Below are 92,368 nucleotides of genomic sequence, written 5' to 3'. Positions count from 1 at the left end.
GCCCACTGCGCCAGTTGCTGGCGTTCGGGATCAGTCAGCTGCAGGGACGGGGCAATGCGCATAGGCCAGTCCTCCTCTTGGGGAGGAGTATACCCGTACGGTATAATAAGTAAAGCTATTTATGTATCACTACACTAGCGCGTCGCGTTGCCGATAGACTGTGAATAGTTCAGGTATTGTTTCTTCACGGTAAAGGCTGCATTGCCTTGCGCCGGAACGTATAAAAGCCTTTCTCTGATTTGCCCAGGCTTCGTGTTTGTTCCGAGCTCTCCAAGACAATGCCTTCCTCTTCTCAGGGGGTGAGGCATGACGACCAACATTCATATCAGCGGACTCTCCTTCTTTTGTACTGATGATGAACTTAGGCAGGCGTTCGCCCCGTTTGGGAGGGTGGTGCTTGCGCAAGTCCTAAGGGATGCACATGGCCATTCCCTCGGCCTTGGAATCGTGCACATGTCGCGCGCTCAGGAAGTGGAGAACATCTTCAATGCGCAACAGCATTTTGAAATTTCTGGGATGCGTGTGGATATCTGGGAGCCGTCGGATTCGGCTGTCTCGCAGCACCCGGGGACGACACAACGCAAGTTGAAGGGCGTTCTCACCTGGCAGCCGCTTCCTCGTGTCAAACGTTCGAAGGATTATATCAGGCCCTCTTCGGCGGTGAGGGCGACCCGCAGTGTCGGCTTTGTGCTCCGCTCTGTGTGACGCTTGCCCGTCACCGGCTGACGTTCCAGTTACGCTGACTGTCCCATCCTTTCCTTTGCGCGTCCCTGTCCCATCCTGCGCGACCGATTCCCCAGTCTCCGCCGCTTCAACGCCAGCGCGTTATGAGGGTACGAGAGCTGTGTCAGGCTGTTCCGATATCGTGGTCAGCCGGTCTGGCTCTGTCGGTAATCTCGATACAGGCGAGTTCCCGGTCATGGATCGGGATCCTCTGAAATCGGGATGGGAGTGATGCGTTCAGTGAAGGAGGTCATTATGAAACTCTTGATGATAGGAATAAGCGGACTGATCTGTGTCGGAATAACGGCAGCGGCGCTGGCCAATCCGGCTATGCTGCCGAAGCACCCGGGCTATCCGTCCGGCGGCGACTTTGCAAATGATAAGGGGCAGCAGAACTTCACGACTGGTCGTTCGCTGGAGGAAGCCGCAAAGTCTGGAGATTCGAATATGCGGACAATGCCGATGGATCCCAATAATGCCAGGTTGCTGGAACACAAGGGCGCCGGCCAATTGCCAGTTGTCCAGGGGCCGAACATCAAGATCGAGCCACCGGTGAAAGAAGGCACGCGGATGCCTGCTCAGTGAGGCATCTCTCTTGGGCGAGGGGAGCATGGTGACTACTATGCTCCCGAGGCCTTTGGGATGCGGTGTCGTGGGGCGGTGGTGGAAGCGGTTGCGGAGTCGCGTGACGTCATGGTGGGTAGGTATGGGATGCCTTGCAAACGATCTCATGGGATGGTGGATGTTGACGCATGCTTAGAAGGGACTCTCGACGAACGGATGTCCGGACTTGACGGGTGGCGCTGTGTCGATTGCGGGGAGGGGCTGGATAGTGAAGTGCTCAGGAGCTGGGCCGCTAGTCGTTCCAGGCCGAATCAGGTGGCCGAGCGCCAGTCGGACAACTCTGTCTCCCTGTACAGCATCGAGTGGCGGTGTGGTTGTAAGTCGCTGGTTCACGGGGCAAAGGAGCAGGATATGCAGGTGATGAATGTGCAGATGCGGTTGGCCTATGGGGCCATGGCGGTCGGCCTCATGATGATGATTGGTGGGTGTGGGCAGTGGGCAGGCGCGCCGATCAGTGCTGACGGCGGGTATGAATATCGGCAGCGTGGGACGCATGGAACAGCTCTCGTCGGTGATGATCGAGCCGGCCGCATCGTTGCGCTGGAGCAAGAGCTCCGCGAGGCGCTCGCGGTTGAGCAACAGCACAATGCAAGTCTCCGTCTGCAATCCGGGAGAGTCGGCGATCTGGAGCGGCAGTTGGCTGCACGAGAGCAAGAGCTCGGTGTGTTGCGTGACACGGTGTCTGGCAATCCTCACGAGATTGCGCGATTGACCGGGCAGCTGACGCAGGGAAAGATTGCTCTCGATGAGCGTGCGCGAGTCCAGCGTGAGGAGACGAGTGTCGAGATAGCGGCGTCAGACCGGAATCACGAGATTGCCGCACTCCAGCCGTTGCCGGAACCTCAGGATGGGAGATTGGCGAAGGCAGAAGAGGAGCTCGTGGCCTCGATGCAGCCGGAGATTGTCAAAGGGCTTGTCATCGTGCAACAGCTCGGTGATCACCTGGCTATTACCTTGTCGTCGCGCCTGCTTTTTGAGTCTGGCAAGGATACGGTGAACATGGCTGGCGCCGATGTCTTGAAGCGGATCGGTACCGTGCTCAAGGACTTTCCGGAGAAGTCGGTGCAGGTCGACGGTCATACGGACAATGTGGCGATCCGCGGCGCCCTCCTCAAAAAATTCCCGAATAACCAAGCCTTGTCAAAGTCCCGTGCGGTGAATGTCCTGGGCATCTTGCGGCAAGGGGGTGTCGCAGAAGCTCGCTCGGAATCGACCGGCTATGCGGATACTAAGCCTATCGCCAGCAATGATACGGAGGCCGGGCGTCAGAAGAACCGTCGTGTCGAAATAGTGGTTTCGCAGCTACGCGTTCAGCCGCTCAACGCTTTTTAAGGTACTGCAGCAGAGGAGGATCACGCTATGGACGCGAACTCAACGATGATTGGAACTGGTTTCACCGGTCAGGCTGACTCGAACAGCGAAGGGGCTCCGCAAATCATGGCTCGGGGAATTCAGCCGACACCGACTATTACGCCTGAGAAGATTGGCTGCGTGATGACGGATGTGCAAACACAGATCGACGGGCTTCAGCTGTATTTGATTGAGCTGGGCCTAGCGAAGACCCGTGTGACGTTGCATGGCGAAAAGGGCTGGGGGCATGGGTACCACGCTCCTTCGTGAGACCACCGGTGCCGAATTGATGTGAGCGCACGATGCGGTTTCTCCTTTGCGCGGCCGCGTAGTCCCTGTGAATGCCTTGCAAGTCCTTACCGCCTTGGACAGCTTTCCAGGGAGAGTGATTGGAATAGTACCTGAAAGGAACCATGGCGCAGCCATGTGGGATGTCGAAATCCTGACGGTCGACCAGGGCGTCTTGGAAGCGCTTGTTGATGCAGAGTCAGGCTCGGTGATCAGGGCCGAGGAGAAGATGGCTGGGAAGCGAGCCTAGGCAGTGTCGATATTGGGAGAGGGGAGTGGGGATGTTCTCCCTGCCTCAAACGTTGCAGAAGGAGGTGTTTCATGGTTTTTATCATCGGACTTGTCACAATGATTGCGTTAGTGTGGGTTATCGCCTCCAGCTTAGGACGACTGAGCGACGCGAGGAAGCGGCGTGCATGCAAGCCAGCCGGAAAAACTCGTTCGCTGACATCCGAAAATACGAGTGAGACGCTCAGGCCCGCCGCCTAGTCTCCTCTTGGAGAATGAGTGCTTGAAATAGTCGGCAGTGCTTGACGTTGAGCCGTTGTCTAGTCCCGTGTCATTAGGTCCGAGACGAACGCGCTTGAGCGTGAAACGGAAGTGCCTCATGATGTGTGCGGCACCTCACGCTGCCGCGCACATCATGGGCAATGAAACGGAGGTCAGGGTTGTGGTGTCGCCTTGGTGCTGTCGGGCTGCATTGAGGCCTTAAGATCTTCAATCGCCTTCGCCACGTCGGTTTCAGTCGACCCGAACCGATCTCCCATCACCTTGATCGCTTGCTTAATGGCGGTGGTCATCTTCGTAATCTGTTCTGCTGGTGTCATGCCGAATCTCCTAGGTTAATGTCAGCTACATTCCAATTCACTGCACTCGAAAATTAGTGAGCAATCGCTGGGGGGGGGCCGGCCCAAATGAGATAGGGGGGTTTCTTCAGCGCGTCTGCGCGGGGAAAATGCCGGATGGCGTAGTCGTAGGCGTGCGCTTGGGCGCTCTGACAGGTCGGCGCTGACAGATGGTTGGAGATCACTTGAAAGTCTGCGTGATCATCTTCTCCGATCTTAGCGGTATAGAGCGCGCAGGAAAATTCTCCATCCCTTGAACATTGGGTGCTGATGACCAGGTGTGATCCGTCTGGAAACGTCATAAGGAGGTCAAGATTCGTTCGGCCCATAAGTCCTCCTATTGGTGGTGCGGCTTGGCATCAGGCGGTGTGTGGCGCGTGGGGTGTGACGTAGAGACGGAGGCATCGACCGTCTATGAGGGCCCCTTCAAGGGCGACAACAACTTTCAATGCCTGTTCGGCAGATGCCATTTCTACGAAGCCGTAGCCGGCTGAGATGTCGGTGTTTTTATGCCGCACAATATGGGCGCTGGCGACCGTGCCGTACTTGTTAAACAGGTCGCGCAGTCCGTTATCCGATACGGCTTCGGTCAGTCCCCCGACGTATACGACACGTTTTCCCACGATCCTCCTGCGCAGTTCTTTTGAAGTACTGAGACGGTACGCTCAGTAGGCTAATGCTGGTCGCGCGGCTCAAAGTAGGCATAGATGAGCACTCCTGCCACACTTGCCATATAGAGAAGCGTGGCTGCTCCAAGGGGATTCTGTGTCAGCCAGTGCATGAGATGCTGCATCGGAATCATGATTCTCTGCCTCTCGACCTATCGATGAGCCGGCTATTCGGTCGCGCCGCGACGTCTCGGTCGGCTCTCTGCCGGCCGGTTATTTCTTCCCTGTGATTTGCTTTCTTGCGCCGTCACCCGCGAACGTGTGGCCGGTCCGAATCCTGAGCTGGCCAGTGAGGACACTTCCCGGCGTATGGTTTCGATGGAAGAGGACTGCTCGGTCAGCTTCGGATCGGTGAGTCCCAGGAGTTGCCACCGGATTTTCGGTTTCAACACGGCGCGGTTTTTCTTCTTGCCGGTCTTGCGACCTTTCCACACTGTCGAGATTTTCATGGCGTACTCCTCTTGTGCTGGGCTACGGGACTGTTCTCAGGGTCCTACATCGTCGACGGTGCTGGTTCCGCGATTGGTGTCGGTGATCCCCCCTCGGGAGACAGCGAGACTGTCCCTCTGGAGATAGGGGCGTAAGAGCGGTCAGGTTACAGGAACGATCGCGCGGAGACGGGAGTGAGGGGAGTGAAGCGCGCAACGGGACAGGGAGCTCGTACGGATTGCCACTTTAGCACGCGGCCTGGTCTGAGTCAAATTGCGTGGCGAGGGAAAGACGACAGAAGCCGAGTCTGCGAGGGAGATTAGGGTTGCCGTAACGGGCTGTTCTCCGCAGCCGATGCCGTTCGGAGCCCGCTGGCAAGTCCGAGCAGGTACAACACGTAAATGAGCCATTTTGACGGGTCAAAGTCGTACCAATTGTGTCCGTTGCGGTAGTCGCTCGGATACATGTGATGGTAGTTGTGGTATCCCTCTCCGAACGTAATCAAGGAGACAAACCAGCTGTCGCGGCTGGAATCCTTCGTTCCATGGGGTTGACGGCCCCAGATGTGGCAAATGGAATTGATGCAAAAAGTGGAGTTCAGGACTGCGAAGGTCCTTCCTACGCCGGCGAGCAGAAAGCATCCGATGCCGCCGACCAGCCCGTTCGCCATGAATCCGATGACAAATGTCAGCGCCAGGCCGCTCAGCACGATGAGCGCGTAGTATTTATGTTGCCAGATGGCCACCGGATCTTGCGCGACGCGGGAGGCATACTGCACGTCATCATACTTCCGCTCCGCGAAGAGCCAGCCGCAGTGGCTATGCCAGAATCCTAGCTTCGCATTATAAGGGTCGCCTTCCTGATCGCATTGGGCATGGTGGCGAAGGTGGTCTGCCGTCCATTTGATGGCACTGTTTTGAAGCGCCCACGCGCCCGCGATAAGCAGCGCGCCTTTCACCCAGTTAGGGCAATCAAAGCTGCGGTGCGACATGAGGCGATGATAGCCTACGGTGATTCCAAGGCCGCTGATGAGGTAGAGGATGCCGAACAATGTCCAATCCAACCAGGAGTAATCGTAGAAGTAGGCATAGGTTGGGATTGCGAGGAGTGCCCCCACCACGATGGAGAGAAAGAGGACGACGGTCCAGCCGACATGATAACGGCGAGCCAGACGCAGTGCCTGTATGTCCGTCGTCATTGGCTGTTTCTCGATAGAACCCGCATTCATAATGCGTCTACGATAGCATAGATAGGCCGCGATGGCGAATGCTGGTGTCGGGTCGGCATGCGGGCGCATCGGTGCCGGTTGGGTGCAAGAAGTTGACGCCTGATGAGGCATGCTGTATGGTGTGCCTACATTGATCTCGTAGTAGTCCGGCGAATCACTGCTCAAACCATAACGGACTTCGCGATCGCATCGCGACCAGGTCCAGTTTGGAGCTGCATCGTTCCGGTGCTCTCTCCCCTCGGTTCTCTGATCCCGTCATAATGCGATCAAACTGAAAGGATAGTGTAGTGGATACGTTTGTTCACGAGAGTTTTCAGGGTCTCGGCTTGTCTGAGGCGATGTTGCAGGATCTTATTAAGGCCGGGTACACGGCACCAACCCCGATTCAGATGCAAGCGATTCCGCCTGCGCTTGCCGGGCGAGATGTGATCGGGTGTGCGCAGACGGGCACGGGCAAGACCGCGGCGTTTGCCATTCCGATGATTGAACGACTGGCGGCATTGCCGAAGGGGCAGCCGCAAGCGCTGATTTTGGCGCCTACCAGAGAATTGGCGTTACAGATTCTTGCCACGATCGATAAGCTCGGGCGTGGCCGTCGCATTTCCGCCACGGTGATCATGGGCGGCGCTGATATGCAGGCGCAGGTTCGCGGGCTCCGGCAACAGCCGGATATTCTGGTGGCGACTCCCGGTCGATTGCTCGATCACATGTGGAACGGCACGATCAACCTGGCTCCGATCAAGATTTTGGTGTTGGACGAGGCTGACCGCATGTTGGACATGGGATTTGCTCCGCAGATCAACCAGATCCTGGATGCGTTGCCGGTCGAACGGCAGACGTTGTTGTTCTCTGCCACATTGCCGGCCGACCTTACCAGGTTAGTCCAGGTCAGCGTACATAATGCTGTGCGTGTCATGGTAAGCCCGTCAGCCACGACGGCCGATGGCGTGACCCAGGCGTTGCATCACACCACCCACGACAGCAAGGCTTCCTTGTTGGTGTCGCTCCTCGGACAAGAGCAGGAAACAGTGTTGGTTTTCACACGCACAAAACATCGAGCGGATAAGTTAGGTCGGGTGTTGGGGCAAGAGGGGCATAAAGTGGCCGTTCTCCACGGTGACCGGAGTCTCTCTCAGCGCCGCGCGGCCCTCGATGGATTTAAGCGCGGCACGTTCCGCATCCTTGTGGCGACGGATATTGCCGCACGAGGAATTGACGTGGCGAATATCGGGCACGTCATCAATTTTGACTTGCCGAATTGCCCGGAAGACTATGTGCATCGTATCGGCCGCACGGCTCGCATGAAAACGACCGGACGAGCCACAAGCTTCGTCACGTCGGAGGATGGTTTGCAGTTGCGGGCGATCGAGCAGTTGTTGGGACATGCCGTGCCGGTCGCAGCAGGGAGTGCACGGCCATCGTTGGACCCGCGCGGGCAGGGACGTCCTGCGCAGCGGCCAGCGCGGCCGGCTCAAGGGCGTCCTGCAGGGTTTCGCGAACGCAGGCCGATGAGCCATGGAACGCATAGACCGGCGCAGCCTATTCAAGGCGCCACAGGAAATTAGAGCGAGAGTGTGCGAATGGATCGCTCGTTGATCAATCTACTATTGGAAGGGAACGTCATGCCTGAGACGCAAAGCCTCCCGGTCAAGCCCAGCGCACCGTGGGTCAGAATTCCTGATGGAACCAAGGTGCGGTTGCGGACGGACAATCAGGAGGGTGTCATTGATGGGCTTACCGAACTCGTCACGGGGACCGGCCGGAATCCCGATGGCCGCACGCAGTATCGCGTCAATCTCGGGGATCAAGCGAGGACGCTGGTCGTTGAGGATGATCTGCTGGTGTTAGTGGATGCGGAGGGCTTGGCGCTGATTCTGAAACAGAAAGTAGAGTTCCGTCGACTTGTGACCCAGCGGTTACGGGGGGCACTTGGCGACGATCGGTTTGTCCGTCCTGCCTAAGGAGCGGCGCGGGCCGTCTGTACGGCCCGCGCATGCTCCCGTGCTAATACAGGGGCGGCTGCGGCCCCCACTGCAATCCTTCCAAATCCGGATCTTCTCCTGCAGGAATTGACGTGCGGTCGTCTTTTTCACCTTTCCGCTGCGCACGCTTTTCTTCCTTTTCTTTCCGCTTCGTTTGAAGCGACTTCTCACGGTCGCGTTTCGCCATCGTTGTTTTTCCTGCGCGTGCGATAGTGTCCTCCTTGGTCGTCTCGTCAGTGAGATAGGGCTGGTATCGGCCGGGGCCCAGACACGCAGCCGATTCTGTGTGGAGCCACCTAACTCACTCACGCAAACCGACATCTTGATAGGGTACGGCGTGAAGGAGAGCGATGTAGCTGCCTCTCGGAGATCGTGATGTACCGTACCACGATGCGGAGACTCAGTCAAAGCGGCATCTCGACGGACTAGGATGTATGTGGAAGAGTGTGCGGTATCGGAGCGGACCGGAGACGAAGTTTGAAAATAACGCGGCGGCTTTTCTCTCGATCCACTCCGGTCGCAGGATCAGCGATGAGGTCTTGCCGTCCTCGGCCACTCGCCGATGTCAGCCGTTGGAAGCACGGTGAGACGGTTGGCTCTGTGCGGTCGATGACCTCGATGCCCTTCGTCATCACGCGGAAGGAGCGTTCTTGGCTCAATCTCAAGTTCATCGCGTCGTCGCCGCGATCATCGGTATGTCCTTCAATCACGACTGAGTCGACATGGGACTCAAGCGGCCCGCATACGAGGACGGCATAGCGTGGCATCATGTCGGTGAGAAATCGATCCGCCTGCGGCGTCAAGGTGCTTTTCCCAGAGTCGAAATTGAGCAGATCTTCGGGGATGACGATCCTCATGAGCAGTGGATCATGCGGGTCGTTGTCCACGGAGAGTCCGAATTGCGCGAAGTGCTCATAGAGCAAGGTTTGAACGTTGCTCGTGAGCGGCGTCGCGGGGGCGGCGACGGTAGTTTGGGGAGGCGTTGGTGTGTCGGTCGGAGCGTCCTGGGCTGCTTGTGGTGCGAGTGAGGCTGCAAGGAGCAGGACGAAAATAATGGCGAGTGACGTCATCAAGTCCATGAGCCCGTTGGTCGTCGTGTGGGAAATGGTCGAATGGGAGACGGGGTTATTCGGGTACATGGGGAATGTCTTCTCAGTGGTTTAGGAAGTCCGGGGACTTCTCATCGTGGATCACGGGATTTGATACTTCGACTTTGTGTGATTCCTGAAAGAGGCGCGAGTCGATGTGTCGAGGTGCGGAGTCGCTGCAGCCATCCTTGCGGCTGGCGAGCTGGCGCTCCCGTTGTGGGATGGGGCGTCTGAGCGATTCTGGAGGTCAAATCATCCACCAGATCATCGACCCCTTGGGGTGAAGAAAAACGCTGGGCTGGTAGAGGCTCAGATCGTTGCGGCAGTTGCGCCAATGCGAGCGCGAGCTGTTGGATAAGCGGAGCGAAAGCTTTGGCGATGGCGTCGATTGGATAAGTGGCTGGCGGCGCGCTCCCGGCCTGTAGGTGGGCGCGAATTTCTTGCGTCAGTGCATCCACCGATTTCGTCATTGCCTTCAAGGGGTGGGTAAGTGTGTCAGTTGCTGGCTGATAGGGTAGGGGGGGAGCATATTTCGATCCCTGTTCCAGCGAAGAGGGTCGACGAAGGGGCCCCGTCATTCCTTCGAGGATCTGTTCCAGTGTTTTTCGCGGAAACAGATCATCAATCAAGTGAGTGCACTGCTGGTGGGCCGAGAACAAGCGAAACATGAGCGGCTTCTCTATCAGGGTAAAGGCGGTTGCGCAGACAAGCCCGACGATCGAGGTCAGGAATTTTCCGGCAAGTCCGTTGATGAGGCCTTGAATTCCGGCAATGCCGTGACCGTCGGCGTGTAGCTTGCTAAGGCCTACGAGGAGCGCAATAAATGTGAGTAGGAGGCCGATCCCTGTCAGGAGGGACGGCACCTGTTGATACCAGGCGAGATTCAGCTTTCCTCGAAAAATGGTGTCGAGCGAGAAGAGTTCCTGGGCGGAACGAGAGCTAAATATGCGGGGTTCGATGTACCAGGCGACCTGTTCCGTCACGAGCGTCTTCCGGTATTGCTTCCAGGCTGGGGATAGCCAGGGCTCTCGCTGAAATGTCGTATCGATAAGTTGAAAATCCTTCCCGTCCCGTCGGTCCAAGTGTGGCGGCGGTTCTTGCGTTCTGCTTTTCAAGGCTCCTGGAGGGTTGAGCATCAATCCGTCCTGGTCGAGGTGCAAGCGTTCTTGGGCCAGTTTAGCTAAGCAGCGTGTCACACGCGCGAACGGTTGCGCGGTCTGTGTCGATAGCTGATACAGCCGGGCGACTTGCCAAAGGAAGAATATCGTCAGGCCTGCAGAGCCATACCAGCTGACAAGAGGAGCCGAGAGAGCACCCAGAGGGGCAACGTCCTGGGTCAATAGTTGAATGGCATGTTGGATGATCATGGGCGGCATCATGTCCAACTTTCGTGCCACTACGGTGTGTCGGAGATGCACGCCGATTGGCGCAATTGTCGATGGACTTGCGAAGGGCAGAGCATATTGTTCCCTCAGGTGGAAGTTTCTGCCGGGTTCATGTGGCCTTCAGATCTGCTGTCGCGCGGTATTCTCAGCGTGAGGGGCAGGCCAGAATCTTGGAGGATGGTGAGATTCAAAAAAAGTATTTGAGGGGAGAAAAGGGTGAGATACAGTCAGTTGAGAGGTTTCAATTATGCCGACGAGCACATCACGCCCTTCGTTGCTGAACAAGTTTCGTCGGCACCCTCGTGTGCGTATTCCCACCCCCATTGCCTGTGAACTTGCCTGGCGTGATGAGCATCGCTGGTTTGGAAAGTCTGTTCATGGTCCGGGTGTCGTGTACGACCTTTCATTGCGGGGGATGCGGGTCAGTACGGAAGCCCCGATCAAGCCGGGCGATCAGGTATCGTTGCTGGTTCGATTGCCGCGGCAAGCGGCTCCTGCAGAAATTGCTGTGGCAACGGTTCGCTGGGCGAAAGATCAGATATACGGACTGGCCTTTCAGCGGTTGTCGAGTACCTCCCACGGGCGACTGCGACGATATATGACGGTGTTCTCAAGAGGGATCAGATAAGCGAGGTTGGCCTTGTCGAATTCCCAGATGACGACACATGAGATTTCCTCACGGCGGCGCAACCCACGTCTTCGAGTTTTAGCTCCATTTCCCTGCTCCTATGCCTTGGTCGGACTGAAGAAATGGGCGACGGTCAATCGTGGCGGTCTTGGGGTGGTGTGCGATCTCTCAATTGCGGGTGCCAGAATGTTGAGTGAGGCAGTGCTGGCTCCGGGTGATGAAATTGCGATCAGTTTACGATTGCCGCATCAGCGGGTATCAACCTTTATCGATCGGGCGACGGTTCGGTGGGTGAAGGATTCCGTCTTCGGGGTCGAGTTCTCTTTACTCTCACCAGTCGCAGCGACACGGTTGGACAAGTGTGTTAGCCGTGGAGCATCTGCTTCGTCACTGTCCCCAGGTGTAAGCACATCTGAACGGCAGCCTCGCTAGATTTGGATTGTCACCCGTAACATTCGTACGGAGAGTGGGGGCCCCTCCGAGCTTGCAGGGGTGTGGACAGGCGCTGCTTACTTGGCGCCTTCTCCGGATACGGCAATAAATTGCTTGCGAAAACCGACGACTTTGGCGAGATAGTCGCGGGTTTCTTGATAGGGCAGATTTGCTCGTAGCCGGTCATAGACGGCCGGAGGTTGAAGCGAATTGATTTGGTTGATGGCAGCGGTTTGATCCTGAGCAAATGATTTGAACACGTTGCGCGGACCGGTGTTATAAGCTGAAATCACGCAATATTCTCTGGCCACCTGGTTCTCGATGCGCTCCAGCAGGTTATAGGATAGGACATTGAGATAGGCACTGCCCAGCTCGATATTGTTCTCGGGGTCGAAGAGGTAGTCTCGAGAGGGAATGGAGTCTTTGCCCTTGGCTTTCTTGTAGGCATCGCGTCCCCCGCTGCTGGGCACGAGCTGCATGAGCCCAAAGGCCGGTGCGGAGCTGACGGCGAAGGGGTTGAAATTGCTTTCTGTGCGAATCACCGCAAAGATCAAGCTGGGACTGACCTTGAACTGTTCGGCATACCGGATGACCGTGCTGCGGTATTTTTCAGCCTGCCTGTTCGAGAAGTTGGCGACCATCTTAATTTCTGCGAGGAGGGCCTGTTTGGCTACGCCGTTCTGATCAATCGATCGCGGCTTTGCGTGGTTTTCGACCGTAAACGTCGCAAAGGCTTCTGCTTGCGCCGGAGTCTTGATCGCTCGCCCCTCTTGGTCCACAACCAGGCCTAGGAGGTAAGGCGGCTTGTCGCTGGTGAGCGTGACAGCCTTGTCGGAAAAGAGATCGACGGATCGAGGATCATCGGGGGTCAGGAGTGTGGTGACGAGGGCATTCTTCAGGCTGTCTTTGGGAGCCTTGTCGTCCAGAGTTTCAATCACGATTGTCCCGCTATCAAAATCGACGACTGCTCGGCTCATATAGTTCTGGGTGTACTTGACGTATTTCTTCTGCTCCGGAACCTTTATTTCTTTCTCCCCCCATGTTTGGCGGACCCGACCGGTCAAAGCGGCCATGATGGTCTCGAAGTCGCGCTGCAAGGTTCGTATATCGCGCAGGACGGATTCAGGGTCGCGCTGATAGGCGTCGGTGTGTTCCTTGAGGACTTGTTTGGGGTCTTTGCCTCCGGCAATGCTGACGACGGTTCTTCCCGTTTGGCTACCGAGCACCTTTTCGGCACTTGTCAGGACGTGATCGGCGGTCTCACAGCCTGAGGCGGAGAGAAGCATGGGGAAAACGAGCAGCCTCAATGTCGATGCAGGAAGATTCATGGCGCTAGTGTACCTGATTTCATCGAAGGCAGAAAGTGGGGGAGGGGGTTGCGGAGCCGCTTGCCTGCGCAAGCGGCTCCGCATGAGGAGGCGGTCGTCCTATTTGATGGCGACGGCTTTGACTTCTTTGTAGGACGTTTGACCAAGCAATACTTTTTGGATGCCGTCCTGGACGAGGGTCGTCATGCCTTCATCCATTGCACAGTGCAGCATGTCCTCGGTGCGGGCTTTCTGCTGGACCATCCGCTTAATGTTGTCCGATCCAAGCAGGAGTTCGTGGAGTGCCACGCGTCCTTTATAGCCCGTGCGATTACAGACCTCGCACCCTTTCCCGCGAGAAAGACGGAACGTGTTGTCCTGCTTAATGCCCAGTTTGTCCCAGCGATCGGCGCCATAGCCCTGCCGAAGCTCTTCGTATTCTTCGGGCGAACCCACATACTGTTCTTTGCAATCTTTGCAGATGCGCCGAGCCAACCGCTGGGCGAGCACACCGAGCATGGCATCGGCAAAGCTGAAGGGGTCGCAGCCCATGTCCAGGAGACGGGTTACCGTTTCTACGGCGCTGTTGGTGTGCAAGGTGCTGAGCACCAAGTGTCCGGTGAGCGAGGCTTCGATGCCGGTATCGGCGGTCTCTTTATCGCGCATTTCTCCGACCATGATCACATCGGGGTCGGCGCGGAGGAAGGCCCGCATCGCATTGGCAAAAGTAAAGCCAATCTTGGGCTGAACTTGAACTTGCCGCAGGCCATATTGGGTAATTTCGACGGGGTCTTCGGCGGTCCAGATCTTAATGTCCGGAGTATTGATATTCCCCAGCACGGAATGGAGCGTGGTGGTTTTTCCTGATCCGGTCGGTCCGACGCAGAGGATGATTCCGTAGGGTTTTTCAGAAATATCTTTAATGCCTTTGAGATTGCGGTCCGAGAACCCCATCTTGTCGAGCGGCAAGGGTTCACTGGCAGCCAAGATACGCATGACGACATCTTCGTTATACCCGGATGTCGGAATGGTGGCGACGCGGAGCTCAATTTCTTTGGTCTCGCTGAGCTTGAACTTAATTTTTCCGTCCTGCGGCTTGCGCCGTTCGGCGATGTCCAAGCTGGCCATGATTTTCAAGCGGGACACGATGGCGCGCCGGTAGCTCTGGGGGATTTTCATGTATTCGAAGCAATCGCCGTCGACACGGAACCGGACGAGTGTCTCGCGTTTTTCCCCGTAGGGCTCGATGTGAATATCCGAGGCGTTCTGTCTGAAGGCGTCAGCGATGATCTGGTTGGCAAGACGAACGATGGCGCTGTCGTTTTCATCAAGGCCACCCCCGGCAGACGCATCTTCCATGGCTTCGGCTTGAGCTTCCGTGACGAGCTCGCCGAGAATGTCTGAGACGTTTTCGTCGAGTTTTCGGCCTCCGCCGCTTCCTCCTGCATCGCTTTGGCCGGTAGCGGAAGCCAGGAACTGTGCGATGTCCCGCCGTAAGCTGACCGCGAAGCGGATGTTTAAGCCGGGGAATGTTCGCTTAATGTCTTGAACTCGGTCGAGATCGCCGGGGTCATCAGTCAGAATCTCGATGGCCGTGCGATCACGTTTCAGCGGCATCCAATGATTTTTTCTCAGGTAGTCGACGTTCAGATTCTTGAGGAGTTCGATGTCGACCAGGGTGCGTTCGCTGAACTCGATATACGGGCACTTGTAGAATTGAGCGAACGATTTGCCGATGTCGAGTTTCGGCACTTTATATTTTTCGATCAGGATGCTTTCGAGATCGCTGGTGCCTTTGCGCGCTTCAGCGAGGACGTTTTCCAGGTCGTTCTGCGTAATCTTTCCGCTGCCGATGAGGTGGTCGAATTTTGTGGGATTTTTCTTCGTGGACTTCCGTAGGTTGAAAAAGGCAATGCCGAGGGCCTTGGCGATCTCGGCGACCAACTCTTCATCCTTTCTGGTAAAGCGGCTGCCGCTTTTTTTATTCAGCAGCTGGAGGACGCCCATGAGGTATTTGTTGTCGGCGACAATCGGGTAGGTCAACACCTGTTTGGTCTTGAACCCGGTGTTCTTGTCGTAAGATGTGTCATGAAGGAGGGCTGGGTGGATGCCTTGGAGCTCGGCCATATTATAGGCATCGGCGATATTGACCGGGCGGAGATATTTTGCGCAAAAACCAGCAAGGCTTTGTTCGGAGATGGGAATGCGGACTTCTTGGACGCCATCGACTTGGAGGGCTTTGGAAAAGATTTCTTTCTTCTCTGAGTCGAATGCAAAGAGGGTTAGGTCTTCGGCGTCGAACAGGCCCAGGATGTCTTTATGCAGGTCGAGAAGAATTTGGTCGAGATCGCTGGCCGCGTTAATTTGAGCGGTGATCTTCTTGACGTGTTCCGCGAACTCGCCTTTTTGTTGCAGCTCCTGGAGATTGTTGGGCATCGGCTTGGCCTGCATTCCTGATTCCCTCTTCGCTCAGCTCGTGATCCGATGTAATCGAGGCGTGGCAGCGATCTGATGGCTGCGAGTGCCGGATATGACGCGGCGGTCTCTCTAAAGAGTGAGTGTAGCCCAATCAAATGAGAAGGCAAGGAAAAGGCAAGTTTGTTAGGTGCGAATCAGGCCCGCTGTCGACGAAGTATGAATCAGTGAGGGCCTGGGGCAGCATCGATGTGAGGGACAGCGCTCTGGAGATGCTGGACAAGCTCAGCGGGCGTGACGCGCGTCTTGATGCCGGTGCGCCGGACTTTTACCTCGACGACGCCTTCCGCGAGGCCTTTGTCTCCGACGACGACTTGAAAGGGGGCGCCAATGAGGTCGGCATCATTGAATTTGACTCCGGCCCGATCGTCACGATCATCCCAGAGGACTTCGAATCCCGCTGCCTGTAGTTCGGCATAGAGACGAATGGTCATCTCATTCGTCTTGTCCGATTGGCTGACGGGGATCAAGTGGATATGGAACGGAGCAATCGGGTAGGGCCAGATAATTCCGCGTTCGTCGTGGTTCTGCTCAATCGAGGCTGCCGCGGACCGTCCGACACCGATCCCATAGCAACCCATGACGGCGAGGCATTCTTTCCCTTGCTCGTCCAGAAAAGTCGCGTTCATCGTCTGGCTATATTTAGTGCCGAGCATGAAGACATGGCCGACCTCAATCCCTTTGGTGGCTTTGAGGGTGCCGTCTTTCTTCGGTGAGGGATCGCCGGCCTGGGCGTTCCGAAGATCGAGGACCTGATCGGCCGTAAAGTCGCGGCTCCAATTCGCGTCAACATAGTGGGTGTCGAGCTGATTACCCCCGACCACCACGTTCTTGAGGGCGGGGATGGCCTGATCTGCAAATATTCTGATTCCCTTGAGGCCGACGGGCCCGGCAAATCCGACCGGTGCCCCGGTGGCTTTTTCGACTGTTGCCGGTCCTGCGAGTTCGATTTCAGGCACTCCTAGCCCTTTCTTGAGCTTGATCTCGTTGACGGCATGGTCGCCGCGGACCAGTACGGCTACGGTCTCTTTCCCGGTCGAGTACAAGAGCGTTTTGACAAGCCGGTGTGCCGGAATGTTCAGAAATGCAGCCACTTCTTCGATACTGCGGCAATTCGGCGTGGAGACAGATCGGAGAGGAAGGGGGGCTGTGCTGTCCACGCTCTCCGGAGGCAAGACGTCGGCGCGTTCGATATTGGCAGCGAAGGTGCCGCTGTCGCTATAGACCACCGTCTCTTCGCCGGTCTCTGCAAGGACCATGAACTCATGAGAGGAATTCCCTCCGATGAGCCCGGTGTCTGCCTCGACGGCTCTAAATGTGAGGCCGCATCGGGTAAAGATCCGGTGGTAGGCGTCATACATCTTTTGATAGTTTTCGCGTGCTCCGGCCTCATCACGGTCGAAACTGTAGGCGTCTTTCATCAAGAACTCGCGGCCCCGCATCAGGCCGAAGCGCGGGCGGATCTCGTCGCGAAACTTGGTCTGGATTTGGTAGAAATTCAGCGGGAGCTGCCGGTAGGACTTTACTTCCCGCCGAAACAGATCGGTGATGATTTCTTCATGTGTGGGGCCCAGACAGAAATCCCGTTCGTGCCGGTCTTTGAAACGCAACAGCTCTTTCCCGTAGAAGTCCCACCGGCCGGTTTCTTTCCAGAGTTCTGCCGGCGAGGCCATGGGCATCAGAAGTTCCTGCGCCCCGGCGCGATTCATTTCATCACGAATAATCTGTTCCACCTTGCGGATGACGCGCAGGCCGAGGGGGAGGTAGGTATAGATGCCGGACGCGACTTTTCGAATCAAGCCGGCGCGCAGCATGAGCCGGTGACTGACTGTTTCAGCCTCACCGGGGGCTTCCCGTAACGTGGGGATCAGGAGTTGCGATGTTTTCATAGGGTGTTAACGGAGGAAGATTCGTTCGAGGTCATTCCAAAAGGCGAAGATCATCACGCCAACCAATAAGACCAGCCCGGCTTGCTGTGCAATTTCCCGCTGCCGGTCGCCGAGCGGTTTGCGCAGAATGCCTTCAATGAGGAAAAAGAGCAAGTGTCCTCCGTCCAGAATCGGAATCGGAAGCAAATTCAGGACGCCGAGATTGATGCTCAGAATGGCGATCAAGAAAATGACGCTGGAGGCGCCCTGGGAGGCGGCTTCCCCTGAAATGTTCGCGATCGTCAACGGGCCGCCGATGTTCTTGCTCGAGATGTCTCCGACAACCATCTTATAGAGCCCGATGGCGGTAAGCTCGGTCCATCCCCATGTGGCATCGAGCCCTTGGTAGACGGCCTGGAGAGGATTGTCCGCATGCATAAGCGACCGGCCAGGTCCTGAGATGCCGATCTTGCCTACCTCCACGGATTGGCCGTTGACGGTTGCTTTCTCAGCGCTTGGGGTGACGACCAGGGGGATGCGTTGGCTATTACGTAGCACATCAACGTGCAGCGATTTGTTCGGGCTATCCCGTACAATCGTCGTCATCTGAAGCCAGGTATAGATGGTTTGGCCGTCGATGCCGATGACCCGATCTCCCGCCTGGAATCCTGCCACGGCAGCCGGTAACCCGTGCATGACAGAGGTAACCAGCGGAGGAGTCTCCTCAACCCCGATCGTATACATCGGCTCGTCAGCCTGAGCCGGCTGACCTTGCAGGGGAACCGGGATGACGGAAAGCGGTTTTACTTGTGCCCCGCGCTTAATTTCCAGCGAAAGGGCTTCCCCTTTGCTGTGAGCCACCGCATCCAATAATTCCGTTCTCGTGGAAATTTCTTTCCCGTTCACCTTGGTAATATGGTCGCCGATCTCCATGCCGGCTGCGGATGCAGGCGAGCCAGGCACCAGCGCCTCAATGTCCGGGCTGAGATCGCGGAAGGTCGGAACGAATAAGGGCGCTCCCGTCGAGAGCCATCCGGCAAAAATGAGATAGGCCAGAATGAAGTTAAAACCGGGGCCGGCTGCCACGATCAACACTTTCCCCCATAGCCCCTGATGGGCGAATGATCGCCGCTGGTCTTCCGGGGTGGCCGCTTCCGTTTCGTCTTCGCCGAACAATTTGACGTATCCACCCAAGGGAATAGCCGAGAGGAGGTATTCGGTTTCGCCGACCTGGCGCCCGAAAATCTTCGGGCCGAACCCGAGAGAGAATTTGAGGACTTTCACGCCCACCCAGCGGGCCGCCAAGAAGTGTCCGAGCTCGTGGAATGCGACGAGGATGCCGAGTACGACCAGGAACCACCAGGCTTTTTGCATCAGGATCCAGAGGGTATCGGGAGACCAGGTGAATGCGAACATCATGGGTGTACTCAATATCTAGAGGTGAATGTGTAACGCCAAGATCAACTTAACACTCATTGCCCGATTTTCAAAACGATGTTTCAACGGGGGAGGGCATGGACCAGGGATTCCGCTTTTTCTCTGGCCCACTGATCAGCCTCCAGAGCGTCCTCCAGGGAGGACACGGATTTGGGCGTATGGGCGTCCATCGTCTTGCGGATGACTTCAGCGATCTCGGTAAATCGGATGCCCCCGTTCAAAAAGGCTTCGACGGCAATCTCATTCGCTGCGTTCATCGTAGCCGGCATGGTTCCCCCCGTCCGGAGGGACTCGTAGCCCAGGTTGAGGCAGGGAAACCGGTCATGGTCCGGCTTGCAGAAACTGAGCGTGCCGATCTCCGTCAAATCGAGCGAAGGCAGATCGAGCGGCAGCCGTTCGGGGTATCGCATCGCATAAGAGATCGGCGTTCGCATGTCCGGCAATCCCAATTGGGCGATCATGGAGCGGTCTTCATACTCGACCAGCGAATGAATAATGCTTTCCCGATGCACCATCACTTCGATACGGGACTCTGGGATGTCGAACAGCCAGCGGGCTTCGACGACTTCGAGGCCCTTATTCATCAGTGTGGCGGAGTCGATGGTAATCTTCGAGCCCATTTTCCAATTGGGGTGCTTGAGCGCTCGCTCGGGTGTGACCTGTTGCAACTCCTCTTTCGCCACGGTCCAGAGCGCTCCGCCGGACGCCGTGAGAATCAATCGACGGACGTCTTCAAGGCGATGGCCTTCCAGTGACTGAAAGATCGCACTGTGTTCGCTGTCGACCGGGAAGATCCTGACGCCATGTGTGTGGGCTTCCTCCTGCATCAGCTTGCCCGCCATGACCATCGGTTCCTTATTGGCCAAGGCGATATGTTTTCCTGAGCGGATCGCGGTGAGGGTGGGCACCAGTCCGGCGGCTCCGACAATGGCGGAGATCACCAGTTCGGCCTCCGGCAGGGAGGCGACCTGAGCGATGCCTGCTTCGCCGGACAGAATCTCGACAGGCAGACCCGCGCAGCGCTGCCGTAACGTCGCTGCGGCGGCTTCGTGTGACACGGCCACTACTCGCGGGGTGAACGTGCGAATCTGTTCTTCCAGCTTGTCGATATTGTTGCCGGCGGTGAGACCTGCGACGCGAAACTCATCGGGGAATCGTTGAACAATATCGAGGGTGTTCGTGCCGATCGAACCGGTGGAGCCCAGGATGATGATGGTCTTCATAACGTCTCCTGCTAAGGGAGCGGCGAAAGGCCGCAGACTAATGTCACATAGTAGTAGAAGGTGGGGGCGGTGAACAAGAGACTATCTAAACGGTCGAGCATGCCGCCGTGACCTGGGAGAATGCCGCCGGAGTCCTTCACTCCCACCGCGCGTTTCAGTGCCGATTCGCAGAGGTCCCCTACGAGGCCCGTACCGGTCATCAGCAGGCCCAGCATCATGGCGTGAACCATGGTCAACTGCGGGACCAGCCAGATTTGTGTCAGGAGGGCGACTGCCATGGCCAGGGCTAATCCACCCGCCAGGCCTTCAATGGATTTCTTGGGGCTGATCGACGGGGCCAGGGGATGGCGTCCCCAAAGAGTGCCTGCATAGTAGGCGCCGATGTCGCTGGCCCAGGTCACCAGGGCAATAAACACAATCAGCCATTCGCCGGATGGCAGGGTGCGTGTTGAAACAAGCGTGCTGAGTGTGAGTCCGATATAGAGGGGGCCGAATAGGGCGACGGCTGTATCGTGGAAACGGGACGTGATGACATTTGAGGACCAGAGCATCGCCAGCAGCGCGCCGGCGAGACCCGATAGCAGGATGGCCTCTATCGAAAACGCCCAGTGGAGACGAACGATCAAGAGCGCCGTGAGTCCAAGCGCGAGTCCGGTCAGCGCCGGATTGCGACGATCACCGAAGCCCATGCGCGTGAGCTCAAGTAGAGCGATAGCTCCGCCTATGACCACTAACAGGGTCAAACCCCATGGCGGCAAATAGCGAATGATGGCATAGACGATCGGAATGCCGATCAGTGCGGTGTAGACACGCCGGGCATCGAAGCGGCGAGCTGGCGTGGAGGCTGGCGCAGTCGGTCCTGTTCCCCGGTTGCCATGCACATCTACTGGGCTGAGATTATCCACGTGCGGTTAGGAGGACACGGTGCTCAAGACTCGGCCGAAACGGCGCTCGCGTCGTTGATATTCGATCAACGCAAGCAGAAACTCACGTCGCCGAAAATCAGGCCAGGGTGTTGAGGTAAAGTAGAGCTCGGTATAGGCCAGTTGCCAGAGGAGGAAGTTGCTGATGCGGGTCTCGCCGCTGGTGCGAATCAACAGGTCGGGGTCAGGAAGCGGGTGGGTGTAGAGATAGTGGGATAGCAGCGTTTCGTCAATCTGGTCAGGCCGAAGCGATCCAGCCTGAGCATCCTTCACGATGCTGCGAACGGCGTCGACGATCTCGGTTCGTCCGCCGTAACTGAGCGCCACAGTCAGATGCAGCTTGCTCAGATGCGCGGTTTCCTGTTCGGTTGTCCGGACCCACCGCCGGGCGCTCTCTGGAAGCGCATCGAGTCGTCCGATTGCGCGGAAGCGAACGCCTTGCTCAATGAGGCTGGCTCGCTCGGTGGACAGGTAATGCTCTAGGAGGCCCATCAGCGCGGAAATCTCTTGTGTCGGTCGATTCCAATTCTCCTGTGAGAATGCGTAAATGGTCAGGTGTTGAATGCCCAGTTCGAGAGACAGCGTGATCATCTCGCGGACGGAATTGATCCCTTCCCGATGACCGGCAATGCGGGGCAGACTGCGAAACTCGGCCCATCGTCCGTTGCCATCCATAATGACGGCGACGTGTTTGGGCAGGAGCTCCAGCTCTAATTTGCTCGTCAATTCCTGCTCGGAAAGGCTTTCGAGGTTGGATGAAGACGGTGTTTGTGACATGGGAAACGAATCGATGTCCTTTCCGTGGAGACTCAATGGCAGGTGGCCAAAGTCTACTGACGAGGGTAGGCAATGTCAAACGCTATTTAGTAAAAGCCCTTGGTCTGTCAATAGTTAAGATGCGTTGCATTGCGGCTGCGGAAATGAATGGGCTATACTCCGCGCTTGTTCCCATACAGACACAAAGGGGCGTGATTGATGGCTGATTCCGGGCAGCTCGCAAAATTCGGCATGACGGACTTGGAAGTATTCCAGGCCCTTGACCGGCTCAATGTCCGGGACGTGGACTATGCCGATCTCTACTTCGAGTCGCGGGTGTCGGAATCCGTCTCTATGGAAGAGGGCATCGTCAAACGGGCGTCGAAAAGTATTTCCCAGGGAGTCGGGGTGCGGGCGACAGCCGGAGAAAAAACCGGATTTGCCTACTCAGATGAGTTGACGAAGAAAGACTTGGAAGTCGCTGCCGATACCGCTCGCTATATTGCCAATTCTCCCAAAGGTGATCGCAGCCTGCCAGTGCCGACACAGCGACGGCCGACGCGGGATCTCTATCCCGTCGAACGGGCGAACGCCGAGGTGGCGACTGCGGATCGAGTGGCCCTGCTCAATGCGATCGATGCCGAGGCGCGGCGTTACGACCCACGGATCAAAAATGTACTGGCCTCCTTTAATACGGAATATAAAGTGGTGGCCGTGGCGACATCCGATGGCACGTTGATCGGAGATGTCCAGCCGTTGTCCCGACTTCAAGTCACATGTATTGCCGAAGAAAACGGCAACCGGCAGGTGGGATCCTTCGGCGGAGGCGGGCGGGTCGGATTTGAGTTCTATCAGGAGGAAAGTCGGTATTTGGGATATGCCCGGGAAGCGGCTCGCGAAGCGATTTTGAATCTCTCTGCGGTGGATGCGCCGGCGGGGGTCATGCCGGTGGTGCTTGGAGGAGGATGGCCTGGCATTCTGCTGCACGAGGCGATCGGCCATGGACTCGAATCGGACTTCAATCGGAAGAAGACCTCGGCTTTTTCCAACTTGATCGGGAAGCGCGTGGCCTCCGACGTCTGTACCATTGTGGATGATGGCACGCTCCCATTTCGCCGCGGCTCGCTCAATATGGATGACGAGGGCACTCCCACCGGTCGGACGGTGTTGATCGAGAAGGGGATTCTTCGCGGGTACATCACGGATAAGCTCAACGCGCGGCTGATGGGCATTCCGTTGACCGGCAACGGCCGGCGAGAAAGCTACCAAAGCATTGTGCTTCCTCGCATGACGAATACGTTTATGCTGGCCGGCGAATCAGATCCGGCCGATATCCTGAAGTCGGTCAAGCGCGGGCTGTACGCTGTGTCTTTCGGCGGGGGACAGGTGGATATCACCAGCGGGAAGTTTGTGTTCTCAGCGAGTGAAGCCTATTTGATTGAGGACGGAAAAATTACGAAGCCGGTCAAGGGAGCGACATTGATCGGAAACGGTCCGGAGATTCTGACGAAGGTTTCGATGGTGGGACATGATCTGAAGCTGGATAACGGAATCGGTACCTGTGGCAAGGACGGCCAGTCCGTGCCGGTCGGAGTGGGATTGCCGACCTTAAAGATTGATGAAATCACCGTCGGCGGGACGCAGCGATAATATGAATACCTTGCCGCAACAGCCCAACGGGTATGCGCAATTGGCCGCGGATGTGCTCGCCCGGGCCAAACAGTGCGGCGCGACGGAGGCCGATATCGTGGTTGCCGACGGAGAAACATTTTCCGTCCAGGTGCGTGTCGGCGTGGTGGATCGCTTGAGCAAGGCTCGCGAGAAGCGGTTGGGGTTGCGGGTGTTTGTCGGGAAGCGGTCCGCAACGACCTCGACCTCGGATTTTTCGATCGACTCACTGCATCGCCTGGTCGATGAGACCTGCACGCTGGCAAAGGCGGTGGTGCCGGATGAGGTGTCGGGGTTGCCAGAGGAATCGCAGATGGCGACCGACTGGCCGGATCTGGACCTCTATGACAGCACCAAGCTTGGGACCGATCAGCAGATCGATTTGGCGAAGCGGGCGGAGTCTGCGGCATTGTCGGCGGACCCGCGCATGACGAATTCGGAGGGGGGCGAGTTTGACTCGTCGTCCGGCCGAGTCGTATTGGCCAACAGCCATGGATTTGTCGGTGAGTACCGCAGCTCGAGCTTTTCTATTTCGGTCTCTCCCATCGCCACGGATGCCGCAACCGGCGGAATGCAACGGGATGCATGGTATGAAGTGCAGCGCAAGTTCAGCCTGATGGCATCCCCCGAGTCGATCGGCCAGGAAGCCGCGCGACGGACGTTACGCCGCCTTGGCGGTCGCAAGGTGTCCACGAAGCGGGTGCCGGTGATTTTCGATCAGGATGCCGCCGGAAGCCTCCTCGGTAATCTTTGTAGCGCAATTTCAGGTTATTCGCTCTACAAACGAGCCTCATTCCTCCTCGATCAACTCGGCAATCGGATCGCGTCGGAGCATCTGACGATCTACGATGACGGCCGTATGGCAGGCGGGTTGGGCTCCCGCCCATTTGACGGCGAAGGGTTGGCCACACGCAAGAACACGATCGTCGAACGGGGGGTTCTGAAGAGTTATCTGCTTGATTCCTATTCCGGCAAAAAGTTGGGCCTGCCGTCGACCGGGAATGCCTCGCGGAGTGTGGGGGAGAGTCCATCGGTCGGACCGACGAATTTCTATCTGGTTCCCGGTACGAAGACACTGCAGGAGATGATCGGGTCGGTTAAGGAGGGGCTGTACGTGACTGAGCTGATCGGATTCGGGATCAACATGGTGACCGGGGACTATTCCCGCGGGGCCTGCGGATTTTGGATCGAGAACGGAGAGCTCGCGTATCCCGTCGAAGAGATTACGATCGCCGGCAATTTGAAACAGATGTTCACCGACATTGAAACGGTCGGAAGCGACCTGGTGTTTCGTAGCCGGATTGCAAGCCCGAGCCTGAAGTTGGGCGAGTTGATGGTGGCGGGGAATTAGGATGATGAGGAGGGGACAGGCCATGCGATCTCTGGTCTGGAGTCTGATGATTCTGGCTGCACTGACTTTTCCCGGTGTGACCGTTGCCGCGGAGTTTACCCTGACGAGTCCGACGATCAAGGATCACAGTACGATCGGCAATGACCATGTGTTCAACGGGTTTGGCTGCACGGGGCAGAATGTCTCCCCGCTTCTGCAGTGGGAGCATGCCCCGAAGGACACCAAGAGCTTTGCGTTGACCGTGTACGATCCTGACGCACCGACCGGCAGCGGCTGGTGGCATTGGGTCATTTTCAACATGGCCCCCACGGTGACCTCGCTGCCGGCAGGGGCAGGCAAGTTGGACAGCTCGTCGGCACCTCAGGGCAGCATTCAAAGCATGACGGATTTCGGCCAGCCCGGGTATGGCGGTCCGTGCCCGCCACAGGGCGATAAGCCGCATCGCTATATCTTCACGCTCTACGCGTTGAAAGTGGATCAGCTTCCGCTCAAGCTGGAGGCTTCGGGGGCGATGGTCGGCTATTATCTGAAGCAAAATGCCCTGGCAAAAGCCTCATTCACGGCCATGTACGGTCGGTAAGTCAGAAGACAGCGCAGACAAGATAACGACGGTTTGTGTGAAGGGACAACAGATGGCGCTTGATGCTGAATTGGGAAAGCAAATGTTGCAGCTGATCACGTCACGCTATGACGATCGGCATTGGCGGAAGAAGATCGAGAAGATTTTGAGCTTGCCTCAGTCCGGCGTCGCCGATCCGATCCAACAACAGCTGTTCATGTATTTAAAAATCGGACTCAAGGCGTACAAGTCGCGCCGTGCTGATCCGGATGCCTGGATCATCGGCGGATATGCGACGAAAGAAGTGATCGATCGCGCGAAGTTCCAGCCTCAGCTCGTCGGTCCCGATGTGAAGAAAGAGGACGTCGCGTTCCTGGGCACCGATCCCGGCGACGAGGTGACCGAGGGCTGGTGGGATGAGATGCTGGTGCAATGGTTCGATGTGCCGGAAGAAGAGCAACCTGCCGAAGAAGAAGCAGATAAGGCGGAGCATGCCGAGTCTGCCGCCACGACAGAGGGGCAATCCTCTAAAGCGTAGTCGGTGTATCCGCAGTGCCAACCTGTGAACTGATGGGGAACGCTCTAGAAGAGATCCATTTGTGTCGGGTGCGGCGGATCGATCTGTAGAGTCAGCGCTGTCGGTGACGCGGGGGATGTGGGCTCGGCCGGTTTCGTGTTCCGGTCGAGAAACTCCTTCAGCTTTTTGAAATCCGCTTTCAACGTGTCGAGCAGTCCACCCTGATGCAGTGCCGCCGCCGGGTGGAGCAACGGGAACAGCACAAAGTCTTTCATGTAGAAGGCCTGCGCCTTGACCTTCGTGATGCCGACTTTCCGTTCTAGCAGCGTTTGCGTCGCCCAGTTCCCCAACGTGCAGACCAATTTCGGGCGAATCAGCTGAATTTGCTGCAGGAGAAACGGCTTGCAGATTTCCACTTCATCGAGTTCGGGGTCACGGTTTTCAGGCGGCCGGCACTTGATGACATTGGCAATGTAAATATCATCGCGTGAGAGATTGGCCGACTGCAGGAGGTCGTTGAGAATTCTCCCCGCCGCGCCGACAAACGGCTCGCCCTTCAAATCCTCATTGGCCCCCGGGGCTTCCCCCACGAACATGATGCTGGCATGCGGGTTTCCCACGCCGAAGACGACCTGGCTGCGGCCCAGCTTGGCCAGTTTGCAGCGCTGGCAGTTGTGGAGAGACTTGGCGAGATCCTGGAGCGGGGTGGTGGTCATGATGGCCTCGGAACCAGTTGGAGGCGGTATCTTAGGAAGGCCGCTGCGGGATGTCAATGCGCCAGGATGGGCGCAGAGCCTATGGAGCATGGCTCGAAATAAGTCGCAGGTCTCACGCTACTCCACTCGATAACCCTTGGCTGCCAGGCATGTATCGCGCATCGCGTTGATCGTCGAGAGGCCGTGCAGCGCACGCGCATGGTCAGCGGGGCTCTGCGGGCCTGAGCCGAAGGGAAATGGAGAGCTCTGGCTGTAAAAATGTTGTTCGTTGGCCAGCCGGGCTTTGTATTCACACTCCATATAATCCCGATCCACGTCGGCTCGGTTATATCCGGAGGGATGGCCGCCACGGTCATAGGGATGTGAGGCGCAGCCGGAGAGGCCGATCAGCGTGACTCCTAAGGCCAGCATGGCCGTGGTGTGAGCGAGCATGAATTTATACGTATCAGGTGAAGGAGATGGGGTCAAGACGGGAGCCGGTGATGGCGGCGACGCATCGACGTGCGCTGACGATGGCGCTCTCGCTCGAGGTGGGCCAGCCGGTATCGGTCCAGGAGCCGGCGACCAGCAGGTTCTGCACGGGGCTTTGTTGGATCGGACGGAGGATCGGTGATCCGGATGTGAGCGACAGCGCAGCCCGCGGGCGTCTATGGAGCGCGGTCGAGTGCAGTGACACTCCCTGGAGGGCAGGGAAGAGGCGCTGGAGTTCTTGTTTGGCCAGGCCGATCAGATCCGCCTCTGTCCGTTCAATAAACGGGACATCGCCGACCACCGACAATTCATAGAGGGCAGTAGAGGGATCCCCCGTGGAGATTGAAACAGATTGGAATCCCTGCCCGGGCAAGAGCACGAGGCGCGGTCCGGCCGCCGGTGCTGATCCTGTCAGATGGACGGAGATGGCGGAGAGGTCCGTCAAGTCGCTCAGTTGCGAGAAATAGCCATACCGGGTGAGCAGCCGATCCGGGAGCAGCTTCAGGAGCACGTGATGCGGTATGCCGGACAGGTACCAGGTCGCTTTGAGGCTGTGCCCATCGCCCAGGCGGACATGCTCAATACGATGCTGTCCAAATTGAATGTGGGGGAGGTCCGTTTGCGCCAGGACCTGTATGCCCAGCGTGGATAAGACGGTTTTCAATTGGCGATGCAGGCCGTGGCGTTGCGCGCTGCTGAGTTTGGTGCAGGAGGATGCGCGCGCGTCGGTGAGAAAGGGGGGCGTCAAGGCTCGTGCACAGGAGGCGGCCGAGAGATCGGTCAGTGCGTTGCCCGTGAGGAATCGAATGAGAGGCGACCAGATGTGTTCACGTGCGGATGGGCTCTGTCCGATCGATGCCAGCCAGGCGTCGGCGGTGCGCTGGTCCAGGGTGGTCGGGGCAGCGAGCTCCTGTTCCCAGATTCGTTCGAGGTAGGAGAGGAGCTGCCAGCGATCGCTCCAGGACAGGCCGCGAAACCGAACGAGTCCGGTGATCCAATGGAGTGATCCGGGAAGCGTCGTCGGCCTGTAGGAGACGATGCGTCCGTCAGGCAAGAAAAATTCAAGCGGGGTGGCCGAAGTTTGTGCCGGGGGCTCCGATTCTGGGAGGGCCCTGAGCAAGGTTTGTAGTTCTCGATGGCAGCCAAGCATATGCTCAGACGCCGAGAGATCGTCGGCCCAACTCGGGTGGTCGATGAGCGTCAGGTGATAGCCCCGACGGGCAAGTTCGCAGGCCGCGACCAGGCTTGCGAGCGAGGTGCCGAGGATGACAACAGACTCTGCGGATGGAGTGGTCACGAGAATCGGGAGCGCAGCCAGATTCCTGCGGCAATCGCTAGGCGATGACTGGTGGTCAGACGGATGCGTGGACCAAATACCTTGTACTCGGAGGCTTCGATCTTCCTTAGAATTCTGGAGTAGATCCCGCGCATGATCTCCGCCACCGTCAGGGCGCGGCGCTCGTGGGGAGGGAGAGCCATCAGGGCCGCCCGGGCTTTGTCATAGTACTGCCGGGCGCGGGCGGCTTCATGCTGCATCAACTTCTGGAACTCCGGTGAATAGGTCTGTTGCCGCAGAGCTTTTTCCGAATATTTGCAGGCTTTCAGGTCTTCAAGCGGAAGGTAGATTCGGTTTTGTGCTGCGTCGGTGCCCACGTCCCGTAGAATGTTGGTGAGTTGGAAGGCCATGCCGAGATCCACGGCGTAGTCCTGCGCCCGGGCAGAGGTCGCGCCGAAGATGTGCAGGCAGATGAGACCCACGACGGACGCGACCCGGTAGCAATAGGACGACAGCTCGTTGAAGGTGACGTAGCGGTTGTTGTGCAAATCCATCTCCACGCCCTTGATCAATTCCTCAAAATAGACCTTGGGGATCGAGAGTGCTTTCACGTGATGCGCCAAACTGATGGTGATCGGCCATGTCGGCGTGCCGTGATAGGCGGCGTCCAGCTCCGCGCGCCACTTGACGAGTTCTTCCTGCGGCTGACTGCCGGCGGGCGGTTCATCCACCGCACTATCGACCGCTTTGCAGAACGCATAGACCGTATACATCGCGCTGCGGCGTGCCTTGGGGAGAAAGAAAAATGAGTAGTAGAAATTGCTGCCGCTTGCTTTGGTGAGGGCGGTGCAATAGGCCTGGGCTTCATCGACGGTCATACGCGGGACTCCACAGTGAGCAAGGATGTCGTCAGGCGGACGGCCTGTAACGGGTTCAGATCATGGGATGGCATCGGGTGAAAGAGCGAGGCGAGCAGCTCGACGCCGTCAACGAGCCGCGGACCGGGACGGCTGAAATAGGCGTTGGCATCGAGGACATAGGTTTCGGGCCAGCGGGCGAGTTGCGCGGACCATGGCGTCCGACTGTTCTCAAAACGGCCGAGTTCATCCACGGTTCGTTGAACGGAGTATCCGCAGGGCATGATGAGCAGGATGTCCGGGTTGGCGTCCGTGACTTCCTTCCACGTGGTTTCACGCGATGGTTGATCGTTGCGACCCAAAATATCCGTCCCTCCTGCGAGCGCCACCATTTCAGGCACCCAGTGGCCGGCGATATAGAGCGGGTCGAGCCATTCCAGGCAGACCACGCGAGGGCGGATGGCCCGTTTGGTGGTGGACACGTGATCAAGTCTCGCACGTAGAGATTGGAGCAGTGCCTGCCCGCGGTCAGCCGCTCCTACTGCCTGTGCGATGCGGACAACGTCGAGCAGCATATCTTCCATTGACGTCGGATTCAGCGTCACGATCCGTGGCTCGGAGGGGAGTGCGGTTATGGCCTGTGTCAATTGATCGGGCGTGACGGCACACACATGACACAGATCCTGAGTCAAGATCACGTCCGGTCGAGCCTCACGAAGGCGTTGCTCGTTGAGACGATAGAGCCGTTGACCGGCACTCACAAGTTGTTTGACGGCTCGATCAATGGCGTCACTGGAGAGGCTGTGCTGATCGATCACCGACTCAACGACTGACGGGATGTGGCGGATGGATTCCGGATAGTCGCACTCGTGGCTCACGGCCACCAACTGGTCTGTGAGATCGAGCGCAGCAACGACTTCTGTGGCGCCGGGGACCAGCGAGCAGATACGCATTACGGTCTGATCCTCATCATTGTGCGATTGGCCATAGGCGGGTTCGTAGGTCGTCTAGGCTGGTGTCCGCCAGGCTGTGAGTGATGGCATGGGCTTCATGCAGATCTTGCGTGGTGTGGGTATTGGCGACGGCCAGCACTTTCATCCCGGCGGATTTGGCCGATCGAATGCCGGGCAGCGAATCTTCGATGACCAGGCACGACGCCGCATCCAATCCGAGATTCGGGCGTACGTGGGTCAAGCCGGCCAAGGCATATTGAAAGGGTTGGGGGTCCGGCTTGCCGCGGCTGACATCTTCCGCGCTGGTGATATGGAGGAACGCCTTCCTGAGGCCGGCTTGTTCGAGAATGAGTTCGATTTCCGGACGGAGGGCGCCGGAGGCGATCGCCAAGGGATACCGGGCGGCGGCCTGTTCGACGAACTCCCGCACACCGGGGAAAATGACGAGATGATCACGGACCGAAGCGAGATAGGCGATAGCTTTTTTCGTCATCAGGTCGTGGAGGATCGCGGGGGTGATCGGTCGTTCATTGGCCTGCAGGGCCGCAAGGAAGCAGCCGCGATCGTCGAAGCCCAAATAGTTGGCGTAGTAATCCGATTCGGTGAGGGTAATGTCGATGTCGGCCAGCGTGCGGCGGAGTCCGGCAAAGTGAAGCGGCTCTGTATTCGCGATGACACCGTCGAAATCGAACAGGATGGCGCGCAGCGTCTGCATGTCGAGTTTGAATCCCGGTTGAATGTGTCGGAGAAACAGCGGGGCGCATTATAGCACAGAGGGCGGCGATACAGGATTGTATCGCCGCCCTCTGATGAACCCGAAGTATGCGAGTCAGAAGATTACGGTTTCAAGCGGAGGCGCTTCTCAGCGATCCATCCCTTGACGCCATCGTCGCTCCGGACGGAATAGACCCATCCGTTCTGTTGGAGATCACCGTCAAGAATGGTGAGTCCGGCCCCGGGACGAACGGCCGGGCCCGGCTTCGTCCCGGCAGGATCTTGGGATAACGCGATCATCCCGCCGGCGAGGGCAGGGTCGACCGCCACCGTGACGCGTTGACCTTCTCCGAACATCGGAGACAGTGACGCGGGTGCGGGGGGAGTCGCCATTGCCGGGCTCGTCGGCATCACAGGCGGAGCCGGTGTCGCACTGGGTGCGACCGGTGCTCCGACTGGTGCAGGGGCCGAGGCCATTGGCGATGCCGGCGGCGGAGTCGCAGTCATCGGCGCGTTGGCCTGTGGAGCAGCCGGAATCGGCGCTGGCGCATCAGGCGCTGCCGGCGCTGGTTGTGCGATCGGCGCCGGCCTCGTCGCCATCTGCGGCGGCTGCGGTGTCGGGGTCTCGCCCAGTAATTGATTGACCCAGTCCATCACCATTTCCGGTTCCATCGCCACATAGGCGCCACCACCGATGAGGGCTAAGAGCAGAACCCAGAGAACGGGACGTCCACCTGATTTCTTCGGTGATTTCATGGGAGAGGACGAACGGGTGTTCGTGGTTTGTTCCAATTCTTCTTCAGTGAATTCCAAATCCGGCTCCGGTTGGCGGGCAAAAAACAGATTGGAGAGCGCACTGCCTGCGAACGACGGACCCCCAGCGACTGCGAACATCGGGCACCTCCCTGTAGCGATCATCGGCAAACGATCATATTCTGTGAAAGTACTTATCACCAAGGTCCGATGGAGTCAATTTTGTGGGGAAATTCTACCAGGGGACGGAGCTCCTGGATCGAGTCGCGACGTCAGCAGGATTGTTGCTGTGAGCAGGACAGGACCTGATCGCGTCGACTCCCAGAACGAAATACGGTGAGCCCTTTGCAGCCGAGGCGATGGGCGAGATGGAAGGCCTCGGCGACGTCTTGAGGCGTCGCCGAGGGGGGCAGGTTGATCGTTTTCGAGACGCCGCTGTCACTATGGCGTTGGAAGGCTGCTTGCATTCGTACGTGATGTGACGGCGACACGTCGTGGGCGGTGATGAAGAGCTGTCGTAGGGAAGCCGGCAGCTGGGTGAGATGTTGGATTGAGGCGCTCTGTTCCAACTCACGTTGGAGCGACGGGAGCGCCAGGCCGTGCGTTTCGGCGTGCCGTACGAATGCAGGATGAAGGCTGGCGAGTGCCATGCCGTCCATCACCGTGCGTACGAGGTGGATGCCATAGAGCGGCTCGATTCCGGCAGAGCAGTCCGCAATGATGCTGATCGTGCCGGTGGGAGCGATGGTTGTGACCGTGGCATTGCGCCAACGTTGTCGGTGTGTTTGCAGGCGGCTGCCGCGATAGGCGGGGAACACCCCGCGCTCGCGTGCCAGCTGAGTCGACGCTTCGTGAGCCTGGGTTTGGATGACACTCATCAGTTTTTCTGCGACCGTCAAGGCTTCGTCCGAGTTATACGGAATGCCGAGATGGATCAGCAGATCGGCAAAGCCCATGATGCCGAGGCCGATCTTTCTGGTGAGCGCGGTTTGGTCCTTGATGGCCTGTAAGGGGAAATGGGAGCGATCGAGTACGTTGTCAAGAAATCGCACCGTAGTTGGAATGGTGCGATGCAATCGATCGTAGTCGATCGCCGGTTTTCCTGAGCGCGTCACCACAAAGTTGGCGACGTTGATGGAGCCGAGCGTGCAGGACTCGTAAGGAAGGAGGGGCTGCTCTCCGCAGGGGTTGGTGGCTTCGATTGCACCCAGGTGAGGGGTGGGATTCGCTCTATTGATCGTATCCAAGAATACGATACCGGGCTCTCCGGATTGCCAGGCTGCCTGGACCAGTTGATCGAAAATGGCTTGCGCCGCCACGCGGCGAATGATTTGGCCTGTGTGAGGATTGATGAGCGGAATCGCCTGTTGACGTGTCAGGGCTTGCATGAATCGATCGGTGATGCCGACAGACAGGTTGAAATTAGTCATCTCAGACTGGTTCTGCTTGAGGGCGATGAATTCAAGAATATCCGGGTGATCGACCCGTAGAATGCCCATATTCGCACCGCGCCGGGTGCCGCCCTGTTTAATGACGTCGGTCGAGAGGTTGAAAACCCGCATGAACGAGACCGGACCGGAGGCGACCCCGTTGGTTGTGGCGACGCGGTCAGCCCGCGGGCGAAGCCGGCTGAAGGAAAACCCCGTGCCCCCTCCCGATTGGTGAATCAAGGCCTGATACTTCACGGCATCGAAAATCGACGCGAGCGTATCCTCAACCGGAAGGACGAAGCAGGCCGACAGTTGCTGCAGCGGACGCCCCGCGTTCATCAGGGTCGGCGAATTCGGCAGGAAGTCGAGGCGAGCCATCAGGTCAAAGAACCGCCGCGCGAGATGCGGCTGTCTGGTCGGAGGCGGGTAGGTGCGTTCGGCTTGGGCGATGTCGTGTGCGACGCGCCAAAAGAGCTGCGCCGCGGTTTCCACCACGGCGCCCTCGGGATTTCTTGCGAGGTACCGCTGGGCCAAGACAGTGGTGGCGTTGGCGGAGAGTGGCTGCGGTAATGCGCGTGGTGGCCTCTTGGTCATGATTTTCATTATAGTCCGTTTCGGGTGCGGGGCGAATCGAGTCGCTGATTCTCGCCTGCCACTTGAATCTCGGGCGGACCGTTCGGCAGAATGCCCGTCGAGACACGCACGAATAGGTTGGGCCGATGAAGTCGTATCGAGAGGAACTCTGGTTCGAGACCAAGACGCGCCGCGCCTATCTCAATATCACGCCTCAGGTCGAAGCCGTTCTCAACGCGAGCGGAGTGAAGGAAGGGCTGGTGCTGGTCAATGCGATGCACATCACCGCCAGCGTCTATATTAACGACGACGAACCGGGACTGCTCCGAGACTACGACGACGTGCTCGAACGACTTGCGCCGCACGACGCGGTGTACCGGCATAACGAGACCGGCGAAGACAACGGCGATGCCCATGTGAAGCGCCAGCTAATGGGGCGTGAAGTCGTGGTGGCGGTGACGGATGGGCGGCTTGATTTCGGCCCCTGGGAACAGATCTTCTACGGTGAATTTGACGGGCGGCGAAGAAAGCGTGTGCTGGTGAAAGTGATTGGTGAATGATGAGTGCCGTATCCCGCGGTTGGTGCCGGAAGTCCGGTCGCAGGAACTGTCTTCGCCCTTGCTCCTGCGTAGATTCTTTGGCAACATGGAGATCGTGCCATGTCGGTGAGCAAGAGTCCTTTTCCGGTAATTTGAGGAGCGTCTGATGTTGGCTTGGTCTCGTCCCGATCCGCTCACCCGCGACCTCATCCACTTGATCAATGCGCGTCGTCATGATCACGGCGACACCGACGCGGCGATCGATACGTTGCAAGCCTTTCTAGAGCAGGGGCGCGAGTCCGACCTGCTGACCGTCCTGGCTGCGCTCGATGAAGAAATGGCCGAATGGTTGTTCGATCTGCTGGCGGAAGCCAGTTGTACGTTGGCGTTGGATGAATCGACGGAAGAAAAACCGGTCTACGCCACGATGGCGGCCTTGGAGCTTCCCCTGCAAGCCAACCTCACGGCCCCGCTCAAGCTCAAAATTGATCCTATAGCCACCGCGGAGTTGCTCCACCGGCATCTGCGTTTGTCGGCCGGCACGGTGGTGCGGGTGGAATCGAGATTGCTGACCGACGCGACGCTGGAGCCGCTCAATCTTCAGATGCTGCACGACCATTTGACCTCGGTGGCAGACTCGGAGCGGACGCAAGCGATCGCCGCACGACTGTACCCGCCGGTGGAAAATACCGCGTTCTTGCTGTTTGAAATTATCGGCGCGTCCGATCCCGGGCTACCTGATTCCTGGGAGGATCGGCATCGGCGGGCGATTCTTGAAGGACTGGTCGAGCAGTGCCCTGAATTGGCGCTGGCGCCGGATACCATCGAGGTCCCGGTCTATGCGGCCTATGCGATGTTCGATGCGCAGAATGCGGTGCGTATCCATCATTTGGCCGATGAAACGGCGGCAGTGTGGCGGGATCTCGATCCATTGGTCCGGTCGCGGACGGTCGTACACCTGCATACGCAATGCGGCAACGGCGTCTATATGCCCGTGTGGACCGATCTGTTTGATCCGGAACTGCCGGAGGAGCATGGACCGGTCTGGACGTCTCCGGATGTCTGGGTGTTCACTGCCGACTTGCCGATCGAATGGCCCGGTGAAATGCTGACCAATCGATTGCTGGCAGAGGGCTGTACGAGGTTCGAAAATCATATCGTCGAGACGTCGGAGAACTAATCTCTCCCAGAGCGTTCTCTCTTGCGCACTGTTCAGAATCTCTCCTTTCGGTGCTTTTCTTCAGATGTTGTCCTATCCTAGGCCTACATCATGCCGAAGCCATCATCATCAAGCCGTCTGACGGCCATCCTTGTGACCATTGTCGGGTTGGGATTGGTATGGGGACTGGTCTGGGCGAATATGCCCACCAAAGATCAGCTCCATGCATCCGGCGTTTCGTCTCGATTGATGAAAGCCACTCCTCCGACGCCCGCGCTGGACCTGAGCATTCCAGGGGTGCCGGCGCCGGATGCACCGGGCTCGCGTCGAGTCGTCGTCAACGGGGCGGAGATACCTCAACCCGAGCAGGGCCTGGGGGGGGCAGCCGTTGCATTAGATCCCCGCGCAAGGCAAATCGCGGAGATGAAATGTGAGGCCGAACTGCAGCAGGCCTGTCCCGATAGCCTGCAAGGCGAGGATCGCCGACGTTGCATGGAGCAGCGGACCAAGCAGCTTCCGTCCCCGTGTCAGTCGATGATTCGCCAGCAGCTCGTGCGGTGGAAGGAACGGTCCGGCCATGCGGTGGCCTGTGCGGATGATGTCAAACGCTTCTGTCGCGAGGTGCCGTCAGGAGAGGGGCAGATGTTGCAGTGCTTGCAGGATCACGCTCAGGACGTGTCGGACGGATGTTACGCAACGTTACCTAAAGGCGCACTCACCCTCAGGAACTAGCCAGTCTCGATCACTCAACGATATCTATTCCAGATCCCAGACTACTCGAACCAGGGTCACGCGACGTCCCGGTTGGTGAGGTGTCGCTACATGGCCAGTCGTTGACGGAGCCGATTCCACATCGGCTGCTCCATGGCCTCATGGACGGCCACAGTGATGACCGTCGTATTATCGTCTCCGCCGGCATCATTGGCGAGGGCGACCAGTTGCCGGGCTGCGTCGTTCAGGTCATCGGTTTGCGTGAGGACATTGAGGAGCCTCGTTGTCCCGACGTATTTTGTCAGCCCATCCGAACAGAGCAAGAGACGGTCACCTACCTGCAGCTCCGCCTCGCCGATGGTAATGTCGACATCCGGTGCCACTCCCACGGCGCGGGTGACGATGTTGCGCTGTGGCGATCGCTCGGCTTCGGCTTCAGTCATCAGGCCGGAGCGCACCTGTTCGGCCACCCATGAGTGATCGGCGGTCAGGGGTTGGATGGCGTGGGCGCGGACCAGATAGAGGCGACTGTCACCGACATGGGCGAACGACATCAGCTGGTCTGCAAGCAGCACCGCGACGACGGTCGTTCCCATTCCGGCCCAGTCCGGATTTCTGCGCCCCTCACGATGAATGACGCGATTGGCATCGCGAATCGCGCTGAGGAGGCGATTCCCTGAGAGTGACATGGTGGGGTCGGATTGGCCGATCAACGGGAACGCAGGGTTCTGTGATGCTTCATTGATATGGCGATGGATAGTTTCGACCGCGAGGCCGCTGGCAATCTCGCCGGCCTTGCTGCCGCCCATGCCGTCGCAGACGATGAAGAGCCCTAAGGTGGTGTCGGTGCAGTAACGATCTTCATTATGCGATCGTCTGCGACCGATATCGGAGAGGGCGCTATGGGTGACGGCCAGCGGCATGGGCTCCTCAAGTTAAACGGTCTGGCCTTGCAGGCAGGCGCGCAGTTCCTGGGCAAACTCGGCCGCCCGTCGGAATCGCATAGCCGGATCCTTTTCGAGTGCTTGGTTGAGCACGTGTTGGAGAGCCGGAGGAATGTCCGGACGGATGACCTTGATAGAAGGGTGGGGATTATGGGCAATCGCAAAGAGCAAGGCGGATAAGTTATCCGCAGTGAATGGGGGGCGGCCGCTCAGCATTTCATAGAGGACGACTCCCAGCGAGAAGATGTCGGATCGCCCGTCGACCTTTTTCCCGGCAATCTGTTCCGGCGACATGTAGGTAGGAGTGCCGAGCACAATGTTGGTTTGCGTCTTCGACGACGATGCCATTTTCGCAATGCCAAAATCCATGACTTTCACCGTCGCGCCTTTGGTGATCATGATATTGGCCGGCTTGATGTCGCGGTGTACGACGCCTTGCTGGTGGGCATAGTCCAGGGCGTCGGCCACGGTGGCAAGGATCGGAATCAGTTTGTCGAGGGGCAGCAGGTTGGGTTTGCGCGACCAGTGCTTGAGCGTCGTGCCCTCCAAGACCTCCATAGCGATGTAGCCGAGCTCCTGTTCTTCCCCCGCATCGTAAATCGTGACGATATTGGGATGTGTGAGCCGGCCGGTCGATTCCGCTTCACGGAAAAACCGGGTCTTCACTTCCTGGAGCTTTTCCGCATCGTCGATCTCGTCCAACCGCATGGTCTTGATGGCCACGAATCGTTGAATCGTGGGATCTTTGCCCAAATACACGACCCCCATGGCTCCGCGTCCGAGTTCCTTCAGGACCTTGTACCGTCCAAGCGTGGCGGGGGGAGATCCATTGTTGGGCGAATCTGCGGACGCTGAGTCAGACGTTTCGGAAGGACCGGAGCGTTCCTGCACGTCATGACTCTCGTCGACGGTCTGAGGCGTCTTCTTCTGACTGCGTGTCGGCGCAGGGGCGGTGAAGTAGTGATGGAGGGCGTCGATGTTGAGTAGCCACGCCACAGTCAGCCAGAGTCCGGCAACGACCAGAGTGGCGGCATAGCCGAGGCTGTATCGCTGGATGCCGAAGTCTTCAATCAGCGATTGTCCGACCACTTGCATGGTCTTGTCCCCGACAATGAGGACCACGATCGTGGTCAGAGGAAGGACGATGCGACTGACAAAGGTGAATCCTCGCCCGTTGTCCGGCATGTGGCGGAAGGCATGAAAGGCCAGGAGCCAGAGTGTGAGGAGGCCGGTGCCCTCAGCGATGAGACGAATCGTTTGCGGACCCGTCAATCCGAGGAGGGTCAGCGGAAAGTGTTCGGCAAACGGCAGCTTGCTCAGGAGTGGCCCTGCAAACAGGGCCACGAATGAGACGATCGCGAACTGAATGAGCCAGCCAGATGCGTGTGTCATGGATAGGTTCAGTGAGAAGCTGCCCAAAGTCTAGCGGATAGGCCCGGAGAGTCAACGAATAGCGGGAATCACACAGGAAGAGCGGGTTAGCAGGTTGCAGAGAAACTCGGTGAATGAGTAAACGTGGCAATGATGCTTTTTCAGCACCCTGTTAGAGCTGCGCGACGGCGTCCTTGAGTTTCGGGAGCAGATGATCCGGAACATGCAGCGAGCCCTTCCCGGTTCCGACCTCGATATCGGGTTTGGTCATCCCGTGAAAGTCGCTGCCGCCCGTGACCAACAAGCCCAGTTGTTTGGCGAGACTCAAATACGTGCGGGTCTGTCGAGGGGTGTGAGTGCTGTAGTGGACTTCGACTCCGTCCAGCCCCTGCTCTTTCAGCTGACGGGCTAAGTCGGTCAGCGTCCCTTCGGTCGTCTTGACCCAGGTGGGGTGCGCAAGAACCGCCAGCCCGCCTGCATCCTTGATCCAGCGGATCGCATCGGCAGGGGCGGGGAGATCGCGCGGCACATAGGCGGCCTTACCTTCAGCCAGGAACCGGTCAAACGCTTCTTTGGCGGTCGTTACGACCTTCTTGTCCATGAGGACGCGGGCGATATGCGGCCGGCCCACCGAATCACTCCCGGCGACGGCCCGTACTTCATCGTAGGTGATATCGATCCCCGTGGCTTGCAGCAGTTCGATGATCTTGGGATTGCGGCGGTGACGGCTCTCTCGAAGGGTCAGCAGGCGCTCGTTGAGTTGGGCATCTTGCCATCTGAGGAAATAGCCCAGCACATGCAGTTCCGATGCACCGTGGCGCGAGCTGATTTCAATTCCGGGGATGATCTCAATGCCGAGTGCCTGTCCTGCCGCCATGGCCTCAGGAAGGCCGGTGGTGATGTCGTGGTCGGTAATGGCCAGGGCGGAGACGCCTGCCTCATGGGCAAGCCGGACGACTTCAGCTGGGGACTGGCTGCCGTCTGAATGGGTGGTGTGTAGATGGAGATCGATGCGGCTCATGTCGCGTGAGCCGATCGCAGCGGCTTCTGGGCCACCAGCTGAGCGGTATAGGTCGAGCGAGGGCCTTCGACACCGTCGTGCGGCCCTTCATCGTAGTGCAGAATCTGAAGCGTCGACGTCATGCGCAACAGTTCATTGTGGGACAGGCAGAACTCCCACCGGCGCGGATGTTTGTGATGTGTATAGTTATCGATCGTAAAGGTCTCATAGACCAACATGCCGCCGGGTTTGAGCGCATCGATGAGAAACGGAAAGAGCGATCGATGCAGATAGAAAAAGACGATGATCACATCATGCGTCTCATGGCCGAATCCAGGGTCGAATGGCGCCGGTTGCTCCAAGTCGATCGTCCTGGTCTTGATCGGGGGGAGTGCTTTTACCGCAGCGGATGCAGCAAGCTGGGTAAGGGTGGCTTCGTCGCGGTCGATCGCTTCGACGTGATAACCCTGTGCGGCGAGGAATAGGGAGTGTCGGCCTCCGCCTGCTGCAACATCCAGAGCCTTGCCTTTAGGGAGGCGGGGCAGCTGTTCGACCAGAAACGGGGCCGGCTTCGGTTCAATGCAGCTGAGTTGTTGCGCGAGCCTGGTTCGTTCGATCCTGATGCCGACGGAGCGGGTCACCTGGCTGATAGGCGCATGGAGTTTACGAAGCCAGAGATTTGCCCGTTTAATGGGAAAGTCTGCAAACAGCATGGCGAGGAATCGCTCCGCCATGGTTTCCAGTAAGCAGGCCTCCTGCATCGTGCCGATCTCGACGAGGCGTTGCGCAATCTTCGCATAGTCGATGGTGTCCGCGAGATGGTCCGAGTGGCCGGCCGGATCGAGGGGCGCATCCAATTCCACATCCACCGCCAGCGGCTGAGGTTTCGCCCGTTCTTCCGCGGTAACGCCGCAGCGGCCACGGAATTCCAATCGTTCAATGATGATGTGTGCTGACATGCGGGCATTGTCGGGGATCGGATTTCAAAGAGTCAAGGAGGGGCGGGTGCGCCCCGGTCGGTTTTCTTGCTCGCTGAGCCCCCGCGATGAAGCGGCGGTCGCTCAATGCGCGCAGTGAAAACCAACCGGGGCACACCCTTGGGGGAGGATATGGGGAATCGGAAAATGATTGGGGCAGTCAGCACAGTCTTCTTGCTCGCTGCCCGCGCGCCAGTCACGTGCTGTTTCTTTGTGTCAGATGGAATTGTCCTGAATGGCTAGTGGGAGACGACGGAGACGAACGCGGGAGTCTTCGATTGTGACGAGTGCGCCCTGCAGCAGATCGTGCTCCAGCACCGGGAGGGTCCGTTGGAGGATGGAGTTGACGAACTCGACTCGTACGGAGCTCAGACGAAGGGTGACGAGTGACGGATATTGGCGTCGAGACAGGGCAATGATCGCCGTCATGTCGAGGTCCTGGGTCAGGATGATTCTTTGATCCTGCGCGGCCCGTTCGACAATAGATTCATCGGAGGCGGTTGCGGGGAGAAGGTCGGTCACGCGAAGGGCATCATGACCGAGGGAGCGCAGGAATTGAACGGTGCGAGGGGCGATGTGGAGATCGGCCAGCAGCCTCATGAGGCTGCGGATGTCTGCTCGCCAGCCAGCCATGCGCCGTATTTCGCTGCCTGATAGACATCCTCAAGGACCAATTCAGGATATTCCGCCACGATCTCAGCTGCCGTATAGCCATCTCCAAGCAGCCGTAGGATAAAGTCTACCGTCAGGCGGAGACCGCGGATCGTTGCCTTGCCCCCACAGACCTGCGGATCGATATGGATTCGGTCTAGCACCATGCGAAGAAGCCTACCCGATTCGTGGAACCGCTGCAAGTAAAGAGGCCTGTGGGTGCGCCCCGGTTGGTTTTCTTGCTCGCTGAGCCCCCGCGATGAAACGGCGGTCGCTCAATGCGCGCAGTGAAAGCCAACCGGGGCACACCCTTTGGGGAGGGAAGAGAGGAAAAGGCAGGTGCGGTCTTCTTGCTCGCTGCCCGCATTTCTTTCGCCCTGGTCTTGTCGTATTCCTGATACGGTTGTCAGGCTTCCCCCGCGTTCACTTGCCTGACTCGTTCCGCCGGGATGCTGAGGGCGGCCAGGAGATAGTCCTTCAATTCGGTACTGTAGGGCTGGGCGGCAAGGGCTCGCTGCATGCACAGCAGCCAGGCGTCGCGTTCCTCGTATCCGATCGGGAACCGTTTGTGCGCGCCGGGAATGCTGATCGGTCCATAGTACTGCTGAAACAGCCTCGGGCCACCAAGCCAGCCGCTGAGAAAATACGTCAGCTTCTTGCGCGATTCGGTGAGATCCTTCGGGTGCATGTTCCGGATGATCTGGGCTTCGGGCAGCGTATTCATATTGACGTAAAACTCGTCCACCAACTTCGTGAGGCCCTCAAGTCCGCCTGCCGCTTGGTAGGGGGTGATCTCAACGCGATCTTTCTGCTCGTCGTCGGTCATATGAATCCTTGATGACGTGGGCGGAGAAGTCGAAAGGGTTTGAAAGGGGTTGTTTGATGGGTTGACGATAACCTTGAGGGGTTACTCTTCGCAACCTCTGACAATTGTGAGGGTGAAGTTGCTTCTTCCACCTGCGTAGATCCAGCCCGCATGTCTTCTTCCCCGCTTGACCTTCGTTTCTTGCGGAACTTATAATCACCGATCGGCGCAATGTATAACCAGCTGATTCATTGAGAGAAATGGCTGAGTTCACACACTTTAACGAGTCGGGCCGGGCGCGGATGGTCGATGTCAGCGCGAAAGACTCGACCGAACGGGTCGGGACTGCGCAGGCGACGGTCGTGATGCTGCCTGCCACGCTGGAGAAGATCCAGCGCGGGAAGATTGCCAAGGGCGATGTACTCGCCGTGGCCCAAGTCGCCGGGGTGATGGGGGCCAAGAAGACTCCCGACCTCATTCCCATGTGCCATCCTCTCTTGATTACTAGCGTCGATATCTCCTTTAAAGAAGAATCCCAGCCGAACCAGGCAGGCCTCTGCGCTATCCACATCTTTGCGACGGTGAAGACCACTGGGCAAACGGGAGTGGAGATGGAAGCGATGACAGCGGCGTCCGTAGCGGCGCTCACCATCTATGATATGTGCAAAGCGATTGATCGCGGGATGAGCTTCACCGACGTGTGTCTGCTCTCAAAGTCCGGTGGGAAGTCGGGAACCTACACGAGGCCAGACTGAACCATTATGGTTACGATTAAGCTATTCGGGATGACGAAGATGCTGGCCGGCAATCAAGGCTCTCTCTCTCTGGCATTGACGAATGGGCGACGAGTGAAAGACTTGGTTGAGCTTCTTGATGGCGGATATCCGCAGATCGGTGAACTCATCCATAAGAAGAAGGTCCTGGTGTCGGTCAATCAGGAGATTGCCCACGAGGAAACGGAAATCCGGGACGGCGACGAGATTGCGCTATTGCCTCCCTTCGCAGGTGGATCACCCCAGGATGTTGAAACTGACTGCCAGCTTCGTTCTCGCGACGCTCAGGGGCTCAACGTACCGAACCGCGTACGCCTCGCCCCCTCGCTTGCTGCGGCCTCGCTGGGCAGCCAGTTTGAACATCCTGTGACACTGAAAGCGATTTGCGGAGGAGATACTGTATGAGTGACGTGCAGCCTCACAGTGATGAGATGCTCGTTCGGGTGCAGCGGGAGAATTTCTCCATCGATCAGGAGCTCGAGCGGGTGAAGCGCCGGTCGAAGCGGATCGGCGGGATTGCGACGTTTCTGGGGATTGCCCGGGATCGTTCCAAAGGGCGGGACGTCGACAGCATTACCTTCGAACATTACGAAGGGATGGCGGAGAAGAAGTTGCGCGAGATCCGCGAGCGGGCGCTGAAAGATTTCGACATCCTGGAGTTGCTGATCATCCACCGGTATGGAGAAATCACGATCGGTGAGAATATCGTGCTGATTATCGCCGGCGCTGAGCATCGGGCGGAAGCGTTCCAGGCCTGCAAGTGGGCCATCGACGAACTGAAGCAGATTACTCCGATTTGGAAGCTCGAGCACACGCCTGAGGGTGAGGTGTGGGTGGAAGAGCATCCGTAGTCTCTCGTGCGTAACGGGCGATGAGTAACACACATGTCGCAGTTGCCTGACAGTTTCGCTCCTTCCAAAGTGGTGGATGCCCATGATCGCCCGCTGGGCAGTTTGCGGCTCTCCGTCACGGATCGCTGCAATCTTCGCTGCCAGTACTGTATGCCCGAAGAGGACTATGTCTGGTTGCCGCGCGAAGACGTCTTGAGCTTCGAGGAGATGGCGACGCTGACTGGCTATTTTGCCGACCTCGGCGTCGATAAGGTCAGGCTGACCGGCGGTGAGCCGTTGCTGCGCCGGGACTTGTCTCGTCTCGTCCGGCTGCTCCTGCAAGACCGGCGGATTGCTGAGATCGCCCTGACGACCAACGGTATTCTGCTCGCGGATAATGCGCAGGAGCTGTATGAGGCCGGACTGCATCGAGTCACGGTCAGTCTGGATACATTGCGCCCTGAGCGCTTCCGGCAGCTGACGCGGCGGGATGAGTTTGCGCGGGTTATCGAGGGGATTGAGTCGGTCGGGCGTGTCGGTTTCACCGGGCTCAAGCTCGATACCGTGGCGATTCGTGGATTTAACGATGACGAGCTGGTGGCGCTGATCGAGTTTGCGAAGCACTATCGGGCCGAGGTGCGGTTCATTGAATATATGGATGTCGGCGGGGCCAATGATTGGGCCATGGCGAAAGTGTTGTCGCAGGCAGCCATCCTTGAGACCCTGACGCAGCACTATGGTCCGATTGTGCCATTGCCTGGGCGTGGGACCGCGCCGGCTCAGCGGTTCTTGTTGCCTGACGGAACCACCTTCGGCATCATCGCGTCGACCACGCAGCCGTTCTGTTCGACCTGCGACCGGAGTCGCGTGACCGCCGATGGCATGTGGTACTTGTGTCTCTATGCGTCGAAGGGGGCGGACCTTCGGCAGCCGATGCGAGCCGGTGCCAGTCCTGACCGGATGCGCGAGTTGATCAGCGCGGGCTGGCAGGGCCGGCGCGATCGGGGTGCCGAATCGCGCAAGGCTTTGGAGGAGGTCGGGTTGCGCAACGGCAAGCTGATCGGGATCGATCAACTCCGGGGCGATCCGCACTTGGAAATGCATGCCCGTGGCGGGTGATCTTCTGCCCGCACAACCGATGTCCGAGTCCCTCGCCGGTAAAGAGTCTCATGCTTGAGTCGAATCTTCTTACCTTTCTCGGCGTCGGGTTCCTGCTCGGGCTGCGGCATGCCCTCGATGCCGATCACTTAGCGGCGGTTTCGACGGTGCTGGCCGAACGCCCCTCGGTGCGAGCCTCCGGACTCGTGGGCCTCTGGTGGGGAGTTGGCCATACTTTGACGCTGTTGCTGGTCGGGGCTGTGGTGCTGGTCTCCGGTGTTCATATTCCAGAACCGTTTGCCTTGTTAGCCGAAAGCGGCGTAGGGTTGTTGCTCGTTGTGCTCGGGGGCACGCTGGCGCTCAAGCTGTTCCGTGAGCGCTGGCATCTGCATCGTCACGTCCATGACGGCGAGCCGCATGTGCATTTGCACAGCCACCGTCGCCGCGAGGATCATGCCCATCCGCATTGGGCCAGGCAGTCGCTCCGGCCTCTGCTGATCGGGATGGCCCATGGTGTGGCCGGGTCCGCGGCTTTGATGCTGGTGATCGTATCGAACACCAGCGGCATCGGACAGGGATTGCTCTACATCGCGGTGTTCGGTCTGGGTTCAATCGGCGGCATGCTGATGATCGGGCTGACCCTGAGTGTGCCGGTCATCTATTCACGGGCCATCGGCCAGCGGGCGTTTTTCGCGGTGCAAGGAGCTGCGAGCCTGGGGAGTGTCGGGCTTGGATTGTGGATGTTGTATCGATTGGTCCTCTCTCCGGAGGGGCTCTAGCTCCTCTTCCTCTCGACGTGTCTTCCGTGTAATTGCACGTGAATCGTTTTGATGGCTATGCTATTCTTCCGTGCGTTCCGATGCGTGTATTGATGAGCATTCGATCGTGATCGTTTGAGCGAAGAGGATACGAGTATGGCCTGGTTTAAAAAGCAGAAAGCGACGGGCTCTGAAGTCCCGCCACGGTCTAAAGGCGCCGAGGGGATGTGGCTCAAGTGCAACCACTGCCGGGAAATTGTGTATCGCAAGGAAGTCGATCGCAACAACAAGGTCTGTCCGAAGTGCGACTATCATTTTCCCATTTCCGTGATGGAGCGGATTGCGTTGCTCGTCGATCTCGGGACGTTCAAGGAGTGGGACGCGGAGTTGGAAGCCAAGGATCCGCTGAATTTTCACGATACGAAATCCTACAGAGATCGGGTCAAAGCGCAGCAGGAAAAGACCGGGCGCAAGGACGCGTTGATGATCGGCGAAGGGTTGGTCGAGGGGCAGTCGGTCGTCTTCTGCGTGTTCGACTTCAGCTTTATGGGCGGGAGCATGGGATCGGTCGTTGGCGAAAAGTTTTGCCGGGCGGTCGATCGGGCGCTGGAGAAGAAGCGTCCCGTGGTGTTGGTGACGGCCTCGGGCGGTGCGCGCATGCAGGAGGGAATTCTGTCGTTGATGCAGATGGCGAAAACGTCGACCGCCGTGGCGAAGCTGGGCGAAGCCAAGCTGCCGTTTATTTCCATCCTGGCCGATCCGACCTTCGGAGGCGTGACGGCCAGCATTGCCATGCTGGGCGATGTCATCATTGCGGAGCCGAAAGCTCTCATCGGCTTTGCCGGTCCCCGCGTGATCGAGCAGACGATCAAACAGCAGCTGCCCGATCAGTTTCAACGGGCGGAGTTTCTTCTTGAGCATGGGATGATCGATATGATTGTCGAGCGCAAACAGTTGAAAGAAACGCTCAGTACCCTCGTCGCGCATTTCTAGTGCAGTGCATCCTGCCCGGCCCAGTTCATGACCTATTCATCTGCCATTGAGTATCTCTACGGACTCCAGAAACATGGAATCAAGCTGGGGCTTGGGACCATGCGAACGCTCTTGGGCCGGCTCGGTAACCCCGAGCGGCGGTTCCGGAGTCTGCACATCGGCGGCACCAACGGTAAAGGCTCGACGGCCGCCATGACGGCCGCCATGCTCCAGGCTGCCGGATATCGTGTGGGTTTGTACACGTCTCCGCATCTGGTCGATTTTCGTGAGCGGATCCGAGTCAGCCAGACCATGATCGCTGACGCGCAGGTGGCAGAGCTCACTGAGCGAATTCGGGCGAGCGTGCCGTCCGACCTGACCCCGACGTTCTTTGAACTGACGACAGCGATGGCGTTTCTCCATTTCGCCGAGTCCGGAGTCGATGTGGCCGTGTTGGAAGTCGGGATGGGCGGGCGGTTCGACGCGACGAATGTGGTGGAGCCGGAAGCGAGCGCGATTATCACGATCGGACTGGATCATCAGGAGTTTCTTGGGGCAACCGAAGCGGCCATCGCATTTGAGAAGGCCGGGATCATCAAGCCCGGCGTTCCGGTCGTCGTGGGCCGTATCGATGGACCGGCGTGGGATGTGATTCGTCAGACGGCGGCGGATCGCGGGGCTCCGCTCCTGCGACTGGGGCAGGATTTTCTTACCGTCGGTGGGGGGGCTGAAGGGTTTTCCTATCGCGGGCGCTCCAAGCGTCTTGACGGACTGAGTTGTTCGCTTGCGGGCCGCCATCAGCTGGATAACGCGGCTTGCGCGATCGCGTTGCTCGACGCGGCCGAGGGGCGCGGGATATCGGTGGATGAGGCGTCGGTGCGCCGGGGGTTGGAATCGGTGCCGTGGGAAGGGCGGTTGGAAGTAGTGGAGCGAAGTCCGGACCTGTTGCTTGACGGCGCCCACAATCCGGCTGCGGCGCTCGTCTTGGCGGACTATCTGCGGGAGTGGCGTGCGTCACGGCCAGAGGCCCGGGTAATTCTCGTCCTGGGCATGATGCGCGACAAAGATCACAGCCGTTTTGTCGAGCCGTTGCACCGGCTGGTGTCCGAGGTCGTTCTCACACAGGCGACTATGGCCCGGTCGGCGACGGCGCGGGAATTACAGGATACAATCGGATCCCGCTTTCCGCATTGTCATATTGCGCCGAGCGCCGCCGATGCGCTGGCGCTGGCCAAGGCTCGTGCCAGCGCACAAGATCTGATTTGTGTCACGGGATCGCTCATGCTGGTGGGTGAGGTGAAAGCGTTGGTCCGTGGCTGCGGCTTGTCTCCGCTCAGGGGTTAGCATGGTGAGTGGACGGTCACGGACAGCGGACAGGCTCGGTGTTCTCGTGGCCGTGTTTCTTCTGTGTCTTCCCTGTCTCGCCTGGGCGAAATCCAAGTCGGTTGCCCCGGGCACCTCGGCCTCCGGCTCTCCTCCCCTCGATGTGACGGCCAATCGAATCGACTATCGTCAGGACCAGGATGTGTATGAGGCGGATGGGTCCGTCGTGATCCAGCAGGGCGCCATGCGCCTGACGGCCGATCATGTCACGATTGAGGCGCTCTCCGGCGTCGTTCACGCATCGGGCCACGTGCATCTGACTGATCCGCAGGCCGATGTGACGACTGAGCGGATGGACTTCAATGTGAATACCGAGGCCGGCGTCATCACCCATGGGCAGCTCTATATTCCCCAGTCCAATACGCTGGTGAGCGGGCGGTTGCTCCAACGGTTCTCTGAATATCACTATCGCGTCAAAGACGGGGCGTTCACCAATTGCGATGCGCAGGACGGGGAGGTGCCGGCCTGGCGGTTCAAGTTTGACGATATGGATCTGAACGTCGGGGACACGCTGGCCTTGAAGGGGGCGTGGCTGTGTGTCGCGGACGTGCCGGTGGTGCCGTTTCCCACGATCACCTATCCCTTGTCGAGCCGGCGGAGCGGATTTCTGGTTCCGCAGGTGGGGTACGACAATCGATTTGGGATGCACCTCCAGGACAGTTTTTACTGGGCGATCAATCCGAGTCAGGATTTGACCATCGCGCCGTCCTACTACAGCCAGCTTGGTTACGGGAGCGATCTGGAATATCGCTATGTGCTCGACCAGAAATCCAGGGGCCAGTGGTATGTGAGTTATCTGCAGCAGACCGCATTGCCGAACGTCACCGGGGTGGACCAGACCAGTTCAGACGTGAAACGTGCGCGCGCGTTGATCGCCGGGACGCATACGCAGCAGTTTACCGAGACGCTGTTGTTGCGGGGGAATGCGAGTTTTGTCACCGACCCCAACTACCTCCAGCAGTTGAGTAACTCCGGTACCCAGCGGGCCTTACCCAGCAATGAGTCAAACTTGCTGCTGAATCAGCGACTGCCTTACGGAAATATGTACATCCTCGGGCAATATCTGCAACCTCTCCAGGCTGGTGGAAAAGATACGTTTCAGCGCTTGCCGGAGACCGGCTACACCTTGCCGAATGTCGCGCTTTTTAACTCACCATTGTTATTCGGGATGGAAGGGGACTACGTCAATTTTTATCGCGAAGAGGGATTCGCCCTGAATCGCGTCAATGTCGTGCCGGGAATTTCTACCGACGTCATTGATCTCGGGCATGTCGTGGGTCTGACCCCGCAGGCGAAGTTTCGCGAGGTCTACTATACCCGTGGCGCGCAATCTGATGCCTCGCTCCATCGAGAAACCTTCTGGGCGGGAGTTGATGCTACCTCGAAGTTGAGCCGCAGGTTTGGGATGGACGGAGGGGGCAGCCTCTTGCACACCATCGAGCCGACCGTCATGTATGAATATGTGCCGGGGACCGATCAATCGAGGATCGCGCAGATCGATCAAATCGACGATCTGCCGAAGAAGAATCTTCTGACCTATGCCTTGCGCAATCGTGTGCTGGAGCACGATGGGACGAGTACCTTCAACTGGCTCGATCTGACCCTCGCGCAGAGTTACCGCGCCGGGGCGGTCCAAACGAGGGCTCGTGACTTCGGTACGGGCGTGACTCCGTTGCTGGGCTCTCTCACGCAACCGTTGCAGCCTGCCACGGTGGCGATTCAAGGAAGAAAGTTTTCCGATGTGTGGATGCGGGCGGTCATCGGCAATACGGCTCCGCAAATCACGCAGGCGCAAATGGCGGCTCAGGCGTTTGGGCGTGGAGCCGGAAACGTTGGGACGCAACGCCCGACGATCAATCAGTATCTGACGGTGGATGCCTTTTTCGATCCTTATCGAGGAGAACTCAGTCAGTGGAATACGGATCTCCGGATTCAAGACTCGAGCAATTGGTATCTCGAAGTCGGGCAGCGGTATTCCCGGGACGGCAATCGCGAGCGACGAGGGGATATCTGGAACCCCATTTCGTTCAATGAGGTCTATGCCCCCACGCAGGAGATTCAGTTTGCTACGGCGGGAGGCGGGTTCAGGACTCCTTGGGGATGGACGATCGGAGCCAAAGGGTACTACGATATCAAAACCAGAAAGAGCCCTGAGTATGACGTGGTGGCCTTGTATCAAAATCCCTGCAAATGTTGGTCGCTGGGCCTGTTCTATCTCCAGTTCCCGGATCGGGCGCAGTACAATTTTATGCTGAATTTGACCGGTATCGGCTGGACGGAGAATTTTGGAACTCAGGTGATGCGGTCGATCCTCAGTCCGCTGCTATGGGGCGAGCGTGGATTGCCCTGGGCTTCGCCGACCGGTCCCTATGGACGGTCTCAGTCTGGAGCATCGACGGGGGGCGTCGCTGGACGCTGAGGCTTGGAGACTGGGGACGAGCAAGCCGTGTGTGTGTAGTGAGCGAGGGGGACAGACTGCTCGCGCGCGTCCCGCCTGTCCCGCTCCTCATTTGACACCCTAAATGGGGGTGGGGTACGATGCACTCCTTATTTCTTATCGTCGGTATCTTAGCTGAAGGAGGTTCCGGACGTGGCTGGTGATACATTAAAAGTTGAAGATTCCACCTGGGACGCAGATGTGATGAAGGCCAGTGAGCTTGTCATGGTCGATTTTTGGGCGGTCTGGTGCGGACCTTGTCAGATGGTGGCACCGATTGTCGATGAGCTCGCGAAGGAATATGACGGGAAGTTGAAAGTCAGGAAGCTGAACACCGATGAAAATCCCGAGGTCGCCGGGCGGTATCAGGTGATGAGCATCCCGACCATTCTGTTTTTCAAAAACGGCCAGGTTGTCGAAAAGCTGGTCGGGGCGCGTCCGAAGCGCCAGTTCAAAGAAACGATTGATGCATTGTTGGCCCAGCACGCGGGGACCGCGTAGGGCGTTCGCACGCACGCAGCCATGCTCACCGAGCTGCGCATTGTCAATTTTGCCATTCTGGAAGAGCTCAGCCTACGGTTTGAGCCTGGCTTTACCGTTCTCACCGGAGAAACGGGGGCCGGAAAATCTCTTTTGATCGATGCCATTGCCCTGCTGGTCGGCGGACGAGCGTCCGCCGACCAGATTCGTTTTGGGACTGAAGAGGCGTCTCTCGAGGCGGCCTTTCACCTGCCTGATCGCCATCCCCTCCAAGCCCGTCTTCGTGATCAAGGGATCCTGGGTCCTACAGATTCCGAGCTGATTGTGCGGCGGGTCATCGCCCGATCCGGACGTAATCGGGTCTACCTGAACGGAACCATGAGCTCGCTGCATGCGCTGGAGGAGCTGGGCGGTACGCTCGTTGACCTCCACGGGCAGCACGATCAGCAATCACTCTTGGCCACGGCGACACAGCGGAGTGTCGTGGATGCCTTCGGCAATCTTCAAGAACGGTGTGCCGCATATCAACAGGGGTATGTGGCCTGGAAGGCGGCCTGCGAGGAGCGCGATCGATTGATTCGTGAATCTCAGCACCGGGCGCAGCGTGAGGAATTGCTCCGATTCCAATGTGCCGAATTAGACGAGGCGGCGCTACGCGAGGGAGAGGATGAGGAACTGCAAAATGAGCGCCGCCGGCTGAGCTCGTCGCAGCAGATCGGTGCGTTAGCCGCCGAAGCGATGGAGCGGGTGAATGCAGAAGGGCAGGGTATCCTGACTCAGCTGGCATTGACGGAGCGTGCCCTTGGGCAATTGCTTCTGATTGACTCCACGGTCGGGGAGCTGGCGAGGCTGACGGGTGAAGCGAAAGTGGTGCTGAAGGAAATGGCAGGGCAGCTGCGCGACTACGCTGAGCGGGTCGAAGCCAGTCCTGAGAGACTGGGCGTAATTGAGGACCGGCTGGCAGTCATCCAAAAATTGAAAAAGAAGTTCGGCGGGTCGCTGGCGGAAGTCTTGGGGGCTCATCGGAAGATCAAAGATGAGTTAGAACAGTTGCAAGATTCTGATGAGCAACTGGGTAAACTGCGTCAACGCATTAATGAACAACAGGCCGATCTGGCGCTTCGGGCACGGCAATTATTCCTGAAGCGCGGGGAGGCGGCCAAGCGCATGGCCAAAGTGGTGCGTCAGGAGCTTGAGGCCCTGAAGATGGGGCAGACAGTCTTTGAGATCCACGTGACTGCGGATGCCAGCGAGCTGGAGTTTGGTCCTGACGGGATTGATCAGGTAGAGTTTCGCCTGTCGACGAATGCAGGAGAGCCGGCGAAGCCCCTCTCAAAGGTCGCCTCAGGCGGGGAGTTGTCCAGGGTCATGCTCGCTCTAAAGACGGTGTTGGCAGACCGAGATCACGTCCCTGTGCTGATTTTTGATGAGATCGACACCGGAGTAGGCGGGGCGGTGGCCGCCGCGATCGGCAAGCGCCTCCGTGGGTTAGGCCGCTTTCACCAGGTGTTCTGTATTACCCATCTCCCCCAAGTTGCTGCGCAGGGACAGCATCACCTCTGTGTTGAGAAGTCGCAGGACGGCAATCGAACTGTGACGACCGTGCATCCGCTGATAGGGCAAGGGCGTGAGAACGAAATTGCCAGAATGTTAGGCGGGTTGACGGTGACGAAGAAAGTGCGTGAGACGGCGGCAGAGCTCATTGCCGATGCCGGAGAATGACGAATCTTGGCGAGATGCCTTCCGTAGGCCTTAGACGCCGCTCGGCGTAGTCGCGATCGCCATCGCCGGGAGCGATGCCTTACATTCCGTCGCGACTCGAGCAAATTGATCCGCCAGCATGGGATCGAAGTAGGTATTGGCCTGAAGGGCGATTTGCTGGATGGCCTGATCCACCGGGAGTGGTGATCGTCCGGGGACTTCCGCTGTCAGATGATCGAACATCTGGGCAATGCTGACGATTCTGGCCAGTAAGGGAATCCCTTCTCCTTGAAGTCCATGCGGATAGCCTGATCCGTCCCACCGTTCATGATGATAGGAAATCACCTGACCGACCTCAGCCGGGTACCCCAGGGGAAGAATCATCCGTGCGCCCGTCTCGCCATGTTCTTTGGAAAAGGTGCTTTCTCCTGAGGGGAGAATCGGCTCATCTGAAAAATGATAATTCAGGAGGCTGACCTTGCCGATGTCGTGCAGGAAGGCCCCGATAGCCAATGACTTTTGCTCTGCAAGGGTCAGGCTAAGGCGATTGGCAAGTAATGTGGCGTAGAAGCTGACACGGCTGCAATGGTTCAGCAATTGACGATCTTTGGCTTCCAGGAGATCGGAGAGCAGAGGAAGCAGATCTGGTGGCGCACCGGAAGGGTCCTGCTCAGGCATTCCGATGGCGAAGTACCTGGTCTTGAGTGACTCCCACGCGCGTCGTGCGGCCTGCTCTTCTCCCCAGAGGTCGGTCGAGCTCTTTAAGACGTTCCGGATGAGGTCCAGGCGCTGTTTCTTCTCAAGCGTCTGGCTGATAAGAGAAATCAGTTCGGTGACATTGAATGGCTTGAGTAGGTAGCCGGCCGCGCCATGACGAATGCCTTCCATGGCGGACTTCAGGCTTCCATAGCCGGTAATGATGATGACTTCGATATCGGCGTAATCGTGCTTAATATCCTGCAGGAGGTCGATGCCCTGACGATCGGGGAGTTTTTGATCCAGCGTAATGAGATCGATGGATTCATGACTCAAGACGTCGAGCGCCGCTTGCGCGTTGTCCGCCGAGCGGATGTTGAAGAAGGGCCGCAAGATGACTTTGAGTGCATCACGCGGTCCGGCCTCGTCATCGACGACAAGAACCGTCGGCTTTGTTTGGGATCCGTCTTGAGAAGTTGTTGTGCTCATAGTGCTCATGTACCCCCAACTACGTAACCTGTCAAGCAATACTTGTTCCTTTTCAGGCACTTACTCGGGATGATCAATCCGCAGGGGGCCTGCTACGTAGAAAGTCTATATGTAGATCACTTGATCGTTTGACTACGTAGTAGGGGGTATAGAAGATCGCGACGGTTGTGTTGAAAATGACGCGGTCGATACAGGGATGTGTGTTATTCCTGCACAGGCGGCTCTGGTTCTTGACTGTTCCCATTGTCCGGTCGGCCGATTCCCAAGGTATCCATCCGGTATTTCAGCATGCGCCGGCTGATTCCTAAGAGATTGGCGGCGTGGGTCTGGACATAGTTGGTTCGTTTCAATGCATCGAGAATGATCTCCCGCTCAAATTCCATGACCGCTTTTTCTAGGGACATTCGGCCGGCGAGCGTGTCGTCGCGGAGTGAGGATGATCGCGAGTCGCTTTTCATAATGGTCGGCAGATGCTCCTGGGTAATCTGCGGGCAATTCTGCGACCAGATAAAAGCTTGCTCGATGATATTTTCCATTTCCCGGACGTTTCCCGGCCAGGGGTAGCGGGTCAGGACCTCCAGCGCTTCTTTCCCGAATTCGATGTGCGGGCGCTTCTCTTCCTCGACTCGCTTGGCAAGGAAGTGCTTGGCGAGCAGGGGAATATCTTCACCGCGTTCACGGAGGGGAGGCAGAAACAGCGAGATCACGTTGATGCGGTAGTAGAGATCTTCACGAAATTGCCCCTTGCGCACCATGTCTTCGAGATTTCTGTTGGTGGCGGCGACGATACGGACATCGACCTTGATCGATTGGACGCCGCCGATTCTCGTAAACTCCCGTTCCTGGAGCACTCTCAGGAGCTTGGCTTGTGTCATGGCGCTGAGATCGCCGATTTCGTCCAGGAACAGGGTGCCGGTATTGGCGAGTTCGAACTGGCCGACACGTCTGGCCGTGGCATCGGTAAAGGAACCTTTCTCGTGGCCGAAGAGTTCGCTCTCAATCAGTGTTTCCGGGAGCGCCGCGCAGTTCAGGGCAATGAAGGGCTTCTCACGCCGGCCGCTGTTGTAGTGCAGGGCTTTTGCGACAAGCTCTTTTCCCGTTCCGCTTTCGCCGGTAATCAGCACGGTGGTTCGGCTGTCCGCTACTTGTTCGATCTTCGCGTAAATCTCCTGCATGCCTTGGCTCTTGCCGATGAGGTTGTGGAAGGCATAGCGCTGGACGACTTGCGCCCGGAGTTGTTTGACTTCCCGTTCGAGGGCTTGAGAGCTGAGCGCGCGATCCACGACGATGCGCAATTCTTCGACGTCAAAGGGTTTGGACAAATAGTCGGCGGCGCCCAGTTTCATCGCGTCGACGGCGGTCTTGACCGACTTCGTGCCCGTGAGCATGATCACGGGAGTCATACGGCTTTCAGAGCGCAGGGTTTCCAGCACGGCCAGTCCGTCGGTTCCCGGGAGAATGACATCGAGCAGGACCAGATCAGGTCCTTCTTTTCTGAACGTCTCGAGGCCCTCCTGAGCATCCGCGGCCTGGAGGATCTCGTAGTTCGGCTCGAGCACCATTTTCAGTGAAGTCCGGACACGGGCTTCGTCGTCGATCAAGAGAACGCGCTTTTTCATGGCTGAACTTTCCACAGTACTCCTAGTCTATCGGGAGGGCCGGAAGATTCACGGAAAACGTGGTTCCCACTCCCTCGGTACTCTCGACCTGAATTTCACCGCGATGCTCTTGGATAATCTGATGCACAATCGTCAATCCCAAGCCCGTTCCCGCATGCTCGCCGCTGGTGTGCTTCGTCGTGAAGAACGGATCGAAGATGTGGTCCAGGTTGGCCTTGGAAATGCCCGGGCCGCTATCTTCGATCTCAATCTGTGTCCACACCGTTGCCCCCGGCTTTAGGATCCGGTGGGTGCGAACCATCAACTGCCCTCCACCGTCTCCCATCGCGTCGATGGCGTTGAGCAGCAGATTCAAAAGGACCTGCTTTATTTGTTGACGATCTAACATGACACGAGGAAGCTCAGACGCCAACTGTTTTTCAATCTTGATCCGTTTGCTGTCCGCCTTCACTTCGATGAAATAGAGGCAGGAGGTGACGATCTCGTTGAGATCCTCATCCGTCAACTTGGGTTCCATATAGCGGGCGTAGTCCAGAATTTCCTGAATCAGCCGTTCGATCCGGTGCACGTCGTCCAGCACGATGCGACTGAAGTCGTGGATGAATTCCGTGTCGTCCTTTCGTTCCGGAGCCAACTGGATAAAGGTTTTGATCGACGTCAGGGGATTCCGGATTTCGTGGGCAAACCCGCCGGCGATGATTTCCAGTGAGCGAAGTCGGTCGGTTCGGCGCATGAGCGTTTGAGACTGGTGGAGATCGTCGTGAGCGAGGATGGAGTCGAGGGCGTTGGCTCCGCTCTGCGCCAGGGCGGTGAGGAGGTCCCGTCCATCCGCATGATCGAGCGGCCGGTCCGCAGGGAATCCGAGCAGCGCAAAGGCGATCAATCGAGCTTTGTTCAGAAGCGGCACGGCCAAGGTCGATTGAGCTGCCCCTAATGTGTCGGCTAATTCAGGCGTGATCGGAGGGATGTCCGCTATGTCTGCGACTGAGAGGAGATGATGCTTGTGGGCGAGTGCGTGAATGAGTGGGTGAGTCGAAGCAAATGAGGGGAGTGGGGCCGCTGTGCTCTGGCCGGCGACGGTCATTACCAGGTCATATCGATCGTGCTCACGATCGAGCAAGTACAGCGCGCCTTGGCGGGAGGTGGTGGCGTCACAGAGTTCGACGAGAATGCGGTTGGCGATCACGGCGCGGTCCGAAAGCGTTCCCATATCCTGGGCAAATCTGGTGAGCCGCTGGAGGGGAGTGAGCGCGGTGAATGAAGCGGTGGCCTGGGGAAGGGGGTGGTCAGTCATATCTATCCAGAGGGGTGGTCGTGCTTCCTCTTTTCCCAGGTGTGAGGCCGGGGGAACAGGGAAGAGAGGATGTTAGGTAACAGGGGCGAGTATACACACCGACCGTGGTTTCAGCCAGCGGATTTCCCCTTCCGGGCGGTGGCGATCAGGAGCTGCCCATCCAGAATAGGCACGATTCGAAGAGGGGTTGCACCGGCATGAATCAAGAGATCCGACAGTTGTTCTCGGTCAAAGGCGTGCAGCAGCCCATGGCGAATCGCTTCGTGTAGCCGTCCGAGATAGTGGAGGAAAATTTGAGCCGCAGGGGAGAGCTCATCCTGCCCGGCGTGATGGAGTTGCTCGCGATAGAGCCCGGCAAGATCTGTGTGCGGACGTACGCACGTCACGATGAGGCGTCCATCTTCCGTGAGCGTCTGAACGGCCTGTCGCAGGAAGGTGAGGGGAGAGGAGGCGAAGGAGAGCGAGAGATGACTGACGACTCGATCGACCGCTTCGCGTGAGGACGGGAGATGGATTCCCCACTCAGTCGTCACGGCAGTCGTCGGACCGGCGATCTTGGAGAACGTGGATTGTAACTCCTGATACAGCCCCGTAAAGGCTTGTTCTGCGGACGCGACCGTTTCCTGGGAGTGGTCGATGCCGACATAGTGTAGGGGGCGTTGCGGCGCATGTGACGCGTGGAGCAGGTGATACATGCGATTGAGGAGGAGCGTGTGCGCGAACTCGCCCGCGCCGCATCCGATATCCAGGATGCGCATGCCGGGTTCAAGCGGAAGAGCCTGTTGATACAGCTCTTGCAGCAGTCGCACATGGTGATGCAGGGTGCCGAGCTGCGGAAGCTGGGCGAGATGCGCGATCCACAAGGCGTCTCGAGACGACTGCGAGACGTGGTGGCGGATCCGAATGCGCTCCCGCTCGAGGAGATACTGTTTGGAAATGTCGTGGCTGGTCGGTGTGTGGATGGCCGGCCGTGCCTCTCCGGGGAAGCACACGCGAGCAATCTCCGTGAAGAGTGTGTTGAATGACGCGAGTAAGCGGGCGTCGAAGGTGCGCCCGGTAACCGACAACGCGCTGGGGATCGAGACGGTGGTCGGCATCGTCGGCAAGGCTCGAAGTGATTCGTCCGGGCTGGGAAAGGGATGCCGCATCGAGGGATCCGCTGACGGAGAGTTCAGGATAACCATGGGGACAGTCAGCGCAGACAGATCGGTCACCGTCGTCGCCAGCGTGGCATAGTGGCCGGCGATGAGATCGCTCAGGAACTGATCGAGATTGACATTGAGGCCCCACACATTCCCGCTGCCCCGTCTGAGGCCGTGCTGGTAGTCGGCCAGAAGGTCATGATGATGCTCGGCCGATAGGGCGGCCTGAATGTCGAGCACCGGGTTGGCCAGCAGCAGAAGCTGGGCCACAGGACGTTGCGCAATGACCTTCAGGGCGACTCGGGCCGCGACGTCTTCGGCCAGGATCGCGAGTGGGGCGGTGGGCCACGTCGTATGAGCAAATTCAAGAACCGTTTGCAGATCGGCCTGCATGCTCCGCAATGTCGTCTGGAGGACATCGCCGTCGCTTTGGCCGATATGGTTGCTGTAGTCATAGCGCAGGACGCGGAGCCGATTGATGGCCAAGAATTCTGACAGGGCAATGTAGTCGGTCTGGGTGCATCCGAAGCCGGGAGAGAGGATCACGATAGGCGTATTCGGGGAAATCTGGTGACGTGCGTGATCGTCGGTAATGGCGATGACTTGGCCGCGTACATTCCGGCATTCTCGTCTGGCGCTGACAATGGCCGCACGTCCGGCGATCCCATCCAAGTCGATGGACGAGCCGATGTGTTGGGCGACGACGCGGTTGACCTCGCGCTCGGCGAAGGCCGGCAGTTCAATAAAGCGGACGCCGAAACGTTGACCCGGTTCAGTGTGCGTCGGGCGTAACTCGGAAGGAGCCGTGGAGTCTGGAGCCGTCCACACGATTTGCGCCGGGAGTACGGCGTCCGGTGCGGCCGGTTCGTGAGGCTGTGAATGACTTTGCCCATTGCCGTGGGGGAAATGCAAGACGATCGTCTCGCCCACCTGGCCGGGAAGCGTTTTGGCCTGCAGGCAGGCCCCTCCGCGTGACAAATTCACCGCCAGTCCAAGCTGTCGAGCGGCCGGATTCTGTTCGTGAGCCCCATCAATCCGGACCGGAAGTGCGACTCGGACCCGGATGCCTTCCCGGTGATCGGTGGCTCGGTGGTCCTGACCGGGCTGGTCCGGAAGCGCGACGTCATCAGGCTGAGACAGTAACGCCTCAAGGCTGATCGCCAGGCTCCGTTCTTGGGCGGCCTCGATAAAGGAGCCCAGCACCTTCCGCTCGGTTTCTCCTGGCGGAGTAAATTCGAATGCGAGGACCGGGCGCTCTCCGGTCTCACCGGGTGGTCCGGTCTGCATGCCACGCTCGTGGACGGTGGCTTGAAGTTCCAGAATCCCTACGACGGTCTTGAACACCAAATAGGCGGATTGGCCAGAGAGATTCGGGAGCGGCCCGACCAGGGTGACGGTGGCTCCCGTCAGGCTCAAGGTGTGAACGGTTCCCTCGCGGACTGCTGGGCCGACGGTCACTCGCGCCGGAAGTTGGACCGCGGCACGTATGGCCATCCTTCGATCCGGGAGCGGTCCGTCTGAAGGTGGAGGCAGCGGAGTTTCTACGTGAGTGTCGACCGGTGCCGCTGTGGGCGGCTCAGGCGGGCTTGGCGCCGCCTCTGCTGCTGCCTCAGGTGTCTGAGGCACGTCAGGAATCGGCAGCCACAGGCGGATGGAGAGCGGTTGTCTCGCCGGGGCCAACCACTCCATGCGACCCTGGAGTTGGCCGATGTCTTCATAGGCCTGGTTGAGATCAGGGGAGGCCGGTAGTGAGCCGGTCGTGAGAGTAGCTGCCGAGTCGCTTTCCTGAATCAGAATCTCGACCTCTCGGGGTGCCGGAGCTGGAAAGAGGCCAGGCGCCGGATCGATCGGTGTCCCGGTGGCCGTGACGGTCTGCGCGAATATGTCCAGCCGGTGCATCGCTTGGCGGGCGGCCATTTGTCGAATCGCCTGGATCACCACAATCTGAATGATCCGTACCCAGACGTTCCGTGAACTGCCCACGTTCGAAAGGCCGGTCGCATCGCGGTGCTGCACGATGTTGAGATGAGCAACGGGAGCCAGAGCTTCGGCAATGACCTGTCCTAGCGTGTCTTCGGCTAGACCGGCATCAACGACTGCCCGAGCTAACGCGTCTCCATATGCCGAGGCCTCCCGTGCGCGCGCGGTCAGGGTTTCAAGGCGCGTATCAAACTGAGCCTCACGGATTGTGTCCAGGAGCCGCTGGGATTGGGTCAACACGGCGGAGAGCGGCCGGTGCAGATCATGCGACAGGCTGGTCAAGCGCTGGGCGATCGCGCGGTGGCGATCTGATTCGAGCAGTCTGGTTTCAAGGCGTTGAATGGTCTCGGTCTGTGCGAGAGGCCCCGTCATATCCCGGATGAGTCCGAGGCTCCCGGTGTAGTGGCGGCGCGCATCGTAGAGACCCTTGGCGCTGACTTCGGCCTGCACGCGGGCCTGGCCGGAGCCCGTGGCCTGAGGTTTCTTGAGTAATTCAATCAGGACCCGGCGCGCCGCCCGAGGGCCTGTGCGGCGGTCATTGATGCGATGGTGCGCGCGCGCTTGTTGATCGGGAGGAATCAGCTTGGAAAAGGGTGCCCCGGTCAGTTCTTCGGGCTGGTAGCCCAGGAGCGCGGTGACCCCGGGGCTAATGAAGACAAACCGTCCTTCCGTATCGACTTCGTAGAACACGTCCGTGAGTGTTTCCAGTAGGCGAGTATGCCGATCGTGCGTGTGTGCGAACGTGGCGCGGAGATGGCGTTGTTCGATGGCGCCTTTGGCGTAGAGCACCAGTTCGGTCAGAAACGCGGGTGATTTTTTGAAGAGAAGAAAGTTGGCACCGGCTTGCAGCGCCGTGACGGCGGCGGTCGAATCGCTTCGGTCGGTCTGCAGCACAATCGCGGTAGTCGGGAGGCGTTCCCTGAGCGTGGCCACCAACGACGGGCGACTCTGGAGCCCGAGTCGCTCATCGATCAGAATCAGGTCCCACTCGGCGCGATCCACCCACCGGAGGGCTTCTTCGGCGGAATAGACCGATTCAACCCGGCAATCGGGAAAGAAGCCGCGCAGGCTCAGTGTGACGAGCTTGATTTCGTCAGCTTGCTCATTGACGACCAGGATAGTAACGGGCTCACTCTGCGGCATGGACCAATTCCGTGTTGCTGGGGACGTCGAGCCGGCCCAGTCCCAGAGGGATAGATGTGATAAATCCTCTGTAGGCGGTGACGCGCGCGCTGTCCCTCAAGGGAGAGACTCCAAAGCCGCATCCCGCGCTGGTTTACCGTCTTGAATACCATATCGCGGCGCCTCAATCACAGCCTCAATCGACGCGAACGCGCGGTTCTTTCGTAGGGGGTGATCGACGGCGCACCTTTGTGAACGAACAATTTTGGACGAGGCCTTGCGTGCGAAGTGAAAAAAGAAACGCCTGCCGGCCTCACGTCACAGGACGGAGGCCGGCAGGCGTCATGAGCGGGGGAGCGTGCGCTTACGGATTCGCCTGTGCCGTATCGCTGGTGCGGCAAGCGCCCGGAGTCATATAGAGAAGATAGTTTCCCATGCCATGTTGGAATTCGGTTTTCTGCAGCGGGTGATGATGGACCATCACCATATCGTACTCGCCCGATTGCATGACGGAAAATCCTTGGCTGTCTTTATAGACTTGATGGGGCTGGAATTCCCGGAAGGTGCCGTCAAGGTCCACATCCGGCACCGTCCTGAGCAGCGTGCGCTTGTTCGCTTTATCTTCGAGCGCAATCATCAGCAGCTCATCGTGGCCGTGCGGATAGGCAAACTTGACGCAGCCATCCATGGAAAATTTCAGCGGTGCCGTATGGACCTGGACTCCCGGTCTGATTTCAATGCCCTCGTCCGTTTGATCCGCGCCCCGTGCGCCGAATTTGCTATAACACACGATATTCACGCCCACCTGATAGACGTCCATTTCCTTCACCGGCTTTGATTTCGGCGCCATATACATGGTGAAGGAAGCCATTACGTTTTTTGTCGGCGGGGCTTTGTGGTAGAAGGCCACGACGGACATGAGGTGATCGCCTTTCGCCAGCTTGACGCCATACCCATCCGGGAAGCGCGCCTCGGTCATTTCCAGGCCGGCCCCCGCGAAGAACAGCGGCTCACCGGGACAGGACACACTGGGTTTCGTGTTGTTCAGCATCAAAATATGGTGGAGGTAGTTTCTGGGGAGTTCCTTGCCTTCTTTGGTAAAGACCGCCGATTTATACCCCACCATGTACATATCTTCGGGAAGCTGGAAGTTATGTTTGGGCATCGAGGCGGCCAGGTCGCCGTCATGGCTGGTGGGCAGATCGATGGGACCGAAGGTCAAGGTGACGGTGTCATCCTTTATCGTGACGGTGGTCGTGGTCTGATTCTTCAGTGTCGGCACGGCGTGGTGGTCATGGCCGCCGTCGGCAAATGCGGGAGCGCCCATGAGCCCTGTGATCAAAAGAACAAGCATCCAATACATAAAGTCTCCCAGAGGTGGTGAAGCGATCGGAAATGTCGGTGCGCAGGTATGCGGAGCAGAGGGAACGCACGGTGCGGATGAATCATTCATTGATGTGAAGCGGGCGGCGTGAGCCGTTTCCATTGATACGAGCCGCCATGTTCCCGCGGAGGAATATTCTTATGCGTGCCGACTCGGGAATACCACCAGACTCCTTTCGCCTGTGTGCCGTCCTCCGAGAGCAAGAGGTCGAATCCCCCTTCACGATCATTGCCGGGTTGCTGCCAGGTGCCTTGCCAGACGCGGTCGGCAAACTTGGTCGTGGTGAAATGGCCGCCGTGCTGGGTGTAGGGGCCATTGCCGGACTTGTCCAGTGTGGCCTTGTAGCGTTTATCGTCCTCGACTTCGAGGATTTCCCACTCGCCGCTCAGGTCTGCCGTAGGAGCGCGGAGCACGCCTGGGTCGGCAACCAGCTGTGGAACCGGCGCCGCAGGCTGCGCGTGAGCCACCGCGGGCCAGTTGGCCGCCCGGAGCGATTCATGCCATGAGACCAGGAGCCATTGCCCCTGGCGCTTTTCGAGAACGCCGCTTTCCCGCAGGGGGATCACCGTATGGTGGAGCTGTCCGCCTTCGTTGACGTAGCGGATATAGTCCAGCTCCATCGCAAACCAGGCCAGATCGTCTTTGGTCCATACCTTCAGGTCCGTGATGGGCATTTCCAGCTTTTCGACGAAGGCGAACTCGTCGCGAATGTCCCGTTCCAGCTCCGGCCATCCCACGTATTTCCGCCCGCCGATGGTATAGCCGGTGGCATCGTCATCGTGCGCCATCAGCCGGGACATGCCGTCGAGGTCTCGTGCCGCATTGGCGTCGACCAACGCGCGGATCACCGATTCCGGGCCCGCATGATCCTGTGCCAATCCGGGAGAAGCGGTGAGGAAAAGATATCCTGACAAGACGAAGGAAACGATCCGAGAGAAGTCGGGCATCACAGAATCCTTAATTTACTCAGCGTAGGTAAGTGGAAGCTGGGGAACGTCTCTGCTGAATGATAGATCAGGCTACATGGCTGGAGGGGCCTTGTCAACGATGGGATTGAGGGGGAACGGTTAGCGGTGCGCGATCACGACGACGGTCACATTGTCTTCACCGCCGCGCGCGAGCGCAGTCTCGATCAAGCGATCGCAGATCCGAATAGGGTCGCCTTGCGCAGGCGCCAGAATATCGGCGATGTCGGCATCTTCCAACATTTTCGTAAGCCCGTCCGAGCAGAGCAGCAGGATGTCGGACGGTGCAAGCGGGTAGGCGGAGTAATCCGGTTCTGCAGAGTGGGCAATCCCGATCGCTTTCGTGAGTACATGCCGTTCAGGATGGGTCTTGGCCGTTGCCGGAGTCAGGATTCCCTGGGCGAGATAGGTTTCGATCAACGTGTGGTCCCGGGTCGATTGTGTGAGACGGCCGTCTCGAAAAAGATAGCCTCGACTGTCGCCCACGTGGGCCAGGTGCGCGGTCGGCGTGGCGCCGGCGGTAATCAGGAGTGTGACCAGCGTCGTTCCCATCTGGGCCAGCCGAGGCTCCAGCCGGCCCCGTTCGAGGACGGCGTCGTTCGCCTGCGTCATCACATCCCGCAGAAAATCCTGTGGCGAGCAGTGACCGTTGCGGAGCGGACCAGCGAAGCGTTCCGCCTGCGCGGCGGCGGTGGCGATCGCGGATTGGGCGGCGACGTCTCCGCCGGCATGGCCGCCCATCCCGTCGGCCACGGCCCAGAATCCGAGATGGTCCATGGTGACAAAGGCGTCTTGATTCATCGCGCGGACGAGACCGATGTTGCTCCGTCCGATTCCCACCCAGGTACTCATGTGTGACAGTCCTGTCTTTCCCCGTATGAAGGCGTCGCGGCTCCCACTGATGCCGGGCCGAAGCGAATGAGAATGTCCTCGAACACGTGCTTCGCCAGCGGCGCGAGGTTGGCGGTATCGGCTTCGTTGTAGGCCAGCAGCAGGGCCCGCGCAGCGGCATCGCCCGCGCGCCATTGCATCCAGAGCCGCACGGCATCCCATCCATCCAGACCTTGGACGGACGTGTCCCGTTCGATCCCAAGCTCCCGTTCGATTTGTTTGAGTCCGCCGCGCAGTCCCAATCTCCGGGCGGCAAAACAGAGATCGAAATGCGGCATGGAGAATCTGAGGTCGGGGAATTTAGCGCGCAGGTACGGCACGTCGAAGCTCGTTCCGAAAAACGTGACGAGGAGCGTGCAGGCATCCAATTCTGCCTGGAGCCGTTCCGTGGTCAGGGTCTCTCCACGGACCAGGCAGACGGTTTCGCCTCGCCGGTGCAATCCGACGACGGTGACCTCCCCGTCATGCGGGGAGGTTCCGGTGGTTTCGATGTCCAGATACAGCGTGCGGGGTTCGCAGAGTTCGAAGAACCGCCAATGGTCACGGCCGGGCAATCGTGTCGTGAAATAGTCGAGGTGCCCGGAGTCGAACGCAGATTGAGCCTGGACGAGCTCCTGGTCGTACCACTGCTTACGTTGCGCCGAGATTCCGGGAATCCGCGGCTGGCTCAAGAAATCGTTCCACGTGAGCAGGCCCTCTTGCCAGAGGCGCCGTTCTGTCGCGGGACCGATGCCCGGGAGGATCACAAAGGTTGAGGGTAACATGCGGCGGTATTCTAGCAGGAGCGCAAAAGCCTGGGCTACTCCGCTGCCTTGATTTCACCCGGGAGACCGGTTAGAGTTCGACGTCATATTTGCAGGCCGCAATCAACACGATTATCCATACCCATACACCGACAAATATTATGATGACTGATCCAGCCAAGCGCATTCGCATCACCGTGGGCGGGGTGCAACTTGAAGCCGAACTGAAGGGGTCGAAGACCGCCGGGGAGGTGTACGCCGCCTTGCCGGTCGATGCGCCGATCAACACCTGGGGCGAAGAGTTTTATTTCAAGCTGGCCGGGGTCAAGGATTATCGGGAGACCGCGACCAACCAAGTGAAAGTCGGCGATGTCGCCTACTGGGGCGCGGGGCAGGTCCTGGCGATTTTCTTCGGCCGGACGCCGATGAGCATGGGGCCGGATCCGGTCCCGGCGGATCGTGTGAACGTGATCGGGAAAATCGTGGGCGATGCGACGCAGTTCCGCCGGGTCATGGAGGCGACCACCATCCGCGTCGAACGAGTCTAGCCTATGCGCATCTCAAAGGATCGGGTTCACCACATGGCTGAGTCGGTGGTCGCGCACCTCCAGCAGGACGGACAGCTCGACGTCACGGGCGATCGCAAGGCATTCGTCGAATCATTGGAGCAGATCATTACGGCGGAGTTGGCGATCGAGGATGCGCTGAATGCGGAGGTCCGGCAGATGCTGAAGGCCTATGAAAAGCAGATCGAACAGGGACAGGTCGATTATCAGCGCATGTTCACCATGATCAAAACGAAGCTGGTGCGCGAGCGGGGCATTATCCTCTAGTGCGTGAACCGTAACGCGTCTGCGAACGACGAACAACGAGTCTCCAATATGTTGAGTGAAGAAAAAGTCAGTCATCTGTCCCATGTCATTCTTCAGGCGGTGAAGAAAAGCCCGCTGATCAGCCAGAAGGGCGATGATGCCCGCATGCTGAAAGACATCAAGCGGGTGCTGGCGGTCGAGCTGGCGCAGGAAGAGGGGGTCGACCGGAAAGTGCGCGCGAAACTGGCCTCCTATTCTCGCGGCATCGTCGAGGGGAGTTCCGAGTGGGACGTGCTCTACCGGAAGACATTCGAAGAAGAACTGCGGAAGCATGGAAAGGGCTAGCGGCATGCGGAGAGATACCATGAAGCTTCTGACGACCGTGTGTGTGATATTCGCGTTGGCGTGGATGGGGGCCTGTTCATCGAAGCCGAAGCCGCGCGTGCTCACGCCGCTGGCGCTCGTGGATGGCGGTGTGAAGCCGCAAGCGATTACCGCCACGGAACAAGGCACCCAGGCCTACCAGGCGAAACAGTTTGAGGACGCCAAGAGATATTTCGAGCAGGCCGTGACCGTCGCGCCGCAGTCCGGCCAAGCCCACTACAACTTTGCGTTGGCGCTCAATGCCCTCGGCGATACCGAAGCCGCCCGGCAGCACTTTCTTGAGGCGGCCAATCTGGCGCCCGGTGACAAGACCATCTGGGACTCCCCGGCATTGTCGCCCTATGGAAATCCTGCCGCCCCGAAAATTTCAAAAGAACATCCGTACGGAACCTCGCGGCCCGGAATCGGCAGCGGACCGCGGTAGTCCATACTGAAAAGGATCATGCCCATGGCCAAGGAACTCGCAGTCGGGATGAAGGCGCCGGAATTCTCTTTGCCGGATCAGGATGGGAAGCCGGTCGCGCTGAAAAGCCTGAAGGACAAGCAGGTCGTCCTGTATTTTTATCCGAAGGACGACACCTCGGGGTGCACCAAAGAGTCCTGCGGGTTTCGCGATGCGATGGCATCGATCAAAAAGGCGGGCGCGGTCGTGCTCGGTGTGAGCTTCGACGGGCAGGCGTCGCATCAGAAATTCATCGCGAAGTATGCGCTGCCGTTCACGCTGCTGAGCGACACGGAGAAGGCGGTCGCGACGGCGTACGACGTCTATAAAGAAAAGAGCATGTACGGCAGGAAATATCTGGGCATCGAGCGGAGCACGTTCGTCATCGATGCCGAGGGCAAGCTGAAGGCCATCTTTCGGAAGGTCAAAGTCGATGGGCATGTCGACGAGGTCTTGGCCGCTCTGCGCGCATAACGCCTGTGCGTGAGGTCAAGCGCCATAGGTTCCGCACCGCCTGTCTGTTCTCCCTCGCCATCGTGCTCGGTCCTCTTGGTTCTGCCGGTGTGGCAGGAACCGCTCCGGCAACGCTCCTGGTGGCCGACGGTTTGTCGTCACCCAATCAGACGGTGATGGTCGAGGCGCGGCTGGTGTCGCGGGGGGCGGCAGCTCCTGCAGGACTGGGAGGCGAGCCGCTCGAATTGCTCGTCTATGGCAAAGTGGTGGCGACTGCGGTGACCGGCGAAGACGGAACGGCGCGGCTGCCGTTCATGCCGAAGGCGCAGGGCATCATTCCGGTGCAGGTGCGAGTCGGCGAGAGCGGGCGCGTGGCGCCGACCGAAGGCCTGGGGCATCTCGCGATCTGGGAGCGGCGGAATCCGATCGTGGCCGTGGAGCTGGTGTCGCTCATGGACGCGCCGCAGGCGAAGCATGCCGCATCGGATCCGCGCAGCAAGCCTGAGCCGGAAGGGACGCCGCTCCCTGACGCCGCCGATGAACTCGGAAAACTCACTCAGTTTTATTATCGCGTGATGTATGTCGTGCCCTCGGTCTCCTTCGGCGGCGATCGTTTTCAGGCCAGCGAGTCCTCGCGGGAATGGTTGAAGCTGCACAAGTTCCCTGCCGGCTATGTCCTGGTTGTACCGGGGGGCGAGCAGGCCTTCGGGACAGCGATCGATGCCTTGCACGCGGACGGATGGAAAACCGTCAAGACCGGCATCGGTCGGACCAAAGCCTTCGCCGAAGCCTTTCTCCAGCGACGGTTGGCGGCCGTGATGGTGCCGGAGCCGGCGAAAGGGGAAGCCCCGCGCAAAGCCAAAGTGGCGAAGGAATGGAAAGAGATTCGGAAGAAGTTATAGCGGGCAACTGGACCATCCCTCTCGCTCGCAGAGCCCCCAGGATGAAACTGTGCTTGTTTGATACGCTCAGTGGCCCCTCCAACCGCCTACATGTCGGCATGTCCTTTCCGCACTGGGTGAAGGAATGAATAACAGAGGAAAGAGGTCTTTGAATGTAAAGGGGTGGAACAGACTTTCGGTACGAAGTTCCAAGGCGTGTTATACGGACAGAAAACCAGAACTCAAAATCGTTTGCTGATTAGTCTAATTTTTGTTGGGCAGCAGCAGGAGGGGCGGTAGTTGAGCGTCCTGTCGATTGACCTCGCACACAAAAGCTACGTGGACATAGGCGTGTGCTCCTTGCGCATCGCCAAGAGTCAAATCGAAGCCGCTCCCATTCGCCTTCCCGCGCTCGGCCTGACCGGTAGGCCCGAGGCCTGCGCGCTTGCAAAGACTATTGTTGCTCTTGCCGAGCAGCTGGGTGCACGCCTCATTTTTATAGACGGACCGCAAGCATGGAAGGCACCCGATAACGGGCTGCTGCATTCGCGCATCTGCGAACGACAGCTCTCTACACAGGGTAAAACCGGTTTGCCCTGCTTCACCAAGCCTTCCAACTATGCCCCGTTCACTGCCTTTGCAGTCGATTTGTTCGATCAGCTTGCGAGCCTTGGCTGGTCAAGGTTGCTCGATGAGTTGGCGCTCTCTTCCTCCAGCCGCTTCGCGCTTGAGTCGTTCCCAACGTCTGCTTGGCGCTCTCTCGGTCTCAAGCCGTTGCCCGGCAAAGCGAACACGCCTGTTGGTACCGTGCAGGCAAAGCTCGCGGAACTAAGCCGCTTGCTTCCAATCTCTGTCGAAGACGCGGGAGATCTTTCACATGATGAGTTGCAGGCTCTCGTCGCGGGCCTTGCCGGCATTGCAGTTGAGGGGCACGCCTCCTGTGCGGTCGCTTTTTCGGGAGTTACGCCGTTCGAGCTTGAGGGTATCTGGCGTGAAGGCTTCATAGTCAATCCTGCTCGAAGGGAAATAAGCGGAGATATTTTGAGAGTTTGCGAGTGATTATGCGAGATTTGCGGGAAGAAGCTAGCACATACATATGTCTCCTTCCCTAACAAGGCGCTTCGGCAGACCGCCAGGAAAAGTTCCTCCATGCTGTCGTGCGGGCGGCGGCTGAGCAGTAGGTTTCATAGCCCATCGCTGGTGCAGCTTCAGGTGGCCATTATGGAGGTGGGTATGCCTCAATCAGTAGCAGCCACTTTGCACCAGGCCCTTGAACTCCCGTCCAAGGTGAAAAAAACGGGGACATTCTGAATTTTCGCGGGTGGTCATGTGAGATATGCGGGAAGAAACCAACATGTCCAGATATATCCTTCCCTAATAAAGCACTTCGCAGACCGCTAGGAAAGTTTCTTCAACCGCTCATGCAGTAGAGAGACTGGGCGGTAGATTTCATAGAGCATCGCTGGTACAGTTTCGAGTGACGCTTATGGAGGTGGTTATGCCCCAATCAGCAAAAGCCCTTCTGCATCAGGCCCTTGAACTTCCGTCCAATGACCGCGCGGCGTTAGTGGAAGGCCTGATTGCCAGTCTCGACCAGCCCAATCCCGCGCTTGATGCGATGTGGCTCAAGGAAGCTGAGAATCGCTTGGCTGCGTACCATGCCGGCGAGCTTGGGGCGATTGATGCGGAGCGGGTCTTCGCGGATCTTGGTAGAAAAATTTGAAGATCAGATTCCTGCCTCCGGCGCATCACGAGCTAGTTGAGGCGGTCCGGTACTACAACGCGCAACGCATTCAGCTGGGGAATGAGTTTCGTGATGAGGCCTGGGAGACCATCCGGCGTATCAACGATTTCCCGATGGCATGGCACTCGTTGGGTGGCGTCATTCGCCGTTGTCAGATGCAGCGGTTTCCCTATGGCTTGATCTATGAGCCGACAAGCGTCGAGATCATCATTATCGCGGTCGCACACCTGCATCAGGAACCCAGGGATTGGCGCGTGCGGCTGAAATCAAACACGACAGACAAGCCGAATCCGCGCTAAGACGCGTGCACGGGCTGTGCAGCCCTTGTATCTTCCATTCACCGCTTCTCTCCTTTACTATACTCGCCAGATTTCTATCCTCTTGAGGCTTCACTGAATGCGTGCGAAGACCAGCTTTTCCTGCCAGTCCTGCGGGCATCAGTCGCCGCGGTGGATCGGGCGCTGTCCCGATTGCGGCGGCTGGAATACGATGAAAGAAGAGCGGCAGGCGCCGATCGGCAAGGGGCGCCCGGTGGCCATGAAGATGGCGCAGGCCAAGGCGACGCCGATCGCCGAGATCGAAGTGGTGGGGGAAGACCGCCGGCTCACGCGGATCAGCGAGTTCGACCGCGTCCTGGGCGGCGGCGTGATTCCCGGCGCGGTCATTCTGATCGGCGGCGATCCCGGCATCGGCAAGACCACGCTGTTGCTGCAGGCCTTACCGCGGTTGGCCTCGAAGGAAGCGCCGGTTCTCTATGTGTCCGGTGAGGAGTCGCCCCGCCAGATCAAGATGCGCGGGCAGCGGCTGGGCATCGAACATCCGAACCTCTTGATCCTGGCGGAAACCTCGCTGGAGCAGATTCTCAAAGCGGTGCAGGAGATTCAGCCGGCCGCGCTCGTCGTCGATTCTATTCAAACGGTCTTTACGGAGCAGATTACCTCGGCCCCCGGCAGCATCAGCCAGGTGCAGGAAGTCGCCGGACAGCTCATGTCGTTCGCGAAGCGGGCCGGCGTGCCGGTCTTTATCATCGGCCATGTGACGAAAGAAGGAGCGATCGCCGGCCCCCGGTTGCTGGAGCACATCGTCGATACGGTGCTCTATTTCGAAGGCGATAAAGGCCATAGCTATCGGATTCTCCGTGCGGTTAAAAATCGCTTCGGCTCGACCAATGAGATCGGCGTCTTTGAAATGAAGGATGGCGGCCTTGAAGAAGTGGCCAACCCGTCCGAATTGTTTCTGGCCGAGCGGCCGCAGCACAGTACCGGCTCAGTCGTGGTGTCGAGTCTGGAAGGAACCAGGCCGATTCTGGTCGAGCTGCAAGCCTTGGTGTCGTCGACCAGCTATGCCATGCCGAAACGCGTGGCCAACGGCGTGGAGTTGAGCCGGGTTTCGCTCTTGCTCGCGGTGATGGAAAAACGGTTGGGGATGCATCTCTCCGGACAGGATGTCTATGTGAACGTCGTCGGCGGCATGCACATCGATGAGCCGGCGATCGATCTCGGGATTGTCGCCGCCGTCACCTCCAGTCTCCGTGAAGTGGCCATTGAGCCGGGTTTATTGGTATTGGGAGAAGTCGGCCTTGGCGGAGAAGTCCGGGCTGTGAGCCAGGCGGAGTTGCGGATACGGGAAGCGGCGAAGATGGGATTCAAGCGCTGTCTGTTGCCGGAACGGAACCTGGCCAAGGTCGATCCGATCGATGGGATTGAGTTGATCGGGATTACCGAAGTGGGAGAGGCGCTCGATGTCGTGTTTGCTTAGCAGGATGCTGAAAAAGTCCGCCAGCATCGTTCTCGCCTCGTTCAGATCCTCAACGTACCCCAGAGGGTACGCCTCGGCCCTTCACTCGCTGCGGCCTTGCTGGACGAACTTTTTGAGCATCCTGGAGCGTTATTTCTCTGTCATGCCATTGATCCGTGTCACTCGTCATGCCTCACTTGTCATGCTTCTCTGTCTCCTTGTCGCCGGCTGTACGACAACGCCGGCGCCGGAAGAGGCGGTGGGGCTGAAGCAGGCGACAGCCGAGGAGCTGGCTGCTCTGCTGCGTCAACGCGAAACGGCGATTCGGACCATGAAGGGCCTCTTCAGCGCGAAGGTCCGCGGCGGTTTGATTCCGATTTCTACCCGCGTCGAAGGCGCCGTCTACTATCGCCGTCCGAACAGTATGCGGTTGCGCGGATTTACGCCGATCGGCGGCGAGCTGTTTGAATTTGTCCAGGCCGATGAACTGTACATGCTGCGATTGCCGACGATGGGGCGGGTGTTGAGCGGCCGCCAGTCCGACATGAGCGAGATGGGTAAGTTGGCCCGGCCGTTCGAGCTCAGCGTGTGGGCCATGGGCGGCGTGTTAGGCACCAGCGCCATCGGGAAAGACGAGACGACGAAACTGGTCGAGGAGGGGACACGGTATCGACTGGATGTGTTTGGCCCGCGCTCCGGTGCGGCCTCGCCCGATCGGCCCCTGCTCCGGCGAATGTGGTTTGATCGCCGTACCTTGTTGGTCGTGCAGGAGGAGCGGTTGAACGGCGCCGGTGAAGTGGATGCCTCCATCCAGTATGAGGATTTTCGCTCAATCGGGGAAACAGCGATCCCGGCCAACGGCAATCCCGATTCTCGCCTGTTGCGTCCCTTTAAGATTTCTCTGGAAGACGGGCGGGGGCAGGGCAGCGTGCAGGTCACGTTCCATGAAATCATTTCCAATCAGGAATTGAAGAGCGAAGAGCTCGGGCGTATCTCGCGCCAGCCGTCACCGCCGGAGCCGGCGTCATGAAAGTCCTGGCTGTCGAAACGGCGACCTCCTGGCAGAGCATCGCGCTCCTTGACGATGACAGAGTTCTGGCGCGGGAAGATCAGGAGGCGACCGGTGCGCATGGCACGCTCTTGCTGCCGACGATCACCCGGCTCCTCGCCAAATCCGGGCTCACCCTCAAGCACTTGGACGGGCTGGCGTGCTCCATCGGACCGGGCTCATTTACCGGTCTGCGGGTGGGAACGGCGACGTTGCTGGGTTTGCGGGCGGCCACCGATCTCCCGCTGGTCTTGGTCCCGACGTTGGAAGCCATGGCCTGGTCGCTCAGAGGCATATCCGGACCGATCTGCCCCGTGCTCCCCAGCCGCAAAGATGAAATCTATTGGGCGGTGTTTCGTTGGGGCGCCGATGGTCTGGAGCGTCTCATTTCAGAACATGTCGGTTCCCCGCAGGCACTGGCCCAGACGCTTCCTGGTGCCACCACCATGCTCGGGGAGGGGTGGACGATAATGGAGCCGGCTATTCGAGCGGCCCTCGGCCCGGATGTCACACTTATTCCGGCCCCCGGAGACCCGGTGAGGCCCTCGGCCGTCACTGTTGGCCAGGCCGGAATCGAACGGCTACGCCGGGGTGAGATTGCCGGCGATCATGTGGCGCCGTTGTATGTCCAGCGGACGGAGGCAGAAATCCGTTACGAACAGTCCGGCGGTGTCTCGCCGGTGGCTCGTCGGCAGGCCCGTGTGGCCACCAAAACTGCTGCCAGAGCGGCACGCCAGCCCCGCTCGTCGGGAAAATCGCATGGATAACGCGATCCAGATCATGCCAGCCACGTTGGCCGATTTGCCTGATTTGTTGCGTCTGGAAGAAGCTTGCTTCTCGGCCCCCTGGACGCGCAAAATGTTGGAAGCTGAACTGACCGGCAACCAGTTTGCACACTTTCTGGTGGCGCGTGACGCAGCGAAGACAGCGACAACGGGTGGAGCGATCGTCGGTTCCCTGTGTTTTTGGATCGTGTTTGAAGAAGTGCGCCTGATGAATCTTGCCGTAGCAGAAGAGATGCGTCGTCGTGGAATTGGCGCGGCCCTAGTGGATGTCGCCTTGCACACTGGGTTTACCCAGGCAGCCACCCGCGCCGTACTCGAGGTTCGGGCGTCCAATCATGCCGCACTCGCACTCTACCGGCGCTTCGGATTTACGCAGGTGTCGATCCGTCCCGCATACTATTCCAATCCAGTCGAAGATGCGGTGCTCATGGAGATGGAGCCGATTGTGATCCCCGCCGGCTCCGGGCGCAGGTCTGCGCCCGTCAACGAGGGAGGCTCAGTTCCCGCTCACTAACCCGACCAGGAGGTGTGGCATGCAGACTGAACAGGGACTCGCGGACCAGCTTCGACAGACCAGCCGTGAGTTCAAATCGTTGGAGGAAACCCATCACCGGCTCGACGGCGAGCTGAACGAATTGCAACGGCGCCATGTGCTGACGCCCCAGGAAGAAGTCGTGAAGAAGCATTTACAAAAAGAAAAGCTCGCCATGAAAGACAAGATGGCGGAGTTGATCCGTCAATATCGCGAACAAGGAACGGTCCAAGCCGCGCGCTAAGGAATGGCCCGGTCGCCGGTCGGTCCGGCGGCCGGGTGCCCACACATCATGGCTCAGTTTATCAACCCGCTTGCCGCTCATATTAGTACCGTCAAGCGGCGATTGATCATTATCGGGGCCACCCTGCTGGTCGCGCTCATCGCCACTTTTTCGTTTTCCGCCGATATGGTCGCCTGGCTGAACCGGCCCTTTCCCAATCAGTTGGTATTTTACGGCCCGACTGAAGCGCTGTTTGCCTCCATTAAAGTGTCCTTTCTGTCCGCGGTGATCGTCAGCCTTCCGGTGATCTTCTATCAGTTCTGGAAGTTCGTCGAGCCGGCGTTGCTGCAGAAAGAACAGCGCTGGGCGATTCCGCTGTTCCTGCTGGCCGGGGGCTTGTTCATCCTGGGGTTGATCTTTTGTAACCTGGTCATCCTGCCGCTGGTCATCGACTTCTTCGTCAGCTTCGGTATGGATCGGGACATTACGCCGCAATTGAGCGTGGGGACCTATATCGATTTCAACGTGAAGTTCCTGCTGATTTTCGGCTGTGCGTTCGAATTGCCGCTGGCGCTCACCTTGCTGGCGCTCGCCGGTGTCGTCACGGCCAAGCAGTTGGCGCAGTATCGCAAGCACGCGATCATGGCGGCCTTGATCATTTCGGCCATTGTCACCCCGGATGCGACGCTCTTTACCATGCTCTTGATGGCGGTGCCGATGATGGTGTTATATGAAATCGGGATCCTGGGCGCCTGGATGTTCGGGCGCGGCAAAGACGGCAACGGCGGCATCGATCTTCCGTTGGATCCGGATTTGCCGATCGGGACCGCGGGCACGCGGATGCGCTAGCAGGCCGTTGAGAAAGTCCGCCAGCGGCGTTCTCGCTTCGCGCCGAGGCTCAACGTACCGCCCCGCGTACGCCTCGCCTCTGCGCTCGCTGCGGCCTTGCTGAACGGCCTTTCTGAACAGCCTGCGTTCGGCACATATCGCTAGTGTGAAGACGTGATGAGCGAGGGTGCCAGAGATGGGAATAAGAATGCGGTATGAGTGTCGGTTATTCATGTTGCGTCTCATGCGTGGCGCATCGCTGAGTCTGTTGTACTGCACGTTGGCGACGGTCGCATGGGGGGCGGAGCCGCCGGCTCCGCCGCTGGACATGCCGTCCCCGCACGGGCAAATCCAGGGCGGTGACGCATTCGGGCCGGACGGCCCGTTCGGGCAGACCATTGCGAGTGTGCAGGCGCTGACACTCTCCGGAAAAGATACGATCTATGCCGGCTCCTTCGGGAACGGCATTTTCCGCAGCAGCGACCGGGGGAGCACCTGGACGGGCGTCGGCGCCGGCGTCAACGATCCCTTCATTCTGACAATGGCGACCGGGCGGGACGGAGCGGTCTATGCCGGGACGTTCCGCGGCGGCGTGTTCCGGTCCAAAGACGAGGGCAAGTCCTGGCAGTCGATCAACGACGGCTTGAAGCGGCTGGAGATCAAGTCGTTGCTGGTGACCAACGAAGGGCTCTATGCCGGGACGTCGGGCGGAGCCTATCGTTTGAACGCGGCCGGCGATAAATGGACGATCGTGACTACCGGGTTGGACGATGTGCTGGTTCATGCGCTGGTGCGGTCGACCGACGGCACGCTCTTCGCGGGCACCTCGGGCAAGGGCATTCTCCGGTTCAAGCAGAACGCCGCCGGATGGGTCCGTATGCAACAGGGTCTCAAAGACCATGAGGGGATGATCGAGAACTTCATCCGGGTCCTGGCCATCGACCGGGAGCAGGGGATCTATGCGGGCACCTTCGACGGCGGGGTGTTTCGCAGCGGAGACGGCGGGTCCAGCTGGAAGGCGATCAGCCGCGCCCTGCCCAACGACTCCATTCGCGGCATCGTGATCATCGACGAAGGCCTGATCGTGGCCACGGGCAACGGCATCTTCAAAACGATCGACAAGGGGCGGCAGTGGACGCCGCTGAACAAAGGGCTGACGAACCTCTCGATTCAAGTGATGACCGGCGGCGGGACGGGGCCGCTGTATGTCGGGACCAGTTCCGGGGTGTTTCGCAGCGACGATGGACAGAGCTGGGTGGCAGTGAACCAGGGATTGGATGCGGGGTTGGCCCCGCCGCCATTTCGTTTTCGATAACCAATGAAAGGATCAGGATATGGCAGACGCAGGCAGTGCGACGAAGGCGACGATCAGCGTGGCGAGCAAGGGGCAGGCGTTGGGCGAGATCGTGTTGAAATTTTTCCCCGACGTGGCGCCGGGCCATGTGAAGAACTTTACGGATCTCGCGAAGAAGGGCTTCTATAACGGGACCACCTTCCACCGAGTGATTCCCGGATTCATGATTCAGGGCGGCGATCCCAACAGCAAGAATCCCGACCGGTCGATGCACGGCATGGGCGGCCCCGGCCATAAAGTGAAGGCGGAGTTCAACAGCAAGCCGCATAAGCGCGGCATCGTCTCGATGGCCCGCTCGAACGATCCGGACAGCGCCGGCTCGCAATTCTTCATCTGCGTGGCGGACGCCAATTTCCTGGACTGGCAGTACACGGTGTTTGCCGAAGTCGTGACCGGCATGGACGTGGCGGATAAAGTCGTCAGCATGAAACGCGACGGGAACGACAATCCCCTCGAACGCGTCGAGATGACCGTCACGATCGCGGATTGAAGTGCTGGGTGTTGAGTTATGAGTGCTGAGTCAGGAAGTAAGCAGAAGCGAATCTGGATATCGAGGCTTGTCCTCTACTCAGCACTCAGTGCTCAATTCTCAGGACTACTGCTCCTGGCCGGCTGTGCGATTCCGCAGGTGCCGTCACGGACGATTTATGAAGATCCCGTGAACTATGTGCGGCTGGAAGAGGATCGCGGCTATCTCGTGGAGTGGCCGCCGAGCCACAACAACCATCCGGCGGCGCTGGGGCCGGACGTGCTGCGGCCCCTCTTGCAAGGGCTGGTCATTCAGGAGCATCGGATCTGGTTGCAGAAGTGGATTGCGGGAGACGCGCCGTTTCAGGCGGCGTTTCAGGATCAGGAGATTGCGCTCCTGTCGGCGCAACTGGCGGAGGCGCTGGCGCAGGCCAAGCCCAACGAGCGGGTGACCTTCTATCTGAGCGAGCCGCAAGCCTCGACCAAGCGTATCGTCACGTCGGGCGGCCTGTACATGAAGGGCACGGAACTGCATCTGATATTGGGAAACTGGCAGATCGTCTACGGGATTCCCACCTACGGCATGATTTACGACCGGCGCTATCCGATGCGGCCGACGGCGGCGAAGGGGTTTGATTTATTCTTCCAGCCGCACGAAGCGATGCGACGCACGCAGAGCAGTTGGATCGACGGCGTTCTGGCCAACGGGGCGGACGAAGTGGTCATCGACCTCAGCAAACTGCCGCCTCCGCCGGCGGTGTCTTCCACGACCTCCGGCAATCAGCCGGAGAACTGATCTGACCGGCGGGCCTTTTCACCAGCCTGCTATCGAATCGTGGGGTCGATTTGCAACTGCGCGCTGCCGCCGGCGGCGTAGGCCAGTGTCACTTCGGCGATTTTGTAATCGTACTGCGCCTCGGCCAGTTTGGTTTGCGCCGTGGTGAGCCCCACCTCCGACTGCGTCACTTCCACAATCGTGCCGAGACCGAGTTTGTATCGTTGCTTGGCGAGACTTAAGGCTTCCTGCGCCGTCTTGACCAATTCCTCCGCCAGTTTGATTTGCTGCGCAAACGTCACCGTGTCGAGGTAGGCATTCGTGACCTGTTGCGTGAGGGCTTGTTCGATATTGCTGCTCTGGGCCTGGGCTGCCGCCTGTTGCGCCGCCGCTTCCTTCACCTGATTTTCGATGAGCCCGCCGGTAAAGAGCGGCATGGAGACCATTCCGCCCGCCGCCCACCAGCCCCCGGTCGCCACATTACGGTTGGGATCGAAGGTGTCGTAGTAGCCGCCGCTCGCAATAGCGGAGACCGTCGGCAGGTATTGGCTCTTCATGGCCCGTTTCTTCGCCTCGGCCGATGCAGTCTGTTCTTTGGCTCGCTTCAGCTCCGGGTGGCCTAGACTCTCGACGATCAGATCGCCCAGCGCGCGCGGAATTTTCACATCGGTGGTGACGTCTTCCAGCGTGTAATCCTCCGATCCGGCGATGCCCATCGTGCGATTGAGGTCGGCGAAACTGGACTTCAAATCATTCCGGCTGCGGACGAGCAGCGATTCCGCATTGACCAGCTCCACTTTGACCAGGTCCAGATCCAGTTTGGACTTGAGCTGCTGGCGATAGAGCGTCTCGATCTGGCCGGTAATGATCCCGCGTTCCCGCACCGTTTCTTCCGCGATGTGGACAAGCCTCTGGCGTTTGAGACTGTTCAAATAGCTGCGTTGAATGGAGACGATCACGAGCGCGCGCCGGGCGTTGACGTCCTGTTCCTGCGCCCGCTCGCCGTACTGGGACGACTCCACCAGATTCTTCGTGAAACCGAAATCGTAGATTCGCTGGCTGGCCAGCACGCCGGCGGTGTAGTTGCTCAAGTTGGGTTGAAGCAGGCCGCCGCCGACCAGGAAGCGGGGATTGAGGCGCCCGGCCCCGGCTGTGCCGTCGGCGTTCGCAAAGACTTGCGGATAGTAGAGCGACTTGGTCTGATCCGTCCTCGCGCTGGAGGCGGCGAGACCGGCGTTGGCCTCCTGCACGATCGGATGGTTCTGCAAGCCGGTTTCAATCGCCTGCTGCAGACCGAGAAAGCGGCCCTTGGCGGTCGCGTCGGTTGAACCGGTTGGTTGCGCTGTCGCCAGCCCAGGGATCACCAAGAACATGGAGAGTAACAGCGTAGTCGATCGAATGGTCATCATGGCTTGGCTCCTTCGTATGGCGTCGGCGAGGGCGGCTGGCCTGCCGAGCGCCGGTCGAATTTCTGCTGTGAGGGTTTGGCGTCCGGCATTTTGAACGGGGCGGCCTGCACGGGAGAGCCTTCCAGAAGTTTCCGCTTGCCGACTACCACGACGTCTTCAGAGCCGTCGAGCCCGTTGGTGATCTCGATCCACGTCCCGTTCGTGATGCCGGTCTGCACTGGAACGGACTTCGCCTTGCCGTGAGCGATGATAAACACGGATTTGCCCTTCTGGCCGCTGGTCACGGCTTGCGGCGGCAGGGCCAGCGCATCGGGAATCTCGCGCAGGTCCAAGGCCAGTTCGGCGTAGGTGCCGGGCCGCAAGACATGGTCGGGATTGGGCAGGTCAAGTTCCACCAGCAAGCTCCTGGTGGAAGGATCGAGCGCGAGCGTGGAGCGGGTGATCATGCCGGCGAAGGAGCGATCCGGCAGTTCCTTCAAGAGCACTCTCGCCTTGGTCTTGCCGGGCGTGATCCAGGAGGATTCGTCCTGCGGCACGTTGGCATAGACCCGCACCGTATCCAGATCCATGACGGTGAAGAGGGGAATCGCATTGGTCGCGGACGATGTCGCGATCTGGATCAACGCGCCGGGATCGGCGAAGCGCGCGGTGACGATGCCGTCGTAGGGCGCGCGCACCTTCGTATACTCGCGCATGGCGGCTCGCTGCTGCATGAGATTCTTCGCGCCTTCGTAGGTCGCTTCGGCCACATCGACATCCTGCTTCGCGATGACATCCGGCGATTCGTGCAGCACCTTGTCCAAGCGTTCGAAGGTGATCTTCTTGATCTTGTAATCGGCCACTGCCTGCTGGTACTGCTCTTCCACTTCGGGCGCATCGATGATCGCGACGACCTGGTTCTTCTTCACGTGATCGCCCTTGTCCGGACCGATCCACTTCAGATAACCGGAGACTTTGGCGTAGAGCGTAGTTTGATAGCGCGGGCTGATATTGGCCGGCAGAGTGATCGTATAGATCAGCGGCTGCCTGACCGGTTTCGTCACCTGCACATCCACCGGCTGGGTATCGGTCACGACCGGGGCGCCGTTCTCGGCGGTGCCGTTGGAGGCCGCCTTCTGCGGCGGTTCATCCCGCTGGCAGCCGAAGAGCGTCGAGAGCAACAGGGCCATGCAGCAGACCGTCCGGTTCAGCATCATCTTAGATATCCTCTTCCATCACAGCCGGTTCAGGAGCGGCGCCGGCGGGAACGCGTCGCCCCAGCACCAGCGCATGCAACACCGGCACGACCAATAACGTCATCACGGTGGACACAGCCAGGCCGCCGACGACGGCGCGAGCCAGCGGGACCATCGTTTCATTGCCTTCGCCGAATCCGAGGGCGAGTGGCAGCAGACCGAGAATCGTCGCGAGCGCCGTCATGAGAATCGGCCGGATGCGCCGCTTGCCCGCTTCCAGCACGGCTTGTTCGGCGGAAGCGCCGGATGCCACCATGCGGTTGGCAAAATCGACCAGGAGAATACTGTTGGAGACGACGATGCCCATCATCATCAGGGTGCCGATCATCGACTCCACGTTCACGGAGGTATTGGTCAGGTGCAGCATGAGGACGGTGCCGATCCAGCCGAGCGGCACGGCGATCAGGATGATCAGCGGATCGATCATCGAGCGGAACAGCCCGACCATCACCAGATAGATCAGCAGCACGGCCAGCGGCAGGGCCAGCGCGAAGTTGCTGAAGGCGCTGCGCATGTTGGCGACCTCGCCCTTGATGGCGATCGTGACATCTTTCGGCAGTGGCACGGTGGCGAGCACCCGTTCGATATCCGCGGCGACGTGGCCCAGATCGTTGCCTACCGGCGTGACGAGCACGTTGATCAGGCGGGACAGGTCGTAGTGGTCCACGCTGTCCGGCCCGGTCTTCATCTCCAGCGAGGCCACGTCGCGCAGCAGCACCGGCGGGCCGCGCCGGTCGTCCGATGCGTAGAAGCCGTTCGAAAGATCCAGGTTGCGTCCGGCGAACGGCGTGTTTTGCAGCGCGACAATCGACCCGCCGCTGCCGGCGGTGGTCAGCGACGACGTGGGGTTCAGCGGGGTCCGCGCGCCGATGATTGGGATGTTCAGGAGATCTTCCGTCTTCGTGAGCGACTGTTCGGGATATTGCGCGAGGAGGAAATAGCCGTTGGCGGTTTTGGGATCGAGCCAGTAATTGGGGCTCAAGGCGATATTCGAACTGATGCCGGTGATGACATCCACGATCACGCGGTCCTGGGTGATGCCGTAGTAGGCGGCTTTCGTCCGGTCCACGTTCACGTGCAGTTCCGGATAGCTCTTGCCCTGCTTGATGCGCACGTCGCTGGTATTGGCCACCTGCGCGACCTTATCGCGGATCTGTTCGGCGACCGGGCGAATCAGATCCAGCCGGGGGCCTTTGACTTGAATGTCGATCGGCGCGCGCAGGCCGAAGTTCAGCACGTCGCTGATGATGCCGCCGGTTGAAAAGCTCACTTCCACACCGGGGAGCGCCTGGCGGACTTTCGTGCGCAGGGTGGCGATGTAGTCGTCGGTACGGCCTTCATGCCCGGTGACAAGATTGACCAGGATAAAGGCGGTATGGTTGCCGGTGTTGGGCGCGAAGCGGGCGGCATCGCCGAAGTAGAGACCGGTGTTGGAGACCACTTCTTCCAGGTCCTGCTTGGGGATGGTGTCCTGTACGAGTTTTTCGAGCTCGGCCACGATCGCCGTGGTCTTCTCGATGCGCGAGCCTTCCGGCGCGCTGACGGTCATCGTGAAATTGCCCGCGTCGACTCGGGGAAAGAACTCGGTATGGAGTTGCGGGAGCAACAATGCGCCGGTGCCGATCAGCGCGAGCAGCGCCAGGAGCATTACCAGGGCTTTGAAACGGACGCCGGCGCGGAGGACCGGTTCATAGAGCGCCAGCACGAAGCGAAACCAGTCTTTGGCGTCTTCTTCTTCCTGCGACCCGTTGCCATGCCCATGCTGATAGAGCCGCGCCAGCACCACCGGCGTCACGGTCATGGAGACGGCATAGTCCGCCAGCATGGCAAACGCCACGGTCATGGCCAGCGGCACGAAGAGATACTTGATGATTCCGGAGAAGAAGACGATCGGCAGATAGACGATCAGAATGCAGATCGTGGCCACAAGAATGGGCAGTGTCAGTTCGACGGCGCTGTCTTCGGCCGCCGCGCGGCCGCTCTTGCCCATGAGCAAATGGCGATGGAGATTTTCCTGCACGACGATGTTGTTGTCCAGCAACGTCCCGATGACCAGGGCCAATCCGCCCAGCGTCATGATGTTCACCGATTGGCCGGTCAGATAGAGCGCGACCAAAGCGGCCGTCAGCGAAAGGGGAATGGCCAGGCCGACGACGAGCGCCGCTTTGATGCTGCGCAGGAAGAGGAAGATCATGAGGCCGGCCAAGCCGGCGCCGAGCAACCCTTCCTTCTGCAAATTGGCGATGGCCTGGCGGATATAGAGCGATTGATCGTAGATGAATTTCACCGAGGTGTTCGCAGGAATTTCCGTGAGTTTCGACAGCTTCGCGCGAATCCCGTCGGTCACTTCCAGCGTATTGGCGCCTTCCTGTCTGGTGATCGGGAGATATGTCGCCTCGCGGCCGTTGACCCGCACGATCGACGTTTGAATCGCGGAGCTGTCCGACGCCGTGCCGATATCCCGGACGAGAATCGGCGTGCCGTTCACCACCTTGATGGGGATGTCGTTGATCTGGTCCACCACGTCGATCAGGCTGTTGGAGTAGACGTAATAGTCCAGATCGCCCAGCTTGACGTTGCCCGCCGGAATAATCGCGCTTTGCGCATTGATCGCCTTCACCACGTCGGAGGGCGAGACGCCGCGCGCCAGCATGCGCTGCTGATCCATGAACACGGTGATCTGCCGGACTTTGCCGCCGAGCGGCGGGCCGAAGGAAATGCCGGGGATGTTGGCGATCTGCTGGCGCACGGTGAAGTAGGCCAGATCGCGGATCTCTTTGGGGCCGAGCGTATCGCTGCTCACGGAGAGCAGTCCCACCGGTAAGCTGGACACGCCGAACTTATAGACCGAGGGCGGATAGACGCCGGGCGGCAGCAGCCGGATGATGCTATAGGCCAGGCTGGTCAGTTCCGATTGTGCCGAGTCGATACTGTATTCGGGCTGGAAGAAGACCTTGATGTAGCTCATCCCCGCGAGCGACTGGGACTCGATGTGCTCGACGTAGCTCGCTTCGACGAAGCGCTGTTCCATGCGGAGGGTGATGGCGCCCTCCATCTCGCCGGGGCTCAAGCCCCGGTAGAAGGTGGTGACGAGGATGGAGGGGATTTTGATTTCCGGGAAGATGTCCACGCGCATCTTCTTGTAGGACACGGCGCCAAGGATCAGGGCGATCATGCAGACGGCGAAGACGGCGTAGGGGTTCTTCAGCGCAGCTTTGGTCAGCATGGGGTTCCTACCATATGAGGCACGCGATTCCGTTCCAGCCAGTATCGGCAGATAGCACTCGTGCATTGAATGAGTTCGGCGAAGGTCCCCGGTTTCACGACATAGCCGTTCGCGCCGCTGGCATAGGCGAGAGAGAGGTCGGACGCATCGTCGGAGGTGGTAAAGACGACGACGGGGATGGCGGCAAGGCGGGAGTCTGCCCGCAGCCGTTTTAGAAGCGTATCGCCCCGCTGCTTGCCGAGGTGCCAGTCGAGCAGAATTAAAGCGGGCAAGTCAGTATGGTTGTTCAGGAACTGAAACGCTGACCCGGCATCCTGCTCCGTATAGAGCGTGACATCCAACCCGGTCTGAACCAGCGCCAGGTGAAACAGTTCACACTCGCCGGGGCTGTCGTCGATCAAGAGAATGGAAGAGTGCGGCACCATTATAGGGAGCGGTATCGCAGGGACTATGCCGGGGAGTGAGGGGATGTGCGAAGCGATGTTAAGTCCTGTTGAAACATATGCTTACGCTGACAAGTTGATTCGATTGGCGAATGATGGTCGGCGCTTGAATGGGGAAGGGTTCTGGAGAAATTCCATAGGGGAAGGGAATTTCTCCAGAGCAAGAAGTCAGGCGGCCTTCGTGGAGGCGCGCTTCCATTCCATCATTTTCGCGGTGAGTTTGGAGGAGGCGGTGAGTCTAGCTTGCCTTCTGCATCTCTCCCGCCAGCAAGTCATTGATGAGGGATTGATAGGGGACCCCCCGCTCGGCTGCGAGAGATTTCACCCATCGAAGCACCGTGGGGTCGAGTCGGATGGCAATGAGTTGCCGCCGTTCCGCTCCCAATGGAGGTCGTCCCACTCGACGCAGAGAGGCAAGTTGCCGGTCGGACAGCGGAGGGATGTCCGAATAATCAATCGGTCGCTTCTTGGTAGCGTTTTTTTTCTTTTCGGTTCGCCGCTCGCGCACTGATGAGGCGGATAGTTTTTTCATGGCCGTGACTCCTGAGCGTGTACACAATGACGAGAATGTTTCCGGCTTCTTTCTTCGTGTTCCCATTCGAAGTCAGTTATGTATATGCAAAATGTGAGCTGTCTGCAAGGTGGCCGATAAACGGGAGCGGGAGTAGGGAAGCGTGCTGCCACGATCTCGCGGGTGTTTAGGTGGGAGATAATAATGAGGGGCGTCGTCGCGTGCTGATGGTCATGTCGATTGCAGGAGACGCGGCGCCGGGAAGTCAATACTCATGCCTGACCCCACGGTGTGTTCGAGCAGGCAGGAAAAGACTCCCGACCCCCTTTGTTTTCAGTGGCACAGATCGAGAGGTTTTCCGTCCATATGACGGGGAATCGGTATGCCTGCCAGCTGAAGCACAGTCGGAGCAATGTCGTATATTGAGTGTCCGTAGACCGCACGGCCTGCAGGCACTCCCAGCCCGTGCATCACAAGAAAGCCATGAGGCGAATGACTACCGCTTCTCGCATCCTGTCGTCGAAGATGCAACGTGCCTAAGCGGACGGATTGAACCGAATCCCAAGGGAAAGATTGGTCCCATAACACGGTCAGGTCGGGGAGCTGATCCAGGTAAGGTCCTTGAAACTTCTGATGCGTGAAGGTGACATGCTTGACCACCTTCCGGCCGCTCTGAGGATCGCGTATTTCATACAATGCATCCGAGATCTCACGGCATACGCGCTCATATTCCTCGCCAGGCTGTACGACGCCGTGCTTGTCCCGGCCTACAACATTGATGCGGATAGCACCCACAGAGTCGTTGTTGGGCACTGCAATAGCCCGGCGACCCGCCCAATTGCGTTCGCCTGCATACCATCTAAAAATAAGCTCATCCTGCAGGCGCTGAGGTAGTACCGCCTTGATGGCGTATTGCACCTTGCCGGGCAGGATCATCTTTAACAATCGCCAAGGATTCACATGCGCTTCCCGAATCTTCTGGGTAGTTAATCCCCTCTTAGAAGCCTGACCATAGCCCAGTAAATCCAATATTTCATTCAGGTGCCAGGACGCATGATACATGGGCCCCATTCCGTGTCCCGCTACTATGAGACACTGGACATTGTCTCCCGCCAGCGTGAGCATCTTTGCGATCTCGTTGTCCAGCGCACGGTATGTCACTTCGATGGTATCGTTCAGCTTATGAGGATCTAAGGGGTCATGGCGGGGATGGTCCGGGTCCATGTAATGCCAGAAGTGATGGCCGATGCAATGCGGCGCCGAAAACCCCGCGAAGAAAATATCCCACGGTTCTTTCTCCATCAGCCAGCGGAACAGCTCGCCATGCAATCGCAGCCCCGCTAGAGTTCGCCGTCGTAGGTCGTATAAGGCCTGAGGCTTTTCATCGACCGCGTCGCAATCTCCAACGGGATGACGTCCGAATAATCCATCGATGTCGCCAAGCAAAGATTCGGGAGATGAGGCACGTGCCGTCTTCGTGGCATGCGCGCCCCAGTTGGTGAGATGTAACCCGTTGATCCGTCGGCTCAAAGGAAACTTGGGAACGTCAACGATACTGACCCTCTTACCGGATTCACTCAGATACTCCCAGAAGGGGACTCCATGGATAGCATCATCAGGAACGTTTCTAAGGTTTCCGGAACGAGGGTCGTACTGGGCATAGAAGTACTTCTCAAGCTTGCCGGGATTCGTTCCGGTACAAATCGACGCCCAGACGGTGTCAGGCAACTGCGCGGAAGTTGTCCTCAATTCTCCGTGTAGGCCTTCTTTGAGCAATCGTTGAAAAGTCGGAAGCTTTCCCTCGGCTGCCCATCTCTCGACGAGATTCCACTCCATAGCATCAAGCCCGATCAGGAGTTGACGTGCAATATGGTTTCCCATTCCTATCCCCAATCAACAAGATTTGGTTCTTACTGAATAGCATGACGCAGGGCAGATCGCATACAAATGCTGGTATTAAGCTGGACCGACTAAAGGCGACGAGCAGGACGCGATCATGATGCTGGACGGTCTGTGGTTTGCGCGTTCGCGCCTCCTTTTCAGAGGTTCCTGCAGGGGGGCCACTTCGGCCTGAATAGCTGCTTCTGAGGTCGTTTCGTTGCAGGCCGCTCGTATCACATTCCATATCAAAAGCATTTCACGAAATACGTTTCCCGGAAAAGACAAAGTAATTGGGACATTCTGAATTTTCCAGCGCGTGATGGTCCGGCTCCTCCATCGCTCCTCACTCCTACCGCCTCTTCCCTCAGGCAGCCGTGTGCCAAGGTGGCCTGAAAAAGTAGAATGTCCCTGCTTCTCCGTTCTTCGAGTTCAAGGTCGAAGCCGGCCGAGCCCTTTGCTTCTTCTTCACCCGTCGGAAATTGATCCTGACGCATGCGTGAGGATCTTGTTCCATAGCAGATGAGATCTTGAAGAGGAATCAGGCCGTTTCTCTCCGATTCGCCGCCAGTCATTTCTTTATTTGCTAGCGAAGCCGCCCGTAGGCGGTGCTATACATCTCACATTTCATCTATCACGTGGGGAAGGCCTCGCCCATCGCATCCAATTCCCAGATCGGCTCTTAGTTCTAGCGAGCTTTTTGTGGAAAACTTTGAGCGGGTGGGTAAGTAGGAGTCACGGATTGAGGTAGTTGGAATGGAGGGCGGTTCAGTTGAAGAGGAGGACCGAGGTTCATCGACGGACTTTGCGGCGGCTGCACTGTGCTATGAGGCTCGCCACCCGGGGGATCGAGAATAGTTTCTACATTCCCGTCAGGATCCATATAGACCTGCACTCCGCCCTCCGGACCCAGCGCTTGGTTCACACGCTCGTTCACATCGGGTGCTTGGGGTGCCGGCATCTCAGCTGTGAGCAGCGCGCCAGGCCATATCGCTCCGATAGTCACGAGCATGACGACCATTATGAACATGGCAATATTCTACTGCTGACTCGGGGCTGATTCTACGTCCGTCGCTCCCGCGCTCCGCCGTCTGCTGAACTGTCGTGCGATCCTGCCGTAGTGTAATGCTATACTCGGAAACCTGGGGAGCAGTGACGCTCGTGCATCGCAGGTTGTCGAAACATCCTTGAGATCTGGCGCTCCCGCCGGCGAGGAGGCGACCGTCATGACCGTGGCCTTCATGTCCCGTCTGTCGGCGCCGTCGGCTCCGCTGAAGCATGCCTGGGAACATACCGTCGGGAGTGGCCGCGCGCTCGTCGCACTACGCGCGGATTGGCAGGCGCAGCTCAGACGCTGCCACGACGAGCTTGGCTTTCGCCATGTCCGCTTCCACGCCCTTCTTGCGGACGAGATGGGTACGCTGGTTTCTCACCAGAAAGAGCCGCTCTACTCGTTCTTCAACGCAGACCGCATCTGGGATTTTCTTCTCTCGATCGGCATGCGACCCTTCGTCGAATTGGGATTCATGCCGGACATATTGGCCTCCGGTCGGCAGACCGTGTTCCAGTATCGCAGCAACGTCACTCCGCCCGCGGACTATGAGGCCTGGGCCGGACTTATCCGCAGGCTGGTCGGCCACTGGGTCGAGCGCTATGGCATCGCCGAGGTGCGCCAGTGGTTTTTCGAAGTCTGGAACGAGCCTAACCTTCCGATGTTCTGGACGGGGACGCAGGACGACTACTTCACGCTCTATCGCCACACGGCACAGGCCATCAAGGGGATCGATGGCTCGCTCCGGATCGGCGGTCCGGCGACGGCCATGACGGCGTGGATCGACGAGTTGCTCGACTACTGCGAGCAGCATCGCCTTCCGGTGGATTTCATCAGCACGCACATTTACCCGACCGATCCCCTTGGCTTCGAGGGGGCGGATACGGAGGAGCTACTCGCCAACAGCCCGCGCGATCTCCTGCGCGATCGGGCGAGGTTCGTGCGTGACCATGCGCGCGATCGGCCTGTCTACTTCACGGAATGGAATATCTCCTCGAACCAGAGGAATCCGTATCGCGACGGGCCCTTCGCTGCCGCCTATGCCGCCAAGTGCGCGCTGGAGACCGATCCCTTCGTGGACGGCTACAGCTTCTGGACCTTCACGGACATCTTCGATGAGGAGGCCTTTCCCTCAATTCCGTTCCATGGCGGGTTCGGTCTGCTCAATCTCTATGGAGTCCCGAAGCCGGTCTACCGCACTTTTCAGCTCTTACATCGGCTCGGCAGCGAGCGGCTCCCGGTCGAGGGCACGCATGAGACGGTCGATGCCTGGGTCGTTCGCAACGGTCGGACGATCACGGTGCTCCTCACCAACCATGCCCAGCCGCGCCATGCGATCGTGACCCAGCATGTGGAGATCCGTCTCACAGATGCCTCCGTCCCGCTTACGGCCTCGATCGAACGGATCGACGAGGACCATGCGAACCCGCGGCGGCGATGGCGGGAGATGGGCAAGCCAGAGTATCCGAGCCACTCGCAGGTGGAGCAGCTTGAAGAGGCCTCTCGTCTCGTGAAGGAGCCGCTGGACCTGTTCTACGAGGCGGGCACAATCCGCTTCGATGTCGACCTCCCTCCGCATGCGGTCGTGGCGGTCACGCTGACGTTTGTTCCAGAGCCGTCCGACGCGGGCGGTGTCGCGTGAGCAGCGCACCATCGAGAGACGAACCGATGCTTGACCAGCTTCAACGCGCTGCATTCGGCTACTTCCTGCAGACGATGAATCCGGCCAACGGGCTGATCGCCGACACTTCGCGTGGGCAGTCGCCGTGCAGCATTGCTGTCGTCGGGTTCGCCCTCTCGTCTTATCCTGTGGCGGTGGAGCGAGGCTGGATGACGCGGGCCGATGCGCTCCACCGCAGCCTCTCCGTTCTCCGATTTTTTCACGACAGCGATCAGAGCGGCAGCTCTGAGGCGACCGGGTTCAAGGGGTTCTACTACCACTTCCTGGATATGCAGACCGGTGCCCGTGTCTGGCGTTCGGAGCTGTCGATGATCGATACGGCGCTGTTGATCGCCGGTATGCTGACTGCGGGCCGGTATTTCATGGGAAACAGCGCGGACGAAAGCGAACTGCGCCGGCTCGTCGATGCGCTGTACCGCCGCGTGGACTGGCGTTGGGCGCAGCATGACGGAAAGACGATCAATCATGGGTGGAAACCGGAAAGCGGCTTCCTGCATTACTGCTGGGATGGCTACAGCGAGGCCATTGTGCTGTATGTGCTCGCACTCGGCTCACCGACGTACCCGATCGAGCCGGACTGCTATCACGCCTGGACCGCGACCTATCAGTGGGAGAATCTGTACGGGTACGATGTGCTCTATGCCGGGCCGCTGTTCGTGCATCAGTTCTCCCATGCCTGGATCGACTTTCGCGGCATCCGGGATCGCTTCATGCGCGAGAAGCGCAGCGACTATTTTGAGAACAGCCGCCGCGCGACCGAAGTGCAGCGCGAGTATGCGCGGCGCAACCCGCAGGGATTCTCCGGGTATGACGAACAGTGCTGGGGCCTGACCGCCTGCGATGGCCCGACCCATCAGCTGCCCGAACTGGCTAACGAGCGTCGCCGCCTGTTCGGGTATGCCGCCCGTGGTGTGCCGTACGGGCCCGATGACGGCACGCTCGCCGGATGGGCGGCGCTGGCCTCGCTGCCGTTCGCACCGGAGGCCGCCTGGTCCGCCGCGCGCCAGATGTTGCAACGCTATCCTGAGATGTTGTCGGACCGCCAGTATGCGAGCAGTTTCAATCCGACGCTGGCCCGCGCCGACCGGAGCGCCTGGGTATCGGCCGGCCACTTCGGGCTGGACCAGGGGATCGTGGTGATGATGATCGAGAACCATCGCACCGAACTGATCTGGCGGCTGATGCGGGACTGTCCCTCGGTTGGCGCCGGCTTGCGGCGCGCCGGATTCCGCGGCGGCTGGCTCTAGCAGGAATTTTTTTCAGAGGATCACCACGATGACGCAGCAGAGCGACTTCTCCTCGACCGCCCCGCAGGACAGATACGAGCGTGAGCGGCTCGCACAGGTGCGTCCCGATGGCTGGCGCAATCCGCAGCCGGCCGACCGCTATAGCCTGGTGGTTATCGGCGCCGGTACGGCGGGGCTGGTGGCGGCGCATGCCGCAGCGGCATTGGGCGCGAAGGTGGCCTTGATCGAACGCCACCTGTTCGGCGGTGACTGCCTGAATGTCGGCTGCGTGCCGTCGAAAGCGCTGATCCGCACGTCGCGTCTGTACGCCGAGATGCGCAATGCCGAGCAATATGGCGCGCAGACTCCGGCCGATATTCGTGTCGAGTTTCTCGCCGTGATGGAGCGTATGCGCTGGATTCGCGCCCGCATTAGCCGTACGGACTCGGTCCAGAGGCTGCTCGCGGCCGGCGTGGATGTGTTCTTCGGGCAGGCCCGCTTCACCGATACCGATGCGCTGACGGTGGAGGGCGCGAGACTCCGCTTCAAAAAAGCGCTGATCGCAACCGGCGCGCGGCCGGATACGCCGGTTATCCCGGGCCTTGTCGAGGCCGGCTTTCTGACCAACGAGAATATTTTCGACCTCACCGAGCTACCGCGCCGCCTGTTGGTGATCGGGGGCGGCCCGCTCGGCTGCGAACTGGCGCAGGCCTTCTGCCGCTTCGGCGCGCAGACCATCATCGCGCAGAAGCGGCCGCTCTTCCTGCCTAAAGAAGAACGCGATGCCGCGCAGATCCTTTCGGATGCGTTTTCGCGCGATGGCATCGACGTACGGCTCAACACGAAGGCGGTCAACGTGCGCGTGGAACAGGGGCAGAAGCTTGTGGATCTGGAGAGCGACGACTACAAAAGCACTGTCGCGGTCGATGCTATTCTCACCGGCACGGGCCGGGTGCCGAATGTCGAGGGGTTGAATCTGGAAGCCGCCGGCGTCGAGTACGACAATCTGGCCGGGATTCGAGTCGACGATTTCCTACAGACCAGCAATCGGCGCATTTATGCTGCCGGCGATGTCTGCTTGGAGCACAAGTTCACCCATACCGCGGATGCGTCGGCACGCATCGTGGTGCGGAACGCGCTGTTCCTCGGCCGCCAGCGCCTGAGTTCCCTGACCATTCCCTGGTGCACCTATACCGACCCCGAGATCGCTCATGTCGGCCTCTATGTGCGCGAGGCGCGCGAGCGGGACATCCCCGTGAAGACGTTCACCATCCCCATGCACGACGTGGATCGCGCGATCGCCGACGATGAAGAGGCAGGCTTTGTGAAGATCCACGTCAAGGAGGGGACGGACCGGATTCTCGGCGCCACGGTCGTCGCCCGTCATGCGGGCGAGATGATCAACGAACTGACCCTGGCGATGGTCGCGGGGGTCGGTCTGGGTACTCTTGCCCGGGTCATTCACGCCTATCCGACCCAGGCCGAAGCGATCAAGAAAGCGGCCGATGCCTACAACCGCACACGTCTCACGCCGACGATCCACTCGCTGCTGCGACGCTGGCTGAGGTGGTGACATTCTGCCGAGCCCTCGCCTCGATGAGAGTTGTTTCTCACTCAACGGGCGAGCTCTCCTATTCCGTCGGCGAGCCGTCAGGAGCGAGCCGGACTTTGCCTCCAAACGCGCGATGGACATAGATCTGATAGGTCATGGCGAGTGCGAATCCACAGAGAAACCACCAGAGGCCGATCCGGAGGCCGTACGTGCCGGCACTCGCGTTGAAGACGGTGAGACTGTGTTCCGGGTGTGTCGTGGCGATCAAAATATTGGGATAGCAGCCCCAGGCGACAGCCCCAAGCGTGGCGACGATGAACAGACTGGAGGTGGCGAAGGCGGCGACGTCATGCTGTCGTTTGCGGAGCACCATGGTGCCGATCAAGGCCAAGAGGCCGATTGCGGTGAAGAGATAGCCGGTCGGATGGGTTGTGTAGTTAAGCCGGAGGGCCGGCTGGACAAGCGGGATCGCGAACATCGCGATGCCGGTGAGCCCGAGTGCGAGCCAGCCGGCCCGTTTTGCCGAAGCGGCTGCCCGCGCATGAAGATCTCCCTCCGTTTTCATCGCAAGATAATTGGCGCCATGCAGGGTCAGGATCGCGGCGCTTGCCAGTCCCATGAGCAGGGTGAACCAGTCCAAGGTGCCGGGATCGGGACCCGGGGTGAAATCTGTCCAGAGGGCGACGAAGAAGTAGCCATTCGGATTCAACGGCACGCCGCGAATCAGGTTGCCTAGGGCGGCGCCGAATACTATTGCCAGCAGGAGGCTCGCACCGGAAAAAGCTCTGTCCCAGAACTGCCGCCACAGTGGATGGTCCAGGTAGGATCGCAGTCCAAGTGCGAGCCCCCGAATGATTAAGAGCCACAACACCATGGTCAATGCCAGATAGAACCCGCTGAACCCTGCGGCATAGGCTTTGGGAAAGGCGAAGAAGAGGAGGCCTCCACTGACGACCAGCCACACTTCATTGCCCTTCCAGACCGGTCCGATCGAAGCCAGCACGGTGCGTCGTTCGATCTCAGTCTTCGCGATGAACGGGTAGAGAATGCCCACGCCGAAATCGAACCCGTCGAGGACGATGTACATCGCCAACATCATCGTCACGATCGCATACCAGAACGTTTCCATGTGCGCGTCTTCCTAGTGTAGTGATACATAAATAGCTTTACTTATTATACCGTACGGGTATACTCCTCCCCAAGAGGAGGACTGGCCTATGCGCATTGCCCCGTCCCTGCAGCTGACTGATCCCGAACGCCAGCAACTGGCGCAGTGGGC

Annotated in this window: 91 protein-coding genes; 45 read left to right on the top strand and 46 right to left on the bottom strand. The window is 59.0% G+C overall.

All coding sequences use genetic code 11. The features are described from left to right. Positions 1-306: 306 nt before the first annotated feature. The 4 genes from Q7U39_10105 to Q7U39_10090 all read left to right on the top strand — a co-directional run bounded on the left by Q7U39_10105 (position 307) and on the right by Q7U39_10090 (position 2,967). Positions 307-705: an RNA-binding protein gene (locus tag Q7U39_10105; GenBank protein MDO9118301.1), complete on the top strand. Its 399-nt coding sequence runs from the start codon at positions 307-309 to the stop codon at positions 703-705. A 273-nt stretch (positions 706-978) separates the two neighbouring features. Further along, positions 979-1,308: a hypothetical protein gene (locus Q7U39_10100; GenBank protein MDO9118300.1), complete on the top strand. Its 330-nt coding sequence runs from the start codon at positions 979-981 to the stop codon at positions 1,306-1,308. Positions 1,309-1,698: 390 nt separating this feature from the next. After that, a complete protein-coding gene (locus tag Q7U39_10095; GenBank protein MDO9118299.1) occupies positions 1,699-2,679 on the top strand; it encodes an OmpA family protein in 981 nt (326 codons plus the stop codon). A gap of 27 nt (positions 2,680-2,706) precedes the next feature. Further along, the gene (locus Q7U39_10090; GenBank protein MDO9118298.1) at positions 2,707-2,967 is read left to right on the top strand and encodes a hypothetical protein; all 261 of its coding nucleotides are present in this window, start codon (positions 2,707-2,709) and stop codon (positions 2,965-2,967) included. Positions 2,968-3,647: 680 nt separating this feature from the next. Here Q7U39_10090 and Q7U39_10085 read toward each other — a convergent pair. From Q7U39_10085 to Q7U39_10060, 6 genes are all read right to left on the bottom strand, one after another. Further along, complete coding sequence (locus tag Q7U39_10085; protein MDO9118297.1) at positions 3,648-3,812, bottom strand: hypothetical protein; 165 nt, start codon at positions 3,810-3,812, stop codon at positions 3,648-3,650. A gap of 53 nt (positions 3,813-3,865) precedes the next feature. Further along, on the bottom strand, positions 3,866-4,159 hold the full coding sequence (locus Q7U39_10080) for a hypothetical protein (protein ID MDO9118296.1): 294 nt from the start codon (positions 4,157-4,159) through the stop codon (positions 3,866-3,868). A 30-nt stretch (positions 4,160-4,189) separates the two neighbouring features. Continuing rightward, a complete protein-coding gene (locus Q7U39_10075; GenBank protein MDO9118295.1) occupies positions 4,190-4,453 on the bottom strand; it encodes an RNA-binding protein in 264 nt (87 codons plus the stop codon). Between the two features lie 50 nt (positions 4,454-4,503). Further along, entirely contained in the window at positions 4,504-4,632 is a 129-nt protein-coding gene (locus Q7U39_10070) for a hypothetical protein (protein MDO9118294.1), read from the bottom strand. Positions 4,633-4,665: 33 nt separating this feature from the next. Then, the gene (locus Q7U39_10065) at positions 4,666-4,947 is read right to left on the bottom strand and encodes a hypothetical protein (protein MDO9118293.1); all 282 of its coding nucleotides are present in this window, start codon (positions 4,945-4,947) and stop codon (positions 4,666-4,668) included. 299 nt (positions 4,948-5,246) lie between these two features. Next, complete coding sequence (locus Q7U39_10060) at positions 5,247-6,125, bottom strand: acyl-CoA desaturase (protein MDO9118292.1); 879 nt, start codon at positions 6,123-6,125, stop codon at positions 5,247-5,249. 317 nt (positions 6,126-6,442) lie between these two features. Between Q7U39_10060 and Q7U39_10055 the strand changes: the two genes are divergently transcribed. Beyond that, entirely contained in the window at positions 6,443-7,720 is a 1,278-nt protein-coding gene (locus tag Q7U39_10055) for a DEAD/DEAH box helicase (GenBank protein MDO9118291.1), read from the top strand. A gap of 57 nt (positions 7,721-7,777) precedes the next feature. Continuing rightward, positions 7,778-8,116 (top strand): hypothetical protein, encoded by a 339-nt coding sequence (locus Q7U39_10050; GenBank protein ID MDO9118290.1) that lies wholly within the window; start codon positions 7,778-7,780, stop codon positions 8,114-8,116. Between the two features lie 43 nt (positions 8,117-8,159). On the opposite strand, the gene Q7U39_10045 is transcribed toward Q7U39_10050, so the two are convergent. The 3 genes from Q7U39_10045 to Q7U39_10035 form a co-directional block, all read right to left on the bottom strand. Next, on the bottom strand, positions 8,160-8,324 hold the full coding sequence (locus Q7U39_10045; GenBank protein MDO9118289.1) for a hypothetical protein: 165 nt from the start codon (positions 8,322-8,324) through the stop codon (positions 8,160-8,162). Between the two features lie 238 nt (positions 8,325-8,562). After that, positions 8,563-9,276: an OmpA family protein gene (locus tag Q7U39_10040; GenBank protein MDO9118288.1), complete on the bottom strand. Its 714-nt coding sequence runs from the start codon at positions 9,274-9,276 to the stop codon at positions 8,563-8,565. 41 nt (positions 9,277-9,317) lie between these two features. Further along, entirely contained in the window at positions 9,318-10,604 is a 1,287-nt protein-coding gene (locus tag Q7U39_10035; GenBank protein MDO9118287.1) for a hypothetical protein, read from the bottom strand. Positions 10,605-10,857: 253 nt separating this feature from the next. Between Q7U39_10035 and Q7U39_10030 the strand changes: the two genes are divergently transcribed. After that, a complete protein-coding gene (locus tag Q7U39_10030; GenBank protein MDO9118286.1) occupies positions 10,858-11,238 on the top strand; it encodes a PilZ domain-containing protein in 381 nt (126 codons plus the stop codon). Positions 11,239-11,747: 509 nt separating this feature from the next. Here Q7U39_10030 and Q7U39_10025 read toward each other — a convergent pair. The 7 genes from Q7U39_10025 to Q7U39_09995 form a co-directional block, all read right to left on the bottom strand. Continuing rightward, positions 11,748-12,998: a murein transglycosylase domain-containing protein gene (locus tag Q7U39_10025; protein MDO9118285.1), complete on the bottom strand. Its 1,251-nt coding sequence runs from the start codon at positions 12,996-12,998 to the stop codon at positions 11,748-11,750. Between the two features lie 99 nt (positions 12,999-13,097). Further along, positions 13,098-15,428 carry a GspE/PulE family protein gene (locus Q7U39_10020; protein ID MDO9118284.1) on the bottom strand — a complete coding sequence of 777 codons (2,331 nt, stop codon included), beginning with the start codon at positions 15,426-15,428 and terminating at the stop codon, positions 13,098-13,100. A 188-nt stretch (positions 15,429-15,616) separates the two neighbouring features. Next, positions 15,617-17,341: a proline--tRNA ligase gene (locus Q7U39_10015; GenBank protein ID MDO9118283.1), complete on the bottom strand. Its 1,725-nt coding sequence runs from the start codon at positions 17,339-17,341 to the stop codon at positions 15,617-15,619. Between the two features lie 6 nt (positions 17,342-17,347). After that, on the bottom strand, positions 17,348-18,739 hold the full coding sequence (gene rseP, locus Q7U39_10010) for an RIP metalloprotease RseP (GenBank protein ID MDO9118282.1): 1,392 nt from the start codon (positions 18,737-18,739) through the stop codon (positions 17,348-17,350). Between the two features lie 80 nt (positions 18,740-18,819). Further along, a complete protein-coding gene (locus Q7U39_10005) occupies positions 18,820-19,980 on the bottom strand; it encodes a 1-deoxy-D-xylulose-5-phosphate reductoisomerase (protein MDO9118281.1) in 1,161 nt (386 codons plus the stop codon). 11 nt (positions 19,981-19,991) lie between these two features. Beyond that, positions 19,992-20,885, bottom strand: coding sequence for a phosphatidate cytidylyltransferase (locus Q7U39_10000; protein ID MDO9118280.1), 894 nt, complete (start codon positions 20,883-20,885; stop codon positions 19,992-19,994). A gap of 6 nt (positions 20,886-20,891) precedes the next feature. After that, positions 20,892-21,680: an isoprenyl transferase gene (locus tag Q7U39_09995; protein MDO9118279.1), complete on the bottom strand. Its 789-nt coding sequence runs from the start codon at positions 21,678-21,680 to the stop codon at positions 20,892-20,894. A gap of 198 nt (positions 21,681-21,878) precedes the next feature. Between Q7U39_09995 and tldD the strand changes: the two genes are divergently transcribed. The 4 genes from tldD to Q7U39_09975 are packed head-to-tail and all read left to right on the top strand — an operon-like array spanning position 21,879 to position 25,775. Then, positions 21,879-23,309 (top strand): metalloprotease TldD, encoded by a 1,431-nt coding sequence (gene tldD / locus Q7U39_09990; protein MDO9118278.1) that lies wholly within the window; start codon positions 21,879-21,881, stop codon positions 23,307-23,309. A gap of 1 nt (position 23,310) precedes the next feature. Continuing rightward, positions 23,311-24,678 carry a metallopeptidase TldD-related protein gene (locus Q7U39_09985; GenBank protein MDO9118277.1) on the top strand — a complete coding sequence of 456 codons (1,368 nt, stop codon included), beginning with the start codon at positions 23,311-23,313 and terminating at the stop codon, positions 24,676-24,678. 22 nt (positions 24,679-24,700) lie between these two features. After that, a complete protein-coding gene (locus Q7U39_09980; GenBank protein MDO9118276.1) occupies positions 24,701-25,258 on the top strand; it encodes a YbhB/YbcL family Raf kinase inhibitor-like protein in 558 nt (185 codons plus the stop codon). A 37-nt stretch (positions 25,259-25,295) separates the two neighbouring features. Further along, positions 25,296-25,775 (top strand): hypothetical protein, encoded by a 480-nt coding sequence (locus tag Q7U39_09975; GenBank protein ID MDO9118275.1) that lies wholly within the window; start codon positions 25,296-25,298, stop codon positions 25,773-25,775. Between the two features lie 44 nt (positions 25,776-25,819). On the opposite strand, the gene Q7U39_09970 is transcribed toward Q7U39_09975, so the two are convergent. The 8 genes from Q7U39_09970 to Q7U39_09935 form a co-directional block, all read right to left on the bottom strand. Next, positions 25,820-26,470: a uracil-DNA glycosylase gene (locus Q7U39_09970; GenBank protein MDO9118274.1), complete on the bottom strand. Its 651-nt coding sequence runs from the start codon at positions 26,468-26,470 to the stop codon at positions 25,820-25,822. Positions 26,471-26,587: 117 nt separating this feature from the next. Next, positions 26,588-26,902, bottom strand: a complete 315-nt coding sequence (locus tag Q7U39_09965; GenBank protein MDO9118273.1) for a hypothetical protein — start codon at positions 26,900-26,902, stop codon at positions 26,588-26,590. A gap of 13 nt (positions 26,903-26,915) precedes the next feature. Continuing rightward, a complete protein-coding gene (locus Q7U39_09960) occupies positions 26,916-28,238 on the bottom strand; it encodes an FAD-dependent oxidoreductase (GenBank protein MDO9118272.1) in 1,323 nt (440 codons plus the stop codon). Then, on the bottom strand, positions 28,235-29,095 hold the full coding sequence (hpnD, locus tag Q7U39_09955) for a presqualene diphosphate synthase HpnD (GenBank protein ID MDO9118271.1): 861 nt from the start codon (positions 29,093-29,095) through the stop codon (positions 28,235-28,237). Before hpnD ends, Q7U39_09960 begins: the two co-directional genes overlap by 4 nt. Further along, a complete protein-coding gene (locus tag Q7U39_09950) occupies positions 29,092-30,027 on the bottom strand; it encodes a cobalamin-binding protein (protein MDO9118270.1) in 936 nt (311 codons plus the stop codon). Before Q7U39_09950 ends, hpnD begins: the two co-directional genes overlap by 4 nt. Before the next feature lie 16 nt (positions 30,028-30,043). Further along, positions 30,044-30,742 (bottom strand): HAD family phosphatase, encoded by a 699-nt coding sequence (locus Q7U39_09945; GenBank protein ID MDO9118269.1) that lies wholly within the window; start codon positions 30,740-30,742, stop codon positions 30,044-30,046. A gap of 122 nt (positions 30,743-30,864) precedes the next feature. Further along, complete coding sequence (locus Q7U39_09940; GenBank protein ID MDO9118268.1) at positions 30,865-31,635, bottom strand: hypothetical protein; 771 nt, start codon at positions 31,633-31,635, stop codon at positions 30,865-30,867. 131 nt (positions 31,636-31,766) lie between these two features. Then, a complete protein-coding gene (locus tag Q7U39_09935; protein ID MDO9118267.1) occupies positions 31,767-33,518 on the bottom strand; it encodes an adenosylcobalamin-dependent ribonucleoside-diphosphate reductase in 1,752 nt (583 codons plus the stop codon). A 125-nt stretch (positions 33,519-33,643) separates the two neighbouring features. On the opposite strand from Q7U39_09935, the gene Q7U39_09930 reads away from it, so the two are divergent. From Q7U39_09930 to Q7U39_09920, 3 genes are all read left to right on the top strand, one after another. After that, a complete protein-coding gene (locus Q7U39_09930) occupies positions 33,644-34,057 on the top strand; it encodes a secondary thiamine-phosphate synthase enzyme YjbQ (protein ID MDO9118266.1) in 414 nt (137 codons plus the stop codon). Between the two features lie 145 nt (positions 34,058-34,202). Continuing rightward, positions 34,203-35,216: a hypothetical protein gene (locus tag Q7U39_09925; protein ID MDO9118265.1), complete on the top strand. Its 1,014-nt coding sequence runs from the start codon at positions 34,203-34,205 to the stop codon at positions 35,214-35,216. A gap of 90 nt (positions 35,217-35,306) precedes the next feature. After that, positions 35,307-35,927, top strand: a complete 621-nt coding sequence (locus tag Q7U39_09920; protein MDO9118264.1) for a cysteine rich repeat-containing protein — start codon at positions 35,307-35,309, stop codon at positions 35,925-35,927. A gap of 86 nt (positions 35,928-36,013) precedes the next feature. Here the strand turns inward: Q7U39_09920 and Q7U39_09915 are convergent, their stop codons facing one another. The 7 genes from Q7U39_09915 to Q7U39_09885 form a co-directional block, all read right to left on the bottom strand. Next, on the bottom strand, positions 36,014-36,829 hold the full coding sequence (locus Q7U39_09915) for a Stp1/IreP family PP2C-type Ser/Thr phosphatase (protein MDO9118263.1): 816 nt from the start codon (positions 36,827-36,829) through the stop codon (positions 36,014-36,016). 12 nt (positions 36,830-36,841) lie between these two features. Continuing rightward, a complete protein-coding gene (locus Q7U39_09910) occupies positions 36,842-38,242 on the bottom strand; it encodes a serine/threonine-protein kinase (protein ID MDO9118262.1) in 1,401 nt (466 codons plus the stop codon). A gap of 151 nt (positions 38,243-38,393) precedes the next feature. After that, a complete protein-coding gene (locus Q7U39_09905) occupies positions 38,394-39,242 on the bottom strand; it encodes a PHP domain-containing protein (GenBank protein MDO9118261.1) in 849 nt (282 codons plus the stop codon). Continuing rightward, positions 39,239-40,180, bottom strand: coding sequence for a dihydroneopterin aldolase (gene folB / locus Q7U39_09900; GenBank protein MDO9118260.1), 942 nt, complete (start codon positions 40,178-40,180; stop codon positions 39,239-39,241). Before folB ends, Q7U39_09905 begins: the two co-directional genes overlap by 4 nt. Positions 40,181-40,414: 234 nt before the next feature. After that, entirely contained in the window at positions 40,415-40,831 is a 417-nt protein-coding gene (locus Q7U39_09895; GenBank protein ID MDO9118259.1) for a DUF5615 family PIN-like protein, read from the bottom strand. Continuing rightward, positions 40,795-41,016: a DUF433 domain-containing protein gene (locus Q7U39_09890; protein MDO9118258.1), complete on the bottom strand. Its 222-nt coding sequence runs from the start codon at positions 41,014-41,016 to the stop codon at positions 40,795-40,797. The genes Q7U39_09895 and Q7U39_09890 overlap by 37 nt, the downstream gene beginning before the upstream one ends. Before the next feature lie 239 nt (positions 41,017-41,255). Next, complete coding sequence (locus Q7U39_09885; protein ID MDO9118257.1) at positions 41,256-41,675, bottom strand: group II truncated hemoglobin; 420 nt, start codon at positions 41,673-41,675, stop codon at positions 41,256-41,258. 239 nt (positions 41,676-41,914) lie between these two features. On the opposite strand from Q7U39_09885, the gene moaC reads away from it, so the two are divergent. From moaC to recN, 10 genes are all read left to right on the top strand, one after another. Continuing rightward, entirely contained in the window at positions 41,915-42,409 is a 495-nt protein-coding gene (moaC, locus tag Q7U39_09880) for a cyclic pyranopterin monophosphate synthase MoaC (protein MDO9118256.1), read from the top strand. Between the two features lie 6 nt (positions 42,410-42,415). Then, positions 42,416-42,832 carry a MoaD/ThiS family protein gene (locus tag Q7U39_09875; protein ID MDO9118255.1) on the top strand — a complete coding sequence of 139 codons (417 nt, stop codon included), beginning with the start codon at positions 42,416-42,418 and terminating at the stop codon, positions 42,830-42,832. Then, on the top strand, positions 42,829-43,278 hold the full coding sequence (locus Q7U39_09870; GenBank protein MDO9118254.1) for a molybdenum cofactor biosynthesis protein MoaE: 450 nt from the start codon (positions 42,829-42,831) through the stop codon (positions 43,276-43,278). The genes Q7U39_09875 and Q7U39_09870 overlap by 4 nt, the downstream gene beginning before the upstream one ends. A gap of 33 nt (positions 43,279-43,311) precedes the next feature. Further along, entirely contained in the window at positions 43,312-44,376 is a 1,065-nt protein-coding gene (gene moaA, locus Q7U39_09865) for a GTP 3',8-cyclase MoaA (protein MDO9118253.1), read from the top strand. Positions 44,377-44,426: 50 nt separating this feature from the next. Further along, the gene (locus Q7U39_09860) at positions 44,427-45,134 is read left to right on the top strand and encodes a hypothetical protein (GenBank protein MDO9118252.1); all 708 of its coding nucleotides are present in this window, start codon (positions 44,427-44,429) and stop codon (positions 45,132-45,134) included. A 135-nt stretch (positions 45,135-45,269) separates the two neighbouring features. Beyond that, complete coding sequence (gene accD, locus Q7U39_09855; protein ID MDO9118251.1) at positions 45,270-46,106, top strand: acetyl-CoA carboxylase, carboxyltransferase subunit beta; 837 nt, start codon at positions 45,270-45,272, stop codon at positions 46,104-46,106. A gap of 27 nt (positions 46,107-46,133) precedes the next feature. Continuing rightward, positions 46,134-47,429 (top strand): folylpolyglutamate synthase/dihydrofolate synthase family protein, encoded by a 1,296-nt coding sequence (locus tag Q7U39_09850; GenBank protein MDO9118250.1) that lies wholly within the window; start codon positions 46,134-46,136, stop codon positions 47,427-47,429. Positions 47,430-47,475: 46 nt separating this feature from the next. Further along, the gene (lptD, locus tag Q7U39_09845) at positions 47,476-49,887 is read left to right on the top strand and encodes an LPS assembly protein LptD (protein ID MDO9118249.1); all 2,412 of its coding nucleotides are present in this window, start codon (positions 47,476-47,478) and stop codon (positions 49,885-49,887) included. Positions 49,888-50,058: 171 nt separating this feature from the next. After that, positions 50,059-50,406, top strand: coding sequence for a thioredoxin (trxA, locus tag Q7U39_09840; protein ID MDO9118248.1), 348 nt, complete (start codon positions 50,059-50,061; stop codon positions 50,404-50,406). 21 nt (positions 50,407-50,427) lie between these two features. Next, entirely contained in the window at positions 50,428-52,107 is a 1,680-nt protein-coding gene (gene recN / locus Q7U39_09835) for a DNA repair protein RecN (protein ID MDO9118247.1), read from the top strand. A gap of 30 nt (positions 52,108-52,137) precedes the next feature. Here recN and Q7U39_09830 read toward each other — a convergent pair whose 3' ends face one another. From Q7U39_09830 to Q7U39_09795, 8 genes are all read right to left on the bottom strand, one after another. After that, positions 52,138-53,271: a response regulator gene (locus Q7U39_09830; protein MDO9118246.1), complete on the bottom strand. Its 1,134-nt coding sequence runs from the start codon at positions 53,269-53,271 to the stop codon at positions 52,138-52,140. A gap of 203 nt (positions 53,272-53,474) precedes the next feature. Beyond that, positions 53,475-54,890, bottom strand: a complete 1,416-nt coding sequence (locus Q7U39_09825; protein ID MDO9118245.1) for a sigma-54 dependent transcriptional regulator — start codon at positions 54,888-54,890, stop codon at positions 53,475-53,477. A gap of 22 nt (positions 54,891-54,912) precedes the next feature. Then, a complete protein-coding gene (locus Q7U39_09820; protein ID MDO9118244.1) occupies positions 54,913-56,184 on the bottom strand; it encodes an ATP-binding protein in 1,272 nt (423 codons plus the stop codon). A gap of 110 nt (positions 56,185-56,294) precedes the next feature. After that, positions 56,295-60,449: a PilZ domain-containing protein gene (locus tag Q7U39_09815; GenBank protein ID MDO9118243.1), complete on the bottom strand. Its 4,155-nt coding sequence runs from the start codon at positions 60,447-60,449 to the stop codon at positions 56,295-56,297. Positions 60,450-60,792: 343 nt separating this feature from the next. After that, a complete protein-coding gene (locus tag Q7U39_09810; protein MDO9118242.1) occupies positions 60,793-61,791 on the bottom strand; it encodes a hypothetical protein in 999 nt (332 codons plus the stop codon). Between the two features lie 86 nt (positions 61,792-61,877). Then, entirely contained in the window at positions 61,878-62,759 is an 882-nt protein-coding gene (locus Q7U39_09805) for a nuclear transport factor 2 family protein (GenBank protein ID MDO9118241.1), read from the bottom strand. A gap of 120 nt (positions 62,760-62,879) precedes the next feature. Continuing rightward, positions 62,880-63,629 carry a protein phosphatase 2C domain-containing protein gene (locus Q7U39_09800; GenBank protein MDO9118240.1) on the bottom strand — a complete coding sequence of 250 codons (750 nt, stop codon included), beginning with the start codon at positions 63,627-63,629 and terminating at the stop codon, positions 62,880-62,882. Beyond that, positions 63,626-64,432: a ribonuclease H-like domain-containing protein gene (locus Q7U39_09795; protein ID MDO9118239.1), complete on the bottom strand. Its 807-nt coding sequence runs from the start codon at positions 64,430-64,432 to the stop codon at positions 63,626-63,628. The genes Q7U39_09800 and Q7U39_09795 overlap by 4 nt, the downstream gene beginning before the upstream one ends. A 140-nt stretch (positions 64,433-64,572) precedes the next feature. On the opposite strand from Q7U39_09795, the gene Q7U39_09790 reads away from it, so the two are divergent. The 18 genes from Q7U39_09790 (at position 64,573) to Q7U39_09705 (ending at position 76,898) form a co-directional block, all read left to right on the top strand. Next, on the top strand, positions 64,573-64,959 hold the full coding sequence (locus Q7U39_09790) for a cyclophilin-like fold protein (protein MDO9118238.1): 387 nt from the start codon (positions 64,573-64,575) through the stop codon (positions 64,957-64,959). A 3-nt stretch (positions 64,960-64,962) separates the two neighbouring features. Next, on the top strand, positions 64,963-65,244 hold the full coding sequence (locus Q7U39_09785) for a DUF507 family protein (GenBank protein ID MDO9118237.1): 282 nt from the start codon (positions 64,963-64,965) through the stop codon (positions 65,242-65,244). 48 nt (positions 65,245-65,292) lie between these two features. After that, a complete protein-coding gene (locus Q7U39_09780; GenBank protein MDO9118236.1) occupies positions 65,293-65,568 on the top strand; it encodes a DUF507 family protein in 276 nt (91 codons plus the stop codon). A 19-nt stretch (positions 65,569-65,587) separates the two neighbouring features. Further along, a complete protein-coding gene (locus Q7U39_09775) occupies positions 65,588-66,031 on the top strand; it encodes a tetratricopeptide repeat protein (protein MDO9118235.1) in 444 nt (147 codons plus the stop codon). Positions 66,032-66,055: 24 nt separating this feature from the next. Beyond that, on the top strand, positions 66,056-66,523 hold the full coding sequence (bcp, locus tag Q7U39_09770; protein ID MDO9118234.1) for a thioredoxin-dependent thiol peroxidase: 468 nt from the start codon (positions 66,056-66,058) through the stop codon (positions 66,521-66,523). Positions 66,524-66,528: 5 nt separating this feature from the next. After that, positions 66,529-67,404, top strand: coding sequence for a hypothetical protein (locus Q7U39_09765; GenBank protein MDO9118233.1), 876 nt, complete (start codon positions 66,529-66,531; stop codon positions 67,402-67,404). A 279-nt stretch (positions 67,405-67,683) separates the two neighbouring features. Continuing rightward, positions 67,684-68,442 (top strand): DUF429 domain-containing protein, encoded by a 759-nt coding sequence (locus Q7U39_09760; protein MDO9118232.1) that lies wholly within the window; start codon positions 67,684-67,686, stop codon positions 68,440-68,442. A 439-nt stretch (positions 68,443-68,881) separates the two neighbouring features. Next, entirely contained in the window at positions 68,882-69,106 is a 225-nt protein-coding gene (locus Q7U39_09755) for an addiction module protein (GenBank protein ID MDO9118231.1), read from the top strand. Further along, complete coding sequence (locus Q7U39_09750; protein ID MDO9118230.1) at positions 69,103-69,426, top strand: type II toxin-antitoxin system RelE/ParE family toxin; 324 nt, start codon at positions 69,103-69,105, stop codon at positions 69,424-69,426. Before Q7U39_09755 ends, Q7U39_09750 begins: the two co-directional genes overlap by 4 nt. Positions 69,427-69,523: 97 nt before the next feature. Next, positions 69,524-70,885, top strand: a complete 1,362-nt coding sequence (radA, locus tag Q7U39_09745) for a DNA repair protein RadA (protein MDO9118229.1) — start codon at positions 69,524-69,526, stop codon at positions 70,883-70,885. Positions 70,886-71,066: 181 nt separating this feature from the next. Further along, on the top strand, positions 71,067-71,894 hold the full coding sequence (locus Q7U39_09740; GenBank protein ID MDO9118228.1) for a hypothetical protein: 828 nt from the start codon (positions 71,067-71,069) through the stop codon (positions 71,892-71,894). Further along, positions 71,891-72,679 carry a tRNA (adenosine(37)-N6)-threonylcarbamoyltransferase complex dimerization subunit type 1 TsaB gene (gene tsaB, locus Q7U39_09735; GenBank protein ID MDO9118227.1) on the top strand — a complete coding sequence of 263 codons (789 nt, stop codon included), beginning with the start codon at positions 71,891-71,893 and terminating at the stop codon, positions 72,677-72,679. Before Q7U39_09740 ends, tsaB begins: the two co-directional genes overlap by 4 nt. Next, positions 72,672-73,211, top strand: a complete 540-nt coding sequence (gene rimI, locus Q7U39_09730) for a ribosomal protein S18-alanine N-acetyltransferase (GenBank protein ID MDO9118226.1) — start codon at positions 72,672-72,674, stop codon at positions 73,209-73,211. The genes tsaB and rimI overlap by 8 nt, the downstream gene beginning before the upstream one ends. Positions 73,212-73,230: 19 nt before the next feature. Continuing rightward, a complete protein-coding gene (locus tag Q7U39_09725) occupies positions 73,231-73,473 on the top strand; it encodes a YdcH family protein (GenBank protein MDO9118225.1) in 243 nt (80 codons plus the stop codon). Between the two features lie 48 nt (positions 73,474-73,521). Further along, entirely contained in the window at positions 73,522-74,301 is a 780-nt protein-coding gene (gene tatC, locus Q7U39_09720; protein ID MDO9118224.1) for a twin-arginine translocase subunit TatC, read from the top strand. Positions 74,302-74,512: 211 nt separating this feature from the next. Then, a complete protein-coding gene (locus Q7U39_09715) occupies positions 74,513-75,595 on the top strand; it encodes a hypothetical protein (protein ID MDO9118223.1) in 1,083 nt (360 codons plus the stop codon). A 19-nt stretch (positions 75,596-75,614) separates the two neighbouring features. Continuing rightward, positions 75,615-76,124 (top strand): peptidylprolyl isomerase, encoded by a 510-nt coding sequence (locus tag Q7U39_09710; GenBank protein ID MDO9118222.1) that lies wholly within the window; start codon positions 75,615-75,617, stop codon positions 76,122-76,124. An 18-nt stretch (positions 76,125-76,142) separates the two neighbouring features. Next, on the top strand, positions 76,143-76,898 hold the full coding sequence (locus Q7U39_09705) for a hypothetical protein (GenBank protein ID MDO9118221.1): 756 nt from the start codon (positions 76,143-76,145) through the stop codon (positions 76,896-76,898). Between the two features lie 29 nt (positions 76,899-76,927). Here the strand turns inward: Q7U39_09705 and Q7U39_09700 are convergent, their stop codons facing one another. The 6 genes from Q7U39_09700 to Q7U39_09675 all read right to left on the bottom strand — a co-directional run bounded on the left by Q7U39_09700 (position 76,928) and on the right by Q7U39_09675 (position 85,582). Continuing rightward, the gene (locus Q7U39_09700; protein MDO9118220.1) at positions 76,928-78,286 is read right to left on the bottom strand and encodes a TolC family protein; all 1,359 of its coding nucleotides are present in this window, start codon (positions 78,284-78,286) and stop codon (positions 76,928-76,930) included. After that, positions 78,283-79,482 (bottom strand): efflux RND transporter periplasmic adaptor subunit, encoded by a 1,200-nt coding sequence (locus Q7U39_09695; GenBank protein MDO9118219.1) that lies wholly within the window; start codon positions 79,480-79,482, stop codon positions 78,283-78,285. The genes Q7U39_09700 and Q7U39_09695 overlap by 4 nt, the downstream gene beginning before the upstream one ends. Before the next feature lies 1 nt (position 79,483). Next, positions 79,484-82,747: an efflux RND transporter permease subunit gene (locus tag Q7U39_09690; GenBank protein MDO9118218.1), complete on the bottom strand. Its 3,264-nt coding sequence runs from the start codon at positions 82,745-82,747 to the stop codon at positions 79,484-79,486. Continuing rightward, complete coding sequence (locus Q7U39_09685; GenBank protein MDO9118217.1) at positions 82,741-83,172, bottom strand: response regulator; 432 nt, start codon at positions 83,170-83,172, stop codon at positions 82,741-82,743. The genes Q7U39_09690 and Q7U39_09685 overlap by 7 nt, the downstream gene beginning before the upstream one ends. 256 nt (positions 83,173-83,428) lie before the next feature. Next, complete coding sequence (locus Q7U39_09680; protein MDO9118216.1) at positions 83,429-83,722, bottom strand: BrnA antitoxin family protein; 294 nt, start codon at positions 83,720-83,722, stop codon at positions 83,429-83,431. 312 nt (positions 83,723-84,034) lie between these two features. Then, positions 84,035-85,582: an alkaline phosphatase family protein gene (locus tag Q7U39_09675; GenBank protein MDO9118215.1), complete on the bottom strand. Its 1,548-nt coding sequence runs from the start codon at positions 85,580-85,582 to the stop codon at positions 84,035-84,037. Positions 85,583-86,805: 1,223 nt separating this feature from the next. Between Q7U39_09675 and Q7U39_09670 the strand changes: the two genes are divergently transcribed. From Q7U39_09670 to Q7U39_09660, 3 genes are read left to right on the top strand one after another with little or no spacing between them, the layout of a single operon-like run. Then, positions 86,806-88,272 carry a hypothetical protein gene (locus Q7U39_09670; protein MDO9118214.1) on the top strand — a complete coding sequence of 489 codons (1,467 nt, stop codon included), beginning with the start codon at positions 86,806-86,808 and terminating at the stop codon, positions 88,270-88,272. A gap of 26 nt (positions 88,273-88,298) precedes the next feature. Next, a complete protein-coding gene (locus Q7U39_09665) occupies positions 88,299-89,558 on the top strand; it encodes a glucoamylase family protein (GenBank protein MDO9118213.1) in 1,260 nt (419 codons plus the stop codon). Between the two features lie 28 nt (positions 89,559-89,586). Beyond that, positions 89,587-91,110, top strand: coding sequence for a mercuric reductase (locus Q7U39_09660; protein ID MDO9118212.1), 1,524 nt, complete (start codon positions 89,587-89,589; stop codon positions 91,108-91,110). Between the two features lie 58 nt (positions 91,111-91,168). Here the strand turns inward: Q7U39_09660 and cydB are convergent, their stop codons facing one another. Next, positions 91,169-92,218, bottom strand: a complete 1,050-nt coding sequence (cydB, locus tag Q7U39_09655; GenBank protein MDO9118211.1) for a cytochrome d ubiquinol oxidase subunit II — start codon at positions 92,216-92,218, stop codon at positions 91,169-91,171. Positions 92,219-92,368: the final 150 nt, after the last annotated feature.

It is taken from the genome of Nitrospira sp. (assembly GCA_030653545.1).
In the GTDB taxonomy this organism is placed as follows: Bacteria; Nitrospirota; Nitrospiria; order Nitrospirales; family Nitrospiraceae; genus Nitrospira_D.
This window is presented reverse-complemented; position numbering and strand designations above follow the sequence as displayed.

Excerpts from the sequence above, each read along its gene's own strand:
- Q7U39_10105 (MDO9118301.1), top strand. The coding sequence starts at position 307 with ATGACGACCAACATTCATATCAGCGGACTCTCCTTCTTTTGTACTGAT.
- Q7U39_10100 (MDO9118300.1), top strand. The coding sequence starts at position 979 with ATGAAACTCTTGATGATAGGAATAAGCGGACTGATCTGTGTCGGAATA.
- Q7U39_10095 (MDO9118299.1), top strand. The coding sequence starts at position 1,699 with ATGCAGGTGATGAATGTGCAGATGCGGTTGGCCTATGGGGCCATGGCG.
- Q7U39_10090 (MDO9118298.1), top strand. The coding sequence starts at position 2,707 with ATGGACGCGAACTCAACGATGATTGGAACTGGTTTCACCGGTCAGGCT.
- Q7U39_10085 (MDO9118297.1), bottom strand. The coding sequence starts at position 3,812 with ATGACACCAGCAGAACAGATTACGAAGATGACCACCGCCATTAAGCAA.
- Q7U39_10080 (MDO9118296.1), bottom strand. The coding sequence starts at position 4,159 with ATGGGCCGAACGAATCTTGACCTCCTTATGACGTTTCCAGACGGATCA.
- Q7U39_10070 (MDO9118294.1), bottom strand. The coding sequence starts at position 4,632 with ATGATTCCGATGCAGCATCTCATGCACTGGCTGACACAGAATCCCCTT.
- Q7U39_10065 (MDO9118293.1), bottom strand. The coding sequence starts at position 4,947 with ATGAAAATCTCGACAGTGTGGAAAGGTCGCAAGACCGGCAAGAAGAAA.
- Q7U39_10060 (MDO9118292.1), bottom strand. The coding sequence starts at position 6,125 with ATGACGACGGACATACAGGCACTGCGTCTGGCTCGCCGTTATCATGTC.
- Q7U39_10050 (MDO9118290.1), top strand. The coding sequence starts at position 7,778 with ATGCCTGAGACGCAAAGCCTCCCGGTCAAGCCCAGCGCACCGTGGGTC.
- Q7U39_10045 (MDO9118289.1), bottom strand. The coding sequence starts at position 8,324 with ATGGCGAAACGCGACCGTGAGAAGTCGCTTCAAACGAAGCGGAAAGAA.
- Q7U39_10040 (MDO9118288.1), bottom strand. The coding sequence starts at position 9,276 with ATGTACCCGAATAACCCCGTCTCCCATTCGACCATTTCCCACACGACG.
- Q7U39_10035 (MDO9118287.1), bottom strand. The coding sequence starts at position 10,604 with ATGATGCCGCCCATGATCATCCAACATGCCATTCAACTATTGACCCAG.
- Q7U39_10030 (MDO9118286.1), top strand. The coding sequence starts at position 10,858 with ATGCCGACGAGCACATCACGCCCTTCGTTGCTGAACAAGTTTCGTCGG.
- Q7U39_10025 (MDO9118285.1), bottom strand. The coding sequence starts at position 12,998 with ATGAATCTTCCTGCATCGACATTGAGGCTGCTCGTTTTCCCCATGCTT.
- Q7U39_10020 (MDO9118284.1), bottom strand. The coding sequence starts at position 15,428 with ATGCAGGCCAAGCCGATGCCCAACAATCTCCAGGAGCTGCAACAAAAA.
- Q7U39_10015 (MDO9118283.1), bottom strand. The coding sequence starts at position 17,341 with ATGAAAACATCGCAACTCCTGATCCCCACGTTACGGGAAGCCCCCGGT.
- rseP (MDO9118282.1), bottom strand. The coding sequence starts at position 18,739 with ATGATGTTCGCATTCACCTGGTCTCCCGATACCCTCTGGATCCTGATG.
- Q7U39_10005 (MDO9118281.1), bottom strand. The coding sequence starts at position 19,980 with ATGAAGACCATCATCATCCTGGGCTCCACCGGTTCGATCGGCACGAAC.
- Q7U39_09995 (MDO9118279.1), bottom strand. The coding sequence starts at position 21,680 with ATGTCACAAACACCGTCTTCATCCAACCTCGAAAGCCTTTCCGAGCAG.
- tldD (MDO9118278.1), top strand. The coding sequence starts at position 21,879 with ATGGCTGATTCCGGGCAGCTCGCAAAATTCGGCATGACGGACTTGGAA.
- Q7U39_09985 (MDO9118277.1), top strand. The coding sequence starts at position 23,311 with ATGAATACCTTGCCGCAACAGCCCAACGGGTATGCGCAATTGGCCGCG.
- Q7U39_09980 (MDO9118276.1), top strand. The coding sequence starts at position 24,701 with ATGCGATCTCTGGTCTGGAGTCTGATGATTCTGGCTGCACTGACTTTT.
- Q7U39_09970 (MDO9118274.1), bottom strand. The coding sequence starts at position 26,470 with ATGACCACCACCCCGCTCCAGGATCTCGCCAAGTCTCTCCACAACTGC.
- Q7U39_09965 (MDO9118273.1), bottom strand. The coding sequence starts at position 26,902 with ATGCTCGCTCACACCACGGCCATGCTGGCCTTAGGAGTCACGCTGATC.
- hpnD (MDO9118271.1), bottom strand. The coding sequence starts at position 29,095 with ATGACCGTCGATGAAGCCCAGGCCTATTGCACCGCCCTCACCAAAGCA.
- Q7U39_09950 (MDO9118270.1), bottom strand. The coding sequence starts at position 30,027 with ATGCGTATCTGCTCGCTGGTCCCCGGCGCCACAGAAGTCGTTGCTGCG.
- Q7U39_09945 (MDO9118269.1), bottom strand. The coding sequence starts at position 30,742 with ATGCAGACGCTGCGCGCCATCCTGTTCGATTTCGACGGTGTCATCGCG.
- Q7U39_09940 (MDO9118268.1), bottom strand. The coding sequence starts at position 31,635 with ATGTTCGCAGTCGCTGGGGGTCCGTCGTTCGCAGGCAGTGCGCTCTCC.
- Q7U39_09935 (MDO9118267.1), bottom strand. The coding sequence starts at position 33,518 with ATGACCAAGAGGCCACCACGCGCATTACCGCAGCCACTCTCCGCCAAC.
- Q7U39_09930 (MDO9118266.1), top strand. The coding sequence starts at position 33,644 with ATGAAGTCGTATCGAGAGGAACTCTGGTTCGAGACCAAGACGCGCCGC.
- Q7U39_09925 (MDO9118265.1), top strand. The coding sequence starts at position 34,203 with ATGTTGGCTTGGTCTCGTCCCGATCCGCTCACCCGCGACCTCATCCAC.
- Q7U39_09920 (MDO9118264.1), top strand. The coding sequence starts at position 35,307 with ATGCCGAAGCCATCATCATCAAGCCGTCTGACGGCCATCCTTGTGACC.
- Q7U39_09915 (MDO9118263.1), bottom strand. The coding sequence starts at position 36,829 with ATGCCGCTGGCCGTCACCCATAGCGCCCTCTCCGATATCGGTCGCAGA.
- Q7U39_09910 (MDO9118262.1), bottom strand. The coding sequence starts at position 38,242 with ATGACACACGCATCTGGCTGGCTCATTCAGTTCGCGATCGTCTCATTC.
- Q7U39_09905 (MDO9118261.1), bottom strand. The coding sequence starts at position 39,242 with ATGAGCCGCATCGATCTCCATCTACACACCACCCATTCAGACGGCAGC.
- folB (MDO9118260.1), bottom strand. The coding sequence starts at position 40,180 with ATGTCAGCACACATCATCATTGAACGATTGGAATTCCGTGGCCGCTGC.
- Q7U39_09895 (MDO9118259.1), bottom strand. The coding sequence starts at position 40,831 with ATGGCTGGCTGGCGAGCAGACATCCGCAGCCTCATGAGGCTGCTGGCC.
- Q7U39_09890 (MDO9118258.1), bottom strand. The coding sequence starts at position 41,016 with ATGGTGCTAGACCGAATCCATATCGATCCGCAGGTCTGTGGGGGCAAG.
- Q7U39_09885 (MDO9118257.1), bottom strand. The coding sequence starts at position 41,675 with ATGACCGACGACGAGCAGAAAGATCGCGTTGAGATCACCCCCTACCAA.
- moaC (MDO9118256.1), top strand. The coding sequence starts at position 41,915 with ATGGCTGAGTTCACACACTTTAACGAGTCGGGCCGGGCGCGGATGGTC.
- Q7U39_09875 (MDO9118255.1), top strand. The coding sequence starts at position 42,416 with ATGGTTACGATTAAGCTATTCGGGATGACGAAGATGCTGGCCGGCAAT.
- Q7U39_09870 (MDO9118254.1), top strand. The coding sequence starts at position 42,829 with ATGAGTGACGTGCAGCCTCACAGTGATGAGATGCTCGTTCGGGTGCAG.
- moaA (MDO9118253.1), top strand. The coding sequence starts at position 43,312 with ATGTCGCAGTTGCCTGACAGTTTCGCTCCTTCCAAAGTGGTGGATGCC.
- Q7U39_09860 (MDO9118252.1), top strand. The coding sequence starts at position 44,427 with ATGCTTGAGTCGAATCTTCTTACCTTTCTCGGCGTCGGGTTCCTGCTC.
- accD (MDO9118251.1), top strand. The coding sequence starts at position 45,270 with ATGGCCTGGTTTAAAAAGCAGAAAGCGACGGGCTCTGAAGTCCCGCCA.
- Q7U39_09850 (MDO9118250.1), top strand. The coding sequence starts at position 46,134 with ATGACCTATTCATCTGCCATTGAGTATCTCTACGGACTCCAGAAACAT.
- recN (MDO9118247.1), top strand. The coding sequence starts at position 50,428 with ATGCTCACCGAGCTGCGCATTGTCAATTTTGCCATTCTGGAAGAGCTC.
- Q7U39_09830 (MDO9118246.1), bottom strand. The coding sequence starts at position 53,271 with ATGAGCACAACAACTTCTCAAGACGGATCCCAAACAAAGCCGACGGTT.
- Q7U39_09825 (MDO9118245.1), bottom strand. The coding sequence starts at position 54,890 with ATGAAAAAGCGCGTTCTCTTGATCGACGACGAAGCCCGTGTCCGGACT.
- Q7U39_09820 (MDO9118244.1), bottom strand. The coding sequence starts at position 56,184 with ATGACTGACCACCCCCTTCCCCAGGCCACCGCTTCATTCACCGCGCTC.
- Q7U39_09815 (MDO9118243.1), bottom strand. The coding sequence starts at position 60,449 with ATGCCGCAGAGTGAGCCCGTTACTATCCTGGTCGTCAATGAGCAAGCT.
- Q7U39_09810 (MDO9118242.1), bottom strand. The coding sequence starts at position 61,791 with ATGTATTGGATGCTTGTTCTTTTGATCACAGGGCTCATGGGCGCTCCC.
- Q7U39_09805 (MDO9118241.1), bottom strand. The coding sequence starts at position 62,759 with ATGCCCGACTTCTCTCGGATCGTTTCCTTCGTCTTGTCAGGATATCTT.
- Q7U39_09800 (MDO9118240.1), bottom strand. The coding sequence starts at position 63,629 with ATGAGTACCTGGGTGGGAATCGGACGGAGCAACATCGGTCTCGTCCGC.
- Q7U39_09795 (MDO9118239.1), bottom strand. The coding sequence starts at position 64,432 with ATGTTACCCTCAACCTTTGTGATCCTCCCGGGCATCGGTCCCGCGACA.
- Q7U39_09790 (MDO9118238.1), top strand. The coding sequence starts at position 64,573 with ATGATGACTGATCCAGCCAAGCGCATTCGCATCACCGTGGGCGGGGTG.
- Q7U39_09785 (MDO9118237.1), top strand. The coding sequence starts at position 64,963 with ATGCGCATCTCAAAGGATCGGGTTCACCACATGGCTGAGTCGGTGGTC.
- Q7U39_09780 (MDO9118236.1), top strand. The coding sequence starts at position 65,293 with ATGTTGAGTGAAGAAAAAGTCAGTCATCTGTCCCATGTCATTCTTCAG.
- Q7U39_09775 (MDO9118235.1), top strand. The coding sequence starts at position 65,588 with ATGAAGCTTCTGACGACCGTGTGTGTGATATTCGCGTTGGCGTGGATG.
- bcp (MDO9118234.1), top strand. The coding sequence starts at position 66,056 with ATGGCCAAGGAACTCGCAGTCGGGATGAAGGCGCCGGAATTCTCTTTG.
- Q7U39_09755 (MDO9118231.1), top strand. The coding sequence starts at position 68,882 with ATGCCCCAATCAGCAAAAGCCCTTCTGCATCAGGCCCTTGAACTTCCG.
- radA (MDO9118229.1), top strand. The coding sequence starts at position 69,524 with ATGCGTGCGAAGACCAGCTTTTCCTGCCAGTCCTGCGGGCATCAGTCG.
- Q7U39_09740 (MDO9118228.1), top strand. The coding sequence starts at position 71,067 with ATGCTTCTCTGTCTCCTTGTCGCCGGCTGTACGACAACGCCGGCGCCG.
- tsaB (MDO9118227.1), top strand. The coding sequence starts at position 71,891 with ATGAAAGTCCTGGCTGTCGAAACGGCGACCTCCTGGCAGAGCATCGCG.
- rimI (MDO9118226.1), top strand. The coding sequence starts at position 72,672 with ATGGATAACGCGATCCAGATCATGCCAGCCACGTTGGCCGATTTGCCT.
- Q7U39_09725 (MDO9118225.1), top strand. The coding sequence starts at position 73,231 with ATGCAGACTGAACAGGGACTCGCGGACCAGCTTCGACAGACCAGCCGT.
- tatC (MDO9118224.1), top strand. The coding sequence starts at position 73,522 with ATGGCTCAGTTTATCAACCCGCTTGCCGCTCATATTAGTACCGTCAAG.
- Q7U39_09715 (MDO9118223.1), top strand. The coding sequence starts at position 74,513 with ATGTTGCGTCTCATGCGTGGCGCATCGCTGAGTCTGTTGTACTGCACG.
- Q7U39_09710 (MDO9118222.1), top strand. The coding sequence starts at position 75,615 with ATGGCAGACGCAGGCAGTGCGACGAAGGCGACGATCAGCGTGGCGAGC.
- Q7U39_09705 (MDO9118221.1), top strand. The coding sequence starts at position 76,143 with ATGAGTGCTGAGTCAGGAAGTAAGCAGAAGCGAATCTGGATATCGAGG.
- Q7U39_09700 (MDO9118220.1), bottom strand. The coding sequence starts at position 78,286 with ATGATGACCATTCGATCGACTACGCTGTTACTCTCCATGTTCTTGGTG.
- Q7U39_09695 (MDO9118219.1), bottom strand. The coding sequence starts at position 79,482 with ATGATGCTGAACCGGACGGTCTGCTGCATGGCCCTGTTGCTCTCGACG.
- Q7U39_09690 (MDO9118218.1), bottom strand. The coding sequence starts at position 82,747 with ATGCTGACCAAAGCTGCGCTGAAGAACCCCTACGCCGTCTTCGCCGTC.
- Q7U39_09685 (MDO9118217.1), bottom strand. The coding sequence starts at position 83,172 with ATGGTGCCGCACTCTTCCATTCTCTTGATCGACGACAGCCCCGGCGAG.
- Q7U39_09680 (MDO9118216.1), bottom strand. The coding sequence starts at position 83,722 with ATGAAAAAACTATCCGCCTCATCAGTGCGCGAGCGGCGAACCGAAAAG.
- Q7U39_09675 (MDO9118215.1), bottom strand. The coding sequence starts at position 85,582 with ATGGGAAACCATATTGCACGTCAACTCCTGATCGGGCTTGATGCTATG.
- Q7U39_09670 (MDO9118214.1), top strand. The coding sequence starts at position 86,806 with ATGACCGTGGCCTTCATGTCCCGTCTGTCGGCGCCGTCGGCTCCGCTG.
- Q7U39_09665 (MDO9118213.1), top strand. The coding sequence starts at position 88,299 with ATGCTTGACCAGCTTCAACGCGCTGCATTCGGCTACTTCCTGCAGACG.
- Q7U39_09660 (MDO9118212.1), top strand. The coding sequence starts at position 89,587 with ATGACGCAGCAGAGCGACTTCTCCTCGACCGCCCCGCAGGACAGATAC.
- cydB (MDO9118211.1), bottom strand. The coding sequence starts at position 92,218 with ATGGAAACGTTCTGGTATGCGATCGTGACGATGATGTTGGCGATGTAC.